The sequence below is a fragment of the Pseudoduganella albidiflava genome (assembly GCF_004322755.1).
GTDB classification, from domain to species: domain Bacteria; phylum Pseudomonadota; class Gammaproteobacteria; order Burkholderiales; family Burkholderiaceae_D; genus Rugamonas; species Rugamonas albidiflava.
In genome coordinates this window covers 2,458,191-2,573,533 of the sequence record NZ_CP036401.1, presented here as the reverse complement: position 1 = coordinate 2,573,533, position 115,343 = coordinate 2,458,191, and the positions used below count along the sequence as shown (strand labels likewise).

General features: G+C 67.1%; 85 protein-coding genes and 2 pseudogenes (1 of these 87 only partly in view). 45 read left to right on the top strand and 42 right to left on the bottom strand.

Going from position 1 to position 115,343, the window contains the following annotated elements; all coding sequences use genetic code 11:
* Positions 1-301: 301 nt before the first annotated feature.
* The 3 genes from EYF70_RS10805 to EYF70_RS10795 all read left to right on the top strand — a co-directional run bounded on the left by EYF70_RS10805 (position 302) and on the right by EYF70_RS10795 (position 3,944).
* Positions 302-2,533, top strand: a complete 2,232-nt coding sequence (locus EYF70_RS10805) for a bifunctional serine/threonine-protein kinase/formylglycine-generating enzyme family protein (protein WP_229420809.1) — start codon at positions 302-304, stop codon at positions 2,531-2,533.
* Positions 2,534-2,690: 157 nt separating this feature from the next.
* On the top strand, positions 2,691-3,329 hold the full coding sequence (locus EYF70_RS10800; protein WP_131145395.1) for a hypothetical protein: 639 nt from the start codon (positions 2,691-2,693) through the stop codon (positions 3,327-3,329).
* Between the two features lie 45 nt (positions 3,330-3,374).
* Positions 3,375-3,944, top strand: a complete 570-nt coding sequence (locus tag EYF70_RS10795) for a hypothetical protein (RefSeq protein WP_229420808.1) — start codon at positions 3,375-3,377, stop codon at positions 3,942-3,944.
* A 24-nt stretch (positions 3,945-3,968) separates the two neighbouring features.
* Here EYF70_RS10795 and EYF70_RS10790 read toward each other — a convergent pair whose 3' ends face one another.
* Positions 3,969-4,877 carry a LysR family transcriptional regulator gene (locus tag EYF70_RS10790; RefSeq protein WP_131145394.1) on the bottom strand — a complete coding sequence of 303 codons (909 nt, stop codon included), beginning with the start codon at positions 4,875-4,877 and terminating at the stop codon, positions 3,969-3,971.
* Between the two features lie 157 nt (positions 4,878-5,034).
* Here EYF70_RS10790 and EYF70_RS10785 point away from each other — a divergent pair, with 157 nt between their 5' ends.
* Entirely contained in the window at positions 5,035-5,373 is a 339-nt protein-coding gene (locus EYF70_RS10785; RefSeq protein WP_131145393.1) for a hypothetical protein, read from the top strand.
* Here the strand turns inward: EYF70_RS10785 and EYF70_RS10780 are convergent.
* A complete protein-coding gene (locus EYF70_RS10780; RefSeq protein ID WP_165497620.1) occupies positions 5,352-6,044 on the bottom strand; it encodes a caspase family protein in 693 nt (230 codons plus the stop codon). The two genes, EYF70_RS10785 and EYF70_RS10780, sit on opposite strands and share 22 nt — an antisense overlap.
* Positions 6,045-6,227: 183 nt before the next feature.
* Here EYF70_RS10780 and EYF70_RS10775 point away from each other — a divergent pair, with 183 nt between their 5' ends.
* Both EYF70_RS10775 and EYF70_RS10770 read left to right on the top strand, forming a co-directional pair.
* The gene (locus EYF70_RS10775; protein ID WP_131145391.1) at positions 6,228-7,763 is read left to right on the top strand and encodes a class I SAM-dependent methyltransferase; all 1,536 of its coding nucleotides are present in this window, start codon (positions 6,228-6,230) and stop codon (positions 7,761-7,763) included.
* A gap of 7 nt (positions 7,764-7,770) precedes the next feature.
* Complete coding sequence (locus EYF70_RS10770) at positions 7,771-8,565, top strand: helix-turn-helix transcriptional regulator (protein WP_131145390.1); 795 nt, start codon at positions 7,771-7,773, stop codon at positions 8,563-8,565.
* 19 nt (positions 8,566-8,584) lie between these two features.
* Here EYF70_RS10770 and EYF70_RS10765 read toward each other — a convergent pair whose 3' ends face one another.
* The 4 genes and pseudogenes from EYF70_RS10765 to EYF70_RS10750 all read right to left on the bottom strand — a co-directional run bounded on the left by EYF70_RS10765 (position 8,585) and on the right by EYF70_RS10750 (position 12,708).
* Positions 8,585-9,172, bottom strand: a complete 588-nt coding sequence (locus tag EYF70_RS10765; protein WP_131145389.1) for a LysE family translocator — start codon at positions 9,170-9,172, stop codon at positions 8,585-8,587.
* Positions 9,173-9,287: 115 nt separating this feature from the next.
* Positions 9,288-9,476: pseudogene (locus tag EYF70_RS10760) on the bottom strand (aquaporin); the annotation flags it as partial.
* A gap of 33 nt (positions 9,477-9,509) precedes the next feature.
* The gene (locus EYF70_RS10755) at positions 9,510-11,204 is read right to left on the bottom strand and encodes an ATP-binding protein (RefSeq protein WP_131145388.1); all 1,695 of its coding nucleotides are present in this window, start codon (positions 11,202-11,204) and stop codon (positions 9,510-9,512) included.
* Complete coding sequence (locus EYF70_RS10750) at positions 11,191-12,708, bottom strand: ATPase domain-containing protein (RefSeq protein ID WP_131145387.1); 1,518 nt, start codon at positions 12,706-12,708, stop codon at positions 11,191-11,193. The genes EYF70_RS10755 and EYF70_RS10750 overlap by 14 nt, the downstream gene beginning before the upstream one ends.
* A gap of 288 nt (positions 12,709-12,996) precedes the next feature.
* Between EYF70_RS10750 and EYF70_RS10745 the strand changes: the two genes are divergently transcribed.
* From EYF70_RS10745 to EYF70_RS10730, 4 genes are all read left to right on the top strand, one after another.
* Entirely contained in the window at positions 12,997-14,946 is a 1,950-nt protein-coding gene (locus tag EYF70_RS10745; RefSeq protein WP_131145386.1) for a methyl-accepting chemotaxis protein, read from the top strand.
* Between the two features lie 111 nt (positions 14,947-15,057).
* Positions 15,058-16,170: a sensor histidine kinase gene (locus EYF70_RS10740; RefSeq protein ID WP_131145385.1), complete on the top strand. Its 1,113-nt coding sequence runs from the start codon at positions 15,058-15,060 to the stop codon at positions 16,168-16,170.
* Complete coding sequence (locus EYF70_RS10735; RefSeq protein ID WP_165497619.1) at positions 16,167-17,864, top strand: diguanylate cyclase; 1,698 nt, start codon at positions 16,167-16,169, stop codon at positions 17,862-17,864. Before EYF70_RS10740 ends, EYF70_RS10735 begins: the two co-directional genes overlap by 4 nt.
* Positions 17,865-18,006: 142 nt before the next feature.
* Positions 18,007-18,816 carry a class I SAM-dependent methyltransferase gene (locus EYF70_RS10730; RefSeq protein WP_218943768.1) on the top strand — a complete coding sequence of 270 codons (810 nt, stop codon included), beginning with the start codon at positions 18,007-18,009 and terminating at the stop codon, positions 18,814-18,816.
* Here EYF70_RS10730 and EYF70_RS10725 read toward each other — a convergent pair.
* Complete coding sequence (locus EYF70_RS10725) at positions 18,794-20,098, bottom strand: vanadium-dependent haloperoxidase (protein WP_131145383.1); 1,305 nt, start codon at positions 20,096-20,098, stop codon at positions 18,794-18,796. The two genes, EYF70_RS10730 and EYF70_RS10725, sit on opposite strands and share 23 nt — an antisense overlap.
* Before the next feature lie 314 nt (positions 20,099-20,412).
* Between EYF70_RS10725 and EYF70_RS10720 the strand changes: the two genes are divergently transcribed.
* From EYF70_RS10720 to EYF70_RS10690, 7 genes are all read left to right on the top strand, one after another.
* Complete coding sequence (locus EYF70_RS10720) at positions 20,413-22,818, top strand: hybrid sensor histidine kinase/response regulator (protein WP_131145382.1); 2,406 nt, start codon at positions 20,413-20,415, stop codon at positions 22,816-22,818.
* A complete protein-coding gene (locus EYF70_RS10715) occupies positions 22,815-23,660 on the top strand; it encodes a transporter substrate-binding domain-containing protein (protein ID WP_131145381.1) in 846 nt (281 codons plus the stop codon). The genes EYF70_RS10720 and EYF70_RS10715 overlap by 4 nt, the downstream gene beginning before the upstream one ends.
* Before the next feature lie 2 nt (positions 23,661-23,662).
* A complete protein-coding gene (locus EYF70_RS10710; RefSeq protein ID WP_131145380.1) occupies positions 23,663-24,700 on the top strand; it encodes an Lnb N-terminal periplasmic domain-containing protein in 1,038 nt (345 codons plus the stop codon).
* 197 nt (positions 24,701-24,897) lie between these two features.
* Positions 24,898-25,989 carry a PAS domain-containing sensor histidine kinase gene (locus EYF70_RS10705; RefSeq protein WP_229420807.1) on the top strand — a complete coding sequence of 364 codons (1,092 nt, stop codon included), beginning with the start codon at positions 24,898-24,900 and terminating at the stop codon, positions 25,987-25,989.
* Between the two features lie 74 nt (positions 25,990-26,063).
* Positions 26,064-27,152: a DUF1109 domain-containing protein gene (locus tag EYF70_RS10700; RefSeq protein WP_131145378.1), complete on the top strand. Its 1,089-nt coding sequence runs from the start codon at positions 26,064-26,066 to the stop codon at positions 27,150-27,152.
* Between the two features lie 200 nt (positions 27,153-27,352).
* On the top strand, positions 27,353-27,553 hold the full coding sequence (locus EYF70_RS10695) for a hypothetical protein (RefSeq protein ID WP_131145377.1): 201 nt from the start codon (positions 27,353-27,355) through the stop codon (positions 27,551-27,553).
* A gap of 138 nt (positions 27,554-27,691) precedes the next feature.
* Positions 27,692-28,102, top strand: a complete 411-nt coding sequence (locus EYF70_RS10690; protein WP_131145376.1) for a hypothetical protein — start codon at positions 27,692-27,694, stop codon at positions 28,100-28,102.
* Between the two features lie 623 nt (positions 28,103-28,725).
* Here EYF70_RS10690 and nhaR read toward each other — a convergent pair.
* Complete coding sequence (gene nhaR / locus EYF70_RS10680; RefSeq protein ID WP_131145374.1) at positions 28,726-29,622, bottom strand: transcriptional activator NhaR; 897 nt, start codon at positions 29,620-29,622, stop codon at positions 28,726-28,728.
* Between the two features lie 152 nt (positions 29,623-29,774).
* On the opposite strand from nhaR, the gene EYF70_RS10675 reads away from it, so the two are divergent.
* The 4 genes from EYF70_RS10675 (at position 29,775) to EYF70_RS10660 (ending at position 33,725) form a co-directional block, all read left to right on the top strand.
* Entirely contained in the window at positions 29,775-30,740 is a 966-nt protein-coding gene (locus EYF70_RS10675; RefSeq protein WP_131145373.1) for a TerC family protein, read from the top strand.
* A gap of 77 nt (positions 30,741-30,817) precedes the next feature.
* Positions 30,818-31,222 carry a tellurite resistance TerB family protein gene (locus EYF70_RS10670; protein ID WP_131145372.1) on the top strand — a complete coding sequence of 135 codons (405 nt, stop codon included), beginning with the start codon at positions 30,818-30,820 and terminating at the stop codon, positions 31,220-31,222.
* Positions 31,223-31,696: 474 nt separating this feature from the next.
* Entirely contained in the window at positions 31,697-33,028 is a 1,332-nt protein-coding gene (locus EYF70_RS10665; RefSeq protein ID WP_229420806.1) for a TrkH family potassium uptake protein, read from the top strand.
* Positions 33,018-33,725, top strand: a complete 708-nt coding sequence (locus EYF70_RS10660; protein WP_131145371.1) for a potassium channel family protein — start codon at positions 33,018-33,020, stop codon at positions 33,723-33,725. The genes EYF70_RS10665 and EYF70_RS10660 overlap by 11 nt, the downstream gene beginning before the upstream one ends.
* 28 nt (positions 33,726-33,753) lie before the next feature.
* On the opposite strand, the gene EYF70_RS10655 is transcribed toward EYF70_RS10660, so the two are convergent.
* Positions 33,754-34,518: a hypothetical protein gene (locus tag EYF70_RS10655; RefSeq protein ID WP_131145370.1), complete on the bottom strand. Its 765-nt coding sequence runs from the start codon at positions 34,516-34,518 to the stop codon at positions 33,754-33,756.
* Between the two features lie 137 nt (positions 34,519-34,655).
* Here EYF70_RS10655 and EYF70_RS10650 point away from each other — a divergent pair, with 137 nt between their 5' ends.
* Positions 34,656-35,378: a hypothetical protein gene (locus EYF70_RS10650; protein ID WP_131145369.1), complete on the top strand. Its 723-nt coding sequence runs from the start codon at positions 34,656-34,658 to the stop codon at positions 35,376-35,378.
* A gap of 23 nt (positions 35,379-35,401) precedes the next feature.
* Here the strand turns inward: EYF70_RS10650 and EYF70_RS10645 are convergent, their stop codons facing one another.
* Positions 35,402-36,769, bottom strand: coding sequence for an MBL fold metallo-hydrolase (locus EYF70_RS10645; protein WP_131145368.1), 1,368 nt, complete (start codon positions 36,767-36,769; stop codon positions 35,402-35,404).
* Between the two features lie 110 nt (positions 36,770-36,879).
* Here EYF70_RS10645 and EYF70_RS10640 point away from each other — a divergent pair, with 110 nt between their 5' ends.
* Both EYF70_RS10640 and gudD read left to right on the top strand, forming a co-directional pair.
* A complete protein-coding gene (locus tag EYF70_RS10640) occupies positions 36,880-38,061 on the top strand; it encodes a pyridoxal phosphate-dependent aminotransferase (RefSeq protein WP_131145367.1) in 1,182 nt (393 codons plus the stop codon).
* 189 nt (positions 38,062-38,250) lie between these two features.
* Positions 38,251-39,591, top strand: coding sequence for a glucarate dehydratase (gudD, locus tag EYF70_RS10635; protein WP_131145366.1), 1,341 nt, complete (start codon positions 38,251-38,253; stop codon positions 39,589-39,591).
* 9 nt (positions 39,592-39,600) lie between these two features.
* Here gudD and EYF70_RS10630 read toward each other — a convergent pair whose 3' ends face one another.
* Positions 39,601-41,190, bottom strand: a complete 1,590-nt coding sequence (locus tag EYF70_RS10630) for a methyl-accepting chemotaxis protein (RefSeq protein WP_131145365.1) — start codon at positions 41,188-41,190, stop codon at positions 39,601-39,603.
* 130 nt (positions 41,191-41,320) lie between these two features.
* A complete protein-coding gene (locus EYF70_RS10625) occupies positions 41,321-41,575 on the bottom strand; it encodes a hypothetical protein (protein WP_131145364.1) in 255 nt (84 codons plus the stop codon).
* 48 nt (positions 41,576-41,623) lie between these two features.
* Here EYF70_RS10625 and EYF70_RS10620 point away from each other — a divergent pair, with 48 nt between their 5' ends.
* The 4 genes from EYF70_RS10620 to EYF70_RS10605 all read left to right on the top strand — a co-directional run bounded on the left by EYF70_RS10620 (position 41,624) and on the right by EYF70_RS10605 (position 48,689).
* Positions 41,624-42,667, top strand: a complete 1,044-nt coding sequence (locus EYF70_RS10620; RefSeq protein WP_131145363.1) for a glycosyltransferase family 9 protein — start codon at positions 41,624-41,626, stop codon at positions 42,665-42,667.
* A complete protein-coding gene (locus tag EYF70_RS10615; RefSeq protein WP_165497618.1) occupies positions 42,664-43,722 on the top strand; it encodes a glycosyltransferase family 4 protein in 1,059 nt (352 codons plus the stop codon). Before EYF70_RS10620 ends, EYF70_RS10615 begins: the two co-directional genes overlap by 4 nt.
* A 150-nt stretch (positions 43,723-43,872) precedes the next feature.
* The gene (lldD, locus tag EYF70_RS10610) at positions 43,873-45,006 is read left to right on the top strand and encodes an FMN-dependent L-lactate dehydrogenase LldD (protein ID WP_131145361.1); all 1,134 of its coding nucleotides are present in this window, start codon (positions 43,873-43,875) and stop codon (positions 45,004-45,006) included.
* Positions 45,007-45,575: 569 nt separating this feature from the next.
* Positions 45,576-48,689 carry an alpha-1,6-glucosidase domain-containing protein gene (locus tag EYF70_RS10605; protein ID WP_229420805.1) on the top strand — a complete coding sequence of 1,038 codons (3,114 nt, stop codon included), beginning with the start codon at positions 45,576-45,578 and terminating at the stop codon, positions 48,687-48,689.
* A 124-nt stretch (positions 48,690-48,813) separates the two neighbouring features.
* Here the strand turns inward: EYF70_RS10605 and EYF70_RS10600 are convergent, their stop codons facing one another.
* Complete coding sequence (locus tag EYF70_RS10600) at positions 48,814-49,041, bottom strand: hypothetical protein (protein ID WP_131145359.1); 228 nt, start codon at positions 49,039-49,041, stop codon at positions 48,814-48,816.
* Positions 49,042-49,288: 247 nt separating this feature from the next.
* Here EYF70_RS10600 and ppc point away from each other — a divergent pair, with 247 nt between their 5' ends.
* Positions 49,289-52,132: a phosphoenolpyruvate carboxylase gene (gene ppc, locus EYF70_RS10595; protein ID WP_131145358.1), complete on the top strand. Its 2,844-nt coding sequence runs from the start codon at positions 49,289-49,291 to the stop codon at positions 52,130-52,132.
* 45 nt (positions 52,133-52,177) lie between these two features.
* On the opposite strand, the gene EYF70_RS10590 is transcribed toward ppc, so the two are convergent.
* Complete coding sequence (locus EYF70_RS10590) at positions 52,178-55,156, bottom strand: TonB-dependent receptor plug domain-containing protein (protein WP_131145357.1); 2,979 nt, start codon at positions 55,154-55,156, stop codon at positions 52,178-52,180.
* 650 nt (positions 55,157-55,806) lie between these two features.
* Between EYF70_RS10590 and EYF70_RS10585 the strand changes: the two genes are divergently transcribed.
* On the top strand, positions 55,807-56,463 hold the full coding sequence (locus tag EYF70_RS10585) for a PEP-CTERM sorting domain-containing protein (protein WP_229420804.1): 657 nt from the start codon (positions 55,807-55,809) through the stop codon (positions 56,461-56,463).
* A 521-nt stretch (positions 56,464-56,984) separates the two neighbouring features.
* Positions 56,985-57,641: a PEP-CTERM sorting domain-containing protein gene (locus EYF70_RS31590; RefSeq protein ID WP_229420803.1), complete on the top strand. Its 657-nt coding sequence runs from the start codon at positions 56,985-56,987 to the stop codon at positions 57,639-57,641.
* A 115-nt stretch (positions 57,642-57,756) separates the two neighbouring features.
* Here EYF70_RS31590 and EYF70_RS10575 read toward each other — a convergent pair whose 3' ends face one another.
* Positions 57,757-60,237, bottom strand: coding sequence for a P-loop ATPase, Sll1717 family (locus tag EYF70_RS10575; protein WP_131145355.1), 2,481 nt, complete (start codon positions 60,235-60,237; stop codon positions 57,757-57,759).
* A 366-nt stretch (positions 60,238-60,603) separates the two neighbouring features.
* Between EYF70_RS10575 and EYF70_RS10570 the strand changes: the two genes are divergently transcribed.
* On the top strand, positions 60,604-61,143 hold the full coding sequence (locus tag EYF70_RS10570; RefSeq protein ID WP_131145354.1) for a PEP-CTERM sorting domain-containing protein: 540 nt from the start codon (positions 60,604-60,606) through the stop codon (positions 61,141-61,143).
* A 100-nt stretch (positions 61,144-61,243) separates the two neighbouring features.
* On the top strand, positions 61,244-62,272 hold the full coding sequence (locus tag EYF70_RS10565; RefSeq protein ID WP_131145353.1) for an HAF repeat-containing PEP-CTERM protein: 1,029 nt from the start codon (positions 61,244-61,246) through the stop codon (positions 62,270-62,272).
* Positions 62,273-62,348: 76 nt separating this feature from the next.
* Here the strand turns inward: EYF70_RS10565 and EYF70_RS10560 are convergent, their stop codons facing one another.
* The 5 genes from EYF70_RS10560 to EYF70_RS10540 form a co-directional block, all read right to left on the bottom strand.
* Positions 62,349-63,575, bottom strand: a complete 1,227-nt coding sequence (locus EYF70_RS10560; protein ID WP_165497617.1) for a maltoporin — start codon at positions 63,573-63,575, stop codon at positions 62,349-62,351.
* Between the two features lie 205 nt (positions 63,576-63,780).
* A complete protein-coding gene (locus tag EYF70_RS10555) occupies positions 63,781-64,692 on the bottom strand; it encodes a carbohydrate kinase family protein (protein ID WP_131145351.1) in 912 nt (303 codons plus the stop codon).
* 99 nt (positions 64,693-64,791) lie between these two features.
* On the bottom strand, positions 64,792-65,742 hold the full coding sequence (locus EYF70_RS10550; protein WP_229420903.1) for an ABC transporter permease subunit: 951 nt from the start codon (positions 65,740-65,742) through the stop codon (positions 64,792-64,794).
* A 153-nt stretch (positions 65,743-65,895) separates the two neighbouring features.
* A complete protein-coding gene (locus EYF70_RS10545) occupies positions 65,896-67,404 on the bottom strand; it encodes a sugar ABC transporter ATP-binding protein (RefSeq protein ID WP_131145350.1) in 1,509 nt (502 codons plus the stop codon).
* A gap of 48 nt (positions 67,405-67,452) precedes the next feature.
* A complete protein-coding gene (locus EYF70_RS10540; protein WP_131145349.1) occupies positions 67,453-68,394 on the bottom strand; it encodes an ABC transporter substrate-binding protein in 942 nt (313 codons plus the stop codon).
* Between the two features lie 374 nt (positions 68,395-68,768).
* Between EYF70_RS10540 and EYF70_RS10535 the strand changes: the two genes are divergently transcribed.
* The 4 genes from EYF70_RS10535 to EYF70_RS10520 all read left to right on the top strand — a co-directional run bounded on the left by EYF70_RS10535 (position 68,769) and on the right by EYF70_RS10520 (position 72,218).
* Positions 68,769-69,830 (top strand): LacI family DNA-binding transcriptional regulator, encoded by a 1,062-nt coding sequence (locus EYF70_RS10535; RefSeq protein WP_131145348.1) that lies wholly within the window; start codon positions 68,769-68,771, stop codon positions 69,828-69,830.
* A 63-nt stretch (positions 69,831-69,893) separates the two neighbouring features.
* Positions 69,894-70,931: an oxidoreductase gene (locus EYF70_RS10530; RefSeq protein WP_131145347.1), complete on the top strand. Its 1,038-nt coding sequence runs from the start codon at positions 69,894-69,896 to the stop codon at positions 70,929-70,931.
* Positions 70,932-70,941: 10 nt separating this feature from the next.
* On the top strand, positions 70,942-71,421 hold the full coding sequence (locus EYF70_RS10525) for a heme-degrading domain-containing protein (RefSeq protein WP_131145346.1): 480 nt from the start codon (positions 70,942-70,944) through the stop codon (positions 71,419-71,421).
* Complete coding sequence (locus tag EYF70_RS10520) at positions 71,418-72,218, top strand: DeoR/GlpR family DNA-binding transcription regulator (protein WP_131145345.1); 801 nt, start codon at positions 71,418-71,420, stop codon at positions 72,216-72,218. Before EYF70_RS10525 ends, EYF70_RS10520 begins: the two co-directional genes overlap by 4 nt.
* A 59-nt stretch (positions 72,219-72,277) precedes the next feature.
* On the opposite strand, the gene EYF70_RS10515 is transcribed toward EYF70_RS10520, so the two are convergent.
* Both EYF70_RS10515 and EYF70_RS10510 read right to left on the bottom strand, forming a co-directional pair.
* The gene (locus tag EYF70_RS10515) at positions 72,278-73,015 is read right to left on the bottom strand and encodes a 3-hydroxyacyl-CoA dehydrogenase NAD-binding domain-containing protein (RefSeq protein WP_131145344.1); all 738 of its coding nucleotides are present in this window, start codon (positions 73,013-73,015) and stop codon (positions 72,278-72,280) included.
* A 268-nt stretch (positions 73,016-73,283) separates the two neighbouring features.
* Positions 73,284-73,733, bottom strand: a complete 450-nt coding sequence (locus EYF70_RS10510; RefSeq protein WP_131145343.1) for a PACE efflux transporter — start codon at positions 73,731-73,733, stop codon at positions 73,284-73,286.
* Between the two features lie 126 nt (positions 73,734-73,859).
* On the opposite strand from EYF70_RS10510, the gene EYF70_RS10505 reads away from it, so the two are divergent.
* Together EYF70_RS10505 and EYF70_RS10500 are read left to right on the top strand one after the other, a co-directional pair.
* Positions 73,860-74,753 (top strand): LysR family transcriptional regulator, encoded by an 894-nt coding sequence (locus tag EYF70_RS10505; RefSeq protein ID WP_165497616.1) that lies wholly within the window; start codon positions 73,860-73,862, stop codon positions 74,751-74,753.
* Positions 74,754-74,938: 185 nt separating this feature from the next.
* Positions 74,939-75,811: an NmrA family NAD(P)-binding protein gene (locus EYF70_RS10500; RefSeq protein ID WP_131145341.1), complete on the top strand. Its 873-nt coding sequence runs from the start codon at positions 74,939-74,941 to the stop codon at positions 75,809-75,811.
* 106 nt (positions 75,812-75,917) lie between these two features.
* Here EYF70_RS10500 and EYF70_RS10495 read toward each other — a convergent pair whose 3' ends face one another.
* From EYF70_RS10495 to EYF70_RS10470, 7 genes are all read right to left on the bottom strand, one after another.
* Entirely contained in the window at positions 75,918-77,147 is a 1,230-nt protein-coding gene (locus tag EYF70_RS10495) for a sensor histidine kinase (RefSeq protein WP_131145340.1), read from the bottom strand.
* Between the two features lie 35 nt (positions 77,148-77,182).
* Positions 77,183-78,742, bottom strand: a complete 1,560-nt coding sequence (locus EYF70_RS10490) for an ATPase domain-containing protein (protein ID WP_131145339.1) — start codon at positions 78,740-78,742, stop codon at positions 77,183-77,185.
* A gap of 196 nt (positions 78,743-78,938) precedes the next feature.
* The gene (locus EYF70_RS10485; RefSeq protein WP_229420802.1) at positions 78,939-80,057 is read right to left on the bottom strand and encodes a porin; all 1,119 of its coding nucleotides are present in this window, start codon (positions 80,055-80,057) and stop codon (positions 78,939-78,941) included.
* A 52-nt stretch (positions 80,058-80,109) separates the two neighbouring features.
* A complete protein-coding gene (locus tag EYF70_RS10480) occupies positions 80,110-81,462 on the bottom strand; it encodes an MFS transporter (RefSeq protein WP_165497615.1) in 1,353 nt (450 codons plus the stop codon).
* Positions 81,463-81,478: 16 nt separating this feature from the next.
* A complete protein-coding gene (locus tag EYF70_RS31040; RefSeq protein WP_165497614.1) occupies positions 81,479-81,631 on the bottom strand; it encodes a hypothetical protein in 153 nt (50 codons plus the stop codon).
* Positions 81,632-81,781: 150 nt separating this feature from the next.
* Positions 81,782-83,239 carry a T6SS phospholipase effector Tle1-like catalytic domain-containing protein gene (locus EYF70_RS10475; RefSeq protein WP_229420801.1) on the bottom strand — a complete coding sequence of 486 codons (1,458 nt, stop codon included), beginning with the start codon at positions 83,237-83,239 and terminating at the stop codon, positions 81,782-81,784.
* A gap of 304 nt (positions 83,240-83,543) precedes the next feature.
* Positions 83,544-86,195 (bottom strand): glycoside hydrolase family 2 TIM barrel-domain containing protein, encoded by a 2,652-nt coding sequence (locus EYF70_RS10470; protein WP_229420902.1) that lies wholly within the window; start codon positions 86,193-86,195, stop codon positions 83,544-83,546.
* Positions 86,196-86,543: 348 nt separating this feature from the next.
* On the opposite strand from EYF70_RS10470, the gene EYF70_RS10465 reads away from it, so the two are divergent.
* The 4 genes from EYF70_RS10465 (at position 86,544) to EYF70_RS10450 (ending at position 94,534) form a co-directional block, all read left to right on the top strand.
* Positions 86,544-88,850: a TonB-dependent receptor gene (locus EYF70_RS10465; RefSeq protein WP_131145336.1), complete on the top strand. Its 2,307-nt coding sequence runs from the start codon at positions 86,544-86,546 to the stop codon at positions 88,848-88,850.
* Between the two features lie 612 nt (positions 88,851-89,462).
* Positions 89,463-91,583: a TonB-dependent receptor gene (locus tag EYF70_RS10460; protein WP_165497613.1), complete on the top strand. Its 2,121-nt coding sequence runs from the start codon at positions 89,463-89,465 to the stop codon at positions 91,581-91,583.
* A gap of 96 nt (positions 91,584-91,679) precedes the next feature.
* Entirely contained in the window at positions 91,680-93,050 is a 1,371-nt protein-coding gene (locus tag EYF70_RS10455) for a glycoside hydrolase family 1 protein (protein WP_131145334.1), read from the top strand.
* Between the two features lie 11 nt (positions 93,051-93,061).
* Positions 93,062-94,534, top strand: a complete 1,473-nt coding sequence (locus EYF70_RS10450; RefSeq protein WP_131145333.1) for a DUF1593 domain-containing protein — start codon at positions 93,062-93,064, stop codon at positions 94,532-94,534.
* Between the two features lie 42 nt (positions 94,535-94,576).
* On the opposite strand, the gene EYF70_RS10445 is transcribed toward EYF70_RS10450, so the two are convergent.
* The 5 genes from EYF70_RS10445 to EYF70_RS10425 all read right to left on the bottom strand — a co-directional run bounded on the left by EYF70_RS10445 (position 94,577) and on the right by EYF70_RS10425 (position 101,728).
* On the bottom strand, positions 94,577-95,548 hold the full coding sequence (locus EYF70_RS10445) for a LysR family transcriptional regulator (protein ID WP_131145332.1): 972 nt from the start codon (positions 95,546-95,548) through the stop codon (positions 94,577-94,579).
* 338 nt (positions 95,549-95,886) lie between these two features.
* Positions 95,887-96,792, bottom strand: coding sequence for a TauD/TfdA family dioxygenase (locus tag EYF70_RS10440; protein ID WP_218943766.1), 906 nt, complete (start codon positions 96,790-96,792; stop codon positions 95,887-95,889).
* Between the two features lie 15 nt (positions 96,793-96,807).
* Positions 96,808-98,466 carry an AMP-binding protein gene (locus EYF70_RS10435; protein WP_131145330.1) on the bottom strand — a complete coding sequence of 553 codons (1,659 nt, stop codon included), beginning with the start codon at positions 98,464-98,466 and terminating at the stop codon, positions 96,808-96,810.
* Positions 98,463-99,242: a thermostable hemolysin gene (locus EYF70_RS10430; protein WP_131145329.1), complete on the bottom strand. Its 780-nt coding sequence runs from the start codon at positions 99,240-99,242 to the stop codon at positions 98,463-98,465. The genes EYF70_RS10435 and EYF70_RS10430 overlap by 4 nt, the downstream gene beginning before the upstream one ends.
* Positions 99,243-99,469: 227 nt before the next feature.
* A complete protein-coding gene (locus tag EYF70_RS10425; RefSeq protein ID WP_131145328.1) occupies positions 99,470-101,728 on the bottom strand; it encodes a TonB-dependent receptor domain-containing protein in 2,259 nt (752 codons plus the stop codon).
* A gap of 269 nt (positions 101,729-101,997) precedes the next feature.
* Here EYF70_RS10425 and EYF70_RS10420 point away from each other — a divergent pair, with 269 nt between their 5' ends.
* Positions 101,998-103,647, top strand: a complete 1,650-nt coding sequence (locus EYF70_RS10420) for a mechanosensitive ion channel family protein (protein WP_229420800.1) — start codon at positions 101,998-102,000, stop codon at positions 103,645-103,647.
* Positions 103,648-104,056: 409 nt separating this feature from the next.
* Here EYF70_RS10420 and EYF70_RS10415 read toward each other — a convergent pair whose 3' ends face one another.
* Positions 104,057-104,722 carry a hypothetical protein gene (locus tag EYF70_RS10415; RefSeq protein WP_131145327.1) on the bottom strand — a complete coding sequence of 222 codons (666 nt, stop codon included), beginning with the start codon at positions 104,720-104,722 and terminating at the stop codon, positions 104,057-104,059.
* Positions 104,723-104,951: 229 nt separating this feature from the next.
* Between EYF70_RS10415 and EYF70_RS31585 the strand changes: the two are divergent.
* A pseudogene (locus EYF70_RS31585) lies at positions 104,952-105,161 on the top strand (long-chain fatty acid--CoA ligase); the annotation flags it as partial.
* Between the two features lie 61 nt (positions 105,162-105,222).
* Here the strand turns inward: EYF70_RS31585 and EYF70_RS10405 are convergent.
* The 7 genes from EYF70_RS10405 to EYF70_RS10375 form a co-directional block, all read right to left on the bottom strand.
* The gene (locus tag EYF70_RS10405) at positions 105,223-105,408 is read right to left on the bottom strand and encodes a hypothetical protein (protein ID WP_307722137.1); all 186 of its coding nucleotides are present in this window, start codon (positions 105,406-105,408) and stop codon (positions 105,223-105,225) included.
* Positions 105,409-105,834: 426 nt separating this feature from the next.
* Positions 105,835-107,235: an aminotransferase-like domain-containing protein gene (locus tag EYF70_RS10400; RefSeq protein WP_229420799.1), complete on the bottom strand. Its 1,401-nt coding sequence runs from the start codon at positions 107,233-107,235 to the stop codon at positions 105,835-105,837.
* Positions 107,236-107,421: 186 nt separating this feature from the next.
* Positions 107,422-107,625 (bottom strand): hypothetical protein, encoded by a 204-nt coding sequence (locus tag EYF70_RS10395; protein WP_131145326.1) that lies wholly within the window; start codon positions 107,623-107,625, stop codon positions 107,422-107,424.
* A 72-nt stretch (positions 107,626-107,697) separates the two neighbouring features.
* A complete protein-coding gene (locus EYF70_RS10390) occupies positions 107,698-109,746 on the bottom strand; it encodes a glycoside hydrolase family 97 protein (protein WP_229420798.1) in 2,049 nt (682 codons plus the stop codon).
* 16 nt (positions 109,747-109,762) lie between these two features.
* A complete protein-coding gene (locus EYF70_RS10385) occupies positions 109,763-111,289 on the bottom strand; it encodes a tryptophan halogenase family protein (RefSeq protein ID WP_131145325.1) in 1,527 nt (508 codons plus the stop codon).
* A 224-nt stretch (positions 111,290-111,513) separates the two neighbouring features.
* Positions 111,514-112,908 carry an alpha-amylase family glycosyl hydrolase gene (locus tag EYF70_RS10380; protein WP_131145324.1) on the bottom strand — a complete coding sequence of 465 codons (1,395 nt, stop codon included), beginning with the start codon at positions 112,906-112,908 and terminating at the stop codon, positions 111,514-111,516.
* A 149-nt stretch (positions 112,909-113,057) separates the two neighbouring features.
* Positions 113,058-115,343, bottom strand: the 3' portion of a protein-coding gene (locus tag EYF70_RS10375; RefSeq protein WP_229420797.1) for a TonB-dependent receptor. The gene runs 612 nt beyond the window's last position; only the last 2,286 of its 2,898 coding nucleotides appear in the window; the start codon falls outside the window, past its right edge; its stop codon occupies positions 113,058-113,060.

Below are 115,343 nucleotides of genomic sequence, written 5' to 3'. Positions count from 1 at the left end.
GAGGGAGTTCGCCTTTGTCGAAACGGCACTTCCCCGTCCTTGCCAATTCTAGAACTGCCCGGCGCACATGTTGATCTTTTTTTTCATCGCCGGCCGGAGTGTGGATTTTTTGCACAAGCGGGCCCGTTTGTCGCTTTCACGGGGGCACGAGTGTATGATCAAACGGACATTGTTCGCGCCCCTGCAAGGCGCGCCGGACGCTGGTTCCAGGCACGGGTTCTCATCCGGCCAGCTTCGTAGCCGGTGTCATTGCCAGTCTCATCGTCAGCCTCATCGTCAGCGTCATATCGTCCGCACCATCATGAGCGAACAGCACAGCAGCGACACCGAACGTACCTCCGTTGCACCGCGCCGCGTGCTGTCGAACGCGCTCCCCGTGGGCACCCGGCTCGGCGAATTCGAAATCACCGGCGTCATCGGCCAGGGCGGATTCGGCATCGTGTACCTGGCACGCGACCACGTGCTCGGGCGCGATGTCGCCCTCAAGGAATACATGCCGGCCGCATTCGCCGGAAGGGACGATACCCACGTCACCATCCTTTCCGAGAACTACGCCGAAACCTTCATGCTGGGCTTGCAGAGCTTCGTCAAGGAAGCGCAGCTGCTGGCCAAGTTCGACCACGCGTCGCTGGTGAAGGTATACCGCTTCTGGGAAGCCAACGGCACCGGCTACATGGCGATGCCGTTCTACGACGCGCCGACCTTGAAGCAGATGCTCAAGGACGACTACCACACGTGGGCCGACGAGGCCTGGCTGAAGAACTTCCTCGGCGACGTGCTCGATGCGCTGCAGGTCCTGCACGCCAAGCAGTGCTACCACCGCGATATCGCGCCGGACAACATCCTGATGCTGGAGCGCCGCAAGCCGGTGCTGCTCGACTTCGGCGCCGCGCGCCGCGTGATCGGCGACATGACGCAGGCGCTGACCGTCATCCTCAAGCCGGGCTTCGCGCCGATCGAACAATACGGCGAGATGACCAATATCAGCCAGGGGCCGTGGACCGACCTGTATGCGCTGGCGGCGGTGGTTTACTACATCATCACCGGCAAGGTGCCGCCCGCCGCGATGTCGCGCCTGGTATCGGATTCGCTGGTGCCGCTGTCCGTCACCGCGCCGGAAGGCTTCAGCGTGCCGTTCCTGCTGGCGCTCGACGCCGCGCTCAGCGTGCGGCCCGAGCAGCGGCCGCAAAGCGTGGCGCAGTTCCGCGCCATGCTGGGACTGCCGCCCGGCAGCGATACGGGAGGCAGTACCACCATCGCCCCGCCGGGAGCCGGCAGTCATGGCGGGCTGGCGGGGCCTCCCGCAACAGGCCGCGCTGCCGCCACGGCGCTGACGGGCGCCGCTCCGGCCAGCCGCCAGCCCGCAGGGCCGCCAGCGACGGAACCCGCCGCGACGGGTCCCGCAACGACCGGCCAGTCCTTGCCGCCCGTGTCGATCCACCCGACCAGCCGCCCCGCCGCGCCCGTGCAAGACCTGGAAGTCACCGTCATCCCCACCCATCCGCACGGCAGCGTGCGGCGCGGCCCGCCCGCCGCGCCGGAGGAACCGCCAGCGCCGCCTGCCACGGTGCCGCCAACCATCATGCCGCCAGCCATGGAGCCGCCCGCCAGCGAGCCGGTCCAGCCGAAGAAGCGCCCGGTCGCCTTTATCGCGGGCGGGGGCCTGGCGTTGCTGGCGCTGGGCGCGGCGTTGCTGTGGCCGCGCGACGAGCAGCTGCCGCCAGCCGTGCAGGCGGCGGCCGTGCCCACGGCGGTGGCGCCGCCGGCTGCCGCCACGCCGGTCGCACTGCCAGTCGCGCCCGTTCCCCCGGCCTGCCCGCTGAAGCTGGCCGATGGCACGCCCGCCTGCCCGGTCATGGTGGCGGTGGCGGGCGGCTCTTACCGGATGGGCGCGATGCCGAACGATCCGAACGCGGCCGCCGAGGAATTCGGCGCCGTCGCCGCCACGCTCGCGCCGTTCGAGATCGCGGCGCGCGAAGTCTCCGTGCAGGACTGGCAGCTGTGCGTGGACGACGGGGCCTGCAAGGCACCCGCCGGCGGGGCGGCGGCCGACGGCAAGCTGCCGGTGACGAACGTGAGCTGGGATGCGGCCCGGCAGTACATCGGCTGGCTGTCGGACAAGACGGGCACCCCCTATCGCCTGCCCACGGAAGCGGAATGGGAACACGCCGCCCGCGGCGGCGCCGCCACCACCTTCCCCTGGGGCGACGTGATCGGCGAAGGCAATGCCCATTGCGGCCAGTGTGCCAGCCCGTTGCCGATCAGCGGGCCGGCCCCGGTGGGCAGCTTCAAGGACAGCCGCGGCCTGCACGACATGGTCGGCAACGTGTACGAGTGGGTGGACAGCTGCTGGCACGGCAGCCACGCCGATGCGCCCAGCAAGCCCGATGCCGGGGAAAGCGCGGCTTGCCAGAAGAAGGTCCAGAAAGGGGGAGCGTTCGACTCTCCGGAAGCGGATGTCCGTCCCATCGCGCGAACATGGGGTAATCGCGCCGATGCCGATCCGCGGGTAGGGTTCCGGCTCGCCCGCTGACGCAATGTTTCGCCCCCTATCGGAAAGGGCCGCCATGAAGCCTGCTCGCCTGCTTGCTCGTTACCTCCCGGGTCCATCTTGCCCGGGTCGATCCCGCGCGGTTCACTCGTGCTTCGTCAAAACACGCTTCGTCGCCAGGCGCGCCGTGCGCTATGCGATGCCGGCCCTGGTAGCCGGCCTGCTGGCTGCCTGCGCCGCTCCGGAAGAAAAGCGCCCGGCCGCGCCCCCTCCCCCGCCGGCGGCAACCACGCCGGCACCGGCACCCGCCCCTCCGCCGGCGCCCGTGATCCCGTCCATGCCGATGCCCGAACCCGTGCCCTCGGCATCCGCGAAGGAGCTGGCGGACGAGGCGAAGCGCCTGACCGGCATGCAGAAGAAATACTTCAGCGTGTTCAAGATCGACGAGGCGGGCAGCGGCCTGAAGGCGCGCGACAACGCGATCGGTGTCTACGACCTGCGCCGCCCGCCGCGCGGCAACCGCCTGCGGCTCGTCGTCACCCAGCCTTCATCGAAGCCGGCCAGGCTGGCCGTGGGGACGTACAACGTGTCGCTCGACACGGTGATCGACTATGTCGAGACGCAGACCTGCAAGTCCGCTTCCTGCGCGGGCAAGACGCAGAATTTCGTGCGCTCGCTGAAGAAGGTCTACCGCATCCAGCTGTCGCCGCGCAACCAGTTCTACGGGGCGCAGGATATCTCTCTGGCCGCGGCGGGAACACCGGGCAATTACCGCAGCACGTTTTCGGACGTGGTGGTGACGGTGCGGCGGATTTCGGTGGCGCCGGTGGCGCCTTGAGGAGGTTTGCAGTTCCGCGTAACGGCAGAGTTTGCCTAGGACCACATGCTCACAAACCTGACCCTCTGGCCAGAATACTGGGAAGCGAAACGCGACTTAAAGCCGAAGGAGATAAACATGCAATGGAATGTCGAGAAATCCGTCGCACATTTGACCGCCAACGCAAAGCCCGCCTACTCTCCGCCAGGGGAATGCGCAGCATACGTGCGGCTTGCGCTTGAAGCTGGCGGCTTACTAATAAAGGTCCCCACCAAGCGATATGGCGATGCCACCGGCGCATCAGCGTGTGACTATGGGAATAGTCTCGAAGCCGTCGGCTTTAAAACTGTTTTTGACAATAACAACCTGATGTGCAGTAAGGTTACCTTCAAGCCGATTGCTGGCGATGTTGCGATATTCGATGCGTTCGAAGGCCATCGTCACGGTCATATACAAATGTTTAACGGCGTGCAATGGATATCGGACTTCTTACAAAAGAACATTTATCCTGATCAGGCGCCGGGACTATACCCGGGCGGTAGCTATCGTAAACCCGAAATCCCGTTCAAGATTTATAGAAACGAGTCGATGCAGATCATAAACTATACTCCGCTCAATAAGTTGCCTTGGCAATAGTCCACTTAGCAAGACGAAAGTAATCTACCCGCTCGGCTGGCTGCAAGCCAATACCGCTTCCCGCAGCCACCGGTGCCCGGGATCGTCCTGCCGCCGCACGTGCCACGCCTGCTGGTATGAAAAGCTGGGCAAGGCGAACGGCGGCTTGAAGCGCCGCAGCGCCTTGTGGGGCTGCATGGCGCCCGTGGTGCGGCTGGCGGCGGTGAGAATCAGGTCGGTGCCGGCGATCAGCTCGACAGCCGCGCTCCAGTGCGGCAGGGCCACGGCGATGTGCCGCTGCAGCCCCAGTGCGCCCAGCGCCTTTTCGATTTCATCGTACGAGTCCGGCCGCAGGGCCAGCTTCACGTGCGGCCGTTCCAGGAACTCTTCCAGGCCGAGACCGCCCTTCGCCGGCAGCGTGGCCTTGTCCGCCAGGCTGATGAATTCTTCCTGGAACAGGTCCTGCACGTGCACCGTTTCCGGCCGGTCGGGGAAAATGCCCAGCGCGATGTCGACTTCGCCGTCCACCAGTTGCGCCAGCATCGCGTCGCGGCTGGCCTGGCTGACGGCCAGGTCGATGCCGGGCGCGTGCCGGCGCACGTAGCGCACCAGCGGCGGCAGGATGATGCGCGCCGAATAGTCCGACAGTGTCAGGCGGAAGCGGCGCCGCGCCGCCGCCGGATCGAACTGCTCTTCCCGCAACAGGCCGTTGAGCGTGCCGAGCGCCTCGCCCAGCGGGTCGACCAGCGCCTGGGCGCGCGGCGTCAGCGCCATGCGGCCGTCGCGGCGCACCAGCAGCGGGTCGTCGAAGTGGGCACGCAGCTGGGCCAGCGCGTGGCTGATGGCGGGCTGGCTCTTGTGCAGGCGCAGCGCGGCGCGGGTCACGTGCCGTTCGGCCAGCAGGGCATGCAGCGTCAGCAGCAGGTTGAGGTCGATGCGCCGCAGTTCATCCATGGTGCTTGCTCATGATGCTTGTTTATCCTGCTTATCTACGATGATTTCCATGGCGATTATCCATGTCGCGAATAGTACACGTGCGCGGGAACGATTTCCATCCATCCCGTCGATGCACGATCATACGCTATCGCAATAGTTAACCACCAGGATTTCCATGTCCCGCAAACGCACGCACTCCACCTCGCTGTTCACCGCATTGTCCAGGGCGTCGGCCAGCCCGCTGCTGACCGCCGTGCTGGCGATCATCCCCGTCGGCGTCGCCCTGCTGGCCGGCGCCGCCATGCCATTCCACGCCCCTGGCCATGCCGCGCCGGTGCAGGACCCTGGCCATCCGCTGTGGGAAACGCTCGCCGTGCCGCTTGCCTGCGGCATCATCATCCTGGCACTGGCGATCCTGGTCCGGGCGACGGCGGCGGCAACGACGACAGCGGCGACAGCGGCGGCAACGGGCCGCGCCAGCGCCCCGGGGATTCAGCGCAGCTCGAACAGGTAGTCGCCGCCCGCCTGGTGGCCGGCGGCGGTCACCGAGCCATATTTCGGCGTCTGCGGGAATTCCTTCCTCACGCCGGCCTGCACGTCGGTGAAAATCGTGCTGCCCGGCGTCCAGCTGGCCACCGAGCGCATCGCCGCCATCAGGTTCCAGGCGAAGATCGAATGGCCATCCTTGCCTTCGTCGGCCACCGGTTCGTCGCCGCCGGAAGACAGCACGACGACGGAGCGTTTCGCCAGCACGCCTTCCACCGTCACGTCGCGCCCCACGGCCGCCATGCCGTCGCGCGCGAATGCGCCGGAATAACAGCTGTCCGAGACCAGCGCCATCTGGTTCGCGCGGATGCCCGACAGCAGGCCGGCCACGTCGCTGTTCGAGATCCACCGCGCCGGGTCGCTGGCCTGCGCATCGGCCGGCAGCCAGTACCCCGCGCCGTTCCTTTCCAGCGAATAGCCGTGGCCGGCGTAGTACACCACCACGCTGTCGCTGCTGCCGATCTCCGTCGACAGCTCGTTCAGCGTGCGGATGATGTCGGCCTTGACGGGGTTGCGCATCACGCGCACTTCATAGCCCAGCTTGCTTGCCAGCAGCCGGGCGACCGCATCCGCGTCCGGCACGGCGTTTTCCAGGCGGGGGATGGTCTTGTCCTGGTAATCGTTGATGCCGAACAGCACCGCGATCTTCCGTTCGCAGCATCGGGTCGATCGGTAGCGTGTTGAAACCGCGCACCGGGATCCCCCACCTGATTCAGTATAGGGCTGGAACGCCATGGCTGCCGGTCATCTTGCGGTCGTGGTCCTGCCACAACACGCGGCAATGCCTTACACTTGGCGATCCACCAATGCGAGGAAATGGCAATGACCGACTGGTCCTCGGGCTACGTGTCCGACATCGGCTACACCTATGGGGTGTATTCGGAATTGAATCCGCTGCGCGTACGTCTCGCGTTCCTGAACGCCGGGCTGGTGTTCCCCGAACACGGCCACGCGTGCGAACTGGGCTTCGGCCAGGGCGTCAGCGTCAACGTGCACGCGGCGGCGTCGGGCACCGCGTGGCACGGCACCGACTTCAACCCCGCGCAGGCCGGTTTCGCCCGCGAGCTGGCGGCCGTATCCGGTGCCGGCGCCTGCCTGACCGACGAGTCGTTCGCGCAATTCTGCGCGCGCGCCGACCTGCCCGATTTCGATTTCATCGGCCTGCACGGCGTGTGGAGCTGGGTATCGGACGAGAACCGGCGCGTGCTGGTCGATTTCCTGGCCCGCAAGCTGAAGGTGGGCGGCGTGCTGTACATCAGCTACAACACGCAGCCGGGATGGGCGGCGATGTGCCCGGTGCGCGAACTGATGACGCGCCACTACGCCACGATGACGGTGCCGGCCGCCGGTACCGGGCAGCGCATCGGCCAGTCGCTCGACTTCGCCACGGCGCTGCTGGCCACCAACCCCGGCTTCGCGCGGGCCAACCCTAACCTGGCGGGAAAGGTGGACATGCTGCGGTCGGCCGACCGGGCCTACCTGGCGCACGAATATTTCAACCGCGACTGGCAGCCGATGTCATTCCCCGCGCTGGCCGAGTGGCTGGCGCCGGCCAAGCTGGAATTTGCCTGCCCGGCCGTCTACATCGAGCATCTCGACAGCGCCATCGTCACCCCCGAGCAGTCGCGCTTCCTGCAGGGCGTGGGCGACCCCGCCTTGCGGCAGCTGGCGTTCGACTTCATGATCAACCAGCAGTTCCGGCGCGACTACTGGGTGCGCGGGGCGCGCCGGCTGGCGCCGCTGGAGCGCGTCAGGCTGCTGCGGCAACAGCGGGTGGTGCTGGCGATGGCGCCGGAAGACGTGGTGTACACCATCCAGGCGGGCCAGATCGAAGTCAGCCTGAACGAGGCGATGCACCGCCCCGTGATCGAAGCGCTGGCCGACCACCGGCCGCGCACCATCGGCGAACTGGAGAGCGCCTGCGCGGCGGCCGGGCTGACGGCGCTGCAGACCCGGCAGGCGGTGTTCCAAATGGCCGGCACGCAGCAGGTCCAGCCCGCGCAGGACGAGGCGGCCGTCGAACGGGCCCTGCCCGCCTGCCGCCGGCTGAACGAACGCCTGCTGGCCGTGGCCGAACATGGCGGCGAGATCAACTACCTGGCGTCGCCCGTCACCGGCGGCGGCATCCCGGTACCGCGGCTGCACCAACTGTTCCTGCTCGGCCTGTCGCGCGGCCATGCCCAGCCGGGCGAACTGGTCGCGTTCGCGATGGCGCTGAACGGCGGGCAGGACTTGCGCAAGGCGCACGGCGAAGCGGCCGCCACCACGGACCAGCAGGCCGCGCTGCTCGAACGCGCCGTGGGGGCCTTCCTGCGGCGTCGCCTGGCTGTGCTGCGTGCGCTGGCGGTGGTACCCTGACAGCATCATGAGCACACCCACCTTCTGGCGCGACGACGCCCTGCCCTTCCTGGAAGCGCGCGCCATCGCCGATGGCCGCGGCATCTGTTATGCCAAGCACTCGCACGACACGTTTTCGATCGGCTCGATCACGGGCGGCGAAAGCCTCTACCTGAACGGCCGCGTGCGCGAGCATGTCGGCGCCGGCACCGTCGTGCTGATGAACCCCGGCGACGTCCACGCCTGCAATCCGCTGGGCGAGCAACCGTGGTCGTACCGCATGTTCCACGTCGACAGCCGCTGGCTGGGCGAGGTCCAGGGCGGGAGTGCGGGGTTCCAGCCTTATGTCGCCGTGGCGAGCCGTGCCCCCGGCCTGTTCGCGCGGCTCGAGGCGCTGTATGCGACTTGCTCGGACCCGGCCGCGGAAACACTGGAAAAGCAGGGCGCGGCGCTGGACTTCTTCACGTTCATGCACGGCGTGCTGCAGCCGGCGCCCGCCGCCGCGGACCCGCACCACCAGGTGCGCCGCGCCGCCGAGTACCTGCGCGAGCACCGCACCGGCATGCCCACGCTGGACGACCTGTGCGCCGCCACGGGGCTGTCGCCGTCCTACCTGATCCGCGCCTTCAAGGCCCGCTATGGCATGACGCCGCATGCGTACCTGGTCGATTGCCGCATCCAGTACTGCCGCGAACAGCTGCGGCGCGGCCAGCCGATCGCCGACGTGGCGCTGGCGGCCGGCTTCGCCGACCAGGCGCACCTGCAGCGCACCTTCAAGCGCCACGTGGCCGCCACGCCGGGCCAGTACCGCACCGTGCGTTAGGGACAGGCCCAACGGGCCGTCAGTTCGCCAGCAGCCACGCGGCGCTGGCGGCCAGCAGCGCGGCCATCGAGCGGTTGAACAGGCGCACGCGCGCCGCATTCGCCAGCCAGCCGCGCAGCGCCGTGCCGGCCCATGCCCAGCAGAAGATCGACAGCCAGCACACCACGAAGTAGATGGCGGCGAACTGCCACACCAGCGGGCCGTCGCCATCGACGGCGTAGGCGCCCATGCCGGACACGGCGGCCAGCCAGGCCTTCGGGTTCAGCCACTGCATGGCCGCGCCGGTGAGCAGCGACGGGCCGCGCGCGGTGGCGTGGAACGACAGTTCGCCATTGTCGGCCGCCAGCTGCCAGGCCAGCCAGAACAGGAAGGCGATGCCGGCCCAGCGGATCGCGACCATCAGTTGCGGCCACCGTTCCAGCATCTCGTACAGGCCCAGGCCCACCAGCAGCAGCAGCACGGTGAAGCCGATGGTGGCGCCGCTCACGTGGCGCATGCTGGCCAGCAGCCCGTGCCGGGCGCCGGCGCCGAGGGCCACGATGTTGACGGGCCCGGGGGTGATCGAGGAGGCCAGCGCGAAGGCGGCCATCGACAGGTAAAGAGTCATGCGAAGCGCTCCCTGGAGTAAAGGTAGCGCCACGATACAGGCCGATGGCGGCCCTGTATTGAAGGAAATTGCCCTGGCCGCGGGCTTGCCCTGTCAGCCCGGTACCGCCGGTTCGGCCGCCCACGAACAGTGCCGGGCCCGTGCTGCGCGCCGGATTGACCGATGTGTTCGTGATCGGGATGCTGATCAGGTGCACCGGCGCGAGCGCCAGTCCGATGGCGATACCGGCGAAACCGACGGGTGCGCGGGCGTGCGTCGAGCCCAGCACCACCAGCACGAACACGAAGCTCATGACGAGCTCGGTCAGCAAAAAGGATCGCCGGCCGCGGCCAGCCGGTCAGGTTGCCGGCGCTGCGCGCAGCACCTTGCGCACGGCGGCGCCCAGCTCGGCGATCAGGAAGGGCTTGCGCAGGATTTCCACGTCGCCGACCGCATGCCGGATCGCATCCATGTCGGCGTAGCCAGTGACCACCACGATCGGCAGGCCGGCAAAGCGCTCCCTGGCCTTGCGCGCCAGTTCCGCGCCGGTGATGCCCGGCATCAGGTAGTCGGTCACCAGCACGCCGGGCCGGCGGCCGGCCAGTGCGTCGAGCCCGGCGGCGCCGTCGGCCACCTGCGCCACCTGGCAGCCCAGCGTCGCCAGCGCATCGGCCATGCAGGTGCGCACGAAATCGTCGTCCTCGACGAGCAGTACCTCCAGCCCGTCGAGCGGCGTACCCTGTTCGGCGGCATCGGTTTCGCCGGTTTCCTGGCCGTCGCTGGCGGGCAGCCACATCTCGACCGTGGTGCCCTGCCCCGGCGTGCTTTCCAGGCGGGCGATGCCGCCCGACTGCCGCGCCATGCCATACACCTGGGAGAGGCCCAGGCCGGTGCCCTTGCCCACCGCCTTGGTGGTGAAGAAGGGTTCGAACACCCTGGCGGCGATGTCGGCACTCATGCCGGGGCCATTATCCGAGACAGCGATGCGCACAAAGGCGCCCGGCTCGCTGTCCGGCAGCAGCCCGGCCGGCGGGCGCGGCAGCGACGCATGCAGCACGATGCGGCCACCGCCGGGCATGGCGTCGCGCGCGTTGATGACCAGGTTCAGCAGCGCCATCTCCATCTGGCTGAGGTCGGCCAGCACGGCGGCCACGCGCGGCGCCACGCCGGTGACGATCTCGAATGCGTCGCCCAGCAGGGGCCGCGCCATCTGCAGCACCGAGTCGAACAGCGCCGCCACGGGCAGCGGCCGCAAATTCAGCGTCTGGTTCCGGGCGAACGCCAGCAGCTGCGCCGTCAGCCTGGCGCCCCGCTCGCACGCCGCCTTGGCCGTTTCCGCGCGGCGCCGCACGGCGGCATCGGTGCTGGTGGCCAGGATCAGTTCCATGCTGCCCTGCACGACATTGAGCAGGTTGTTGAAGTCGTGCGCCACGCCGCCCGTGAGCCGGCCCAGCGAGTCCATCTTCTGGTACTGCAGCATGGCCTGCTGCGCCTTCTCGCGTTCGATCACCTCGGCGGTCAGCCGGTCGTTCGCCTGCGCCAGCGCGCGGGTGCGCTCGGCCACGCGCGATTCCAGCGTGGCATTGAGCACGGCCAGTTCCTGCGATACCTGCTCGCGGTCCGCCAGCACGGCGCGCGCCTGGTACTGCCGGTGCCGCGCGCGCAGCGCCGCGCCGGTGGCGCTGCCCAGCGTTGCCGCGCTCAGCGGGCGCTCCAGCAGGATCACGTTGCCCAGGGAAGCGAACATGGCGGTCGACGGCGGCCCGGCCGGCTCGATCCGCCGGCCCAGCAGGACGATGAAGGGAAAGTCCGACCACGGCTCCTGGGCCGCCAGCCAGGCATGCAGCGGCGCCAGGTCGGCGCCGTGCAGCGCCTCGTCGGTCACGATCGCCGTCGCCGCGCCGGCCACGATGCCGGCGGCCAGCGCGGGGAAATCGGCCACGATGTCGCAGCGTGCGCCGTGGCGCGCGACGACGCCGGCCGTCACCTCGGCATCGCGGCCGCGCGGCGCCAGCACCAGGACCCGCTGTTCCGCGGCGTCAGGCCGGTGCATCGGGATTGGTGGCCATCATCTGCGTGCCGCCACGGTAGCTCGGCAGGCCCGTCAGCACGCCCTCGAAGCCGGCCAGCGGCGCGCCGATGCCGATGCCCCGGCCGTGCAGCTGCAGTTCGTGGATCGTCAGCGCATGGTTGGTGGTGCGGTTCTTCACCACGGTGATGGCGCGGCGCAGCTTGCCGGCCGCCTCGAAGAAGCGCAGCAGCACGGTCGTGTCGCTGAGGTAGCTCAGGTCGACATCGCGCTGCATCTGGCCTACCAGGCCGTGTTCGCCCAGCACCAGCATGGTCGTCACGCCCTTCTGGTTCAGGTAGCCCAGCAGCTCGTGCATCTGCAGCGTCAGGTACTGTTCGCCCGGCATCGCCTGCAGGTAGGCATTCAGGCTGTCGATGGCGAGGAAAGTCACGCCGCCGGTCTCGACGGCATCGCGCAGCATCTGCGCGAACTCGCCCGGCGACAGCTCGGCCGAATCGATGTGGCGCACGTTGACGTGGCCGGAGGCGAGATACGGGCGCAGGTCCATGCCCAGCGCCATGTTGCGCGCCATGAACGTGCCCAGGCCTTCGTCGAACAGGTAGAACGCGGCCTTCTCGCCGCGCTCCAGCGCCGCCAGCATGCAGCGCACCGTGACCGTGCTCTTGCCGACGCCCGAGGGGCCGACGATCAGCGTATTGGTGCCGGCGATCAGCCCGCCGCCCAGCAGCGCATCCAGTTCGCCGCTGCCGGTGGTGTGCGCCGCCGGTTCGAACGTGCTGGCATGCTCGGCGGCCACCAGCCGCGGGAACATGCGGATGCCGCCCGTTTCCAGCACGTAGTCGTGGTAGCCGCCACGGTAGGCGATGCCGCGCATCTTGATGATATTGACCCGGCGCCGCTCCTTGCCGAATTCCTGGGCGATCTGTTCCAGGCTGATGACGCCGTGCGAGATGCTGTGCAGGTGCTGGTCCGACTGGCTGCTCTTGTCATCCAGCAACAGCACCGTGCAGGCCCGCGCCGTGAAGAACTGTTTCAGGGCTAGGATCTGCCGGCGGTAGCGCAGCGGGTTCTGCGCCAGCAGGCGGAATTCGGACAGGCTGTCGAACACCACCCGCGCCGGCTGCACCCGGTCCACCCGCTCCAGCACGCCGCGCGTGGTTTCGCCCAGTTCCACCTCGGCGGGGTGCAGGATCGACTGCTGCGCGTCCGGATCGAGCACGGTTTCATCGGCCAGCTCGAAGACGTCGATGCCATCCAGCGTCCAGCCATGGCTTTCCGCCACCGCGTCGAGCTCGTCGGCCGTCTCGGACAGCGTGATGTACAGGCCCCGCTCGCCCCTGGCACGGCCGTCGAGCAGAAATTGCAGGCCGAGCGTGGTCTTGCCGGAACCGGGCGACCCTTCGACCAGATACACGCGCTCGGCGGTCAGGCCGCCGCACAGGATATCGTCCAGCCCCGAGATACCGGTGGAGAGGCGATGCGTCGGCTTCCGGGTGGCGCGGCGCGTTGTAGCAGTGGAATCCATGCTTGTGATCCAGAAAAGGTGTAACGGTTGTGAATTGATTATAGATCAACGTCAATAACAGGCACGGACGGCAGCCCGCACGGCCACCCGGTTCGCCCCGGCTGCACAGTTGACAAGACGTTGGCGCCAGGGTAATGCCCCGGCCACGATCTGTTGTCACGGCGACGCAGTCGCTGGCGAAATGCATGGCACGCCTGCCCACCGGCATCGTGCGCGCGGCGAACGACGCTAACATTGCCGCCTGGATATACAGTACTCGGTACGTTTCCCGCTTTCGGAGAACTCAGCATGAAACTGGCAACACTCACCCCGGCGCGCGGCGCACTGTCGCTGAATGCGCGCATCAGCCTGGCGGCATCGGCCCTCGTCATCGTCAGCCTCGCCATCACCGCCACGGTGACCGGCATCCGCGGCCACGACGCGGCGCAGGATGCGGCCATGCTCCTGGCACGCACCACCGCGGCCGAAGCCGCCGACGCGCTGCAGGGCCGCCTGGGCGGCAACCTGGCCGCCGTGGCCACGCTGGCGGGCGGGCTGGGCAATACGCTGGCCGCCAGCACGGCGCTGAACCGCGACCAGGTGGACAACCTGACCAAGGCGGTCCTGCTGGGCACCGAGGACCTGGTCGGCGCGTCCGCCACGATGGAGCCGAATGCGCTGGACGGCAGGGATGCCGAGTTCGCGGGCCAGGCCCCGCGTTTCGACGCCTCCGGCCGCCACATGCCGTATTTTTCCCGCAAGGCGGACGGCGGTGTCAATGTGGAGCCGATCGTGTTCGTCACCACGCCGGGCGGGAACGACTGGTACGACGTGCCGAAGAAGACCGGCAAGCGCTATTTCTCGGAACCGTACGTTTACCCGATCAACGGCAAGGACGTGCTGATCGCGTCGCTGGTGACGCCGATCATGGTCCAGGGCCAGTTCCGCGGCGCGGTCACCGGCGACTTCATGCTGACCAGGCTGTCGGGCATCCTGGCCGGCATGGAAACCCTCGAGGGCGCCGAGCTGGCGCTGGTGTCGAATGGCGGCCTGTATGCCAGCCACCCGGTGGCGGCCCGCAACGGCAAGAAAGCGGACGACCTGCCGGCTGCCGCGCTGGAAGCCGTCCGTACCGGCAAGCCATACCAGTACAGCGATGGCGGCATCGTGCACTTGCTGCAGCCGGTCCGTCTGCACGACGATATCGCGCCGTGGTCGGTGCGCCTGTCGTTCCCGGAAAGCGTCGCCACGGCGTCGGCACGCGAACAGCTGACGTACACGCTGGCGGCCTCGGCACTGTGCGCCCTGATCGCCGCGATCGCCATGGTATCGGTGCTGCGCCGCCTGACCCGGCCGCTGCGCGAACTGGCCGGCACGATGACGCAGCTGGCCGGCGGCAATGCCGACCTGTCGGCCCGGCTGGCCGTGAAAGGCAGCGACGAACTGGCCGTGATCGCCACCGGCTTCAATGGGTTCGCCGCCAAGATCGAGCGCGTGCTGGCCCGGGTGCGCGACAGTTCCGGCAGCGTGGCCCAGGCCAGCGCCGAGATCAGCCAGGGCAACCTGGACCTGTCGGCCCGCACCGAGCAGCAGGCCAGCGCGCTGGAGGAAACGGCCGCGTCCATGGAACAGCTGACCGGCAGCGTGCGCCAGAATTCCGACAACGCGGCGCAGGCGCGCCAACTGGCGGCCAACGCCTCGGAGGTGGCGCTGCGCGGCGGCGCGGTGGTGGCCCAGGTGGTCGATACCATGGCGGCGATCGATGCCTCGTCCAGCAAGGTGGTGGACATCATCGCCGTGATCGACGGCATCGCCTTCCAGACCAATATCCTGGCCCTCAACGCGGCCGTGGAAGCGGCGCGCGCCGGCGAACAGGGCCGCGGCTTCGCGGTCGTGGCCAGCGAAGTGCGCACGCTGGCGCAGCGCTCGGCCAGCGCGGCCAGGGAGATCAAGGCCCTGATCGGCGATTCGGCAGCCCAGGTGCAGCGCGGCAGCGCGCTGGTCAAGGATGCCGGCGCCACCATGGACGGCGTGGTCGCCAGCGTGCGCCAGGTGGCCGACATCATTGCCGAGATCGCGGCGGCGGGCGCGGAACAGAGCGGCGGCATCGGCCAGGTCAACCAGGCCATCGTGCAGATGGATGGCGTGACCCAGCAGAACGCCGCCCTGGTCGAGGAAGCGGCGGCCGCGGCCGAGAGCCTGAAGCTGCAGGCCGACACGCTGGTGGCGCTGGTGGGCGAGTTCCGCATCGGCGCCTGAGTACGCTCTTTCCCCAGGTACGCTCTTTCCCCACAGAATCGGACCAGCCCTCGGGCGGCGCGGCGGCATAATGGCGGCATCGCCATTTCCACGGGGGCTTTGCCATCCGCCATGCCTGACCAGCCCACGGAACCGCGGCAGTGCCTGCCGGCGCTGCGCGACACCGTCCTCGCCGATTGGATCGACGCCGTGCGCACCCATGTGCCTCGCGCGGCCGAGCTGCCGGCGCCGCTGCTTATCGATACGCTGCCGGCGTTCTATGACGAGCTGTGCGCCGCGGCGGCCGGCAAACGCACCGACTACCGGCTTTCCACGCTGGCCTCGGAGCATGGCGGCGAACGCGCCCGCCTGACTCACTACGACGCCGAAACGGTGGCCCACGAATTCCAGCTGTTCCGCGCCAGCACGTTCGCCGCGTGGCACCGGGCCGGCATCGCCCTGCCGCCGGACGTGGCCGCCACCATCAACGGCATGATCGACGAGGCGATCCGCGAGTCGATCACCGGCTTCGTGCTGGCCGAGGCGGCGGCACGCGAACAGTTCTTTTCCGCGCTGGCCCATGATATCCGCACCCCGCTGTCGACGGCGGCCATGGCGGTCGAGCACATTTCCCGCATCGATGATATCGCCGCCGCGCGCCGGCTGGCCGAGCTGGCGGCGAAACAGCATGCGCGCATCGGCACCATGCTGGCCGACATGCTCGATGTCACCCTGCTCAGTTCGACACAGGGCGAGACGCTGGACATGCAGGCACTCGACCTGGGCGCCCTGCTGCACGACGTGATCGCTTGCTCGGCCATGGCTTGCGGACGCCGCATCGACGTGTCCGCCGAGCCGGCGCACGGCTACTGGCACCGTGAATCGCTGCGGCGGGCGATCGAGAATCTGCTGGGCAACGCCGTCAAGTACAGTACCCCCGGCACCACCATCACCGCCGCGCTGCATTGCTACGGCGGCCGCGTGGCGCTGTCGATCACCAATGCCGGGCCGCCGATCCCCCCGGAGCGGGTGGAAGCGCTGTTCCAGCTGTTCCGTCGCGGCGCGGCGCAGGAAGAACGGGGCTGGGGCATCGGCCTGCCGTTCGTGCGCAGCGTGGCCGAGCGGCACTGCGGCAGCATCACGGTGGAATGCCGCGACGGCCAGACCACCTTTACCCTCGACTTCCCGGTGGATCCGCGGCCATTCCTGCCGGCCCGCGGCGGAGTGGCGCGGCGCCATCCATGATCGTCGAGACCCGCCTCAGGATCGCCACCGCCTGCATCATCGCGGTAATGGCGGCGATCGGCCTGGTACCCCACTTCGTCAACGCCAGCGTGGAGCAGGCCATGGCGGCGCTGGACGCCACGACGACCCGGGAACGCGAATACGGCGCCCTGCTCAACTACCTGAGCGATGCCGAGGCGGCCCAACGCGGCTACGTGATCACCGGCCGCCAGGAATTCCTCGATCCCTATCATGAGGCGCTGAAGGCCCTGCCGGCATTGCGCAAGGCGCTGGCCGGGCAGGCGGCGCCGGCCAGCGAGCGGCAGGCGCTGGACGAGATCGGCCGCCTGACCGAGGCCAAGCTGGCCTATATGCGCGAGGTGGTGCGGGTGCGCTCGGCGCAGGGCGCGGCGGCGGCCAGCGCGCTGGTCGAGAACGGCCGCGGCAAGCAGTACATGGACCAGCTGCGCGAGCGCATTCTCGCCCAGGAAGCCGCCTATGCCAGCTACCGGGCGGCACTGCGCGACCGGCTGGCCGGGCGATCCCGGCTGGCGGCCAACGTGTCCAGCATCGCCACCCTGGTCGACATCGTGCTGCTGGTGGCGATGGGCCTGGTGGGTGGCAGCGCGCTGCGGCAGCGGCGCAAGGCCGAGCAGCATGCCACCGAGATATCCGGCCAGCTGCGCGTCACGGCGGAACTGGCCGAGCGGCGCAATTTCCAGCTGCAGAGCGGCGGCGAGATGCTGCATGCGCTGGAGCTGGCCGAGACGCTGGACGAAGGCGCCCAGATCGTGGCGCTGTATTTCCGCCAGCTGCTGCCGGGGCTGTCCGGCTCCATGTACCTGTACCGGCATTCCCGCGACATCCTGGAACGCAAGGCCACCTGGGGCACGGCGAACGATCCGGACATCGCCGAGCCGCTGGACTGCTGGGCGCTGCGCAAGGGTGCCCGGCACTTCACGCCGTCCACCGAAGGGGCGCTGGCCTGCCGGCATGCGCTGGCGGCAGGCACCACGGTGCCGCGCGTGTGCCTGCCGCTGGTCACGCAGGGCAACGTGATCGGCTTCATCACCGCCGAAGGCACGGCGCTGGGCAATGAAGACAATGCCGCAGAACGCACCTGGATCATGCAGCTGGGCGAGCAGGTCGCGCTCGCGCTCGCCAACGTGCAGTTGCGCGTGTCGCTGCGGCACCAGTCCGTGATCGATCCGCTGACCCAGCTGTACAACCGCCGCTACCTGGACGAGACGCTCAAGCGCGAACTGGCCCGCGCCACGCGCCGCGGCGCGCCGCTGGCCGTGATCATGCTCGACCTGGACCACTTCAAGCGCGTCAACGACACCTTCGGCCACGAAGCCGGCGACATGCTGCTGCGCAACGTGGGCAGCGTGCTGCTGCAAGCCATACGCGGCAGCGACGTGGCGTGCCGGTATGGCGGCGAGGAACTGGTTCTGCTGTTGCCGGACTGCCCGCTGGACAGTGCCGTCGCGCGGGCCGAGCGGCTGCGCCAGGTCATCCGCGCGCTCAACCTGACCGTCAACAAGAGCGTGCTCACCGCGTCCGCCTCGTTCGGCGTGGCGGCGTATCCCACCCACGGCGATGCCGCCGACGTGCTGCTGCAGGCGGCCGACGCGGCCATGTACGCCGCCAAGCATGGCGGGCGGGACCAGGTCTGCGTGGCCCCCGTCGCCCGGCTGCAGGAAGATGGTGGCTGACATCGTGACGGGTGACATCGGCGCCTGCGGCGCGGCAGCAACCCGGGGCGGCCCCGAAGCCCTTATCATGGTCCCGCCACTCCGCTGCGCCATCCATGCCGCCAACTGGCCGGCCAGCGCCAACCGGTACCCGAGGAACGCCATGATGCCAACCACCGATGCCCGGTTCGCCGGCACGCTGCCGTACCATTACGAGCGCCTGCTGGTGCCCATGCTGTTCGAGCCCTACGCGCTCGACCTGGTCCGGCGCGCCGCCGGGCTGGCGCCGGCGCAGGTGCTGGAGATCGCCGCGGGTACGGGCATCGTGACCCGGCACCTGGCGGCGGCGCTACCGGCGGCGCACATCGTGGCCACCGACCTTAACCCCGACATGCTGGCTGTCGCGCAGTCGGCCGTGGCGGCCCCGCTGGTGACCTGGCGGCAGGCCGACGCCATGGCGCTGCCGTTCGGCGACGGCACCTTCGACCTCGCGCTGTGCCAGTTCGGCGTCATGTTCTTCCCCGACAAGCCGGCCGCCTTCGCGCAGGTGCGCCGCGTGCTGCGCCCGGGGGGCCGGTTTTTATTCAACGTGTGGGACGCGCTGGACACCAACGAACTGGCCAGCGTGCTGCAGGCAGCGATGGACACCTGCTTCCCGGGAGATCCGCCGCGCTTCTTCACGCGCACGCCGCATGGCTACCACGATCGCGCCGCCATCGCGGGCGACCTGGCGCTGGCCGGCTTCGCCCGCCCCTCGATCGACACGGTGGCGCTGCCGGCCAATGCGCCGGGCGCCCGCGCCGTGGCGGAGGGATTTTGCCAGGGAACCCCGCTGCGCGCCGAGATCGAGGCCCGTGGCGGCGACGTCATCGCCGTCACGGCGGCCGCGGCGGATCACCTGGAGCGGCACTTCGGCGCCGGGGAGTTCCGTGCGGGACTGCAGGCGCACGTCATTTCGGCGCTTGCGGCATGAAGGCGTGCTCCATCGTCCAGCGCGCCACCTCCTTGCCCATCGCCGCGCCCGCCGACGTGCCGAAGCGGAAGTGCATGCCGCCCCAGATGCGCGCCATGCGGCTTTCCTCGGACAGCGCGTCGGTGTCGGTATAGGTGCGGCTGGTTTTCGTCACGGCGCTGTCCCACGTGAACGTGACCCGGCTGGTGCCGTAGTAGCGGCGCAGCAGTTCGCCCAGGGTGGCCACCGAGCACGTATGGGCGGCCGGATACTCCGGGTAATTCGGCGTCGGCAGCACCGGCTGCCATGCCGGGTCCGCCGTGGTGGCGGGATTGCCGTCCGTGTCCGCCAGCGTGATGGCGCTTTGCGGGCGCCACATGTCGTAGTGATACTTGGCCTCCAGGCAGGCGCCGATCGCATCGCTGTAGTTGACATAGATGGCCGCCATCAGCCGGGCCGCCTCGACCGGATCGGCCGTGGTGCGCGCGAAGCGCCCGAAGTTGCGGGTGAAGTAAGGCGGCGGGATCTCGGAGTGGAAGCGCGCCGTTTCCAGCTGTTCGGCGGTGCGCCGCGCACTGGTCTTGCCGCCCAGCTCCCTGGCTTCATTGACATCGGCGGCGTACTGCGCGCTGTCCAGCGCGGGCGGCGGCGGCGCCCGGAACTGGCCCATGGCCGTCATCGTAAACGGCCGGATCGATGGCCAGAACCGGTTGACCGGGTCGCTGCCGCGGAACCTGCCTGCCGCATCGCTGGCCGCGTAAGGCGGCAGGACGGTGGCGCGCCCGTCGGCGGCCCGGCGCGCCACGTGCGCCGCGGCGGCCGCGCTGCCCAGCGCCGCGCCGCGCGCCTTGCCGGGGGTATCGGGCAAGCCGGCCATGAATTGCTCGTACGCCTGCTGGTACCCGGCCGCGCGGCCCGGGAACAGCACGCGCAGCACGCCATGCGCGGCACTGGCCGTTGCGGCATCGAGCGATGCCTGCGCATCCACCTGCGCCGGCGCGAACAGGAACGGCCGGTAGCGGCGGTCGATGGCCATGGCCGCGTCGTACATCGCCAGGTGCAGGGTCGCCATGTCGGCCGGGAACGCCGCGTACTTTTCCGCTTCCGTTGCCGCGTTGGCGGCCTTGGCGAGGACCGTGGCGGCGCCGATGTCGTGCCAGTGGGCGACGGCGTTGGCCTTGTCGGGCACCAGTACCACGGGGGCGCCCTGGGGCGGATGCGCGCAGCCGCACAGCGCGGCGGCAAGCACGATGGGCAGCGCCACGGCGGCGCGCAGTCGGACAGGCAGGTGCGGACGGTTCATGGCATTCTCCGGACGCTCGGCCAGGCGGCCGCGACAATTCAGGATACGGCAATCCGGCGCCGCCGCAAGCCCCATGCGATGCGCTGTGCCGCTCTGTGCCGCCGGCGCCACAGCCCCAGGCGCGCCTGCCGTGTGACATACGCGGGAGGGACGCCGGCATTCCTGAACCGATGTGCGCGAGCGTCACGCCGGCATTGCCAACCTGTTGTGCGCGAGGGCCGGGCCGGCATTGCTAAACTGTTGTCCAGTCAGGACAGCACCATCGCACAGGACGACGCGGGCCGGCCGCCGGCGCGCCACGAGACAAGGCACACATGTTCGGAGACGCTCGCGTTGTACGCAGGATGGCCTCGCTCGGCCCCCGGGCCCGCTGGGGTGGCGCGGTGCTGCTGGCGGTACTGGCGGTGGCGCTGCAGTTGCTGCAATGGCGCTTCGATGGCGGCCGCGCCCCCTTCCTCGTGTTCAGCCCCTGCCTGGTGTTCGCGGCCGCCGCATTCGACCGGGGGCCGGCGCTGCTGGTCTTCTTCACCGGGCTGGTCGCCGGTACCTGGATGCTCGAACCCAACGGCGCACTGCCCGGCTGGGCCGGCAGCGACCCGGCGGCGATCGCCGCGTACACGCTGCTGGGCCTGCTGTCGATCTACCTGGGCGGCCTGGGCCGCATCTATGCCGGCCGCGCGCTGCGCGCCGAACAGGCACTGGCCGACGAGCGCGTGGCGCAGAGCGAGGCGCAGCGCGACCACCTGTACCGGCTGCTGCTGCAGGCGCCGGGCTTCGTGGTGATCCTGCGCGGCCCGGCCCACCTGATCGAGTTGACCAATACGGATTTCGATGCGCTGGTCGGCCGCGGCGGGCTGGTCGGCACGCCGTTCGCCGGCGCCGTGCCGGAACTGGCGTCGGCGCACCTGGTCGCCCAGCTCGACGCGGCATTCGGCAGCGGCACCTCGTACGCGGCGCGCGAGACCCCCGTCTACCTGGGCAGCGGCGCCAGCCCGGCCGAGCGGCTGCGCTACATCGACTTCGCGCTGCAGCCCATCGGCGACAACGGGCACCCGACCGGGGTCTTCCTGTCCGGCGTGGATGTCACCGAGGCACGCCGCGCGCGCGAAGCCCTGCTGCTGAACGAGGAACGCCTGAAGGAAGGCTTGATGGCCGCCCGCATGGCGGTGTGGGAATTCGATCTCGTGCGCGACGAGGTCCTGTTTTCCGACAGCGCCGTGGTCCTGTTCGGCGCCTCGCTCGAGGAATTGCGCCGGCCATGGCACCTGGTCCACCCGGACGACCTGCCGCGCCTGCTCGAAGCGCGCACCGAGGCGATTGCCCGGCACGGCGGCTACCAGATGATCCTGCGGGCCCGGCGGGCGGACGACGGCACCGCGCTGTGGCTCGACCTGCGCGGCCGCTGCATCGTCGACAGGGACGGCACGGTGGCGCAGCTGCGCGGCGTGACGATCGACGTGACCGCCCGCGAAGTGGCCGAGCAGGGATTGCGCGCGGCCGAGCGGCGCAAGGATGAATTCCTGGCGATGCTGGCGCACGAGCTGCGCAATCCGCTGGCGCCGATCAGCGCGGCGGCCACGCTGCTGCAGCGCGGCATCGCCCAGCCGGCCCAGGTGTCGATGGCCGCCGCGATCGTGGCGCGGCAGGCGGCGCACCTGTCGCGCCTGGTGGACGACCTGCTCGACGCGGCGCGCATCAGCCGTGGCAAGGTGGCCCTGGTGCGGCGCCCGTTCGACTTGCGCGAGGCGGTGCGCGATGCCCTCGAACAGGTGCACCCGCTGCTCGCCGCACGGCACCATCAGCTCCAGTCGGCGCTGCCGTCCGAACCGGTGGGTGTCGATGGCGACCGCGCGCGCCTGACACAAGTGGTGGCCAACCTGCTCAGCAATGCGATCCGCTTCACGCCCGCGGGCGGCCGGATCGACGTGACGCTGGCCAGCGCCGGCAACCAGGGCGGGGACGGCGACAGCGGCGGCGGCCACGTGGAACTGGCCGTCAGCGACAACGGCTGCGGCATCCCGGCCGACCTGCTGCCGCATGTGTTCGGCCTGTTCACCCAGGGCGAACGGGGCGCCGACCGCTCGCAGGGCGGGCTGGGCATCGGCCTGGCCATCGTCTCCGGCCTGGTGGCGCTGCACGGCGGCAGCGTGCACGCGGCCAGCGACGGCGCGGGCCGGGGCGCCCGCTTCGCCGTCACGCTGCCCACCGTCGACTTGCCGCCCGCACAGGCCACCGCCGCCCCGCCCGAGGCACCGGGCAAGGCCCTCGACCTGCTGCTGGTGGACGACAACCGCGATGCCGCCGATACGCTCGCCATCCTGCTGCGCGGCGCCGGGCACCGCTGCACCGCCATGTACGATGCGGAGTCGGCGCTGGAGGCGGTGCGCCAGCGCCTGCCGGATGCCTGCATCCTCGATATCGGCCTGCCGGGCATGGATGGCTACACGCTGGCGCGCGAGATCCGCGCCATTGCCGCCGGCACAGGAGGGAGTTCGGGCGCCGATGCAGCCGGGAGCGCGGACAAAAGCGCGAACAGGAGCGCGAACAACAGCGCGCCCCCGATCGTGCTGTTCGCGCTGAGCGGCTACGGCCGCGCCGAAGACCGGGAGCGGGCCACGGCGGCCGGCTTCGACCGCCATTTCGTGAAACCGGTTTCGCCGGACGAACTGCTGGGCGCCCTCGCCGCCGCCTCGGCGCCCACCTCCCCGGCCGCGCCATGACCGGCGGCCAAGCGGCGCAGGGTCCGGCACCGGCCGCTTCGCGCAACGTGAGCGCGCGCCGCCACGGGCCGGTCTACAATGGCGCAATGCTCCGTTCGCTTGCCGCCCTCTTCCTGGCCGCCGCCTGTACCTGCCCGGCCGCCGCACCGCTGCGTGTCGGCGGCTTCATCGTGGCGCCGCTGGTGCTCGGCGAGCCCGGCAAGCCGCTGCGCGGCGCCCTGCGCGACTTCATGGAGCGCGAAGTGATGCCGGGTGGCGTGGCCCTGCGGTGGATGCCGCCCAGCTCGCTGGCCGAGGCATATGCCAGCCTGCGCGATGGATCGCTCGACGTGGTGCTGGTGGCCAGCGGCGAGGCGGCGCGCCAGCCCGGTGCCGCGCCGTTCGACTGGAACTTCCTCCTCACCCGCCCGCACCTGGCGGTACGCGACGACTCGCCGCTGCGCGCCGTGCCGTCGCTGCACCGGCTGGCCGGCCTGGAAATCGGCTGGGTCGCCGGCCCCAACCTGTCGCCGGGCCTGCGCAAATCCGGCGCGAAGTGGCTCCGCACGGAAGGTGCCGACTGGCAGATCGAGAACCTGCGCCGGCTCCGGGCCGGCACGCTGGACGCCGCCTACTTCGAGAACGAATACTCGCCCGCCTATCTGGCACGCATGGCGGGCATGCCGATCCGGCTGGTGCGCCTGCCGATGCCGCCACGCCCGTTCTTCATGCTGTATTCCCTGAAGGCGAAGAAGGCCGATATCGCCCGCTTCGACCGGGTGGCCAGCGCCGCGTTCGAGGGGCGCCGCTTCCACGACTTCCTCGAGCGTTACCAGGGCACCGGCGTGCCGGCGCCGCGCTGACGATGCGCACCGGCTGGCGAGGCGCACACATCAAAGCGGCGCTGCTCAAGGCGCCGGCGACGCTGGCCCTTGCGCTGGCCACGGCCTGGGGCACGCTGGCGCTGTGGTTCCAGCTGCCATCGATGCCCGCCGTCGCCGCCGGCCTGGCGTGGTGCGCCATCGGGCTTGCCGGGACCGCGGCGTTGTGGCTGCGGCGCGACAGGCGCTTCCGGGCCGGCGCCGCCGTCGCCTGCGCCGTGGCCGCGGTGGCGATGGCGGCGTGGTGGCAGTCGATCCGGCCGTCGCACGACAAGGCATGGGCGGACGATGTCGCGCGCCTGCTCGACGCCGACGTGGACGGCGACCGCGTCACGCTGCGCAACGTGCGCAATTTCGACTGGCAAACCGAGATGCGCTACACGCCGCGCTGGGAAACCCGCCAGTACGACCTGGCGCAACTGGCCTCGGCGGACCTGATCCTGTCGTACTGGATGGGGCCGCACATCGCGCACACCCTGGTTTCGTTCGGCTTTGCCGACGGCCGTAAGCTGGTGTTTTCGCTGGAAATCCGCAAGGAGCGGCACGAATCGTTTTCCGCGCTCGGCGGCTTTTTCCGCCGCTTCGAGGAAGTGCTGGTCGCGGCGGACGAGCGCGACATCGTGCGCACGCGCAGCAACGCGCGCGGCGAACAGGTCTACCTGTACCGGTTGCGCGCCACGCCGGAGCAGCTGCGCGCCGTGTTCCTGGGCTACCTGGCACAGGCCGCGCAATTGCGCCACACGCCGGCCTTCTACAACACGCTGACCAGCAACTGCACCACCGTGGTGTTCGACCTCGCCCGGCAGATCGCGCCGGGGCTGCCGCTCGACTACCGGCTGCTGGCATCCGGCCACTTCGCCGAGTACGCGTACGACCAGGGCGCGCTGACGCCCGGTTATCCGTACCGCGTGCTGCAGCAGCGCGGCTTCATCAATCCGCGCGCGCAACGGGCGGACGCTGCGGCGTTTTCGCGGGCGATACGGGCCGGCATCCCGGGCGTGCCACCCGACGAACTGCGCTGAAGGCAATAGCGGCGCGGCAACGTAGCACATGATGCAACGAAAATTAAAATTCGTGCCAGAAACATCAAATCGTGACATCATGGCAGGTCATCGTTTCGCCAGCTTCCATGTCTTCCGACCGCACGTCCCCATCATCAGCCCTGCCCCACGGCGCAAAATCCGAGCTGCGCTTTCGCGCCCTGTTCGAGCAGGCGCCGGTGAGCATCCAGATCCTCGCACCCGGCGGGCGCACGCTGGGCGTCAACCAGGCGTGGGAAGACCTGTGGCAGATTCGCGAAGGCTCCGCACTGAAGGCCCACGTGCTCAGTTCGGCCTACAACGTGCTCCACGATCCGCAGCTCATCGCGCATGGCATCGCCCCGCTGCTGCAGCGCGCGTTCGACGGTGAACCGGTCACGCTGCCGGCAATCCGCTACGACGTGGCCACGCTGGATGGCGACGGTCCGGCGCGCTGGGTGACCGCGCGGGCGCATCCGATCAAGGACGACGACGGCCGCGTGCTCGAAGTGATGCTGATCCACGAGGACATCACCGAGCGGCTGGCCGCCGAACAGGCGCTGCTGGAGCAGGACCGCCGCAAGGACGAGTTCCTGGCCATGCTGGCCCACGAGCTGCGCAATCCGATGGCGCCCATCTCCGCCGCGGCCGACCTGCTCCGCACGCTCGGACCCAGCGAGGAACGGGTGCGCAAGGCGAGCGAGGTGATCAGCCGGCAGGTGCGCCACATGACGTCGCTGGTGGACGACCTGCTCGACGTGTCGCGCGTGACACGCGGCCTGATCCAGCTCGAACGCTCGGTGGTGGAAGTGGCCGCCATCGTCGCCAATGCCGTCGAGCAGGCGCGCCCGCTGATCCAGGCGCGCGGCCATGCGTTCGCCATCGAAGGCGATACGGACGGCATCCGCCTCCACGGCGATCCGCACCGCCTCGTGCAGGTGGTGGTCAACCTGCTCAACAACGCCGCCAAGTACACGCCGCGCGGCGGCCGGATCGCGCTCGCCATCGCGCGCGCCGGCACGACCGTGACGATCAGTGTGCGCGACAACGGCATCGGCCTCGACAGCGAGCTGCTGCCCCATGTATTCGACCTGTTCACGCAGGCCGAGCGCTCGCCCGACCGCGCCCAGGGTGGCCTGGGCATCGGCCTGGCGCTGGTGCGAAATATCGTCTCCATGCATGGCGGGCACGTCACAGCTCACAGTGACGGGCCGGGGCTGGGCAGCCTGTTTACGGTGACGCTGGACGTGGCTGACGATGGCGCCGCGCTGGCAGTGGCCGTATGTGCGTGACCTGCCGCAGCGCTGACATGCCTCTGTCGGGCAAGATCCTTGGCATTTTTTAGTCTGCTGCCTACCGTTTCCCGATGGTTGCATCGCTTAGTCTCTACCTGATCCCCTACATCGCGCTCTTTGCGCTGGCACTGAGGATGCCCGGTCGGCGCTCGCTCGCGGCGTTCGCGGTGGTGACGGGCGTGGCCCTCGGGTCGCTCGCATGGTACGGCTTCCGGTCGGCGGACAGTGCGCCCGGCGGCGCGGGCCTGTTCCTGCTCATGGGGACACTTTTCATCTGTTCAGCCATCGCCGGATTGCTGGCGGGCGTGGCGACCCGCGCCGCGATGCTCTGGCGCCCGCGCACTAGGCAGTCGCGCACGCGGTCCGCGTTCCTCGTGCTGGCGGGATTCCTGGCCTTGCCGGCGTTGGTGGGAGGCGCGTCATGGTGGTCGGAGTGGCAGCGCCGGCCTCCCGACGAGACCTGCCTGGCAGCGAAACACCACGTGACCATCGCGGGAGCGGATTTCTGGCTGCCGTCAGCGCCTGTTTTCGCGCCCTGGACGGGAAAAGACCAGTTGTACTCGTTTTCGGTGAATCGCCGCATGCGGGACTTTTGCAGCCTCAGCCTGGAAACGGAACAGCCCGTCACGCTGGTGAACCTGTCGATCGATGTCGGGAAGCTGGGCTTCGAAGGCCGTCCATCGCGGGATCGATTCTGCGCGTCCGGGGACCGGGACCTGGCAAAGCTGCTCTGCCCCGCCGAAGTGCGAGCGGACTTTCCCCATACGATCTCGGTGTATTCGCCGACCGATTATGACTACCGGAGAATGCTGGGGAGCAGCGGCCAGGGCAGCCATGCCGCATTCGTGAAAGAAAAAGATGCCGCAATCCAGTACGGCCAGCCTCTGGAAGTCGCGGCGGCCGGGGATTTCAACCGGTATGCCAATGGCTACTGGGTAGCCCGCGACGGAATGTGGCATAACGAGGCGAGCGAACCATTTACCTTGCACTGCCATGACATCTCGCCAGCCGGCATGCTTCATTGCAGCACGACGTACCGTTTAAAATGGGGCCCCCAGGTCAGCTACAGTTTTCGCGCCCATCAGGATGACGTGGCGTCGGCCGCAAAGACAGTCGACGCGAATTTTCAGGCGCTCATGAGGATATTGACGAGAAAGTAGCGGCGTCCGTGAAAGGCTGGCCAGGCCATCCGATAATCGATAAGGGAGATCGGGAAATGAGTGAGTCGTGCGAGCCTATTGGGCCATTAGTCAGCCGGGGTTGCCAAGTGCTGGCGCCAGGCCGTCCCATATTCTTCGCCAGGGTCGGGATTTTCCGGCCGACGCAGGTGGAAGGAAAATGGTGGCAATGCAAACTCAGCTTGCCCGGCATCGTCGAGGACGAGCGTGTCGCATTCGGCTGCGACGAGTGGGATGCGCTGCAGGCGGGCATGCAGATGGTATGGATCGAGCTCGACCACAAGGCGCGGACCGGATGGACATTCACGTGGTGGAATGGCGAGAGTTCCGACGTCAACCAGCTGTTGCCGCATTGGGGGCGTGAGTTGCATCCGAGGCGCTGATCGACCTGCCATGCCTGGGCGAACGGCCAGGTGCAGCCGGTAGCGGACGTTAAATCCAACGCAGATAGACAGCCCCGCATCGCTCGAATGGTTCTGAGCGCATGGGCATGCCTGTTCCAGAAATTAGAAAGAAACCGTGTGAAAAATACTCTTGCAGTCCTGTTATTCACTGTCGCGACCTGGGCATTCGGCGCCGACCCGATTACCTTGCCAGCAGCTGGTCCTGCTTCCGCTGCCAGCATCTTCCATTGCGAAGCGCAATTGGCCAGCTCCAGCCATTTCGAGAAAGTCGGCAATGGGGCTTACAGGCAAATAAACGTTGGCGCGGATTCGTTTATCTACATCTTCACGGTTCCGACCGAGCCTGCTCACCCCGCCATGATCAAGATCACCTTGCATCCCATGGCGGATCCTCGGCAGCCCCAGGAAAGCGAGATCGAATTCTTTGCGTCCTACGCTGGCAAAGAGACCGATTTCGATGCATGGAGCGAGAAAGTCTTGCATGACTTTGGCAGAGGATTCGCCACCGGTGTCATGGAGAATCAGTGAGTGGAGCGGACGTCGTGGCAAAGCCTTCGAGTCGAGATTTTTTATAACCGTACCCACCGCACGGAGCGGGCGGAAGTCCGCAATGGGGCGCGCGCCGCCGGTACTGACAGCCTGTGACTTTTCCGTATCTGCAACTGCCATGCTGCGTCAAGCGGCCGAGATCGGACCAATACCGGCCATCCAGGAATTACAAATATGAAGAACAGTAAAAAGCACGAGTACTGTCAGATCTGCAGGCGCTTGCTCGATAATCCGCGAGATCCGCTTTCAGGGGATTGTGGTGGAGATTGCTGGGGATGCATAGGCGCTATCGAGGCAGAAATGGGAAATGCACAGTCACTCGCCTACGTACGCAAGGAATACGAGGCAGGACTCAGGCCCGGCTGGATCGACCCTTCCACTCCCTGATCTGGCTGCTGCGCGGCGACCGCTTCGGGCGACAGCTGCCGTCCACTGGCCGGTGGCAAGGGACCAGGAGCAGACGCGACCACTGAGTGCACATAGCGTTCGTGTGCTTCCATTTGCGATGAAAAGCAGAGCCCCGTCCGTTCTTTTCAAAAGCTGAACGACGGACGATTCCATCTGGCACATTGAGACGTCGCGAGTCGATGCCAGGGGCCTCGCTAAGCCTTGAACAAATGCTTCCGCGCCTCCTGGCTGATCGCCACCGTGGCCGGATGGCTCAGCCGCCGCTCGGTGGTGATCGCGTACACCTGGTCGACGACATCGCCCGCCTCGCCGAACTGTTCGACCTGGTACTGCTTGCAGATGTAGTCCGCCAGCACGCCCGGCGCGAAGAACAGGCCGGCGCCGGCCTGGCCGAAGGTCTTCATCATCGCGCTGTCGTCGAATTCGCCGACGATGCGCGGCCGCACCCCATGCTCTTCCAGCCACTTCAGCACGCGCGGCCGCGTGGCGAAATCCTCGCCCGGCAGCAGCATCGGCATCTTGTCCAGGCATTGCGGGAACGGGCCTTTCAGGCGTTCGCGGAGAGCCGGCGCGCCGAAGATCTTCAGCACGCTCTCGCCCAGCAAGTGGGAAAAACCGCGCACGGACAAGTGCTGGGGCATCGGCCGGTCGGCGATGATCAGGTCCAGCCGGTGCACGGCCAGCTCGCCCAGCAGCGTGGCCAGGCGCCCTTCCCTGCAGACCAGGCGCACCGGTTCGTCCAGCGCCAGCGCGGGTGTCAGCACCTGGCTGGCGACCATCTTCGACACCGAATCCGCGCAGCCGACGAGGAAGCGGGTGGCGTGCACCGACTCGTCGTGCAATGCCTCGATGAGTTCATCGCCGGTGCGGAAGATGGTGTCGGCATAGCTCAGCACGCGGGTGCCCGCCTCCGTCAGCTCGAGTGTGCGGCCGGCGCGGCGGAACAGTTCGACGCCCAGCGTTTCGGCGAATTCCGTCAGCTGGCCGGAGATCGATTGCGGCGTCAGGTGCAGTTGCTCGGCGGCGCGGGCAATCGTGCCGGTGCGCGCCACCATCCAGAAATAACGGAGATGCTTGTAATTGAGGCTCATGGTGGAAAGGTCGGGGCAGTCTGGCGCCGGAACGCTGACAGGAATGCAATTGCTCAGTTTTTTCGATGTATTCGCTTAGTATATTCGATTTGTCCTTTCAATCGTGCGACGTTATCCTGCCCCTGTTGATAATTCATAAGAAGGTGGTCGAAATGACTGGACTTGAGAATATCGCCACACCGGGGATGTGGGCCGGATTCGTGGCGTTCGTGCTGGTGATGCTGGCGCTGGACCTGTTTGTCTTTGGCGGCAACAAGGCGCACAAGGTGAGCGTGAAGGAAGCGGCCGCGTGGTCGGGCGTGTGGGTGACGATGGCGCTGCTGTTCAACGCGGGCCTGTGGTGGCACCTGAAGGGCACCGTGGGCGAAGTGGTCGCCGACCAGAAGGCGCTGGAATTCCTGTCCGGCTACCTGATCGAGAAGGCGCTGTCGGTCGACAACGTGTTCGTGTTCCTGCTGATCTTCGGTGCCTTCCAGGTGCCGCCGCAATACCAGCGCCGCGTGCTGATCTACGGCGTGCTGGGCGCGATCGTGATGCGCGCCGTGATGATCCTGGCCGGTGCCTGGGTAGTGAAGGAATTCTCGTGGGTGCTGTACCTGTTCGGCGCGTTCCTGCTGTTCACGGGTATCAAGATGCTGATGGCTTCCGAGCAGGAGCCCGACGTGACGCAGAACCCGGTGCTGAAATTCGCCAAGAAGCACCTGCGCGTGGCCGAGGACGAGCATGGCGAGAAGTTCATGGTGCGCAGGAACGGCCTGCTGTACGTGACGCCGCTGTTCCTCGTGCTGATCCTGATCGAAGTGACCGACCTGATCTTCGCGGTGGATTCGATCCCGGCGATCTTCGCGATCACGACCGACCCGTTCATCGTGTTCACGTCGAACCTGTTTGCGATCCTGGGCTTGCGGGCGCTGTACTTCCTGCTGGCCGACATCGCCGACCGCTTCCACCTGCTCAAGTATGGCCTGGCGCTGGTGCTCGCGTTCATCGGTACCAAGATGCTGATCATGCCGTGGTACCACATGCCGGTGGAGGCTTCGCTGGTGGTGGTGGCCTTCCTGATCGGTGCCAGCGTGCTCGCCAGCCTGCTGCTGCCGCCGAAGAAGACCGGCAACTGATGCACATGACCGGCGCGGCCCCACGGGGCCGCCCGGCGCGAAAAATGTGAACGACGATAACGACAAAGGATAAAACGATGCGCAAGTATGAAACCAACAGCCCGCGGGCCCGTGCCCGCCTGCTGGCCCTGTCGATGGTGGTCGATGGCCACCTCGACCCGGCCGAGCTGCAGGTGCTGGAAGATTCACCCGTCCTGCAGGACCTGGACATCGACTGGACCCTGTTCAGCGAAGTGCTGGACGAACTGTGCAGCGACATGCTGGGCGGCACCGTGCGCAACGGCGCGGTGGAGATCGGCCCGGCGCTGCTGGACAGCGTGCTGGCGGAGATCACCGAACCCGCCCTGCAGCGCCAGCTGCTGGTGGCGATGCTCGATATCGTCGAAGCCGACGCGCGGCTTGCCCATGCCGAACGCCTGCTGGTGACGCGCGCCGGCCAGTGCTGGATGCAGGATGCCCAGCCCGAACCGCTTCCCGCCTGACGGTCGCGCCGGCACGACGTTCCGGTAAAAGACACCAATCAAAAACGGTGACAGTCACCATTTTTGAAGCGTTGCCCGAGATATCAAAGCGTCTGCATTCACCCCAACAGCAAAGGGCTGGGGTCAGGAAGGAATGCTGGCATGTATGCCAGCATCGTTCCGCAGGCGCGAAGCATGCTTCGCGAAACCCCTGCTTCACCCCGCCGGGTCTGACCCCGGAATCTGCACTTGGGGTGGGCTTATCCCGAAACAAATGGTGACTGTCACCGTTTTTCCGGAAATGTTTCAAAACAAAGGGTGACTGTCACCGTTTTTGACCCCGGAATTTGCACTCGGGGTGGGCTTATCCCGAAACAAATGGTGACTGTCACCGTTTTTGCCTGTACAGCTTGCTCGTGCCGGCCACCATGCGATTAGGCGGGACCGGCGGCTTCGTTTACCATGTCGGTCTTTCACCACGCCGGCGCCTGAATCTTGAAACAGACCGTCCTCCACCCCGCGCGCACCGTGATCCTGGGCTTTGCCCTGGCGATCGCGGTCGGCACCCTGCTGCTGATGCTGCCCATCGCGCGCGCCGCGGGCGTGCCGGCGCCGCCGATGGTGGCGTTCTTCACATCCGTGTCGGCCATTTGCGTGACGGGCCTGGTGCTGGTCGACACCGGCACCTACTGGTCGGTGTTCGGCCAGGTCACGATCATGGTGATGTTCCAGCTGGGCGGCTTCGGCATGATGACGGCGGCGACCCTGCTCGGCCTGATGGTGAACCGCTCGCCGCGGCTGCGCACGCGGCTGGTGACGCAGACGGAAACCCGCTCGCTGTGGGTCGGCGACATTTCCAGCGTGGCCAAGCTGGTGCTGGGCGTCACGGCGCTGTCCCAGCTCATCATCGGTGCCCTGCTCACGCTGCGGCTGCGCATCGGCCACGACATGGCGTGGGGCGACGCTGCCTGGACCGGCTTCTTCCACGCCGTGTCGGCCTTCAACAATGCCGGCTTCTCGATCCACCCGGACGGCTTCATGCGCTATGCCAGCGACGCGCTGATCCTGCTGCCGGTGATGATCGCCGCCGTGGTCGGCGGCATCGGCTTCCCCATCCTGAACGACCTGCGCGACCGTTGCCGCGATCCGCGCCACTGGTCGCTGCACACCAAGCTGACGCTGGCCGGCACGCTGGTGCTGGTCGTTTCCGGCTTCTTCGCGATCCTGCTGTTTGAATGGGACAACGCGAAGACCTTCGGCCCGCTGTCGATCGCGGACAAGCTGCTGAACAGCCTGTTCATGTCGGCATCCGCGCGCACCGTGGGCTTCAACACGGTGGACATCGCCGCGCTGACGCCGGAAACCTGGGCGCTGCACTACTTCCTGATGTTCGTCGGCGGCGGCAGCGCCGGCACCGCGGGCGGCGTGAAAGTGGGCACCGTGATGATCCTCGTGCTGCTCGTCATTGCCGAAGCCAAGGGCCATACCGACACCGAGGCCTTCGGCCGGCGCGTCGGCGCCTCGGCACAGCGGCAAGCCATCACCGTGATGGTGGTGGGCAGCGTGATCGTCGCCGCGGGCACCATCGCGCTGCTGCGCATATCGCATTTCCCGACCGACCAGGTGATCTTCGAAGTGATCGCCGCCTTCGGCAGCGCCGGCCTGTCCACCGGTATCACGGACGACCTGCCGCCGTCCGGCCAGTTCGTGCTGGCCCTGCTAATGTTCTTCGGCCGGGTCGGCACCATCACCCTTGCGACCTCGCTGGTCATCGGCGAACGGCGCATGCCTTATCGTTATCCTGAGGAGCATCCAATTGTGGGGTAGGATTTTTACGGAGCAGTTCGCGTTTTCCGCCAGCGACAGCGTCATCGTCATCGGCCTGGGCCGGTTCGGCGGCGCCGTGGCGCAATCGCTGATGCACCTTGGCCACGACGTGATGGGCGTCGACAAGAAGGAAGAGCTGGTGCAGGTGTGGGGCGACCGCCTCACGCATGCCGTGCAGGCCGATTCCACCAACGAGAACGTGATGCTGCAGCTGGGCGTGGCGGACTTCTCGCACGCCATCGTGGCGATTGGCTCCGACCTGGCGGCAAGCCTGATGACCCTGATGGTGCTGACGGAACTGGGCATCAAGGATATCTGGGTCAAGGCGCTGACGCCTGAACACGGCCAGATCGCCACCCGCATCGGCGCCCATCACGTGGTGTATCCGGAAGCGGACATGGGCGCACGCGTCGCCCACCTCATCACGGGCCGCATGATGGATTTCATCGAGTTCGAGGACGGCTTTGCGATCGCCAAGATCCATGCGCCGGCCGACACCCACCACGTCACGCTGGCCGAATCGCATGTGCGCACGCGCTATGGCGTGACGGTGGTCGGCGTCAAGCGCCAGAATGAAGACTTCCAGCACGCGCGGCCGGAAACGCGCATCCTGCCGGCCGACCTGCTGATCGTCTCCGGGCCCACCGGCAAGATCGAGCAGTTCGCCGGCGGCGACAAGGCGAAAGGCAGGAAATAGGCACGCGGGCAGCCCGCGCGAAGGAAACCTAGCGCGGCGGCAGCAGGTGGCGGAAGGTGGGCTCGATATTCCTGGCGTGCAGCAGGCGCACGATGTCTTCCAGCGTGGCGTCCTTCAGCAGCAGCCCGGGCGGCACGGCCGACGCTGGCGCGGGCGCCACGGCATCCGTCGCGGCCTGCGTCTCGGCTTCGGCCATGCCGGCGCCGCGCGCCAGCACCGCCAGCGCATGCCGGAACTGTTCCTGGCTGATCGATTCCAACCCCTGCAAGAATGCCGCCTGGGCGGCGGGCGGCGGCGGCATTTCCAGCGCCGGTTCGTCGGCGAACGATGCGCCCATGCCGGGGTGGATGAACGCGGCCCACTTGCCCGTCGCGCCGTTCAGGCAGGGCGGCAGCTCGACCAGCGCCAGCACGCCGTGCTGCGGCAGGACCACGCCGGAGCAGTAGGCAGCCACCACCTGCCCGAGGAATTCCTGCGCGATGGCGGCCGGCACCGGCTCCTGGAACGACAGCCAGAGCCGGAACCCGGCAGCGCCGGAGATGCTCACGGCCGGTGCCGGCAATCCCAGCTCGCCCTGCAGCGCGTTGGCCGCCTCGCACAGGCGTTCCCACGGGTCGGCGCCGTTGGCCTGGGGCTGGCGGTCGAACGGGATGACGATGGCGCGCACCGCGCCGCCGTGCGCGAGATCGAAGGCGCGCGTCATGCGCCCGTCGAGATGCTGTTCGAGCCCCTCCGGCACGGGTGCGCCGGCGGGCAGGTACAGGCGGAGCAATTGCGAAATGAGTTCGTGCATGGTGTTCCTCGGTTTGCTGTCGGCCGGCAGCCGGCCACGGTAGTTCCTGCAACCGCCATTATCGCCGGAACAGCCCGTGGCGGCCGGGTCAGTGCACTACAATGGCGCTCTCCCGCCACGATCCGTCCGAAAGATCCATGAGTACCACCGACCTGCCCTTCCGCGCCACCACAGACGAAGCCTGCGCCTGGCTGGCGCTGCAGACCGCATCCCCCTGGACACTGGCCCGCCTGCTCGAGCATGGCCTCACGCCCTACGTTTGGCTGGACTACGATCCGGCGTACCCGGAACTGTTCGGCGACGCGAACGGCGGCTATGCGGCGCCGATCTTCTTCGAAGGCGACATCGCGCGGCTGGCGGCCGGCAGCGACGACGTGCTGATGACGATGACGAAGGATGCGTACAAGATCGTTGCGCGGCTTCCCGAACCGGGTTTCCGGCGGCCGCTCGACCAGTTGCGCTTCCAGAAGAAAGACCTGGAGCGGCTTGCCGGCAAGCTGAAACACGAGGCGGAGGCGGCGGCAGAGTCGGCCGCCCGCCCAGCGCCGGCGGCCAGCGAATCGCAGTACGGCATCGGCAAGGCGGAAGTGCTGGCGGCGTTCGCGCGGCTGGTGCGGCTCGACCTGGACAAGGCGCTCGACGAGGCGATCGGCATCTTTGGCGACGACGGCGCGCGCGTCAAGGCCAGCGCGAGGAAATCGAAGCGCAACGCTGTGTGGAATCCGGTCACGCTGGCGCTGGGGTTGCACGACGTATACCGCGTGCCGCTCGGTCCCCTGAAACGGGCCTTTGCATCGCATGACTTCCTGCATGCCTGGCAGGACGACTGGGAGCAGTCGCTGTATTTATTGGGTAAGTAGCCCGCGCCGGGCAAGTAAGCCCTTCAGGCCGGGCGTGCCAGCAGCCGGCGCAGCTGCGCGGCCTGGTAAGCCCCGAAGGTATCGCTGAACAGGCAGCGGATCAGCGGATCGTCGACCACCTCGGCGCCGGCGAGGGCGCGTTCGGTGCCGGCATCGAAGGCGGCTTCGCCCACGGGATCGTTGATGCGCAAATACACCGAGGTCAGCGCCTCGCCTTCTTCCAGCGCGGCCCACAGCTTGGCGGCCGGGATTTCCGTGAGCCAGCCGGGCGCCGCGGCGCTGTCGTCCAGCACGGCCGGGCCGCCCGGTGGCAGGCGGTAGCGGAAATGCGTGGCCACGCCCGCGTGATCGTAGATCGACAGCTGCCAGGTGCGGGGCTCGTCGAAGTATTCCGACGCGGCTTCCACCTCACCGTACTTCGCCGGCAGTTCGCTGCGGCAGTAATCGGTCACGCGGGCCAGCTGCGCCTCTGTCAGCGGGCCGAAATGCCGGGCGATCTCGCTGGTGTGCGGCGCGGCGGCGTTGCCTTCATAGACGTAGTCGACATCCTGCGGGCCGACGGGAATCACCCAGCCGAGGGGCGGCGCCGGCCGCAGCGACACGGCATCCAGCGTCACCGACACCGATGGATCGAGACGCACCACCGTGGCCGTGGACAGCGCGCGCGTCACTTCCGCCGTGAAGAGGGCATACGAGATCGGGAAGAAGGCGCGGTTGTACCAGGACCAGGGTTCCTGCCGGAACTGGCAGGAACTGGGCACGACATAACGGGGCGCCAGTGCCTGCAACTGGGCGATCCATTCTTCCGGCAGCTCCGGCGGCGCGGCCGTGTAGCGCGACGGGGCCAGCACTTCGAGTTCGCGCATGGTCTGGAAGGGCCACAGCACCATGTCCCATGGGCCCTGCTCCACCAGCTGGGCAAGCGTGCCGTCGTCGATCCATGAATCGACGACGTTGAGCACGTTCATGCCGGCCGCCCGCACCTGGAACATCGAGTCCACGTCCGCATCCATCGCTTCGCGCGGGGTGACCTGGAACGGACCGATGCCGACGGGTTCATTCAGCCGCAACGGCGTGACCTGCGTAAAACCCAGCTGCCGCACCATGTCGAACAGCTCGCCGAACAGGCAATACAGGTACAGCGGGGTGGCGCGGTCGAGCAGGTCCAGGCTGTCCAGCGAGCAGTGGTCATCGTGGAAGTGCGAGATGAAGACGGCGTCGAAACGCTCGCGGCGGATCTGGTCGACGTCGAAGCGCACGTCCGGAAAGGCGTGGCAGTTGCGGCTGAACGGGTTCTCGAAGACCGGATCGAACGCGATGCGCGTGCCGCCGCACCCGAACACATAGCCGGCGTGCAGGATGCGGGAAATGGTGAGGTCGGGCTGGGTCATCAGTCGGGCTGGCGGGAGCTGGAAAGCAGCCAGTGTACCCGGCGGCTTCATTATCATGGCCATCCCCGCTACACTGGCGGGTTCCGAACCGCAACGCATGCCTCCACACCATGAAGATTTCACAACGCGCCAAAGCCATCGACCCATTCTTCGCCATGGAATTCGGCAAGCGCGCCGCCGCCCTGGGCGAGCTGGGACATGACGTGATCCGCCTCAGCCTGGGCGAACCCGATTTCGGCGCGCCGCCCGCCGTGCTGGAAGCGGCGGCCGAGGCGGCGCGCGCAGGCGCCCTGCCCTATACGGCGGCCCTCGGCATGCCCGCGCTGCGCCAGGCCCTGGCCGGCTTCTACCTGCGCGAGCACGGCGTATCGATCGCGCCGGAACGCATCATCGTCACGGCCGGTGCCTCGGCCGCGCTGCTGCTGGTCACGGCCGCGCTGGTCGACCCGGGCGACGAAGTCATCGTGGGCGACCCGTCCTACCCGTGCAACCGCCAGTTCCTCGGCAGCTTCGGCGCCGATGTCCGGCTGGTGGCCACCGGCCCGGCCTCGCGCTTCCAGCTGGACGCCGCCAGCGTGCGGGCCAACTGGAGCGAACGCACCCGCGGCGTGATGGTGGCGACGCCATCGAACCCCACCGGCACCTCGGTCCCGCCGGACGAGCTGGCCGCGATCTGCGACTGGGCGCGCCGCCACGATGCCTGGCGCATCGTCGACGAGATCTACCTGAACCTGGGCGACCGGGATGGCGCGGGCCGGCCGCCGCAAACCGTGCTGGCGGTCGACGACGACGCCATCGTCATCAACAGTTTCTCCAAATACTTCGGCATGACGGGCTGGCGGCTCGGCTGGTGCGTGGTGCCAGAAGCGCTGGTACCGACGATGGAGCGGCTGGCGCAGAACTACTACATCTGCCCGTCGACGATCGCCCAGCAGGCGGCGCTGGCCTGCTTCACGGACGCGTCGCTGGCCGTCTGCGAGGAGCGCCGGCTGGAATTCGGCCGGCGCCGCAAGCTGGTGCTGGAAGGCCTGGCCGACATCGGCCTGCCCGTGCCCGTGCCGCCGGACGGCGCGTTCTACGTGTACTTCGACGTCAGCGGCACGGGGCTCACGTCGTGGCAGTTCTGCGAGCGGGTGCTGCAGGAAGCCCATGTCGCCCTCACGCCTGGCAAGGATTTCGGGCAGTGCGGTGCCGATACCCATGTGCGGCTGTCGTATGCGGCCAGCGCCGCGCACCTGGCCGAAGCACTCCGGCGGCTGGGCGAGTTCATGGCGCGCCTGCGCGCATCGTGACATTGCGCGGCCATCGATACGGCCCGGTCGGTTCACTATGAGTGATTGATTCAATTGGTGATCGATTCAATTAGTGATTCGGTGGAATCAGCAATTGGTTTGTTCTTGAATTGATCAGCCTTTAAGATCGCTTCAAGCAAAGCCGGGAAAGACCGTCCCGGCAAGTTCCACCACTCACTGGATATCACCATGACCACCACCGTTTCCGGCGCTCCCACCGTCACCGACATGCGCGTCGTGCCCGTCGCGGGCCAGGACAGCATGCTACTCAACCTCTCCGGCGCGCACGGCGCCTGGTTCACGCGCAATATCGTGATCCTGACCGACAGCGCCGGCAATACCGGCCTCGGCGAAGTGCCGGGCGGCGAGAAGATCCGGCAGACGCTGGAAGATGCCCGCCAGCTCGTCGTCGGCAAGAGCCTGGGCGAGTACAACAACATCCTGAACGCCATGCGCACCACGTTTGCGGAACGCGACGCGGGCGGGCGCGGCCAGCAGACCTTCGACCTGCGCATCACGATCCACGCCGTGACGGCCATGGAGTCGGCGCTGCTCGACCTGCTGGGCCAGTTCATGAACGTGCCGGTGGCCGACCTGCTGGGCGAGGGCCGCCAGCGCGACAAGGTGGAAATGCTGGGCTACCTGTTCTATGTGGGCGACCGCAACAAGACCAACCTCGACTACCGCGCCGAGCCGGATGCGGGCGACGCCTGGTTCCGCCTGCGCAACGAGGAAGCGCTGACGCCGGAAAGCATCGTGCGCCTGGCCGAAGCCACGCGCGAACGCTACGGCTTCAATGACTTCAAGCTCAAGGGCGGCGTGCTGAGCGCCGATGCGGAAATGGAAGCGATCGTCGCGCTGCACGAGCGCTTCCCGCAGGCGCGCGTGACGCTCGATCCGAACGGCGCCTGGTCGCTGAAGGAAGCGGTGCGCGTGTGCCGCGACAAGCACGGCATCCTGGCCTACGCGGAAGACCCGTGCGGCGCCGAAAACGGTTTTTCCGGCCGCGAGGTGATGGCCGAGTTCCGCCGCGCCACCGGCCTGCCGACCGCCACCAACATGATCGCCACCGACTGGCGCCAGATGGCGCATTCGATCCAGCTGCAATCGGTCGACATCCCGCTGGCCGACCCGCACTTCTGGACCATGCAGGGTTCGGTGCGCGTGGCCCAGCTGTGCCAGATGTTCGGCCTGACGTGGGGCTCGCACTCGAACAACCACTTCGACATCTCGCTGGCGATGTTTACCCACGTGGGCGCCGCCGCGCCAGGCAAGGTGACGGCGATCGACACGCACTGGATCTGGCAGGACGGCCAGCGCCTGACGAAGGAACCGCTAAAGATCGAGGGCGGCTTCATCGGCATTCCGCAAAAGCCGGGCCTGGGTATCGAGCTCGACGAAGCGGAACTGGAAAAAGCGCACCAGGCATACAAGAACATGGGCCTGGGCGCGCGCGACGACGCCGCAGCCATGCAGTTCCTCGTGCCGAACTGGCGGTTCGACAACAAGAAGCCCTGCCTGGTGCGCTGACCGCGCGGTTCAGCGCAAGGCCGGCAGCGACTTGCCGGCCGGTGCCGTCACGGCCACGACGCGGAATTGCTGCACCAGGGTGGTGAGCACCTGCGCCTGCTGCCGCAGCGATGCCGACGCCGCGGCCACCTGCTCGACCAGCGCGGCATTGTTCTGCGTATCGCGCTCCAGGTCGGCCACCGCATCGTTCATCTGCGCGATGCCATCGGTCTGGGCATGCGAGGCGTCGCCGATGCGCGCCATCAGCGCGCTCACGCCGCCCACCCGGTCCAGCATGCCGCCCATGGTGGCTTGCGCGCCGGCGGCCAGGTGGGTGCCTTGCCCGATGGTCGCCACCGATTCGCCGATCAGCGCCTTGATCTCGCGCGCCGCGGTGGCCGAACGCTGGGCCAGCGCCCGCACTTCGCCCGCCACCACCGCAAAGCCGCGGCCCTGTTCGCCGGCGCGGGCCGCCTCGACGGCCGCGTTCAGCGCCAGGATATTGGTCTGGAAGGCGATGCCGTCGATCACGGCGATGATGTCGACGATCCTGGCCGCCGAGCGGCTGATGCCTTCCATCGTGGTGCTCACTTGCGCGATGGCGCTGCCGCCCTGTCCCGCCACGTCCGCCGCGCCCTGCGCCAGCCGGGCGGCGTCGATGGCCTGGCTGCCGTTGATGCGCACGGTCGTGGCCAGCTGGTCCAGCGCTGCCGCCGTTTCCTCCAGCGTGGCGGCCTGGCGTTCGGTGCGGCGCGATAAATCCAGGTTGCCATGCGCGACTTCCACCGAGGCCGCATCGATGGCCGCCGCCGCATCGCGCACGCCGCCGACCGTGACCGCCAGGCGGCGCGCCATCTCGTTCAGCGCATCGAGCAGCTGGCCCACCTCGTCGTGGCGGCCATGGCGCAGCGTGCCCGTCAGGTCGCCTTCGGCGGTGCGCTCGGCAAACGCGACGGCATCGCGCAGCGGCCGCACGATGCTGCGCGTGAGCAGCAGCGCCAGCACGGCGCCGGCCACCAGCGCGGCCAGCCCGAGGCCGCCCAGCAGCACGCGCATCGCCGCCAGCGTGGCATGCGAATCGTCCGACACCTGGCGCGCCGCGCGGGCCTGGTGCGCCAGCAGCGCGTCGAGCGCGCCCATGTAGCCGGCCAGGCGCGGCTCGAAGTCTGAAGCGATCAACGCGTCGACCTGCTGGGTGCGGCCCATTTCCTTCTGGTTGAAGATCTCGTCGCGCGCGGCGCGGAAACGCTGCTGCTGCCGGTGCAGCGCGTCGATCACCGCCAGTTCGCCGGCATCGCCCCGCAAGGCCGCCAGCTGCCGCTCCAGCCGCTGCGTGACTTTCTCGCCGGCCGCCAGTTGCGCCATGAAGGCGTCGCCCACTTCCAGGCTGTCGCTGCGCGCGATCGACAGCGCACGCAGCGCGTTGAGCTGCTCGCTGGCGCGCAGTTCGATGGCCAGGCGCTGCCGCGCCAGCTTGTCGTCGACCAGCAGGTCGGCATTGCCGGCCACTTTCTGCAGCGACCAGAGGGAAGCGAGGGTCACCATCGCCAGCATGGCGAGGATGGCGGCGAAGGCGGCAACGACGCGGGCGCCGGTGTGGCGGCGGAAGATGTTCGGCATGGCTTGGGTCGACTGGCAAAAACGGACACGGGGCCGGCAACGGCGTACACACGCGGCCGGCGGCTTTCAGACGGCGCCCATTGTAGGAAGCGGGTATGACGCCAATGTGACATCTGGCAACATTTCATACTCATTGGCATTTTTCGACGGCCGCGCCGCCATTGCCGGTAATGCGCCTGACATAATCGATGCGTAGGCTGTCGAATACATCGTGCACGCCGATGGTGCAATGTCGCGCCTGTACCGGAACGCATGGCGGGTCAAAGGCGGTAATGCGGTGTAAAGATGCCGATTCATCGAGAACAGAATGGCGCAATGCCGTTACAATACGCGTTCGCCATCCGTAAAATACGCGCCTGCGCCCCGCCGCATTGCACAGGTCCATTACGTCGTTCAATTGCTGGCAGAATAAAGAGAGACCAGAAGTCCGGTAATGCCTTCCGAATCATCACGCATCCTCATTTGCCGCACCGATAATATCGGTGACGTCGTGCTCACCCTGCCGCTGGCCGGGTTTCTCAAGCAGCATATTCCCGGTGTCGAGGTCGACATGCTGTGCCGCGCCTATGCCGCGCCGGTGGCACGCTGCAGCGCCTTCATCGACCGGGCACTTGCCCTGGAAGAGCTGGACATCGAGCGCTTCTTCCAGGAACAGGCGTACGACACCGTCATCTTCGCGTTTCCGCACCGGGCCCTGGCCGCCGCGGCGCGCCGTGCCGGGGTACCGAACCGCGTGGGCAGCAGCCACCGCCTGCATCACTGGTGGAACTGCAACCGGCTGGCGCACTTCACCCGGGCACGTTCGCGCCTGCACGAGGCCCAGCTCAACTTCGCGTTGTTGAAACCGCTCGGCATGGACCACCTGCCGCCCCTGCCGGAAATCGTGCCGCTGTATGGCTTGCAGGCGCCGCATGGGCCGGACATCGCTGAACTGTTCCGCCCGGCGCCGTTCAACCTGGTGCTGCATCCGAAGTCGAACGGCAATGGCCGCGAGTGGCCGCTGGCGCGCTACGCCGAACTGACGGCCAGGCTGGCCGGCGATCCGGGCATCGCGATCTGGATCACCGGCAGCCGTGCCGAGGGCGAACTGCTGGCGCGCGAAGCGCCGGCCCTGCTGGCCAGCCCGAACGTGCGCAGCCTGTGCGGGCGCTACGACCTGGGCGGGCTGGTGTCACTCATCGGCATGGCGGACGGGCTGATCGCCAGCGGCACCGGGCCGCTGCACATATCGGCAGCACTGGGCCGCAATACGCTGGGCCTGTTCCCGCCGGTGCAGCCGATCGACATCGCCCGCTGGGGCGCACTCGGCGCGAACGCCACGTCGCTGTGCGGTGCCCGGCAATGCGACACCTGCACCGGCGCGCAGGCCTGCACCTGCATGGCCGCGATCAGCGCGGCGCAGGTGGCGGACGTGGTGCTGCAATGGCGCGACGGGTCCGCGGCACGCCATGCCGACCGCTTCGCCGAGGAGCCATGACGCCGCGGCTCCTGATCACGCTCGACTCCATGCGCCACGAGAATACCGGCCTGCATACCTTCGGCCGGAGCCTGGGGCGCGAACTCGTCAGGCAAGGCGCCGGCGCGTTCGACATGAGTGCCTACACCTATCCGCCGCAGCACGGGGTGCTGGGCGAGCAGGCGTCCTATGTGCCGCATCACAGATACCACCGCTGGTATTTTCCGCGCAGCGCCCAGTTCGACATAGTGCACTTCGCGGACCAGTATTGCCGCTTCGGCCCCGCGCGCGTGCGCGCCAGGACGGTGATGACCGTGCATGACCTGAACCAGGTGCATGAACATCCGGCGGGCAGCCGCAAGCTCGCGCGATACCTGCGCCGCATGGCGCGCAAGATCGCCGGTGTCGACCGGGTGGTGGCGATCTCGGAGTTCGTCAAGGCCGACATCCTCCGCTGGTTCCCCGAAGCGGACGGGAAGATCTCGGTGATCCACAACGGCGCCGATGCCAGCCGCGCCCCGGATGGCCACCAGCCGCATTTCAAGCCGCCCGGCCGCTTCCTGTTCACCGTCGGGATGGTGTGCCCGAAGAAGAATTTCCACGTGCTGGTTCCCCTGCTGCGCGGCACCGGCTACACGCTGGTCGTCGCCGGCGTCGTCAAGGAAGGCTACCGCCAGAAGATCCTGGAGGAAGCGGCGCGCTTCGGCGTGGCCGGCCAGGTGGCCATCACCGGCCCGGTGAGCCAGTACGACAAGGACTGGTATTACGCGCACTGCGAGGCCTTCCTGTTCCCGTCGCTGGCCGAGGGCTTCGGCCTGCCGGCGCTGGAAGCGATGCACCACGGCCGGCCGGTGTTCCTGTCGCGCCTGACCAGCCTGCCGGAAGTGGGTGGCGAGGCCGCCTGCTACTTCGATCACTTCGATCCGGACCACATGCGCGAGGTCTTCAGCGCCGGCATGGCACGCTTTGCCGACGGCGATGGCGCCCAGCGTGCCCGCGCGCACGCTGCCCGGTTTACGTGGGAAAGAGCGGCGCGCGCCTACCTCGACCTGTACCGGCAATGCCTGGCGGCCTGAATCGCCGTCCCGCCAGATGCGTTCTCTCATCATATTGACTACACGGACGCGCGTGCGGCACTAAAATCGATCGTTTCGTGACAATTCCTGCTTGCCGGGCGACCGGCGCTACCGCATGCATGCCATGGGGATCAACCCACTACCGACCACATGATCATTTCTTCCGCGACCGATTTCCGCGCAGCCGCACGCCGCAGGCTGCCGCCCTTCCTGTTCCACTATCTCGATGGCGGCGCCGGTGCCGAGCAGACGATGGACGCCAACATCGCCGACCTGCAGCGCGTCAAGCTGCGCCAGCGCGTGCTGAAAGGCTCGGAACAGCTCGACCTGTCGACGGAATGGTTCGGCACCCGCCACGAACTGCCGATCGCGCTGGCTCCGGTGGGGCTGACCGGCATGTATGCCCGGCGCGGCGAAGTGCAGGCGGCGCGCGCGGCCTGCAAGTGCGGCATCCCCTTCATCCAGTCGACGGTATCGGTCTGTCCGCTGGCGGAAGTGGCCGCCGCGGCGGACAAGCCGATCTGGTTCCAGCTGTACGTGCTGAAGGACCGCAGCTTCATGCGCGACGTGCTGCAGCGCGCCAGGGCGCTGGGCGCGACCACGCTGGTGTTCACGGTCGACATGCCGGTGCCGGGCGCGCGCTACCGCGATGCGCACAGCGGCATGAGCGGACCGAACGGGCCGCTGCGGCGCATGCTGCAAGCCATCGCGCACCCGCGCTGGGCCTGGGACGTCGGCCTGTTCGGCCGCCCGCACGACCTGGGCAACATCTCGGCCTACCGCGGCCATGCGACCGGCCTGGCCGACTACATCGGCTGGCTCGGCGCGAACTTCGATCCGGCGATCGGCTGGCAGGACCTGCAGTGGATCCGCGATGAATGGCAGGGGCCGATGATCATCAAGGGCATCCTGGAAGCGGACGATGCGCGCGATGCGGTGGCGTTCGGTGCCGACGGCATCGTCGTGTCGAACCATGGTGGGCGCCAGCTCGACGGCGCCCTGTCGACCGCCAGCGCGCTGCCCGCGATCGCCGAGGCGGTCAAGGGCAAGACCACCATCTTCGCGGACGGCGGCGCGCGCACCGGCACCGACGTGTTCCGGCTGCTCGCCCTGGGCGCCGACGGCGTGCTGCTGGGCCGCGCCTTCGTGTACGCGCTCGCCGCACAGGGCGAGGCCGGTGTCGCCAGGCTGCTGGCCATCCTCGAAAAGGACATCCGGACCAATATGGTGCTGACCGGCGTGAAATCCGTGCGCGAGATCGGCCCTCACCTGCTGGCGCGCTAACCTAGCTCCCCCGTCCCCGAATGTTGCCAACAATCGGGGACGGTCCCCGAATTTTGGCAATGTTTCCTGAAACCGGGGTCTGACCCCGGTTTCGGGCAACACCGTTGTTTTACAACCAGCCCAGCAATGCGGCTCGCTGCGTAAGTCGCTGATTTTACTCATGTTGCCAAAAATCGGGGACTGTCCCCATTTTTTGGCAATGTTTCCTCAAACCGGGGTCTGACCCCGGTTCTCGGCAACACCGTTGTTTTACGACCAGCCCAGCAATGCGGCTCGCTGCGTAAGTCGCTGATTTCACTCATGTTGCCAAAATTCGGGGACTGTCCCCGAATTGTGGAAATATTTCGCTCCCTCAACTTTTCTCCGTGTGTCGTGCCGCTCCGCGTCGGCCCGGTCGCGCCTGTCGAGTGCCTGTAGTGAAAATAAAACAACAAGACTCACCGGGCGCATTGCGGCATGCAATCTCAGTAGTATTATTACAGGGACCTGGCTAGACGGGTGGCGGCTGCCGCCCGCGCCTCGTGCCTTCGATAACAACGACAGGGAGACACATGAACATCGGAAGTAGTTTGATTTCACATTGGCGCATCGCCATCGTCGCGGCCAGCGTGCTGGCGGGTTGCGGCGGCGATGCGGCGGACGGCCAGCAGAGCGCCGCCACGCCGCAGCGCCAGGCCAGCGCGGTAAAGGCCGCCAGTGCCGCCACGCCCGTGGCACCGGGCACCATCCGCATGCATTTCCACCGCATCCAGGGCGACGAAGCCCAGTGGGGCGTGTATTCGTGGGACGGCCCGCTGCACCCGAGCCCCGCCTGGATCACGGGGCGCTTCATGTTCGCCAGCCGCGATGCGTTCGGCGGCTATGTCGACATCCCGCTGGCGGCGGGCAAGACCGCCATCCAGTTCCTCGTCACGGACGGCAACGGCACCAAGAACTGTTCCGCCGACCAGCAGGCCGCGCTGCGCCCGGACGTGATGACGGCCGGCCAGGAAGTATGGATGCTGGAAGGCGACTGCACCGTGCATGACAGCCAGCCGGCCCTCAGCTTCGGCAACCTGGGCAGCGCCAAGGCGCACTGGCTGTCCGCCACCACGCTGGCCTGGCCCGGCGCGCCGGCCAACGCCACCTATAAACTGTTCTACGCGACCCATGGCGGCCTGGCGCCCACGCCCGACGCGACGACCGGCCTGGCCGGCGCCGAAGGCAGCCTGCCACTGCAGCCGGCCGCCCTGCCGGAGGCCATCCGGCAGAAGTTCCCGCACCTGGCTGGCGCCACCGGCCTGCGCCTGGCCGCGGCCGATGCCACCGTTACCAAACTGGCGAGCCTCGCCAGCGCCCAGTTCGCCATCGCGCAATTCGGCGCGGATGGCGCGCTGGTGCAGGTCACCTCGCTGCAGCAGGCCGGCATGCTCGACGACGTGTTCGCCGCGCGCGCCAGCGATGCGCAGCTGGGCGTGACATTCGACCGCCAGGGCGTGCCCACCTTCCGCGTGTGGGCGCCGACCGCGAAGGCCGTGCAACTGGACGTCTATGCCAGCGCCACCGCCGCCAGCGCGAACTCGGTGCCGATGACGCGCGATGCCGCCAGCGGCGTCTGGTCGTACACCGCGCCGAATGCCTCGTGGACGAACACCGCCTACTACACCTACACGGTGCAGGTGCTGTCCCGCTGGGCCAACAACACGCTGGTGACGAACACGGTGACCGATCCGTATTCGCTGAGCGTGTCCGCCAACAGCAAGCGAAGCTTCGTCGCCAACCTCGACAGCCCGCGCCTGAAGCCGGCCGGCTGGGACCACCACCAGATCCCGAAGCTGGCCGCCGCCACCGACATCGCGCTGTACGAATTGCACATCCGCGACTTCTCCGCGTCGGACGATACGGTGCCGGCCGCGCACCGCGGCAAGTACCTGGCCTTCACGGACACCGAAGCGGCGCCGATGCGCCACCTGAAGTCGCTGCAGAAGGCCGGCATGACCCACGTGCACCTGCTGCCCAGCTACGACTTCTCGAGTGTCGACGAAACCGCCTGCGTGACGCCGGCCATCCCCGGCGCGGCCGCCGACTCGACCGCGCAGCAGGCCGCCGTGGCCGCCACGCGCGACACCGACTGCTTCAACTGGGGCTACGATCCGGTGCACTACAACACGCCGGAAGGCAGCTACGCCACCAATGCCGCCGACGGCGCGGTGCGCGTGCGCGAGTTCCGCGCCATGGTGCAGGCCCTGCACGAAGCCGGGCTGCGCGTGACGCTGGACGTGGTGTACAACCACACCAGCCAGTCGCAGCAGGGTCCCCTGTCGGTACTGGACCGCATCGTGCCCGCCTACTACTACCGCCTGGGCGCCGAGGGCAATATCCTGAACGACAGCTGCTGTGCCGACACGGCGCAGGAAAACGCCATGATGGCCAAGCTGATGATCGACTCGGTGGCACTGTGGACGAAGCAGTACAAGATCGACAGCTTCCGCTTCGACATCATGGGCTTCACGCCGCTGGAGCTGATGAAGCGCCTGCAAGTGGCCGCCGACAGCGCCGCGGGCCGCCCGATCTACCTGTATGGCGAAGCCTGGAACTTCGGCGCGGTCGGCAACGACGCCCGCTTCGTGCAGGCGCGCCAGGCCAATATGTTCGGCACCGGCATCGGCTCGTTCAATGACCGCATCCGCGACACGGTGCGCGGCGGCGGCTGCTGCGACACCGGCGCGGCGCTGGTCGACCAGCAGGGCTTCATCAACGGCGCCGGCCTCGACCCCAATGGCCAGTCGACGCAGACGCGCGACGATACGCTGCGCCTGGCGGACCTGGTGCGCGTGGCACTTTCCGGCACGCTGCGCGACTACCGCTTCGTCGACCGCTTCGGCAACCTGCGCAGCAACGCCGAGATCGACTACTTCGGCCAGCGGGCGGGCTTCGCCGGCAGTCCGGCCGAGACCATCAACTACGTCGAGGCGCACGACAACCAGACCCTGTTCGACGTCAACGCGCTGAAACTGCCGCAGGCCACCCGGCCGGCCGACCGCGTGCGCGTGCAGACGCTGGGGGCGGCCATCAACATCCTGGCGCAGGGCGTGCCGTTCATCCATGCAGGACAGGAGATCCTGCGTTCGAAGTCGCTCGACCGCGACAGCTACAACGCGGGCGACTGGTTCAACCGCCTCGACTACAGCTATGCGTCGAACAATTTCGGCGTGGGCTTGCCACTGGCGGAAAAGAACGAGGAAAGCTGGCCGCTGATGGCGCCGGTGCTGGCCAATACGCTCATCAAGCCGGATACACAGGCGATCCTGGCGGCGAAAGGCGGATTCGAGGAATTGCTGGCGATCCGCCAGAGCAGCACGCTGTTCCGGCTGCGCACGGCCCAGGATGTGATCGACCGCCTGAAGTTCCACAACACGGGCCCCGCACAGGTGCCGGGCGTGGTGGCGATGAGCATCTCGGGCGCCGAGCCGAGGCCGTACCCGGGCGCGAAATACAAGCGGGTCGTCGTGCTGTTCAACGTGGACAAGGTGGCCAATACCGTCACCATTCCGGAACTGCAGGGCCGCAAGCTGAAGCTGCACGATGTGCAGCGCTTCGGCAGCGACGCGGTCGTCAGGGCTTCGGCCTACGATCCGGGCGCGGGCAGCTTCACGATCCCGGCGCGCACCACGGTGGTGTTCGTGCAGCACGCCAGCGACTGACCGTGACCGGGCGCGCCATCCAGGCGCGCCCCATGCCGGCGCCGGCGCCCGCAGGGCGAACCGCGCGCCGGCGCCGCCCGGCTCAGTCCAGGCGCCTCAGCCCAGCCACCTCAGTCCAGCCGCTTCAGTCCAGCCGTTTCAACCGCTGGCCGTGGATGCCCCACCGGCAATCGGTGCCATCCACGTTACCGCACAGGGCCCAGCCGGTGCCGATCTTCGCCACGGTGACCGGCGTGCCCAGTTCGGCCGCCAGCTTCGCGGCCCAGCCCGCGGCGGCCCCCTGCCCCTTGAACAGTTCCTTCCCGTCGTAGAGGACGGTCGCATCGAATACAGGCATGGCGAATACAGTCATTGCAGTCTCGGTCAACAGGGAAAATGACATCCTACCATTCACGCCCGGGACCTGCGAAGCAACTCCGCGGGCCGCTGGAGCCTGGTCGGACGTACAAGTTTTCGATGTGGAACGTCAAGTATTTTTGAAAGTAGTCTGACTACATGTAGTAATTTTACGAAAATAAGCCTATCTCGCTGAAACTTGCTACAATCGTCAGCGGCCCACCGGGGCCATGACATTCCCATAACTCTTCACATCGAACGATATGCAAAATCGCGCCCTCCACGCCACCGCCGACCATGCCTCGCCCTTTTCTCCCCTTGCGCCGGACCAGGACAAGGATGGACCGCTGAAGGAAGACATCCGCCTGCTGGGACGCCTGCTCGGCAACGTGATCCGCGAACAGGAAGGCGACGCGGTGTTCGATGTCGTGGAGGCGATCCGGCAGAGCGCCGTGCGTTTCCGCCGCGAAGACGACCATGCCGCCGGCGCCGAACTGTCGGCCCTGCTGGCCAACCTGGCGCCGGAGCAGACCAATGCCGTGGTGCGCGCGTTCTCCTATTTCTCGCACTTGGCCAATATCGCCGAGGACCGCCACCACATCCGCCGCCGCCGCGCCCACCTGCTGGGCGGCTCGGCACCGCAGCCGTCGTCGGTGGCGTTTTCGGTGGCCCGGCTGAAGGATGCCGGCGTCGGCCGTGATGCGATCGCCGCGTTCCTGCGCGAAGCCCTGATCTCCCCGGTGCTGACGGCGCACCCCACGGAAGCGCAGCGCAAGAGCATCCTCGATGCCGGCCTGGCGATCGCCCGGCTGCTGGCCGAGCGCGACCTGCCGCTGACCCCGCGCGAGCGCGAACGCAACGTGCAGCTGCTGCAGGCGCGCATCGCCACGCTGTGGCAGACCCGCATGCTGCGCTATGAAAAGCTGACGGTGGCCGATGAAATCGACAATGCGCTGTCCTACTACCGCACCACCTTCCTGCGCGAACTGCCGGCCGTGTATGACGACGTGGAACGGGAAATCGCCCACGGCTTCGGTGGCGGCGCGCTGGACCTGGACGACGCCGACTACCTGCAGATGGGCAGCTGGATCGGCGGCGACCGCGACGGCAATCCGAACGTCAACGCGGCCACCATGCGCCACGCGCTGCTGCGCCAGTCGGCCACCATCCTCGAGTTCTACCTCGATGAAGTGCATGCGCTGGGCGCCGAGCTGTCCACCTCGACCCTGCTGGTGCCGGCCAGCGAGGCGCTGCTCGCGCTGACCCGGCAATCGCCGGACGACTCGCCGCACCGCAACGACGAACCGTATCGCCGCGCGCTGATCGGCATCCATGCGCGGCTGGCCGCCACGGCGCGCGAACTGGGCGCGGCGGCGATCCTGCGCAAGGAGCCCGGCGCCAGCGCGCCCTACCGCGACGCGGAGGAACTGCACGGCGACCTGTCGGTCCTGGCCGCGTCGCTGGCCGCCAACAACGGGGCCATCCTGGCCGAGCCGCGCCTGAACGGCCTGCTGCGCGCGGTGCGGATCTTCGGCTTCCACCTCGCCTCGCTCGACATGCGCCAGGGTTCGGACGTCCATGAAGCGGTACTGGCGGAGCTGTTCGCCCGTGGCGGCGTCGAACCGGATTACGCGGCGCTCGGCGAGGACGCCAAGGTGGCGCTGCTGCTGGGCGAACTGGCCAGGCCGCGGCTGCTGTTCTCGCCGTTCCTGGACTATTCCGACACCACCGCTTCCGAGCTGGAAGTGTTCCGCACGGCGCGCGAGCTGCAGCGGCGCCACGGCCAGCGGGCCATCCGCCACTACATCATTTCGCACACCGAGACGGTGTCCGACCTGCTCGAAGTACTGGTGCTGCAAAAGGAAACCGGCCTGCTGCATCCGGACGGCATGCGCGGTTCCGTCATGGTGGTGCCGCTGTTCGAGACCATCCCCGACCTGCAGCGCGCCGCCGCCATCATGGCGCAGTGGATGGCGTTGCCGCCGGTGGCGCAGCTGGTCGCGCACCAGGGCCGCCTGCAGGAAGTCATGCTGGGCTATTCGGACTCCAACAAGGATGGCGGCTTCCTCACCTCGAACTGGGAGCTGTACCAGGCCGAGCTGAAACTGGTGGACGTGTTCGCAGCCGCCGGCGTGCGGCTGCGCCTGTTCCATGGCCGCGGCGGCACCGTCGGCCGCGGCGGCGGCCCCAGCTACGAAGCGATCCTGGCCCAGCCGCCGGGCACCGTGAATGGCCAGATCCGCCTTACCGAGCAGGGCGAAATCATTTCGTCGAAATTCTCGAACGCCGAGATCGGCCGCCGCAACCTGGAACTGCTGGTCGCGGCCACGCTGGAAGCGGGCCTGCTGCCGGGTGGCGCTTCCGCCGGCCCGCAACAGGCGCCGCGTCTCGCCCTGTTCGAGGAGGTGATGGCCGAACTGTCGCAACGGGCGTATCACGCCTACCGGGGCCTGGTGTACGAAACGCCCGGCTTCACCGACTACTTCTTCGCTTCGACGCCGATCGCCGAAATCGCCGAACTGAACCTGGGATCGCGCCCGGCGTCGCGCAAGTCGACGCGGCGCATCGAAGACCTGCGCGCCATTCCGTGGGGGTTCTCGTGGGGCCAGTGCCGCGTGCTGCTGCCCGGCTGGTACGGCTTCGGCAGCGCGGTGTCCGGATGGCTCGGCGAAGACCAGGACGGCAAACGCCTGGCCACCCTGCAGGAAATGGCCCGGCACTGGCCGTTCTTCGCCACGCTGCTGTCGAACATGGACATGGTGCTGGCCAAGACCGACCTGGCGATCGCCTCGCGCTATGCGGCCCTGGTGCCGGACGAAGCGCTGCGGCAGCGCATCTTCGACCGCATCGCCGCCGAGCACGCGGCCACGGTGCACTGCCTGGAGCGCATCACCGGCAACGCCGAACGGCTGGTGCACAACCCGGCCCTGGCGCGCTCGATCACGAACCGCTTCCCATACCTCGATCCGCTGAACCACCTGCAGGTGGAACTGATCGGGCGCCACCGTGCCCACCCGGCCGCGCCGGAAGACCGGCACAACCGGGTGCACCGCGGCATCCACCTGTCCATCAACGGCGTGGCGGCGGGCCTGCGCAACACGGGCTGACGTTTTAGCCGACGTTTGGGCTCAGGACCGGGCAGGGGTCCGGGCTCAGAACGTCATGCGCACGCCGGCGCGGTAGGTGCGCCCGACCGCGTCGTAGATCGCCGGGTTGAGCGCCAGGCTCAGGTTCGTCTGCGGCACCAGCACGGGGTCGCGGTCGGCCAGGTTGTCGACCTTGAAGTAGGCGGTTACCCCCTTCGAGAAGTTCCAGGTGCCGCCCAGGTCGATATAGACCGCGCCCGGCATGTGGTTGTCGTAGATGGTCGGGTGCGCCGCGGTGGGCAGCGGGCAGTTGGTCTGGCACTCGATGTACTCGTTGTTGAACACGCCGGAACTGATCCACCGCTCGGTCAGCGTCAGTCCGGCCTTCCCGCCCAGCAGGCCGTCCCACGACTGCGACAGCATGGCTTTCCATTTCGGCGTGGCCCCGGTCATGTTGCCGGCGCCTTCGCTGGGCGTCGTGCCCGGCACGCCGGGATCGGAGATCGCGTGGATGGTGCGCGTCGCCAGGCCGCGCAGCGTCACGCTGCCGGGCATCCCGTAGTCCCCCATGTTGACGCGCCAGGCGCCCTCGATATCGACGCCGCGCGTGTGCAGCGAAGCGAAGTTGAAGCTCTGCGCCAGCACATAGTTGGTGCCGGCCGGGCCGTCGATCGATACGGCGGCGCACACTTCCTGGTTGCCGCCGTAGCACAGGTCCACTTCCTGCTGCGGATTGAGCGAGCTGATGACGTTCTTCACCTTGATGTCGAAGTAGTCGACCGACAGGCTCGCATTGCGTGCCCAGCCCGGCTGGCTCAGCACCACGCCGAACGAATTGTTGCGCGCCTTTTCCGGCTTCAGGTTCGGGTTGCCGACGTTGCGCTGCTGGATCTGGATCGACGAGCCCTGCGCATTGTTGACCGCCTGGTTGGTGACCGTCATCGCGGCATACAGCTCGGAGAGGTTGGGCGCGCGCACATCCGCGGAACTCACCGCGCGCAGCCGCAGGCCGTCGACCGGCGTCTTCCAGGTGGCGCCGATCTTCCACGCGCGGGCGTGGCCGGCCGTGCTGTACTTTTCCTCGCGGTCGGCGATATTCAGGTTGGCCTCGCCCCAGGTGGCCGATTTCAGGAACGGGATGTTCAATTCCACATAGGCCTCCTTGACGTTGAAGCTGCCCTGGCCATTGTGGTAATTGCCGGCGAACCAGTTGTCGCCCGTGGCCGACAGCGTCGGATCGAAGGGATGGCTCGGGCCGTAGGGCGACTCGTATGCCACGCCGGCGCCGTACGGGTCGCCATGCACGGCGTATTTCTCGCGGCGGTACTCGGCACCGAAGGCCATCGACACCGGGCCGGCCCAGCCTTGGGCCAGCTCGCCGTTGATGTTGATGCTGGCGACGTCCTGGCTCGAATCGGTGTGCTGCATCGGGCCGTTGCGGGGCGCGATGTAGTGCCAGCCCGCCAGGTCGATCGGCACGTCGCCGAAGATGTTGACCGGCTGGCAGCCGGCCGCGCGCGCCTCGGCGCTGCGGCACACCACCTGGCCGGTGGCCGGGTCCCTGACGGCATCGATGGCGAAGTTGTAGCGGCGGTTCAGCGTGATGTCGCGCACATGGATCACGGTGGTGTTCTCGCCGTGTTCCGCATAGGCGTCGTACGACCAGTCCCGCCCGAGCAGGGCGAACCTGCCGTCGGCGCCCACCACGAAGCGGCGCTGGGTGCGCGTCGGGTGCACGTTGATGTTGGCCGGGAACTGGGCGTTCGCGGTACCGACCGGCATCACGCCGTCCGGGTAGCCGGCGGCGCAGCCCGCCGCCACCGATGCGGGCAGGAAGGCGTTATCGCAGCGGATCGACAGGTTGCCCTGCTTGGCCGCGCCCGGGTTCGGCGAGAACGCCGACTTGACTTGCGCCCAGTTGACGGTGGCGTAGATCTCGTTGTTCCCGTCGAGATCCCAGGACACGCGGCCATACGCCACCTGCCGCTTGAAGTTCATCGCCAGGTTGGTGCCCGCGCCGACGCTGCCGGACCGGTCGCCGCCGATGCAGAAATTGCCGACGCAATCGGTGCCGTATTCGAAGGGGTACGGCGTGCCGCCGGGGCCGAACGCGGTACCGCGCAATGGCCCGGCGGTGATCAGGCCGTACTTCGCATACTGCACATGCTGGGCGTGCACGATGCTCCGGTAGCGCGGCGCGCCGGCCGCCTGCATCGCCCGGGTCGATTCCTGCAGGGCCGGATTGTTGTACCAGGTGCGGCCATTCGCGCCCACTTCGCCGAAGCCCGGCGAATCGATGCCGTTCTGCTTGGTGAACTCGCCGCTGGCCGTCACGTGCAGCCGGCCATTCACGAAGCCCTTGCCCCACGCGGCCTGCAGCGTGCCGCTCTTGTCGTCGTCATACTTCGTCATGCCGCCGGACACATTGGCCTTGAAGCCGGCGAACTTCTTGTCGGTGATGAAGTTGACCACGCCGCCGATCGCATCCGAGCCATACGATGCCGAGGCGCCGCCGGTCACCACGTCGACGCGCTTGACCAGCAGTTGCGGGAACTGGCTGACATCGGTGATGCCGGTGACGTTGGCACCGACCACGCGCTGGCCGTCCAGCAGGGTCAGCGTGCGGATCGTGCCCAGGCCGCGCAGCGACAGCGACGACAGGCCCTGGATGCCGCTGGACGTGCTGAAGGTATTCGTGGTGCGCCCCGTGCTGCCCTGCAGGGCCGGCAGTTCGACCAGCGATTCGAACATGTTGGGCTTGGCCGCCTTGTCGAAATCGGCGGCGGTCAGGCTGGTGGTGGGGGTCGGCTGCGTGAAGCCGCGCGCGGCGATGCGCGAGCCCGAGACGACCACGGTGCTGGACGGGGGCACCGGCGCGGTGGCGGGATCGGCTGGAGTTGCCTCCTGCCCGGCCTGCCGGGCGTCGCCGGGCTCGGCTCCGGCGGTCGCTGGCGCGCCGGCCTGGGCATGCGCGTGCGTCGACAGGATGCCGCAGGCACCGGCCACGGCGAGGTGAATCAATCTGCGTTGAAATGGGGTGTTCATCGGGTCTCCGTATTTTTTTGATGGGCCGCACCGCCGAAGCGGTGGGCCGATACCCGATGACATCTTGTCTGCTGGAGTGCCAGGTCCGGGAGCGGGCGGGTTGCGCCACGGTCCCGGGTCGCAGCGCTGGCCGTCGATGACGACGCCAATGCGACGACCGTATTTCCCCACTCCGGCGCTCTGCGGCGCACTGGACGATTCGTCGCGTCTCCGCGGATAGCTTCCCGCGGCGGCCTGACGATCAGTACACTCAATGTACGACGGTGCCTGGGTAGACCGCTAATCACTTTTTATGCGCTACCGATGCCGGAACGGATATCGCTTTACGATCGATACCCAGGCATGGAGCGTTGCAAGCTTCGATCATCATAAAGGCAGCGAAAACATGCCTGAAAGTCAAGTAATGTTTGCTGCTGGCGTAAATTTACAACAACAAATGTGACAGCGCCGTTACAACGGCTGAGCGCGGAACCCGCATGGACGCTATAGGTCATGACACTTGGTTACATGCATGTGAACGGACTCGACAAACGAACTGTATTAAGTTATTCCTAAGTTGTTGTTGTCAAGACAAGCGGCACGAGTACAGTAGAGCTGCACCCCGCCATAAGCGATGTGCCTTTCCTAACATACCTGTCAAGGAGTTCACTGTGCGTATTTCCCGCTTTGTATCGACCGCAATCGCTTCCGCAGTCCTGCTGTGCGCCGTCGGCGCCGCGCAAGCAGAAATCACGACATATACCAGCCAGTCCGCCTACCTGGCCGCGGTGGGTAACACCGGCGTCGATACATTCGATGACCTCGACGTGGATGCGTATGACGGTCCGCTGGACCGCTTCGCGGGCGACTATGCCTACACCGTTTCCGCAGGGCCCGAGTCGAGCACGCTGTACGGTGCAAGCGATGACTTTTCCGATGTCTGGCTGTCCTCGGACAATCGCCTTGACCTGATCTCGTTCGACGCCTCGAGCCCGATCGCCGGCGCCGGCGGCTTCTTCTTCGGATCGGACCTCTTCGGCTCGTCCACCCCGGCCGGGTACCTCGTGCTGACCGCCACCGACAGCACCGGCGCGACGGTATCGTACACGCTGGAGAACCCCGGCTTCGATTCATTCGTCGGCTTCGTGTCGACCGACGATCTGCTCACGCTGACGATGACGGCCGAGGACCAGCCGGGCGTGTGGGCCACTGTGAACGACCTGCACCTGTCGGTGGCGGCCGTGCCGGAACCAAGCACGTATGGCATGCTGCTCGGCGGCCTGGGCCTGGTTGGCTACATGGCGCGCCGCAAGGCAAAGAAGGCCTGAGTCCCATAGGCAGGCAGTGAACAACCGCGGCTGGCGCCGCGGTTTTCCTGCACGAAACCTGCCCTGTTCCCGGATGGCTTTCCGGCGGCGGCTGACGATCAGGGCACGCAACGCGCAAGGCGTCGCAAGTGGGCCGTCCATCACTTTTCATGTGCTGCCGATCGCGGAACCGGTATCGCAATGGCCAGGTCACACTGCATCGTCCACATTCCTGTCATGTTGCAAGCATCGCCCGTCATGAGAATGAGACGCAGATCCGTTTCGAAGTCAAGGATCGTTCGCTGATGGCGTAAATTTACAACGCCCGACTGTGACAGCTTCGTGAAAACGGCTGAGCCCAGGACCCGCATGAACGCTACATTTCATGACAATTGGTTACATGCGTATGACCAGCCTCGACAAATAAACTGAATTAAGTTATTCCTAAGTTGTTGTTGCCAAGACAAGCAGCAGGAGTACAGTAGAGCTGCACCCGCCATAAGCGACGTGCCTTTCCTAACATACCTGTCAAGGAGTTCACTGTGCGTATTTCCCGCTTTGTATCGACCGCAATCGCTTCCGCAGTCCTGCTGTGCGCCGTCGGCGCCGCGCAAGCAGAAATCACGACATATACCAGCCAGTCCGCCTACCTGGCCGCGGTAGGCAACACCGGCGTCGATACGTTCGATGACCTCGACGTGGATTCGTATGACGGTCCGCTGGACCGCTTTGCCGGCGACTATGCCTACACCGTTTCCGCAGGGCCGGAATCGAGCTCGCTGTGGGGTGCAAGCGATGACTTTTCCGATATCTGGCTGACCGGGGACAATCGCCTTGACCTGGTATCGTTCGACGCCGCCACCCCGATCGCCGGCGCCGGCGGCTTCTTCTTCGGGTCGGACCTCTTTGGCTCATCCACGCAGGCCGACTACATCGTGCTGACCGCCACCGACAGCACCGGCGCAACGGTATCGTACACGCTGAACACGCCCGACTTCGATTCGTTCGTCGGCTTCGTGTCGACCGGCGACCTGCTGACCCTGACGATGACGGCCGAGGACCAGCCGGGCGTGTGGGCCACCGTGAACGACCTGCACCTGTCCGTGGCGGCCGTGCCGGAACCAAGCACCTACGGCATGCTGCTGGGCGGCCTGGGCCTGGTTGGCTACATGGCGCGCCGCAAGGCCAGGAAGGCCTGAGTCCGCTAACCGGCACAGACACCCGCGGCTGGTGCCGCGGTTGCTGAAACCCGCGGCTCAGGCCGCGGTTTTTTTTTCGCGACAATATTCGTCCGATCGCCGCGGCCCGCCCGCGTCAGCTCCAGCAGCGCGTATAAATGCCGGGAATCTGGAACATGCGCACATGCCGGCCATCCTCGACGACGATTTCCGCCTCCAGGAATCCCAGCCGCTGCAGCTGTTCGATCTGCCTGGCACGCGGGCCGTCGTCGTCGTCGAACAGTTGCGCCACGTCGTCGAGCTTGAAGCGGGTGAACTTGCCGGCGCGGCAGTTCATGACGAAGCCCACCGCCACGCGGAAATCGGCCACCACTTCCTTGTAGCTGTGCTCCGATAGTTCCGTCAACGCGCCCACCACGCTGGCTTCGGAAAACAGCGGGATCGTGGCCACCGCGCCGCCATTGCGCACCTTGTCCCGCAGGATGTTCAGGAACAAGATGATCTGCCTGGGCGACACGCGCTTGTTGGCGTTTTCCAGCCCGTCGAACAGCCACTGGCGGAAGCTCTTGCCCTCGATCTCTTCCGGGAACAGCACGCGCAGCATCATGTCGGTGCGGGCGCCCGCGTCGTCGGCGAGCCTGGCGATGACGTCGCGGATTGCACCGATGCTGGCATTGCTGGCGGCGCGATCGACCAGCTGCGCAACCAGCCGGTCGGCCGACCAGCGCAGGCTGGCGGTGCGCGAAACGAACTTGTTCTTTTCCTGGATATCGTAGATCTCGAACAGGTCGTTGCGCAGCAGCACGGTAAGCCGGATCGCCTCTTTCTGCGACAGGTACGATTCCGCCAGCATCAATCCCTGCACCAGCGATTCCTGCACGGCGCGCTCGTACTTGTGCGACTCGTCGATCTGGTCGAAGATCACCACCATCGACTTGCCCAGCGCGACCAGCAGGGCGTCCGTGCTGGCCAGGAAGCCGACGATGTTCAGCGGGCTGCGCGAGCGGATGCCGCCGCCCAGCGCCTGGTCCACCGTGACCGGCCCCACGGTGAAACTCACCTTCTCCGGCAGGAAGGCCCTGAGGCCGGCCAGCAACGCGGCGCCGCGCGGCTCGCCGCGGATCTTCCCGCCCTGGTGGACTTCGCGCAGCAGGCGCCGCGCATCCCTGCCGTAGGCGGCCGCGCCCGGTCCCAGCGCGCCGGCCTGGTCCTGCAAGGCCTGCGCCGCCAGCGTGGCCACGTACAGCAGCCAGAAGGCCTTGAACTTTTCCGCGGAAGCGATGGGTTGGCTGACCGCCAGCGCCTGCAGGAAATCGTTGGGGTTCTGCGAACCCACCACCAGCACGTTGTCCGGCACCTGGCCGCCGATGTTCTCGCTCATCATGCGGAAGATCGCGCTCTTGCCGGCGCCACGGTCGCCCAGCACGATGGTTTTCTCGCGGCGCATGATGGGACCGACATCCTCGGGGATGGTGAAGCTGGTGCTGAACAGCTTGTCGCGTTCGGCCGCTTCGTCGCCGAAACCCAGTTGCGACAGCAGCACCGGCGTGCCCAGCACACGGTCGCGGATCAGGTTGGCCCGCAGTTCAGGCGTCTTGATCAAGAAGGTGTCCTGGTCGACGGTGACCAGACCCCAGTCCACCGCGTGGGCGGTCCAGGCATTGAACACTTCCTCGGGCAGCGCCGACCATGCCAGCAGGCGGGAGCGGGCCACCGGCTGCAGGATGGCGCAGGCCAGCAGGTAGCGTTCGCTGCGGGCCGCCGGCAGTTCATCGTCGATATTCGACAGGATGCTGTCGACATGTTCCGCCACCAGCCGAAAATCGGCGGCGAACGCTTCGCCACGGGCCATCCGCTGCGCGATGGCCGGGTCCAGGTCGGACCACAGCAGCACGTTCTTGATGGCCTTGGGGTGGCCGCGGGTTTCCCGGAACATCGCCGCCAGGCCTTCGGCATCCATCGGCGGCCTCTTCCGCCGGGCGAGATAGCGCTGCACGAGGGCGTCGGTCTCTTCCCGGGTCAGTTCGTCCAGCGAGACGAACCCGAAGCGCCGCGCCAGCCGCGTGTCGTCCCGGTGGACAGGACTGCCGGCCACCACGACCTGCAGCACTTCGCGCGGCACGCCGCCGGCCCAGTCGAGCAGGCGTTCGGCGGACAGCCGGTCGGCGATGCCGTCGACGCCGTCGAGCAGCATGAAAATGCGCTGGCCGGGCTCGACGATGCTTCCGGCAAGCTGGAACACCCGTTCGGACAGGCCCCGCATGTATGCCGCCGACAGCAGCGCGGAGCGGATCGACGACAGCTCGGCAATCCGCTCCTGGTCCACCGAGCGCGCTTGCAGCAGCAATTGCACGAAGGCCGACAGGACCTGCCCGACGACGTTTTCCGAGTCGGGCGAAAAAAGGTCCTCGAAGGCGACCACGTGGCCCGCGCCGCGCAGCTGCCTGGCCAGCATGCGCAGCGTGAGCGTCTTGCCCGAGCCGCGTTCGCCGGCCAGGAAGACGTGCGGCCGCTCCGGCGCGAACAGCAGGCCCTGGACCCGTGCCAGCACGGGCCGCTGGATCACGGTGGAGCCGAGGTTGTCCAGTGCGTCCTGATAGTCTCTGAGTGCGCTCATGGGGGCCACCTGGAAGGGAACGGCACGGCTGGGCCGCTGCGGCAAGCACCGGTCATCGACGGCGCTTGCGGCAAGCCGCGGCGCCCTGTCCATGGTATCGCCAAAGTGGCCCGCCTGCGCGGGCATCGTTGCGCGCGAGGGGAAGGGGCGCCACGGGCGTCCCGCCCTGCCCACCCGGCCCGCCGCATGACTAGCCGTCTGCAATGAACAAAAAGCCTCACTTGTCGCGCAACGTTATGAATAAGCCAACAAAAGGCAAGATGGCATGCCAAAATCATTGTCCAGCACCATTACCGCCGCCAGCGCCGCGACAGCGCGGGCGCCGGGCATTGCCCATGTCGCCGCTACTTTCCAAGGGGATTTCCAATGAAAAAAGCACTTGCCGCCGCCGTACTGAGCATGCTCGCGATCGGGAGCGCCTCCGCCGAGGTTGTCTATTTCGGCTACCAGGGTTTTTACGACAACATCGCCGAAGCCTTCGATCCGGAGCGCTGGGTGACCGGCCGCTTCGTGGCCACCGACGTGGACCAGAACGGCGCCTATTCCCAGAATGAGCTCAATATCCTCGAGTTCGGCAACCTGTCGATCGGCGATTCCTGCACCAGCACCGCCGCCGGATTCGAATGCCTGACCGGCTTTTCCTACGGGCCGGACACCGGCCTGAATTTCCACGCCATCGCGCTGGAAGAACACCCCGACACGTACACGGCGACCGGCGTCTTCATCGGCCAGTACTACCAGCACATTGTCGAGGCAGGGGGCAACTTTGTCTTCGTCGACCTGGCATGGACGCCGGAGACGCGGCTGTATGTCAGCACCAGCCCCGTGCCGGAGCCCGCGACCTGGGCCATGCTCGGCACCGGCCTGGCCGGCCTGCTGCTGGCACGGCGCCGCCGGGCTGGCTGAGCGGAAGCGCGTGGCCCCGTTACCTATTGCAGCACCGGCATGGCGACGCCCATGTCGTCACGCCGACATATTTTTCCCTCGACCTCATGGAGACTGATGCATGCGAAAACTGCTCATTGCAACCCTGTTGACCGCCGCCACCACCGCTCCCGCCCTGGCGGCGCCCGGCTACAAGTTCACCGTGCTGGGCGGCTGGAGTCCGGTACACGACATCAACAACCTCGGCGTTGGCGCCGGCCAGGGCGGCGAATGCTGCGATTATGTCGCCCAGACATACTCGGCATCGGGGATTGCCGCCGTGCCGGTACCCTCCTCGATCGTCTCCAGCAGCGCGTGGGGGATCAATGACCACGGCACCATCGTGGGCAGGGCCGGGACGTCGACGTGGGAGGACCGGGCATTCGTGTACGCCAACGGCACCTACCGGGACCTGGGCGGCCTGGCTGGCATCTCGAGTACGGCATACGCCGTCAATAATGCCGGCTCCGTACTGGTGACCTACGGGAAGCCGAACGTGGCGTTCGGCAGCTACCTGTGGAGCGAAGCGGGCGGCATGGTGGACCTGGGTTCGCTGGGTGGCAACTACACGTGGGCCAGCGCACTGAACGAGCGGGGCCAGGTCGCGGGCATTTCCAGCACCGAGGAAGGCTATGGGCGGGTGTTCCGCTGGACCGACGGCGAAATGGAAGACCTGGGCACTTTCCAGTCCGAATTCGGCTACAGTGTCGACGGCATCTCGGAGCGGGGCGACGTATTCGGCAGTCGCGACGAACTGCATTCCAGCCACGCCTTCATCATCCGCGCCGACGGCACGACGGAATCGCACGGCGACTTGTCGAGGATTTCGTACATCGACGCAAGCGGCCGCATCTATGGTACCGACCAGGATGGCTGGGGTGTCATCGTCGAGAATGGCGTCAAGACCAAGCTCACCGCGCTGACCGAGGGTGCCGAAGGCTGGAGGTTGGGCGTCACCGAGGTGAATGAAGCGGGTCAGATCCTGGGCACGGCATACGACGGCTCGGATCTCCATGTCGTGCTGCTGTCGCCGGTGCCGGAACCGGCCACGTACGGGATGCTGCTGGCCGGGGTGGCCGTGCTGGGCTGGGCCGGGCGGCGCCGCCGCTGAGGCGGGAAAGCCGGCGCGGGACGCGCCGGCTTTCCGGTGCGGGGCGGCTCCGGCAACGCATGGCGCCGCACGCGATCTACCAGCAATTCTCAAACGCGACACCCACCGTGTACCCGCTGAGCGCCTTGCCGAATACGCCGTTCGCGGCCAGCGGATCGCCATCGGCCGCCGCGGCGCGGGCCGCGTCGTTCCAGCGCGCATGCGTGAAGAACAGGCGCAGTTCGGGGCGCTCGAAGTAGCCTGGCCCCGATGACAGCGCAATCGCGCCGGTGAACTTGGTCAGCCGCCGCGTCTCGCCGTTGCGTGGCGCCACCCGGTCATGCCCGAGGTCGGCCAGCAGCTTCACATGGTCGGTGATGCCGTACGACACGCGCCCGCCCGCGCTGGCCCAGGTCTTCGCCTTGGCCGGATCGTGCGCCGTATCGCGCTGCCACACGGCGACCAGCTCGGCGCCCAGGCGCCCATTGACCTGGGCATGCCAGCCCTCGACGATGCGCAGCCGGTGCACGTCGCTGCCGTTGCTGGTGTCGCCGGTGGCGCCATTGTCGGCGCCCGCGCCGGTGCCCCACTGGAGCGCAAGCCGGTTCTCGCCGCCGCCGGGCAAGCCGCCCTGCCGGTGCTGCACGGTCAGCATCGAGCCGCCGTGGCGGTCGCCCTCGCCGTTGCCGTGGATGAGCGTCACGCCGAACTCCAGCGACCCGCCCCGATTCACCTCCAGGCCACGCAGCTGGAAGTCGTGCCGGCTGGCCGTATCGCCGGCCTGCATGGTCGGCATCGTCTCCCGGTCGTCGTGCAGGAAGGCATAGCTGAAGCGCAGGCCGCCGACCGGCAGGTTCTCGATGCCGCCGCCCAGGCCGGACGGATTCCAGTACATGAAGTCGGTGATGTGCGTCGATTCGCGCTTGTAGTAGCGCCGCCCCGCCCACAGCGTGGCGCCGCCCAGGGCGGGCAGGTTTTCCAGCGCCAGGTAGGCTTGCGGCAGGCCGATGGACCAGCCGCCCTGCGGCCGCCGCGCATTGCTGGACGCGGCATCGTTGGCCAGGTTGAGCATCGCGTAGCCCTTCAGGGCCGAGCCGTCGGTGCCCCGCTGCAGTTCCTGGCCGAGCAGCAGCTCGCCATAGACACCGCATTCGTTGCCCAGCCGGTACTTCGACTCCGCGCCGGCCAGGCCGAAGCAGGTTTGTCCGCCATGCTCGGAATTGACGCCGGCGTGGGCGCGCAAGTACGGCTGGACCTCCACGGCGGCCGCGGGAAAAACCGGCGCGAGCGCGAGCAGCGCCAGCGCGATGCGATTCATGCGCATGATGTCTCCTGATGGTTTCAATTGGTTCGAGGTCCGTGTGCCGGAACGGCGCGCGAACGCGAGGCAAAGCGCGTCCCTCCCGCCGCGGCACGGAGCCGCGGCAGCTTCAATGGGTCGGGACGGGATGGGTGAGCCGTTCCGGCGGCGCACCGGACGGCTCGGGTGGCAGGCGGGGAAAGTCCGCTGCCCGGGTGGCGCTGAGCCGTTAGTCGAGCAGCGCGTCGGCTTCCTGCGCGGAGGGGGCGTAGGGCCCCGCATGCATCGCGGCCACCGCGGCCACCGCCGCGATGCGGGCCAGCTGGCGTGGCGCCGGCAGGTCCGGATGCAGCAGCATGCCGCTGATCCAGCCCGCCATCGACGCATCGCCGCAGCCGACGGTGTCGACGACCGCCACGCGGCGCGCCGGAGCTTCCAGCACACGCTCGCCGCTGAACAGCGTCAGGCCATCCGCGCCGCGCGTGAGCAGGATCTCGGCGTCCGGCGCCAGCGCGCGCAGTTCGGCCAGCGCGTCGCCCGGCGAGCGCCCCGGGAACAGGCCTTCCAGGTCTTCATCGGACACCTTGATGTAGCTGGCGATCGCGGCGACCTGCTGGAACACCGGCCGGTAGGCGGGATCGCGCATCTCGTTGCGGAAGTTCGGATCGAAGGCGATGCGGCGGCCAGCGCGCCGTGCCAGCACGGCCTGCTCCACCAGCCGCTGCGCCAAGGGTTCGCGCGCCAGCGCCAGGCTGCCCAGGTGGATCACCTCGGCGGCGTCGATCCAGCCTTCCGGCAGCCGCGCGGGCTGGAAATGCAGGTCCGCGCTGTTCTCGCCGAGGAAGACATAGCGCGGCGGATGGCGCGACGTCACCATGGCGATGAAGGGCGGCGCGTCGGCGCGCTGCAGGAAGCGTTCATCCAGGCCGGCCTGCCCGCTGGCCGCGGCGATCTCGTCGCCGAAGGCATCGTTGCTGACGGCGCCGGCATAGCCGGTGTGCAGCCCCAGCCGGGCACCCACCCGCGCCACGTTCCAGCACGAGCCGCCGGGGTGCGAGTGCCAGGTGCCGTCGTCCTGGCGGATCATGTCGGTCAGGGCTTCGCCAAAGACCACGTAGCGGGGAAATCGGTTGTCTGTCATGTTTGTCTTGCCTGTCTCGTGAGCTTGTTGTCGTTGGATTGTTGCGGTTTGCTTGTACTGGATTGCCTGTTGCGGTTCGCTGGTTTCAGCCTGGTTCTTTCAGTTTGCCTGCTGCTGGTGGCGCCATTTGTCCAGCATCACGGCCAGCACGATGACCGTACCCTTGGCCACGTACTGCCAGAACGACGACAGGCCGAGGATCGTCAGGCCATTGTTGAGGAGCGCGATGATCAGGGCGCCGATGACCGTGCCCCAGATGGTGCCCACGCCGCCCATCAGGCTGGTGCCGCCCAGCACCACGGCGGCGATCGCGTCGAGCTCGTAGCCGGAGCCCCAGTTGCCGTTCGCGCCATACAGCCGGCTGGCCGACATGGCGCCCGCGGTACCGGCGCACAGCCCCGAGAACGCATAGACGAACACCGTGACCAGGCCGACCTTGATGCCGGTCAGGCGCGCCGCCTGCGCGTTGCCGCCGACCGCGTACACGTGCATGCCCAGCACCGTGCGGCGCAGGATGAACCAGGCCACCACCACCAGCGCGGCGGCCACCCACACCAGCCACGGCAGGCCGGCGAAGCTGTCGTTGCCGATCCACTCGAAGCTGGGGATGTCGCGGTTCAGGATGGTGGTGCCGTCCGCCAGCAGGTAGGCGCCACCGCGCAGCGCGGTCATCGTGCCCAGCGTGACGACGAAGGGGTTGATGCGGAAGCCGGCCACCAGCACGCCGTTCAGCAGGCCCAGGCCGAGACCGGCCATCAGGAACACCGGCAGCGACAGCGCCGGCGCATTGCCCGGCAGCGAGGCGATCATGCCGAGCACCGCCGACACGGCCAGCACCGAGCCCACCGACAGGTCGATGCCGCCGGTGAGGATCACGAAGGTCATGCCGGTGGCCAGCACCAGGTTGATGGAGGTCTGGCGCAGCACGTTCATCGTGTTGGCCGAGGTGGCGAAGTTCGAGATGCCGTCCTCGGCGAAATACCCGGTCAGGAAATAAAACACGATGTACAGCAGGACCAGTACCGGCAGCATGCCGAGCGTGGCGAACATGCGCGAGATGGCGTGGCCGATGCCGCGCTGCCCGGCCGCGCGCGGCGCCGGGGTGGCAGGTGAAGGTCCGTGGTCCTGGGTGCCGCGGTCCGGCGCCGCGGCCAGCGATGAAACGTCGAGGGTCTTGCCTGGATTGATGAGCATGATGTCTCCTTATGCGGCCTGGGCCAGGGTGGCCAGCGCCATGATGTTTTCCTGGGTGATGCGTTCGCCTTCCAGTTCACCGGCCAGCCAGCCTTCGCGCATGACCAGCACCCGGTCGCACACGCCGATGATCTCGGCCAGCTCGCTGGAGATGCACAGCACGGCGACGCCCTCGTCGGCCAGTTCGTGGATGATCCGGTAGATCTCGTGCTTGGCGCCGATGTCGACACCGCGCGTGGGCTCGTCGAGGATCAGCACGCGCGGCCCGATGGCCAGCCAGCGCGCCAGCAGCAGCTTTTGCTGGTTGCCGCCCGAAAGGCCGCCGATGATGCCTTCGGGCCCGGCCCCGCGGGCAGAGAGGCGGGAGATCGCCGCGCGGGTCACGCTCAGCAGTTCACCATGCCGCAATACCCCGCAGCGGGCATGCACGCCGAGCACGTTCATCGTCACGTTCGCCAGCAGGGACTGCTGCAGGAACAGCCCTTGCCCCTTGCGGTCTTCCGGCACGTAGGCGATGCCCAGCCGGATCGCATCGGCCGGCTCGCGGATCGTCACCGGCTGGCCGTCGACCTCGATCGTGCCGCCGGCGCGCGGGTCGGCGCCGAACACCAGGCGTGCCAGCTCGGTGCGGCCGGCGCCGACCAGGCCGGCAAGCCCGACGATTTCACCGGCCCGCACTTCCAGCGAGGCCGGCTGCACCCTGGCGCCATGCACGCCGTCCAGCTTGAGGCGCACGGCGCCGGGTGCGCGCTGCCGGGCATGTTCGTAGAAGCCACCGAGTTCGCGGCCGACCATCATGCGCACCACCGTCTCCGGGGTGGCTTCCTCGCGATCGAGCTCGCCGATCCAGGTGCCGTCGCGCAGCACGGTCACGCGGTCGGCCAGCATGCGCACCTCGGCCATGCGGTGGCTGATGTAGATGATCGCGATGCCGCGCGCGCGCAGCTCGCGCATCACGTCGAACAAACGCCCGGCCTCGCGCTCGGACAGCGCCGCCGTCGGCTCGTCCATGATCAGCACGCGGCTTTCGTGCACCAGCGCGCGGGCGATCTCCACCTGCTGCTGGTCGGCGATGGACAGCCCGCTGGCGATGCGGGTGGGGGCGAAGGTCGCGCCGAGGCTGCGCAGCACTTCCGCGGCGCGCCGGTTCATCTGCGCGGTGTCGATGGTGCCGAAGCGCCCGCGTGGTTCCGCACCCATGAAGATGTTCTGCGCCACGGTGAGGTTGGGCGCCACCGACAGCTCCTGGTAGATCAGGTTGATGCCGCAGGCGCGGGCGTCTGCCGGGCAGGCCAGCCGCACCGGCTTGCCGGCGACGCGGATCTCGCCGGCATCCGGCTGGTACACGCCGGCCAGGATCTTCATCAGCGTGCTCTTGCCGGCGCCGTTCTCGCCCATCAGCGCGTGGATCTCGCCGGGGCGGATGCAGAGCTGCACGCCGTCGAGCACCGTGACGGCGCCGAAACGCTTGCGGATGCCGGATACATCGAGCACCGGCTGCGGGATTGCTGTTGCCATGTCTCCTCCAGTGAGGTTGTCTTTGTGAGTCGCGGGAGCGTGCGGGACCTAGTGGCTGGCCCAGCCCTTGTAGCCCGCCACGTTGGCCTTGGTGATCGCCGGGGTGGGAATCAGCACGACGGGATTGGCCGGCCGCTTGCCATGCATGATTCCGTAGCCGATCTCGATCGCCATCGTCGCCATGCGGTACGGGTCCTGCGCGGCGGTGACGGCGAAAATGCTGTTCTTCGATCTCAGCGCCGCTTCCGCATCCGGTGCGCCATCGACGGAAGCGACCATCCGCACGTCGGCGCGGCCGGCCTGCTTGACGGCCAGTTCGGCGCCGATCGCGGAGGGATCGTTGATGGCGAACACCGCGTCGATGCGGCGGTGCGCGATCAGGATGTTGGTCATCACTTCCATGCCGCCATCCAGGCTGCCCTTGGCATCCTGGTTGTCGGACACGACCCGGATGGCGGTGCCGGCGAAGGCCTTGCGGCAGCCGGCCACGCGCGCGATCACGGCGGTGACGGGCGGGCCGTTGACGATCACCACGTTGCCCTTGCCGCCCAGCCGCTCGACGATGCGCCGGCACGATTCCACGCCGGCCATCGTGTTGTCGGACATGATCGTGGCGTCGGCATTGTCGGCGCCGACGTCGACCGCCATCACTACGATGCCGGCATTGCGGGCCTTCTGCAGCACCGGCGCGATGCCTTTCGGATCGGTGGCGTTGACGACGAGGATGTCGACCTTGTTGGCGATGAAGTTCTCGATCTGGCCGACCTGCGTATTCAGGTCGTACTTGCTGGAGACGGTGGTGACGCGCACCTTGTCGCCGCCGATCTTCCGGGCCGCATCGGCCGCGCCCTTGCCGATGGCCACGAAGTACGGGTTGGCGAGATCGCTGACGGCGACGCCCACCGCCTTCAGCGGCCGTGCCGCGCAAGCCTGGCTGGCCATCGCCAGTGCGAGAGCCGCGATGCAGGCGGCCAATGGATGTCTTGTCATTGCTGTGTCTCCGCGTGGTTTGTAGAGGGGCGGCACGCCGGGTGCCGCCAGCGCCGATGCCGCTGCCGGCACGCCGCTCTGTGTGATCTGTCGTCACGAGCGAACTTTACACGTGTCGACTTTTTCGCGTCAACTGGTTTTTTTACAACAGTTCGGCGACCGTTCGGCTGGATAATTCCATAGGGAAAAATGCCTGGCGCCATGGCTTCGCACGGGGCGCCCGCGGTCGATGCACCGCGTGAGGCGTCGGCCACAAAGCGCTTATTGCAGACGAGTATTTTTGTTATGATGGGTGCGCCGATACGGCATCGCACGGTCCGGCGCAGCCCCGGATCATTGGCCGGGAGACTACATTACACGTGTCAACACAACGAATGAAAACAGCCAAGAATGCCGCTTCCGCCGGGCGCAGCCAGGAATCGCGCGGCCCGGTAACGATGCACGACGTGGCCGCGCTGGCCGGCGTGTCGCGCGCCACGGTCTCGAAATATTTCAACGATGGCGAAGGCCTGAAGCCGGATACCAGGGCGCGCATCGAGCAGGCCTGCCGAGAACTCGACTATGTGCCGGACCCGCATGCGGTCAGCCTGGTCAGGGGACGCTCGCGGATCGTCGGCGTCGTGCTCCCGGTCGTCAACGAACCCTTCTTTGCCGAGGCGCTGCGCGCGATCGAGCAAAAGGCCAAGGCGCTGGGCATGGATGTGATCATCCAGTGCTCGTACAACGATCCGGCCGAGGAAGCGGCGGCGCTGATGACGATGCGCTCGATGAAGGTGGCGGGCGTGGTGCTGACGGCGGTCGCGTCGCGGCAGAACCTCGACCTGCTGCGGCGGCTGGAACAGGAAATGCGCATCGTCTACCTGGACAGCTTCGTGCACGAGGACTGCGACTACGTGATGAACGACAACCGGCAAAGCATGGCGATGCTGACGCGCTACCTGCTCGGCCGCGGCCACCGCCCCGCTTACCTGGGCGCCCCGCCGGTCGCGCATCCGTCGCCCACCGAGCGGCTGGCCGGCTACCTGGAAGCGATGGCGGAAGCGGGCGTGGCACCGCTGGTGCTGCCGGCCAGCACGCAGCCGACCTGGGATTTCGAAGCTTACGGTTTTCGCCACGTGCTCGACTGGCTCACCAGCGGTGCCTGGCAGCGCAGCGGCGCCACCGCCCTCGCCTGCGGCACCGACCGGCTGGCGATCGGCGCCATGTCGGCCTGCCGGCGTTTCGGCCTGGAGCCGGGCAAGGACATCGCCATCGCCGGGCATGACGACCTGCCCATTTCGGCTTACCTGCATCCTCCGCTGACCACCTTCCGGCAGGACGTGGCCGCCATCGGCGTGGCCGCGATGGAATGCCTGCAAGCCCAGCTCGATGGCGCCGATGCGGGGCCGTACCGGAAACGTTTTACGGGTGGACTGGTGCCGCGCGAATCCGCATAGGTGGGCGCTGGTCGCGCAAATCGCTTACACTGCATCAGTGATTTGACTGATGAAAGGTAAGGCATGCAGCGATATGACGTAGGACTCGTGGGTTACGGCCTGGGCGGCGCGATTTTCCACGCGCCGATGATTGCCGCCATTCCCGGCTTGCGCCTGGCGCGGATTGCCAGCCGCAGCGCCGATCCGGCCACCCTGCACCCGTATCCCGGCGTGCGGCTGGACGACACCCCGCAAGCGATGCTGGACGATCCGGCCATCGCGCTGGTGGTGGTGTGCACGCCGAACGCCAGCCATTACGCGCTGGCCAAGGCCGCCCTGCAGGCCGGCAAGCACGTGGTGGTCGACAAGCCCTTCGTGCTGTCGTCCGCCGAGGGCGACGAACTGGCGGCACTGGCGCGCGACCGGGGCTTGCACCTCGCGGTCTACCAGAACCGCCGCTGGGACGGCGACTTCCTCACGCTGCGCCGCACGCTTGAATCGGGCGAACTGGGCGCGGTGCACACCTACCGGGCCCACTTCGACCGCTACGCGCCGCAGGTGAAAGCGCGCTGGAAGGAACAGGCGCAGCCGGGCGCCGGCGTGTTGTGGGACCTCGGCTCGCACCTGATCGACCAGGCATTGCAGCTGTTCGGCAAGCCCCACGCTGTCACCGCGCACCTGTCGACGCAGCGTGACGGTGCCCAGGTCGAGGATGCATTCGAGCTGGTGCTGGACCATGGCGGCACGAAAGCCGTGCTGCACGCCGGCGCGCTGGTGCGCGCGCCCGGCCCGCGCTACCAGGTGCACGGCACGCTGGGGAGCTTCGTCAAGGCCGGCATCGATCCGCAGGAAGACGCGCTGAAAGCGGGCCAGCGGCCGGGCGATGCCGGCTGGGGCCACGATGCGCCCGCCAACTTCGCCACCATCACCCGGGCCGATGGCTCGCGGCATGCCGTGGAAACCCTCCCCGGCGCCTATCAGGCGTTCTACCAGGGCATGTACCACGCCATCGCTGAAGGCGGTGAGGTACCTGTAAAAGCCGAGGAGGCGGTGGACGTGATCCGGGTCATCGAACACGCCCTGCGCAGCCACCGCGAACGCCGCACCATCGATGTCACCTGAGGAGACTGGAATGCACGAAGACTTTGCCGGCCTGTTGCAGGCCCTGGCGCTGCAGGAGCAGCAGTTGCAGTTTGCCGCGTTCTCGAACGCCGACGCCCTGGCGGTCGGCCTGAGGATCGTCGAGCGCGCCCGCGCCCTGGGCAAGGTGGTGACGGTGGACATCACCCGTAGCGGACACCAGCTGTTCCACCACGCCATGGACGGCACCACGCCGGACAATGCCGACTGGGTGCGCCGCAAGAACAACGTGGTGCAGCGCTACGGGCGCAGCTCCTGGCACGTGGGCACGCGCTACCGCAGCCGGGGCAAGACGTTCGAAGCCGACAGCGGCGCCGATCCGCGGGACTTCGCGGCACACGGCGGCGCCTTTCCCATCATCCTGCGCGGCACGGGCGTGGTCGGCACGATCACCGTTTCCGGCCTGCCGCAGGAGGAAGACCATGAGATGGTGATCGCGGTATTACGCGAGTATCTGGACACCGTGCAATGAGCGTGGAAGGCCTGGTCCCGCAATCGCGGCGGCTGGACGAGATCTGCGCCTACCTCGCCCAGCACTACCGCATCGGCATCGAGGACATCTGCCGGCTGTTCGGCGTCACCCGCGATACGGCCCGCCGCGACGTGATGCGGCTGGACGCGGATGGCCGCGCCCTGCGCGTGCGCGGTGGCGCCGTGCTGCCGCCGTCGGCCCGGCAGGTGCGGCATTACGCCGGCCGGGGCGGCGCCTCGCCCGCCAAGCAGGCGATCGGCGCCGTGGCGGCGGCGCTGATCCGCGACGGCGACCGGGTATTGTTCGATACGTCCACCACCGTGATGGAAGTCGCGCGGGCGGTGAGCGCCGCGCCACTGCATGCGGTGACCAATTCGATCGACATTGCCGAAGCCCTCGGCGGGCGCGAGGGCGTGGAACTGCACCTGACCGGCGGCCGCTTCAACCCGTGGCAACGCAGCCTGGAAGGCCCGCAAGCCCGCGTGGGCCTCGCGCAATTCGGCTTCGACAAGGTGATCCTGGGCGCCTGCGCGCTCGACCCGGAGGGCCTCACCTGCCCGTCCGACGAGGAAAGCTCATTGAAGCAGGCCATGCTGCGCCAGGCCAGGCAGGTGATCGTGGTGGCGGAAGCGGCCAAGTTCGGCGCGGCTTTCCTGCACCGCCTGTGCACGTTCGAAGCGATCGACGTGCTGGTCACGGACCGGCCGTTGCCGGCCGTGGTGGCCGAACGGCTCGCCGCGCTGGGCGTGGAGGCGGTGGTGGCGGGCGACGGGGCAGCAACGCCGGCTGGGGACTGACGGGACTGGCCGTGTGAACGTGGTGCCCTTCCCTGCCAGGAAGAGCGCCACGTCCCGCGTTACGCGTTCGTGTGGGTAGCCGATTCCTGGGGCGGCCTGCGCAGCGCCTGGACAAGCGCGGCGGCGGTCGCCACCGTTGATGCCGAGGTGGGCTTTGCCGGCACGAATTCCCATACCTGGGCCGCCCCCGCGTCCGACACATGGAACCCCAGCACGTTTTCCGGATACCTTGCGAGACTGGCGACCTGGTCGATATCGCAGGTGGCGGCGCACGCCATCAGGATCGCGCCCGGCTTGGCGAGCTCGTTCAGCCGGCGCACCAGCCCGCCCGCCACATCGGTCCCCGCGCCCATGGCGTCGACGATGACGTCGCAATCCTTCAGGTGGTGCAGGTTGATGGTGCCCGCCAGCAGCGCCACGCGCCGGTCGCGCTGGGCCGGCGTGAGTTCCCCGGCCACGCGGGAAGCCTCGCAAGCCGAGCGCACCGATGCCGTGGCGGCATCGAGCGTTTCGCGCGCCGGTTCATAAACCGTGACCGGGATATCGGCATCCAGCAACTCCCTGGCGAGCGCCATGCCGGTGGGCGTGGCGCCGATGATGCCAACGCGGGCGACCCGCTGGGAGAGGTCGTGCGATGCCGGTTCGTGCGCGGCAGCGTCCCCGCCCGGCTCCTGTGCGGAGACTGCTGCCCAGGCGTCATCGCGACGCTGCGCATGGGGGCGAACCTTGATGGCCATCGGCGGCTTGCCGGCGCCCGGCCTGGCGTGGGACTGGATATCGTTCTGGTAGTGCGACATGTGAAGCTCCTCGAGATGAACTGAAACCTGTGCGTTGGCGCTCGCCCCATCCGGGGATCGCCAACCGATGATTCATCATAAGCTCCACGTGCCGGAAACTCTTATATCTTATAAAACAGCAGCTACTTAATTATTTGCGCAAAATCATGGCCTTGCGCCGGGTGTTTCGTATTGCGGAATGAAGTTCTGCGCAACGGGAAACAAGCACGGCAATAGTCACCACGATCTTTTCACGATGCGGAACGAGTTTCGATACCATGAAAATACGTCACAGCGGCCTGCCTGTATTCAGCGCTGCCGGCGCCGCTGCGGCAATGGGAAAGATCCGGTCATACGCCAGGTTGAACAGGAACCCGTACACCAGGTAAAAGACCACGATCGCCAGGTCCATCAACAGCGCCTGCCACAGGCCGATCCCCAGGTACCAGGCGATCAGCGGGATCAACATGACGACCAGTCCGGCCTCGAACAGCAGCGTATGCGTGACCCGGATCGCCAGGGTCTTGTGGACGCTGCCGCGCAGGCGGCGCATGGCCCGGTCGAAGCCCACGTTGAAGACGAAGTTCCACAGCGTGGCGAGGGTGGCGGACGCGATGCCGATGAAACCCATCTGCTCGACCGGATGGCCGAACACGGCGGCCGATCCCGGGATGAAGATGGCGAGGGCGACAGCCTCGAACAGGAGCGCGTGCCGTACGCGATCGCCGAATGTACGCATGGATTTGCTTTCGTATTGACGGAACGAAAGCATGATCGCATACTCGACAAATGAATGCATACGAGTAAATTCGAGGCATGGTGCTTCAAAATTGAACCACTCATCTTCCTGGAACAGCGGATCACCATGAAACAGCTCGACTGGAACGACTTGCGCATGCTGCTGCTCGTCGCGCAGGAAGGGACCTTGCGGGGCGCGGCCAGGAAGGTGGGCGTCAGCGCGGCGACGCTGGCGCGCCGGCTCGACGACCTGGAACAGGCGGTCGGGCAGAAACTCGTCGAGCGTTACCAGGGCGGCTGCATACCGACCGCCTTCGGTGCCGATATCGTCGTGCTGGCCGGCCAGATGGGCGAGATCGCGCTGGAAGTGGAGCGCACGCGCGACCGGCAGGATGCGCATGCCGCGTCGGGCCTGGTGCGGATCAATACCGACGAGTGGCTGTCGTACTTCCTGACGACCCGGTTCGCGCGCTTCCATGACGCGTACCCCAACGTCGAGGTGGAAATCGTGACGTCGCACCGGCCGTACAGCCTGGCGCGGCGCGAAGCCGATATCGCGATCCGGCCCTACCGTCCGGAGCAGCTCGACCTCGTCACGCGCCGTCTCGGCACCCTGTCGTTCGGGCTGTATTGCAGCCGCGATGTGGCGGTGCGCCATGCCGCCGCCCTGGCCGGCGAAGACTGGGCCAGCGTGCCCTTCGTGGGTTTCGACGAGCCGCGTGCGGAGTTCCAGTCCGACCGGTGGCTGCGGGCGCTGCCCGGCGCGCCGGCGCCGTGGATGCGGTGCAGCTACGGCCTAGGCATCCTCGACGGCGTTTCCCACGGCGCCGGGCTGGGCGTGCTGGCGACCTTCCTCGCGACCGACCAGCTCGACCTGGTCGCCGCGCTTCCCCATATTCCCGAGCTGGACCAGGAAATCTGGCTATCGATGCACAACGGCTTGCGCACGAGCGCCCGCATCCGGGCGGTGGTCGATTTCGTGGGCCAGCTGTTCAGCGAATACGGCGCAACGGGCCGCTGAGCCGATAGATGGGAAGTGCGGATCACTGTCGCGACGCCGTTGTCGCGGTGCTGCATGCCGCCCCGTAGAGTGCGCCGCCCGGCGCGGCGCTTCTCTACACTCTCGGAGCTGCCTGCCGGGAACGCCTGCCGACCAGGCGTCGGCCATGCCGCCGGCCGGCGAAACTTCCCTGGAGGGCATTCACCATGCACATCATCCTTGGCGGTACCGGCCGGGTTGGCTCGGCAACGGCGCTGGCCCTGCTGCGGCGCGGCGAACCGGTGACGATCGTGACGCGCGACGCCGCGCGTGCGGCCAGCCTTGCGCAAGCCGGCGCGCACATCGCCGTCGCCGACATCCACGACACCGGCAAGCTGCGCGAGATCCTGCGCGGCGGCACAACGGCATTCCTGCTCAATCCCCCGGCCGATCCGTCCACCGACACCGACGCCGTGGAGCACGCCACTGTCGATGCCATCGTTGCCGCGGCCAGCGGCGCGGGCCTGCAAAAAATCGTCGCCGCGTCGACCTACGGTGCCCGCCCCGGGCCGCCCTGCGGCGACCTGACGGTGCTGTTCGACTTCGAGGAAAAGCTGCGCGCCCTGGGCATGCCGCTCGCCGTGAACCGCGCGGCCTACTACATGAGCAACTGGAGCGAGATGCTGGACATGGTGCGCGAACGGCACACGCTGCCGAGCTTCTTCCCGGAAGACCTGGCCATCCCGATGGTCGCGCCGGCGGACCTGGGCGAACAGGCCGCGCGCCGGCTCATGACGCCGGCGGATGACAGCGGCGTGGAATACGTCGAAGGGCCGGCGTTGTACACGCCGCGCGACGTCGCCGATGCCTTCGCCACCGCCCTCGGCGAGGCGATCGATGTCGACGTCATTCCCAGGGACGCATGGGAAGCCAAATTCCGCCAGCTGGGCTTCTCGGAACCAGCCGCGAGAACCTATGCCCGCATGACCGGCACCGTCGTGGACGATGCCGGCAAGTGGCCCGCCACCCCGGTGCGGGGCGCCACCACCTTGCAGGCGCATATCCGCGATGCCGTGGAGCGCGGCCGCGAAAGGCGGTGAAAAGGGGTGCCGCCGTGGCCGAAAGGCAGTCTCGCTGAGGCGATGAGCCAACCGGCACGCATGCCGAAGGTACATTGACGATGCAACAGCGCCTCGCCGAATGCGGTCAGCCCCGCGTCGCCGGCAGGCGGATGGCAAAGGTGGCGCCCTGCCCGCGCCCGGCACTGCTGACGCTCAGCGTGCCCTGGTGCAGCTCGACGATGCGGCGTGCAATGTACAGCCCCAGCCCCAGGCCCGTGGCGTTATTGTCCTGCTGCAGCGTGAAGGCATCGAACACGCGCGGCAGGTCGTCCGGTTCGATGCCCTGGCCCGAGTCGGCGATATCGATGGCGACCGTGTTGCCGCTGCGGCCGACCGTGATGCGGATGACGCCGCCCTCCGGGGTGAACTTGACGGCGTTGAACAGCAGGTTCCAGATCACCTGCTGCAGGCGCCGGCCATCCGCTTCCAGGCGGATATCGTCGCCATGGTCGGCCGGCGTGACCTGGATGACGATGTGTTTCGTGTGCCCGAGGGTTTCCACGGTCGAGATCGCATCGCGCAGCACCTGGCCCAGGCTGACCCGCGTGCGGGTGATCGACATGTGGCCGGTCAGCGTGCGCGCGGCATCGATCAGGTCGTCGACCATGCCGGCTTCCTGGCGCACGTGCACGCGCATCGTTTCCAGCCCGCTGACGGCGGCCGGCGGCAAGTCGGCAATGGTGCGCAGCATCACCTCGATGCGCAGCGCCAGCGCCGACAGCGGCGTGCGCATCTCATGCGATACCGTGGCCAGGAACAGTTCGCGCGTGCGGTTCACGCGCGTCAGGTCGTCGATGATCTCGCGCTGGCGGTCCAGCGTGCGCGACAGCGTGCCCAGCAGCGCCGTGTACGTGGCCATGCGCTCCGCGGAGACAGGCGCGTCGAGGCGCGCCTCGTTCCACAGCACGTGGCCCGGCAAGCCGATCTGCCGGGCGATGCGCTCGCATTCCAGCGGCGAGCTGAAGTCGGCGAAGCGCCAGCCGAACACCACCACGCCGTACAGCTTGCCGCCCAGCATGAGGGGCTGCGTGCAGACGCGCAGGCCGCCGAACTGTGCCGAGGCAGGTTCGCCATCGGCGCACACCGACTGCACCAGCGTGCGCTCGAGCGCCGTGCCCGGCCCATCGTCGGCCCACAGGGTGGAGCGGGCCAGCAAGGCGGCCAGGCGCGAGCCTGTCTTCGGGCCGATGCGGCGCACGCCGGAGCTGTCGAAGGCCGACGTGACGAGACCGGTCGCCTCGGTAAACTGGAGCAGCGGCGTCTCCCAGTCCTCCCAGTCGACCGGCGTATTGCCTGGCAAGTTAACCGTGATCATTCAGCGCGATCATTCAGCGTGATCATTCAGCGTCATCACTCCGGCGTTTCGGTAGGCAGGTCCGCTGATTCCGGCATGGGCTTGCCCTTGGCGACGGCGCCCTCGATCAGTGGACTCTGGCGTGACGGCGAGCGCGACAGCAAGCCGTAATACGAGGAGAACGGCAGCTGGGGCACGGCGCCCGACTGGGTGGCATCGTCGCTTTCATCGAGCAGCAGCAGGCCGCCCTCGCCGATGGTGTATTCGCGCGTCACCTGCAGGTTACGGCTGCCGCGCACTTTCGGCACGGCGATCGCCCGGCGCAGCACGGTCGATACCTCGACATAGTTCAGCAGGATGATGTTGTCGACCAGGTGCGAGCCCTTGAGTTCCTCGCTGATCTGCGACACGCCCAGCAGCTCCGGGCTTTCGTAGTTGAACAGCGTGGTGGCCAGGCGGTTCTTGAAGAACGTGGCCAGCGCATACAGGTAATCGGCCACTTCGCTGCGGCTGGTCATCTCGTAGACGGCGATGGAATCGAACACCACGCAGTCGATCCGCTGTTCCTCGACCAGCCTGACGATGCGCTCGAAGTGCACATCGAGTTCCAGTTCCAGCGGCGATTCGTAGTGGATGAACAGCTCGCCCCGGTCGACCTGCCCCTGCAGGTCGAAGCCGAGCGAGCGGGCGTTGCGCATCAGCTGGGCCGGGTGTTCGTCCAGGCTGACCAGCATCGCCTTGTGGCCGGTCCGGATCGCCTCGGTGAGGAACTGCACGCTCAGCACCGTCTTGCCGGTGCCGGAAATGCCGCTCACCAGCGTGACGGAACCCTTGTAGATGCCGCCGTCCATCATCTTGTCGATCGCCGGCGAGCCGGTCGACAGGCGCTCTTCCGACGTCGGCTGGTCGACCGAGGCGACAGGGCGCGACTGGGCACGCCGGTAGACATGCACGCCGACGGCCGGCTCGATGCGCATCGTGTGGCTGCCGCCGATGAAGTCCTGGCCGCGCGACTTCATCACCGCCAGGCGGCGATGCACGCGGCGGCGCATTTCTTCGCGCGTCAGCGAAATGATGGTGTCGAAGACGAAGCGCTCGTGGGCCGACACGCCGGTCAGCGACTCGTCCTTTTCCGCCGTGACCATGGTGGTCACGCCCAGCCGCGTGAGGCCTTCGATCAGCAGGTGCACGTCTTCGCGGAACGGCATGTCGTTCACCTCGGCATACAGCCGCATCGGCGTCAGCCCATCGATCAGCAGGCGCCTGGCGCCCATCGCCACCAGCGATGCCGCGAAGGCGCCGTCCTGGCTGCGGAATTCGCTGAGCAGCACGGCCGGGCTGGTCTGGATGATCTTGATCTTGCCCTGGTCGATCATGCCCTGCAGGTCCCAGTCGAAGCCGGCCGCGTCGCGCAGCAGCTTGGCGGAATCGAGCTCGAACGAGACGATGGCGCCGGGTTCGTCATGGTCCCTGGCGCCGTGGTAGATGAAGCCCAGGCCGAGCGTGGTCTTGCCGGAGCCCGGCGGGCCCTCGACGATCAGGTTGTTGTTGCGCGGAATGCCGCCATGCAATATTTCGTCAAGGCCGACGATGCCGGTCTTCACTTTGTCGTTCATGAATTGCCCTTTTCATATTTTTGTTCCAGCTTAACATGCGTTTGCGCAACTCACACGCACGCTCGCGCCCGCCCGAGGGAGGCTTGTCGATCTGGTGGAACCGGGAATGTGCAAGGGCGAGTTCCCGTGCCGGCGGCGGGACGCGCCAGGCCGGCAGGGTGGAAGGAGCCGCGGCATTGCCGCCGGCGGCCATGCGCTAGAAGGCGTGCCGGACCCCGACCATGGTGCCGAACTGCGTGGCGCCGGCAGCGGGGGCCGAGCCGGGCGCACCGCCGCTGACCGACAGCGCCAGCTGGCCATCGTTATCGATGAAGCCACTCGTCGCATACACCATCGTGCGCCTGCCGAGGGAGTAGGTACCGCGCAGCGCAAGCAACGCCGCCGCGTTCGCGCCATGCCGGTAACGCAGCCGTGAAACCTGTCCGGCGAGGTTGAAGGCCGGCGTCACGTCGTACGATACGCCGGCCGCGAACACGTCGCTGCGGGTGGCCGTGGCATCGTTGTCGCGGCGTATCCAGTTGACCGCGACCCTGGCACGGTCCAGGCGCACATAGCCGCCCGTGGTGAGCCGCCGGTCTTGCTGGTCGGGCCGCACCAGTCCACCGAACGCGCCGGGGCCGCCGCGCGACACATCGGCCGCCCCGTTGACGCCCCAGTGCTCCGTCCTGTAGGCCAGCAGCGCCGACCACGCGCGGCAGGTCCGGCTGCTCCCCGGCGTTTCACCGGCGCAGTTCATGCCGGAGGGACCGGGACCGGCGTTGACGGTGTCGCGTCCCGGGCTGTAGGTCGCCCCCAGGGTGACGGCGCCGAACGTGCCCTTGTAGGCCAGCGCATTGTCGACCCGCGCATTCGGCAGGTAGTTGTCGAACGCGCCGATGCCATAGATATTGGGCCCCATCACATCGGTATCCTGCAAGGCCCAGAGCAGCATGGTCAACTGGCGGCCGATACTGGCCTGGCCCCACGGACCATTCAGTCCCACCCAGGCCTGCAGGCCGAACAGCCGGCCGCCCTGGTTCAGCGACCCGGTGTCCATGCCGATGCCCGACTCCAGCGCGAACACCGCTTTCATGCCACCGCCGAGGTCTTCGCTGCCGCGGATGCCCCACCGCGAAGGAAAGGTGCCCGTGATGGTGGGTACCCGCGTCAGGCTCCTGCCCGACGGTCCCACATGGTTCACGTACTCGACACCGGTGTCGAGTACGCCGTACAGCGTGACTGGCTGGGCCGCGGCGGCCAGCGGCGCGCCGATCATCATTGCGCTTGTCATCGTCATGGCCATGGCCGCGGCCATCACCCGATTCCTTGTCTCCATCGGTCTTCCGTTCTTGTCGTGTATCCAGGGTTGTGCCGGATGTGCCGCCGCCTCAACCACCCTTTGCCGCCGTGGCATCGCCGCGCAGCAAGCGGGAACCGGCGTGCAGCGATGCTGCGGCAACGGCGGCCAGCAGCGCGGGCATCGCCAACGCCTGCAGCAGCGTGACCGGATCGACGTCGCTCGCCACGCCGATCCCCGCCAGCTGGATGCCGAGGATGCCGCCGAGGCGGCCGACACTCTGCATCCAGCTCAGTCCCGTGGCGCGCGCCGCCACCGGATAGACCGACGTCGCCAGCACCTGGAAACCGGTTTGCCCGCCCATCACCAGCACCCCCGCCAGGAAACCCGTCAACAGCAGTGCGGCACTGCCTCGATCCACGACCGCGATCCACAGCAGCGAAACCAGTGCCGCGCCGAGGTAGGTGGCCACCACGACCGCCCTGCTGCCGAAGCGGTCCATCAGCCAGCCGATCAGCAATGCGCCGATGGCGCCGCCCGCCTGCAGGCTCGCGCCGCTGAGCGATGCGGTCGGCGCGGGAACGCCCTTGAAGGTCAGGAAGCTGGGCAACCAGTTGATCAGCGTGAACGTCATCAGCAAGCCGGCGCCGTTGGCGAGCCACAGCAAGGCGGTCTTGCGCCGGTAGGCGGCCGACAGTATGATCGACAGCGGGTTGACCGCCGCGGCCTGCCGCTCCGGCAAGGCGGGCACCTCGACCTGCCTTCCCACGATGCGCGACAGCAGGGCCGCGACGGCGCCGCGGTCGCCCCGGCGTTCGGCGAGAAAGCCGATCGACTCCGGCAGCCGCCAGAACAGCCATGGCAGCAAGGCCAGCGGCAGCACCGCGCCGATGACGAACATCGCGCGCCAGCCGTGCTGCTGCGTGACGATGGGCGTGAGCCAGCCAACGGCGGCGCCGCCCAGCGTGTAGCCGCAATACATCGACGTGATCACCAGCGCACGCCGCCGCGCCGGCGCGTATTCGGACACCAGCGTCACGGCGCAGGGCATGGCCGCGCCCAGTCCGAGCCCGGTGACGAAGCGCCACGCCACCAGCGCTTCGAGCGAAGCGCAGTAAGCCGTCGCCAGGTTGGCCAGGCCGAAGACCGCCACGGCGCCCAGCAGCAAGGGCCGCCGCCCTACCCGGTCTGCCAGGATCCCCGCGCCGCAGCCGGCGATCATCAGCCCGGCGACACCGGCGGTGAATGCCGGGGTCAGCGCGCCCTTGGCGAGCTGCCATTCCGCGCCGATATAAGGCGCGAGAAAGCCGATCAGCACCGTGTCCAGGCCATCCAGGAACATGATCAGGAAACACAGGATGAAAACCGCCCACTGCAGTGTGGACAGTGGACTGCCATCGACCAGCGTGCGATAGCTGCCGCCCACTTCATGTTGTGACGTCATCGTACTTTTCCGCTTGTCAGGGTTGGAGTCCGCCGAGCCAGCGATGACCGGTACGGCCGGTCGCATGTACCGCTTCGGGGCCGGGGGCAAGGATTTCAGGGAGTGCCGGCAGGGCAGGCGCGCAGGCGCCCGTCGCGGCACGGCGTGCCGCTGTCGCGGTGGATCTCATGGGTGTCTCCGTATCGTTGTCGTGGACGCGGCAGTTGCCTGCCAGTCCGCTGCAGTATCGCTACGGAGCGGGGAGTTTGTAAAATTGAAAGCCTGGATGGAAGGTATCCGTCCGGGCGATACGTGCCCCCGGACGGCCGGGTGCACCGTCTCAGTCGAGCTGGCGCACCGTCAGCGTGACGTAGCCCCGGTTGTTGGCATAGAAAGCGAAAGCATCGTTCGCGTAGGCATGGAAGTAGCCGGAACGCTGCGCCGTGTAGTCGCAGCCGGTACCGATCCGGAACGCTTCGTGGGGCTCGGGATTGCCTTGCCGTTCGCCGCGTCCGTTGGCGATCGCTCCCGTCAGGCAGAACCACGGCCAGTCGTCATGGCGCCGCGATGCGCGGAATTCGGCATGCGGATTGCCGGTAAGTTCGCGGAAGGCGGCCTCGAAGCGCCCCACGACATTGGCACCGATATGCGCCAGCTCGGCGATGCTGAACTTGCCGTCCTCCGTTCCCGCGGGCCCGCAGACGATGGAACCGTCGACCCACTGGCCGCGGGCCTCGAACCGGTAGCGCCTTCCCGCTTCGAGCCACAGGCCGGTCGGGTTCCATGGTTCGCGCGCATAGATCTCGATGGCGCGGCCGTCCGGCGTCAGGTGCGGCTGGCGATACGGGCACTGGGTGATGGGCGGCTTGCGCAGCCGGTCCAGCGCCGACCGGTGGAAGTGCTGCTCTTCCAGCAGCGAAGGAATGCTGCGCGGCTGCGTCTCGAGCAGCGCGAACACGCCGGTGCGCGGGTCGTGCAGCATGTCGTGATAATCCGGCCTGACCTGCTCGACCATGCCGTCGTTGAAGGCCAGGCCGGCTGCTTTCGCCTCGCCGATCATCCATGCCAGGGCGCCGTCGGACAAGCCGCATTCCCGGTAGCCGCCGCCGACATCCGAGTGCACGCCGGGGAACCACAGCTGCTGGACATCGGCGTCCGGCGCGACATCGGTCCATAGCGTGGGCGCGAAGGTCTTGCGTTGCTCGTCCATCGCCAGCGCATGGCGCGCGGTCTGCACATTGCCGCTCAGCGAGGTACTGTGGAACATGTGGTCCTTGGGATCGTCCACCAGGTCGAGCCAGCCCATGTCGTCGGGGATGCCCAGCGCGCCCACCGTGTCCCACACGCCGAGAAAGCGCACCGGTATCGACTCGCCGGCGGCATTGTGGAAACGCGCTTGCCCGATCCGCTCGCGCAAGGGCCCGATCGGCTTGCCCTCCCGGTAGCCATCCTCGAACAGGCGTTCGATGGCATCCCACGACCCGGCCGGCGCATCCTCGCCGACGCGCAGCAGGCCGCAGCAGTTGATGAAGCCCACCAGGCTGCGCACCGTGTAGGCCCCCCTGCTGAAGCCGAACAGGTACAGCTGGTCGCCCGGCTCGTAGCTCCGGCACAGCCATTCGTAGGCGCTCAGGATGTTGCGCGACAACCCGGTTCCCGTGCCGCCGCCCAGCATCTTGTCCAGCTTCGACCCGCCGGCACCCACGCCGGGGTGGTAGTAGACCCGCTGGGTATTGTCGCTGGCCAGCGCGTTCGCCATGCGCACGACGTTGGTCGGCGCGGCGACTCCCCCATCCATCTGGTCCCGTGAGTTCCAGGTTCCATCACAACAGACAACCAGTCGCCGCATCGCATCCCCCTGTGTCATCGCCAAGCGCCAGCCGCTTCGGAGCATGCTTGCAATTCTGAACCTGGCGCGGCGAGCCAGTTGTCACCAATTGTCGCCATCGCCCTGAAGAGGCCGGATCGTCGGCGGAAAGCCACAAAACCAGCGGCGGCGCTGGCTGTACTGCGGCGCCCTGTTGCACAAACATTGCGCCAGGCGATGGCGTGCTGGCCGGGCCAGCTGTTTCGTCAGGGCGCCGCAGCGCGGGATCGATGGTTCAGCGAGGAGCCACGCTGATCGCCGAAACGATCGCCTTGCCCTTCTTCGACACGAAGCCGATGCGCGCCATGCCGCCCTGCACGGTGATGGGAACGATCCGTTCATGGGCAACCATCGTTCCCGCCTCGGCAGCGATATCGACATTTTCCAGGACCACCTTTCCGCCGGCGACGACGTCGAAGACCCGCTGCCCTTTCCCGGCTTTCTCGTCCGGCTCGACGAAGCGCAGCGTCAACGCATACTCGCCGTCCGGCAGCGGCAGGTCATAGTGGAAGTCGCCGGTACGCCAGGCCTGGTACAGGCCCTGGTCCTGCGCGCCGCCCACGACCTTGTTCGGGCGCTTGCCGAACCCGGCGCGATTGAGCAGCTGGCCTTCGCCACCCGTGAAGAAATCATCCGAACCATGCAGGCCCGCCGCGGTATCGGTCACCGCCACCTGCCCGGCGAGGATGCGATAGGTGTCGGGCCCCTCCTCGCGCTGCCACACAGCACGGTCCCGCATGTCGCGCCCCGCCAGCGACGCGCTCACTTCCACCACGTTGTCGCCCTTGGCCAGCGCGACCATGCGCCAGCGGCAGACCCGTTCGATGCAGGCAGCCGTGCCGAGGTCCCTGCCGTTCACGGTCAGGCGCGCCTCGGCCGCATTGCTGTAGGCCTTCACGTCGGCGAACGGGATGGCGCGCCGGGTATAGCGGTGCCCGGCCAGGTACAGCATGGGCTCGGGGTTCCAGTGCGCCTTGTAGAAGTAGAAGGCTTCCTTGCGCACGCTCCGGTCGAAGCTGACGATGCCCTTGTTGTTGGTGTCCGTCAGGTCGCCCTCCTGCCGCGAGGGCGAACTGAAATCGAACATGTTCCACAGCCAGGTGCCCCACAGGTAGTGCCGGTCGCGCAACTGCGGCCACGAGGTCTCGTGGACATGGGCCTGGAACTGCTCGGGATGCGGCCGGCCCATCGCATTGACGGGGCCCCCCAGCGGATTGTCCGAGTGCTGCGTGAGCCCGCCGCCGGCGCCGTACTCGGTCACGCTGAGCGACTTGGCCGGATAGTGCGCATGCACGCGGTCGAGGTACTTGCCCAGGTCGCCCGTGGTGCCGTAGTACCAGCCGGCATAGACGTTGACGCCGAAGACATCGACGGCTTCCGGTGGCGCATCGAGCCCCGGCTGCTTCTCGCCGGGCGTGGTCTCGCCCGGGATCGTGCCGCAGCACGACGCCAGCACGGCAGGCCGTGAAGGATCTTCATCGCGGGACAGCTCGGCCAGGCGGCGCAGCAACGGCAGCGTGGCCGGCTTCAGCGGCGACCACAGCCCCATGAGGTTCGGTTCATTGGCGATCGACCAGGCGGCGATGGATGGGTGATGGTGGTTCTGGCGGATCAGTTCGCGGAGGTGCGTTTCCGCGTTCTCGATGAAGGCCGGCGTCGCCGCAGCCATGCCGTGCGGCGCCGTGAGATTGACCAGCGGGATCTCGGCCCAGACCACCAGCCCCAGGCGGTCGGCCAGGTCATACTCGGCCTGCGCATGCTGGTAGTGCGCCAGGCGTACCGTATTGGCGCCGATTTCCGTGATCAGCGCATAGTCGCGCGCCAGCTCCTCGTCCGTGCCGGCCCACCCGTTCGCACCGCTCTCCTGGTGGCGGTTCACGCCGTGCAGCGCCAGCCGCTTGCCGTTCAGGAAGAAGCCGCCGTCCGGATCGAAGCGCATGGTCCGGATGCCGAAATTGCGCGTCACCGTGTCCCGCACCCGCCCCGCGGCGAGCACATCGACTTTCAGGCGGTACAGGTAGGGATCGGCCCTGCCATTCCACAGGCGCGGGTTGGGAACCGTCAGCGTGACCTTCCGTTCCTCGCTGGCGCCGGACCGCACCTGCAGCTTGTCGCTGGCCGATGCCACCACGGCGCCAGCCGCATCGAGCAGCGCATAGCGCACGGTGGCAGGCTCCGCCTTGCCCGTATCGTTACGGACCCTGGCCACCACCTCGACGGTGGCCGAACTGTCGCCGACCTGCAAGGTCCGCGCATACACCCCCGGGCCGCCGTGATCGTCCAGTTCGAGGTGCAGCGGATCCGATGTCACCAGCGACACTTTGCGGTAGAGCCCGCCGAACATGAACCAGTCGCCTCCCATCGGCAACGTCTCGGCCGTCGCCGAACCCTTGGTTTCAGGCGCCGTGTTATCGGTCCGGACCATCAGCCGGTTGGTTCCAGGTCGCAGGTGGTCGCTCACGTCGAAACGGAATCCGGACACGCCGCCACGGTGCGTGCCGACCTTGCTGCCGTTGAGCCACACGTCGGTCACGATGCTGGCACCGTCGAACTGCAGCCAGCTGCGGCGCGGCTTCGCCGCCGCCGCGGGAGCCTTGAAATCGAGCTGGTACCAGCCTTGTCCGCGGCGGTCGTCGTAACCCGGTGCCTTGTCGATGTGGCCACCGATCCGGTTCCACGTATGGGGCAGCGTGACCGCCTGCCAGGCGGGGTCCGCTGCGCCAGGCTGGGCACTGCCATCCTGCCGGAACAGGAAACGCCAGCCCTGGTCCAGCACGGCCTCGGTCCGCACCTTGGCGACGGACGCCGGCGCCGCCATGGCCGGGCTCGGAACGCCAGCGCTCAGCGTTATTGCCACCATGACCGCCGCTCCCCACGAGTGTTGCATCTTGTTCACATTGTCTCCTCACTAAAATATTAGTGCCGAGTGTACTGACCGCGACACGGCCCGGCAAAACGGTTCTGCCGATACCTTCTATCGATAAAAGCGCTTGGACAGCGTGAAAAAGGCACGGCTAGGATGTCGAATCGCCGCCATCGGGTGCCAGCTAATATATTAGGGTATCAGCTCCAGGCCATGCCTTGCGAGCGGCAGGCGGCGTGCATACCCGCCGACGGACCGCCACATGGCGCCCACCAGCGGCGCCCTGCCCGCCCGTCTCCACCGAACGGGTTAGCCCCCCGGCAGCCGGGAACCACAGCAGTCCCCACACAACAATGACAGGAGGAAGACGAAATGAAGTCATACAGCGCGACCACGGCCACCCCGGCGTATCCCCGCAGGACGGTGATCGCCACCGCACTCGCCCTGGCCGGACTCGGCGTGTCGCCATCCGTGCTGGCACAGGAAGCCGCGCGGCGGGACGACCCGGGTGAAGCCCTGCAATCGGTGATCGTCACGGCCCAGAAGCGCGCCGAACCCATGCAGAAAACGCCGGTCGCCATCAATACCGTGGACGCGAAGGCCATCGAGAACCAGCGCATCGTCGCCTTCGACGACCTGACGCGCGTGGCACCTTCGATGACGGTGACGCAGAACAGCACCAACAGTTCGGTCTCCCTGCGCGGCGTGGGCACCCAGTCCGTCAGCATCGGCGTCGAATCCGCCGTCTCCGTGATCGTCGACGATGTGCCCGTGGTCCAGCAGTTGCAGGCGTTCGCCAATCTCAGCGACGTCGAGCGGATCGAGGTCCTGCGGGGCCCGCAAGGCACGCTGTTCGGCAAGAACGCCGCCGCGGGGGTCATCAACATCGTCACGAAGGAATCGTCCGATTACCTGTCGGGCAGCGTGCAGGCCACGCTCACGAGCGACCATGAAAAGCGCGTTGAAGCGTCCTTGAGCGGCCCGATGGGAAGCCATGCGGGGTTCCGACTCAATGCCTACCAGGCGCGCCGCGACGGCTATATCGGCAACGTCGCCGACGGCGCCCGCGTCAATGGCGAGAATGCCAAGGGCTTGCGGGCCCGCCTCGATTGGCAAGCGCTGGCGGGCCTGAAGCTCCGGCTCATCGCCGATTTCGCCGAACGCGATGGCCTGGGGCCCAACCCGGTGTACCTGAGCGTGCCCGCGGGCGCGATGCTGTTTGGCCAGATCGACCTGTCCACCCGGCTGCAGGGGCTGGCACCGGGCGCCGATAATTTCGCGATACGGCAGGACGAGAACGGCAGCTTCAAGAGCACGCAAGGCACGTTCAGCGTTGCCGCCAACTGGCAGCTGGGCCGGCATGTGCTGACATCGATCACCAGCTACCAGGACTGGAAATTCGACTACACGATGGACCTCGATGCGGCCGACGTCGACCTGCTCGGCGCCCTCACGCGCGGCGCGGCCCACGGCGGGCTGGTCGCGGGCGGGCCTTTCCGGTCGACGATGCTGACCCAGGAACTGCGCCTGGCATCCAGCGGTGGCGGCAACCTGAACTACCTTGCAGGCCTGTACTACGCCAACGCCGACAGCGATCGCGCCTACCACCGCGGCCCTGTCGCGTTCCTGGCGAACTGGAATGCACACGCGGACAACCGGACATCCGCCGTGTTCGGCCAGCTGGACTACAAGATGCGCAACGACACCAGGCTGGTCGCGGGCCTGCGCGCCAACCACCAGAGCATCGGCGTCGCATTCAACGAACTGCAGCTTGCCACGCCTGCGCGGTACACCGGCGAGACCAGCGAGAACGCGGTCACGGGCAAGCTGTCGCTGCAGCGCGACGTGGCGAAGGATGTGATGGTGTTCGGCTCGTTCTCCACCGGCTACAAGGGCTCGGGCTACGATATTTCCAGCGGCTTCAACCAGTCGCGCGCCGACCATCCGGCGGCGCCGGAAAAATCGGCATCGTTCGAACTGGGCATCAAGAGCCGCTTCCTGAACAACCGGCTGCAACTCAACGCGACGGCGTTCCTCACCGGCTACGACGACTTCCAGGCGCAATCGGTGATCATCGACAGCAGTACCGGCCTGCTGAACCTGCGCCTGAACAATGTCGGCAAGCTGCGCACCCAGGGAGTCGAGCTGGAAGCCGCCTACAAGCCCGCCCGCGCATGGCTGTTCGAAGCCGCCGCTGCCTATACCGATGCGACGATCCGCAGTTTCCCGAACGCGAATTGCTACCCGGGCCAAGGCGCGGAACAAGGGTGCGTGACGACCGGCGCCGTCCGCGTGCAGGACCTGGCCGGCAAGAAGCTCCCCAACGCCCCCCGGCTGAAAGGAACGCTGGGAACCACGTACGATTTCGCCGTCGGCGACGGCGACCTGCGCGGCACGGCGAACCTGAATTTCCAGTACCAGAGCAAGGTCAATTTCGACCTGTTCCAGAATCCGCTGACCGTGCAGGGCGGCTATGGCGTCGTCAACGGCAGCCTCGCCCTCGGCGACAGCCAGCGCGGCTACAAGGTGACGTTCTTCGCCAACAATCTGTTCGACAAATCGTACGCGGCGAACATCGGAGACAATGCCGGCGTGTTCGGCGGCGTGCATGTGCTGACCGCCACGCTGCCGCGCAATGCCCGGCGCTACGTGGGCATGCGCGTGAAGTACGAGTTCTGAACAAAGGTATGGAAACGGCCGGCGTTCGATGCGGCCGTAGCTTCCCGGACGCGGGCCGCCGCCCTTCCCTCGCGTCGTCCCGGCCAGGTATCGACGGAACCGTCGCTTCGGATCGGAAAAATCGTTTTTACTTGTCCTCCCCGTGTTGATATCTTGAAAGAAGACGCATGGCATGCACTCACCCGCATGACCGGCCGCACATGACAACACGGAGACCACCATGATATCGAACCATCCCCTCGCCGGCGCTTCCGCTGGCCACGCACCTGTCGGGACCGCCGCCGCTCCAGCCATTCGCGATGAGGTCTTCGGCATGGCGCCGGCCTGGTGACGCCCTGCGCCGCGTGGCGCTCAAGCAGGCAATAGCAGCATTTCAACCATTGCGATCCCTTCCGCGCTCATGCGCGGGAGTGGCTTTGCACATCCCGGATTTCCACACGGGATCTGCCTGAACCCGGCAACGCCACTGAACGAGAAACGATTTTCGATCAGTCACGCCAGATGAAACCGGACCCGGAAGAAACCGGGTCCCGTCAAAACAATACGACGTCGATGTCGAGGACGGACGAACCCCATCCACAGGAGGAGAACAACGTGCATTCCAGGAACGCCATGCAGTTCAAACGAACGACCTTTGCCATGCTGGTCGCGACCGCTTTCGCAAGCCCGGCCGGTGCGCAGCAGTCCACCGGCACCGACCGGCAAGAGATCCAGGAAGTCATCGTCACCGCGCAAAAGCGCCCCGAGGCCGCTTCACGCACGCCGGTATCGCTGACGGCGCTGAGTGGCGACGAATTGCAGAAGAAAGGCATCCAGAACGTCGAGGACCTGACCAACACCGTTCCCAACGTGCAGATCGGCACGGAGAGCGCGGGCAACACGACCATCTATATCCGCGGGATCGGCAGCAACAACACCACCGAGCAGGGCGATCCCGCCGCGGCGTTCCACATCGACGGGGTCTACCTGGCGCGGCCGGACCAGGCACGCAATGCCTTCCTGGACGTCGAACGCGTAGAGGTGCTGCGCGGCCCGCAAGGCACGCTGTACGGCCGCAACGCCACGGCAGGCGCGGTCAATGTCATCTCGAACAAGCCGGGCGCGGAATTCGACGCGAGCGCAAATGTCGAAGTGGGCAACTACAACCTCTGCCGTGCGGAAGCCATGCTGAACGTGCCGGTCAACGAGACCGTAGCGCTGCGCGCTGCCGTGCTGGCCAGGAGCGAGGACAACTACATCGACACCCCGCGCGCGGCCGGCAACCGGGCCAGCCAGAAAACCGGCCGCCTGCATGCGCTGTTCAAGTTCACGCCCTCCTCCACCTGGCTGGTCACGCTGGACGGATCGGAATTCCAGGGACCGACCAGTGCCGGCGTGCCGTTGCCGCTGACCGTGGAACGCGGCAGCGGCGGGCAGCGCAACGATACCGTATTGCGCGCCGACGGCCGCGCCTACTACACCGGCGTCACGTCCGAACTGAATACCGCTCTGGATAGCGTGACCTTCACCTGGCTGGCGTCGACGCGCAACCGACGCCTCGACTGGGCAAGCCGCCTGGTCACGCCGATGGCGCCCAATGGCAGCGAGAACGGTTCGAGCACCCGTTCCGAACAGCTCTCCAACGAATTCCGGCTGTCGTCTTCCAGCGCTGGCCCGCTGCGCTGGGTGGCGGGGCTGTACTTCTTCAGCGAAACCCAGGACACGCAGGGCGCATTCTCCGATGGCTTCCTGGATTTCGACATCGACGATGCCGACGCGAAATCGCGCGCCCTGTTCGGCCAGGCGACCTACGCCTTCACGCCGGCACTGCGCGCAACGCTCGGCCTGCGCAGTACCCGCGACGAGAAATCGTGCGGCGAATGCGTGCGCTACGTGGCCGGCTTCGGCGCGACGACATCGGAAGAGCGCAGCTGGTCGCACAACGACTGGAAGCTGGGCCTGGACTACGACCTGGACAAGGACACCATGGCCTACGCCGTGGTGGGCAGCGGCTACAAGGCGGGCGGCTACAACCTTGCCGCGCCGGCCGTGCCCTTCCTCGGACAACCGGCGGCGCCGGTGCATTTCTACGAGCCGGAACAGCTGCTGTCGGCGGAAGCGGGCATCAAGGGCCGTATGCTGGGCAATCGCGGCCGCTACACGGCGGCCTTCTTCGTCTACGACTACAAGGACCTGCAGGTCAATACCCTGCTGCCGCTGGGCGGCGGCCTGACCACGGGCGGCGTGGGCAACGCGGCAAAGGCGAGGGTCTACGGATTCGAGGCGGAAGGACGGCTGCGCGCCGGGCAGAATGGCACGATCACTTCCTCGCTCGGCCTGACCAGCGCGAAGTACGACACCTACACTTCCTGCACCGATGAACTGGACGGCACGCGCCTGGATTGTTCGGGGAACTACCTGCGCAATGCGCCGAAACTGACCGTGACCCTCGGCTACGAGCATTTCATTCCGCTCGAGCAGGGCGAACTGGTGGCGCGTATCGATAGCCGCTATGCGTCGAAGTACTACAACGACGACGCCAACAGCGACGTGTTCACGCAGGGCTCCCATACCCGCACCAACCTGTCGCTTCGGTACGACGCGCCCGGCGGCCGCTGGTACGCCACGGCCTATGCGCGCAACCTGGAAAACAACAACGTGATGAATGCGCGGCTGTCCAACACCGTGTTCGGCGCATTCGGCTATACGGCCGCACCGCGCACCGCCGGCTTGTCGATTGGCGCGCGCTACTGATCCGCAGATTTCCTGCACAGGACTTCCGGCCCGAAGGAACGGGCCGGTTCTTTGAAACAGATTCTTGAACAGACAACCATCACACGAGGGAACCACATGACCGATTTCGACAGCCAACTGAAGACCGAACGCCGCCGCGCCCTGCTGGCCGGCGCCGGCTTGATCGGCGCCGCCCTGCTGCCGGCAGGCGTGAAGGCAGCGCCGGCCACCTCCGGCAAGTTCTCGTTCCCTCGCGGCTTCCTGTGGGGCGCCGCCGTGGCCGGGCACCAGGTCGAAGGCCAGAACATCAACAGCGACGCCTGGCTGCTCGAGACCATCGAACCCACCACGTTCGCCGAGCCTTCCGGCGACGCCTGCGACCATTACCGGCTGTTCGCCGAGGACATCGCCATGGTGGCCGCTCTCGGTCTCAACACCTTCCGCTTCTCGGTCGAATGGTCGCGCGTGGAGCCGGAGAACGGCATGTTCTCGGAGGCCGCACTGGCCCACTACCGCGATGTGCTGGAGGCTTGCCGGAAGCACAAGCTGACGCCGATGGTCAGCTACAACCACTTTTCCACGCCGCGATGGTTCGCCGCGCTGGGTGGCTGGGAGGGAGACGATGCGCCACGGCTGTTCGCGCGCTACTGCGCGAAGGTCACCGAAGCGCTGGGCGACCTGATGGAACTGACCACCACGTTCAACGAGCCCAACCTCGCCAAGCTGCTGTTCGGCTTTCCCGGCCCGTTGCAGCAGTTTTCCGGCAATCCAAAGGAAAAAGCCATGCTGGCGCGCGCCGGCGAGGTCAGTGGAACCGGCCGCTTCTCGGCCTGGATGTTCGGCGACCTGGACAAGATCCAGGCGGGACAGCTTGCCGCGCACCGCGCCGCCTTCGAAGCCATCCATCGCGTCAAGCCGTCGATGAAGGTCGGCCTCACGATCGCCATGGCGGACGACCAGGCGGCGGGCGCCTCGGACGACACCATGCGGCGCAGGCGCGAGATCGCCTACGGTCCATGGCTGGCACTGGCGGAGAGCCATGCCGACTTCGTCGGGGTCCAATGCTATACCCGCGCCCGGATCGGCGCCGACGCCGAACTGCCGCCGCCCGACGGTGCGCGCCTGACCGACATGCGCTACGAGTTCTATCCGCAGGCCATCGAAGGCGCCCTGCGCTACGCGGCGTCGCGCGTGCGCAAGCCCTTGTATGTGACCGAGAACGGCATCGCCACGATGGATGACCGGCATCGCGAGGAATATATCCGCGTGGCCGTCGGCGGCGTGGCGCGTTGCATGCGCGATGGTATCGACGTGCGCGGCTACCTCCACTGGTCGTTGCTGGACAACTTCGAATGGAATTTCGGCTATGGTCCCCGCTTCGGCCTGGTGAGCGTCGACCGCAAGACCCAGCAGCGCACGCCCAAGCCGAGCGCACGCCTGCTGGGCACCATCGCACGCCAGAACGCCATCGCCGTCGACAACAGGTAAGCGGAGACCCCATGCTGAAACTGACCCTTGCATTCCTGCTGGGAGGCGCGACCTGCGCCGCCGGAGGTCTTGCGCTGGCTGCGCCGGCCGAACGCGCCGTGGCACCGGAGTCGCGCCAGCGCCTGTTCGTGCTGACCGACATGGAAGCCGATCCGGACGATGCCCAGTCGCTGGTCCGTTTGCTGCTGTACGCGAACCAGTTCGACATCGAAGGGATCGTCGCGACCACGTCGGTCCACCTGAAGGACGCTGTTCATCCGGAATCGATCCGCACCCTGATCAGGCGTTACGGCCAGGTCCAGCCCAATCTGCTCAAGCACGAGCCAGGCTTTCCCGCCGCGGACCGGCTCCTGGCCAAGGTCAGCCAGGCATTGCCGGTCTACGGCATGGCCGGCGTCGGGGACGGCAAGGATTCGCCGGGTTCCGACCTGCTGGTGCGCGCCATCAAGGCGGATGACCGGCGCCCGCTCTGGGTGACCGCCTGGGGCGGGACGAATACGCTGGCGCAGGCGCTGTACCGCCTGAAGCAGACGACTCCTGCCACACAGCTCGACAAGGCGCTCGGCCGCCTGCGCGTGCACGCCATTTCCGACCAGGACGACAGCGGCGCCTGGATACGCAAGACGTTTCCGTCGCTGTTCTATGTGGTGAGTCCTGGCGGATACGGCAACGCGACCTGGCTCGGCATCAGCGCCGTCGTCGACGGCATCGACAACACCAATGTCGGCAATGCCTGGATCGCCGCCAATATCCAGCAGGGCCACGGCCCGCTGGGGGCCGCGTATCCCGACGTGGCGTGGGGCATGGAAGGCGATACGCCCAGCTTCCTGGGCCTGCTCCCGAATGGCTTGAACGTGCCAGACCGTCCGGACTGGGGCGGCTGGGGCGGGCGCTATACGCTGCGCACGCCCGGCCTGGACGAGATCGACCCCAAGGGCTTCAATGGCGGCGTGCCGGTCGAGGCGGAAACCCGGCCGATCTGGACCAATGCCAGCGACACCATGACGTCCCGCCCGCGCATGGAATACAACCGCTTCCACCGCGACGACAAGGCGGCCCCGAAGGAATTCAGCGGGCCCAAGGTCACGCTATGGCGCTGGCGCGACGACTTCCAGAACGATTTCGCCGCGCGCATGCGCTGGACCACCCGCTCGTATGCCCAGGCGAACCATCCGCCCAGGCCCGCGCTCGGCCACGCCAATCAGTTGACGGTGCAGGCCGGCGCGGCGATCCGGCTCGACGCAAGCGCCTCGACCGACCCGGACGGCGACAGCCTGAGCTATCACTGGTTCCAGTACGGCGAGGCGGGAACGCTGAAGACCAGCATCCCGATCGCTGCGGACAACCTGGCGCGCCAGACCCTCACGGCCCCGGAGGTCGGCAAGCCTGAAACCGTGCACTTCATCGTGCGGGTCACGGACAAGGGAACCCCTGCGCTGACGCGCTACCAGCGGGTGGTGGTGAACATCGTGCCGAAGAACTGACTCAGGCCACCGGAAGGTGGCCCACGCGCCCTCCTTCCCTGGCTACGCCTGGAACCTGTCGGCCGACCTGGCCATCGCAATGGGCGCGCGCACCGGCGAGATCGTGGCGTATGGGCCAGCACTCACGGTGTCCATCAGCATGGAGCGGAACCACAGGTGCGAGGGATCGTTGTCCAGCACCTGGTTCCACTGCATGCACATTTCCACCGCCGGGATGTCGAGCGGCGGCGGCAGCAACCTGATCGGGTAGTAGCGCGACAGCGATTTCGCCAGGCGCGTATGCATCGTCGCGATCCGGTTGGTGCCGATCACGAAGTGCGGAATGCTCGCGAAATTCGTCGTCGTCACCTCGATGCGCCGGTCATAGCCCGACACCTTCATGAACCACTCCTCGAAGCTCACGATCGCCGCGCCGAAGCGCGACGATACATGGCCCAGCGACATGTACTGCGCCATCGTGAGCTCGTCGTCGATCAGGGTATTGCCGGTCCACGCGATGCACGTATAGGTTTCCTCGAACAGGACCTGCACCGGGTGCACCTCGGACATGTACTTGCGCGGCAGGATGATCAGGTCGGCTTCGACGCGCTCCAGCAGGTCGGTCGGGCTGGCCGACATCGACAGGATGTCCAGCGTGATGTTCGGCGCGGCCGTGGCGAGCAGCGTTGCCAGGTCGCCCAGCACCACGGTCGAGATGTAGTCCGATGCGAGTATGCGAAAGCCCCGTACCGCGGTGAGGGGATCGAACTCCGGCCGGATGTCGACGGTGGCCTGGATCTGCAGCAGCACCTTGCGCACGGGGTCCGCCAGGCTGGCGGCCAGTGGCGTGAGGATCAGGTTGCGGCCGACCGGCATCAGCAGCTCGTCGCTGAAATACTCGCGCAGGCGGGCCAGCACGCCGCTGGTGGCGGACTGGCTCAAGCTGAGCCGCCGCGCTGCCCGGGTGATGCTTTTTTCGCTGAGCAGGATGTCCAGCCCGACCAGCAAATTCAGGTCGAGACGATTGAAACGCATGGTGTCCCCTTTGATATGTTCTGAAACGATGATGCCACAGTCCGGCCGTGGCAGGCCGTGGCAGGCAACGCAAAGGAGATGAGGTGACACCGACCGCCGGGATGCCCACGGCGGCGAACCCGGTCTGGAATCCGGACTGCTGTGCGGTGGCGCCCGCCATGGCGGGGCCGAGCACCCCCGAACGAAATGCTCATGACCAGTCTCCATTGTTCGATATTGTCCCGGGACGATAGCAGCGCTTTCCCGCCAGGGAAAATCGCTTTTGCCGATGGCGGGTATTGGCGCGGCCGCTGGCCGGGGTATCGAAGGGGCTGGAGGCGTCAGGCCGCCCGGGTCGTTCAGTAATAGCTCAGCGCGTTGAAGATGGTGCGGCGCGTATCCTCGATGCGGCGGCGGCCGTGCATGACGCGGGCGTTGTCGATGACGACGATGTCGTTGTCCCGCCAGCCCACGTCCACCGTGTGCCGCTGGCAGACTGCGTCCAGCGCCGCGCGCATCGCTTCCGGCAGCGGCGTGCCGTCCGCGAACGTGATCCGGGGACGCTCGTAGTTGAACGACGGACCGAAGATGCTGTTGGCGAAGGCCGGCCGGCCAGGGCTGAACGGCGAACGGGTCAGGATCGACGGTGTGCGGAAGCTGTACGTGACCGAGTGGTCCGCGTTCAGTTCGATCTGCGTGTTCACGTTCCCGTCGAGAAGGGCCAGCAGGCGCTCGAAGCAGGTCCGGGTGTCCGCCGCTTCCTTGCCGGCATCGGACGCATGGCGCACGTAGTTCTTCCACAGCGCTTCGCCGACGCTGCGCGTGTAGACGACGTCCTGCGCCAGCAGCGCGGTGCGCATCTGCGGCGACAGGTCGCGGTACACGGCGGCGCCGTCGCAGACGGTGGTCTGCGACCCCACGGCCGGCGCCTGGGTGCAGAAGAACCAGCACAGGTCGGGCCAGAACGGGCTGTTGCCGTTTTCGCAGTGCAGGCCGATGGCGTCGCTGCCGGCGTCGACCTTCTGCGCCAGCACCTTGCCATCCTGGTCGTGGAACTGGCGGGCCGGATCGAGGCTGATGCGGCTGCTGTGGGCGCGTACCAGGTCCGAGAAGCCGGGCACGTCGCACGGGAAGCCGCGCAGCACGACGTAGCCATGAGCGCCCAGCCAGCCGGCCAGTTGCGACTTGCCGATCGAAGCCAGGGTCTCGCCCGCCTCGCCTTGTACCACTAGTCCCGCCTGGCGGGTATGAGCTGCAGTTTGCACGTGATTCTCCAGATTTCAACGTTGATGAAGGGCGGAGGCGGCTGCCGGGAGGCTGCCTGCCTGGTACTCGTGGGCGTGGCGTTCGCGGACATGACATTCGCGGACATGACTTTCGCGTAATTGACATTCGCGTACATGGCGCTCCACCTCCTGCCGGCGCGGCCGGCCCGTGACGGTGAACAGGCGGGCCCGCAGCGCCGGCGCATCGGCTTCGAACACGAAGGTGCTGGCACGCTCGATGCCGGAGAGCCAGCGTTCGCCATGCCGTACCAGTGCATGCCGCAACGCGCCCTGGTCGACGCCGGTCGCCGTGAGCACATAGGCCGACAGCGTCTCCTGCCCTTCGCCCAGCAACACGATATCGGCGACGCCCGCCACGCTGCGGTACGACGCCTCGGCCGGTTCCGGCGACACGTTGCGGCCGTGCGCGGTGATGATCAGGTTCTTCTTGCGGCCGATGATCGTGATGAAGCCGTCGGCGTCGATCCCGGCCAGGTCGCCGGTCCACAGCCAGCCCTCGGCATCGGTATGGCAGGCGCTGGGATCGCTGCCGCTGTAGCCGGCGAACAGCGAAGCGCTGCGCACGGCCAGTTCACCGTCCGGTCCCAGCTTGCAGGAAACGTGTGCCAGCGGCTTGCCGACGCTGCCGATGCGGTTCTCGGCCCGCGTATTCCATGCAACCACGGAGCTGTTTTCGCTGAGACCATACCCCTGCAGCACGGTGACGCCGCGTTGCGCCAGCCGTTCGATCGTGGCGGCGGCGACCGGTGCGCCACCCGCCGCGATCAGGGGCACGGTCGAGCGGCCGAACAGCGCCTCGCACAGCGCCGCGGTATCCAGCTCCGGCAGGCGGTCCGCCGCATTGGCCAGCGCTTCCACCAGCGACGGCGGCAAGGTCACCGCGCTCGGGCGGGCGCGCCGCAGCAGCGCGAGCTTGTCGGCGGCCACCGCGCCCGGATCGCCCAGCGGCGCCTCGCCCACCGGCGGCAGCACGACCGTGCCGCCCGCCGCGAACGGCATGTACAGCGCCGTCACCTGTTCGATCAGGAGGCTGAACGGTACCAGGTTCAGGTAGCGCCTGTAGTCGTCCCGCGTGGCGTGCCGCCACAGCGATGCCAGCAGCGCATCCAGGCCGTTCGCGCGGATCCGTACTCCCTTGGGGGCACTGGTGGTGCCGGATGTGTGGATCACCTTGCAGACGCGGTCCGCCTGCGTGCCGGCGGTCAGCGCCCGGGCCGTCACGGCGGCGGCGCCGTCGACCAGCTGGCCGATGGACAGGCACGGCATCGCCTGGAACGCGTGCGGCGCGTCGGCGCGCCATGCCTCGAAGCGGCGCTGGCCCGCGTCGTCGGTCAGCACCACGCTGCAGGAAGCCAGCAGGTGGGCGGCCTGCTCCGCGCTGAACGCCAGCGGTACCGGCACCTCGACATGGCCGCCCATCAGCAAGGCCAGGTCGGCCTCGATCCAGGCGATGGAGTTGGCCGCCACCAGGCCGACGGTGCTGCCCGGCGCGCACCGCGCAGCCAGCGCCACCGCCAGTGCGTTGCACTCCTGTTCGAGCGTGCCGTAATCGACGACACGGCCCGGCGACACAGTACCGTCGAGCTGCACGATCGCCACGTCGCCGGCGCGTTCCCGCATCGCGGTGCGGATACTGTCGATGAAGTGCATCATGCCGCCTCCTCCACCATCGCCGCGTTTGCCGTTGCGTGTTCGCTACCGCCGGCGACTTCGCCGGCCAGCAGGTGCTGGTTGTAGCGGCAGCTCACGGTGTCGAAGAACTCGCCGAGCGCGTCGACGCGGATCAGGCCCGTGATCGGCCGGGTGTCGTAGTAGGTGCCCCAGGTGACGCCCACCACGGTCGGCAGCCGGGCGGGATCGGCCGTCGCGATCGGATGGAAGCGGAGTTTCATCGCCTCGAAGCAGCGCCGCAGCTTCGCCGTGACAGTGCAGATCACGCCGCGCAGCCCCAGGTACCAGCAGACCAGCGGCAGTGCGCGCATCAGTTCCGTGCCGATGGTGGGCTCGAGCGTGGCCAGCGTCGTCACCTCGGCGATATCGCGCCGCGCCACGTCGCGCTGGAAGACGTCCGCCAGCATCTGTTCCAGCGGCGCGTCCAGGTAGTGCTCGGAGAACAGCGGCGCCCTGCCGGCGAACGACAGCCCGGCGCACGCGATGGCCGCGCCGCTCGCCAGGTCGATGCCGACGATGAAGCGGTGCGGCCGCGGAACGATGGTGGCGCCATAGGCGCGCTGGTAGACGGTACGCGCCAGCTCGACGGCGGCGCCGTAGTACCGGTCTTCCGGACCGACCAGCTTGAAGACCAGGGACCGCTCGCCGAGTTCGAGCTGGAACGAAAGGCCGGCGGCTGTCGCGGGCCGCGCGGCGGCACCCGGGGTGCTTGCGGAATGGATGTTCACTACGTTGTCGTTGGCTGCTGGTATATGCATGGCGTTCCCTGGAGGTTCGATAGTCGCTGGAGAGAGGATCGGACGAACACGCCTTCGTCCCGGCCTGGCCGTGGAAAAGCACGACCAACGACGTGCATCGTATAGAACGAATGTTTGACAAATGAAGCGGATGTTTCGGAGATGTGTATCGCTTCGTCAGGGCGCGGCGACGATATTTTCAGCAACTGTCGGCACGGCCGAGTGGTATCCCGGCCGTGGCGCACCGGTCAGAACGCGTAGCGCATGCCGAGCGCGATGCTGCGGCCCCTCAGCGGCGACTGGTTCTTCACGAACGAGGTATGGGCGTAGGCCAGTTCGTCGCCAAGGTTGGTGCCCCGCGCATACAACTCCAGCGACTGTCGCAAGCCCATGTCCAGCCGGTACGCCAGGGTCGCGTTGACCATGTTGTAGCCCGCCGTCTCGGTTTCATAGGAGGCAATCCGGCTCTGGCCGAACGTGCGCGACACCTCGAGATCCGCCGAGAGCGGCCCCCAGTTCCTGTCGTAGCGGACGCCGAGGCGTCCGCGGGGAATGCGCGGCAGATGATCGTCCATGCGCTTCATCCGGGCATGGACAAAATCGCCGAACACCGTAACGCGCGAAGCGGGTGTCACCTGGTAGCTCACCTGGCCATCGATGCCGGCGAAGCGCACATCGGCCGCCGTGTAGGCCAGGAAGTTGTGCGCAACGCCGGTCGCCGTTTCGGTCTCGATCAGCCGCGCGAAAATGTAGTCGCCGACGTCCTGGTAGAACACGCCGATCTCCCCTTCGAGCGGACCACCGGACTTCCGGAACGTCAGGTCGATCGAGTCGGTGGACTCGAGCACATCGCCGACAGGACGCTTGCTCTCCGCTAAGACCGGGTTGTTCACCGCCAGCCCGAGTTCGTAGCTGTTGGTCGAGAGATTATTGCCACGGGCGTAGAGCTCGCGCACGTTCGGCGCGCGCTCGGTGTGGCCGAACGACAGCCCGACCGAGTACCCTTGTCCCAGGTTCCAGACGCCCCCCAGCGACGCCGAGAAAGGCTGGTGCTTCGTGCCGGGATTCCTGGCGAGGAAATCATCGACATACTCGGACTCGAGGATCTGCCGCCAATCGCTGCCATACCACTCCGTGAACATCGCTTCATACTCGGGCGTCATGGTGGCAAGGAATGTGGGCGCCGGCACGCGCATCTCGCGCCAGTCCTTGCGCACCGCGAGTTCGAGGTCGACCGCGCCGAAGGAACGGCGCTCGCTCAGGAACAGGCCGACATTCTTCGTCAGGTAGTAGTAAGGCGGGACCAGTCCGTAGGCATTCTCCGGAAACGGCACATGCAGGTCTTCGACATTGATGCCGCTGAAGGTGCCGTCCGTGTACTGCGCTCCCAAGGTGCCGGTGAAACCCAGCAGAGGCCGGTGGGTCAGCTCGAGGCGCCCATCCCACACCTTGTTGGTATAGCGCGTGAACAGCATGGCGCCATCGATCTCGTCATGCGCATAGTCCGTGTGCGACACGCGCAGGCGCGTATGGGAAATCCCCGGCAGCAGGTCCGCATAATCCGCGCGGATATCGACGCGGTCGCTGCGCAGTTTGATGAAGGCGGTATGGCTGTCGGGGGAGCCGAATGGGTCGTCGAAGCCGCCGTGCGCCGTGCAATGCAGGTCCATGTCGTGCGTATGGCATACACCGTTCAGGTGGCTATGGCCCGGCAGTCCATACCTGCTTTTCATGCGCGTGAAGGCGGCGCCGATATAGCCCTTCGCGGTGATCCACGAGGCGCCGATCGAATAGCTGGTGTTCTCGGCGAAGGAATCGGGCAACTCGTCCACGCCATACCCGCCCGGCACCTCGTAGTTGTCGGCATGGCGGCGTACCCCCTCGGCATGGATCGCGAACTGGCCCATGCCGGCGGTAACGCGGCCGACGGCCGTCTTCTCGCCGTCGCCGAAGCCGTAGCGAACTTCGCTCGCACCGGCCAGGCCGCCAGCCGGCAGGCTGCGCGGCACTTTACTGTCGATCAGGTTGATCGCCCCATTGACCGCGTTCCCGCCATAACGGATGGCGGCCGGCCCGCGAATGATCTCGATGGCGTCGAGCAGCAGCGGGTCGGCCGTCACCGCGTGGTCCGGCGATACCGAGGAAACGTCGAACAGCGCCGCGCCATCGCTGAGGATCTCGACGCGTGGCAGGGTCTGCCCGCGGATCACGGGGCGCGACGCGCCACCGCCGAAGCTGTCCAGGTGGACACCGGGCAAGCCCGCGATCGTCTCGCCAAGCCCGCCCTGCCGGCGATGGACCAGCTCGGTACCGGACAAGGTTTGCGACGGCGTGATGGCCGGCCTGACTTCCACGTCGCTATTGCCCCTGTTTGCGGTGATGGTCACCGTGTTGTCGATGTCGCTCGTTGCGACCAGCGGATCGGTTTCCATCGCCTGGGCCCACAAGACGGTCGGCAGCAGAGCGAGGAAACCAGCGGTACCCCTGAGCGCGGGTCTCTTTTTCATGTTCATGTTCTTCCTGTTTGAATGATCGTGCCATGGCCAACGCCGCCTCATCCGGGCATCACAGCGCGTGGTTGCGTCGATCCTCCCGATAATGCGAGTGCATTATCGATAAAAGATGTGGTGATGGCAAGGCTTTGTCTTGTCGTTATTGGTGGGCGGGCCCTGCCGCCGGCCGCTGTTGACCCGACGCCGGCTTGGCGAAGCAGGCGGCCCCATGTACAGTTGATCAAGAATCAACCCATCGACCCATTACGCGACTGCGCCCTTCCATGCCCTCCATCTCGCACCTGCGCCTTGCCTTGCTGGCCTGCCTGTTCATGCTCGCATCTTTTGCCCTGGCGGCACAGGCGCAGGCGCCCGCCGTCCCCAGCGCGGAACTGGCGGTCGCCAACCGGACCATCTTCGTGTTCCGCTCGCCGCTGGCGGGCTATTCGCCGGCCGACCGTGCCGAGGCCGCGCAGCGCCGCCTCGACCGGGCGCTCGCCAGGAAGGGGCCCGGCACGACGAGCATCCACGCGATCCCGGAAGGTGCCCAGGTGCTGCTCGATGGATCGCTGCTGTTCCTGGTCACGCCGGGCGACGTCAACCTGCTCGCCGGCGACACGTCCGACACCGTGGCGGCCGACAGCGCGGCCCGTCTCTCCGTGGCGCTGCGGGAGAAGACCGAACAGGCCAGTCCGCGCTATCTCGCCATTGCGGCCGGACTGGCGTTCGTGACGATGCTGGCCTGGCTGCTCGCCCTGCGTGGCATCGGCCTGGCGCAGGCCTGGGCGGACCGGCGCCTGCAGGTGCTGCTGGCCAGGCGGATCGAACGGCTCAGTTTCCGCAATGTGCGCCTGCTGGACGCGGAGCATTACGTGGGCCTGGTGCGCAGGCTGGCGATTGCCGCCGCCTGGGCGCTCAGGCTGCTGGCGACCTATCTCTGGCTCGCTTTCGTGCTCCGCCAGTTCCCCTATTCGCGCGCCTGGGGCGAATGGCTGCAGGGGCACCTGGTCGACACCAGCGCGCATATTGCACGTGGCGTGGCCGCCGCGGTGCCAGGGTTGCTGATCGTCCTGCTGATCGCCGCATTGGCGCGCGTTGCGACGCTGACCGTGACGTCGATCTCCAGGCGTATCGAGAGCGGACAACTCCAGCTCGGCGGACTCGACCGGGATACAGCCGCGCCCAGCCGCCGCCTCGCGAACCTCGTGATCTGGCTGTTCGCACTGGCCATGGCCTATCCCTACCTGCCCGGTTCGCATACGGCGGCCTTCCAGGGCGTCACGGTGCTGGCCGGCCTGATGGTGTCGATCGGCGCCTCCAGCATCGTGGCCCAGGGCGCGGCCGGCCTGATCCTGATGTACACCCGGCCGCTGCGCAAGGGCGAGTACGTCAAGATAGCCGAGGCCGAAGGCACGGTCGTCGACCTGGGCATGTTCAGCACCCGCCTGCGCACCGGTCTCGGCGAGGAGGTCTCGATGCCGAATGCCTATGTGCTCGCCAATACGACGAAGAACCTGTCGCGGGCGTTCCCGGGCAGCGGTTTCGTGGTCGACACCACGGTCACCATCGGCTACGACACCCCGTGGCGCCAGGTGCACGCGATGCTGGAAACCGCGGCGCGCAACACGGAAGGCATCCTGGAAACGCCCCCTCCTTTCGTCGCGCAGACGGCGCTCTCCGACTTCTACATCGAATACCGGCTGGTCGCCTACGCCGACGTGAGCGCGCCGCGCGCCCGCGCCGAACTCTTGAGCCACCTGCACCAGGGCATTGTCGACGAGTTCAACCGCCAGGGCGTGCAGATCATGTCGCCGCACTTCACGCAGGAACCGAAGGTGGCCCAGATGGTCCGGCCGGCTGACTGGCACGGCCCCGCGCCGCAGGAGTCGCCGGTGGAGGCTGCCGGATCGCTTTCCGAAAAAGCGACGACGTGAGCAAGACCGTTCGCCCGGCCGGCCTCTGCGCTCCTGCGGTACCTATGCGGGACTATGGCGGTTGAAGGCTTGCGCCGGCATGAGCGATATGAGTGGCGCGCCGCGTGGTGCCGAGGGCCGGAACCCGGCTAGCTCGGTATTGCTGGTAGCCCCGGCAATGCAGTCGTCGATGGCGTTCACCAAAAAACTGACGTGACGGATGGCCCTGCGAATCCGCACTCGTCCCAGGACACCAACTGTGCGTACGGCGCGCATGTTTTGACGGCTGCTGAACTCGCCAACGCTGACGGTCGCGTCCGCGTGATCGATGGCGCACCGGAATCGCGACGATGACAGATTTTTGTGGGGCACACTGGAATCAAGCCGTTTCCTCCTTCGTGATCAAGTGATGGATGTGCGATGCAATTCACTAGGATGTGACCGTGGTTGCAGCGCCATCGGCATTCAACCTGTCTCTGATATTCGATGCTGCCTCCTGCGGCCAATTCTGCGTCGCTGCCCACATTGCACTGCCAACGAGGAGAATCGCAACCAGTATCGATGCCACCGTAATCTCCAAGCCTAGTTTGAGGAGCAATGCCCCAAGAAAGCTAACAACTGCCGAGCATAGAAATATCCACATCACCATGATATTGAATCGATACTCGAATCGATCCGCCAGGCTGAATTCCCGAATATATAAAACGCCGTTAGCATTCATGTCCATATATTGTCGGGCACGCCTCATGATAATCCAGGACACTCCAGTCACATCACGCATTTCTACGAGGCCTCGCCGCCACTTGCTTTCCGCGTAGATGCCCGTCGCCTTTTCAAAAATCATCGCGTCCCGAATATCCTGCACTACAGTCCTACAGAACGGTTCGTCCGCAGCACATGCGATACTTTCTGTAAGGTACTTTAACCGTGATTCTTTCCGGCCTATCAGCGTTTGAACCAGGGGCACTTGCGGAACTTTAATAACCAGATAGATAAATATGACAATACCAAGTACCAGACTACCCAGAGCAGTGCTCAGCATGGTTCGAATGACTTCGAGAAGACTAGGCAAGTCTTCAAGCTTAACTAATTCCATCGTTCCCCTCCCGATAGGCTCGTGAATAACCTTAAAGGCCGCGAATAGAGCGGCAGAAACGCGGCTGGCAGCGCAAAAACACAACTGAAGTATATCGCGAGAATATGACTGGAGATCCCACGATCTGACGGACAACTCCTAGGTACTTTCAAGTTGTATGCGACTGACGTAGCCAATTGAAACGGACAAGCGACGAAGGTGTCCACCGCCACCTCAGAAGTGGATCCGGGTTTTCGTCAAGATCAGGGGCGACACGAGCGCCAGCGCGCTGGATGAGCATTGCCGGAATTCGAGCCTGCTCCAATTCAAGCGGCCACGCGACTATGTGTTGGTTCGCGAGATCCCGAAGTCACCGGTGGGGAAGATCTTGCGGCGCAAGCTGGTAGCGGGAGAGTATGACACGCTGGTGCCATCCGCGATCCCTGGCTCACCTCACTGATCGGCTCGCGGATGGCGAGACGCCGGCTTCGCACTGGAGTTCGGGCGGCGTCTGTTTGCCGTCACGGAAAACTCAAGTCATTACCGAGCACCCTGAGAAGGGCGAACGCGACAAGCCCCAGGGCCGACAGCGACAGCAGGAAGACCGCGGCCACCGTGCCGGCCGCGCGCAGCACTTCGCGCTTCTCCGCCACGTTCTCCTTCCCCTTCTTCCCTTGGTCGTAATGCCACTTGATGGCGTAGAACATGCCCGTCGCCAGCGCGAGAACCTTGAATGTACCGGCGACTATTGGGAACCAATCCATGATGTTGAGTACTTTCGAGGCTGTTGCTTGACTGTCTATCGTGAGGAGCACTATGCCGAACGCGGCTCCAGGAGTTCGTCTCTCCGGCCAGGCCATTCGAGACGCCAGCGGGCGGTATGGAAGGATGGCCAGCTGCAGGTGTGAAGGCATTCTACTGAAAAGCAATATCCATACATCGGGACAAAATGTCCCAGTTGAAAGCCGGGCAAGATGACGGTTTTTTCATTACCTCCCGCCGGCTGCAGCGGTGGACAAAGCGCTGAAGCCCGGGCCACCGCCTCGCCCCGCGGCACGAGTTGGCAGAAGAGCTGGCTGTCGAGCTGACGACATTCACACGCATACGATGGCGCCAGACATTGCAGGGGCGGGTCAGACGACAGCGGCGTCGAATGCGTCGGGCCGCCGCTCCAGCAAGCGTGACAGGCGCTGCAGGCCTGCCCGCAAGCGTGCACGGTCCTTGACGCTGCCCAGCGAGATCCGGATCGCGTTCCCGGATTCGCCTCCGGTTGCGAATGCCTCCGCCGGTACCACCACCAGCCCTTCGTTCTGCGCGGCTTGTGCGAGCTGGTACGACCGCCAGTAGGCCGGCAGCTCGACCCAGATGTGCAGCCCGTCGCCCGGTGACGCATATCGTCCGGCCAGGACGTCGCGCGCGATACCGTGACGCACGCGCGCCTCGTCTCGCACGCCCTGCATCAAGGTGCTTGCCGAGCCGTCGAGGATCCACTGGGTGGCCAGCGCAGCCGTCAGCGGGGCGGCCATCAACGCGAAGGACCTCAGGGCCGCCAGGAAGCGTGCACGCTCGACAGGGTCGCGCACAACCACGAAAGCAACGCGCAGCCCGGGCGTAAGGCACTTCGACAAAGTGGCAATGTAATATGCGTGTTCCGGCGCATAGGCAGCAATCGGCGGCGGTGGCGACTCGGCGAGCAGCCAGTAGGGGTCATCCTCGATGATTCGCGCGTTGCAGCGTTTTGCCACGGCGGCCAATTCCCTGCGCCGCTTTTCCGGCATCGTGACCGTTGTCGGATTCTGTAGTGTCGGGTTCAGGTAGACGAGCCTGGCGTCATGCTGCCGGCAAGCTGCCTCTAGCGCCTGGGGCAGCATTCCATGCCTGTCCGTCCCGACCGGCGTGACACGGCGCCCGAACTGGCTCGCGGCCGCACGCAGCCCGGGATAACCCGTCGGTTCCACGAGAATGGCATCGCCGGGCTCGGTAAGCACCAGGATCAGTGCCGCAATTGCCGCCTGTGCGCCGGGACAGACGACTATCTGGTCCGGATGCACGCTTCCAAACATCGGCGCGATCCACCGGGCCCCGGCTTCGCGGTCGGAAGCGCTGCCGCCGCCCAGGTGGTAAGTCATCAGCAATTCGTTATCCGCCCGCATCAGCACTTGCGCGAGACCTTGTTTCAGCAGGTCGCCGAAGTCGACGCCGTCCGGCGGCGGCGGTGTATTCATGCTCAGGTCGAGGACCGGCGCCAGTTCCGCCTTCGGCGCCGCAACGTAAGTACCGCGGGCGCCACGCCCTTCCAGCAGATTCCTGCGCCGGGCTTCATCGTATGCCCGGGTGACCGTCGTCAGGTCCACCTTCAGCCGCGCAGCCAGCTCACGCTGCGGAGGCAGGCGCTCTCCCGGCTTGAGCAACCCATCGGCCACAGCCTGCTGCAATGCATCCGCGATCTGGAGAAACCGGGGCCCAGCACCTGCTTGCAGTTGCGGCAACCATGATGGCAAAGGTGGATCTTGCATGGTTTTTAACTGGGACATTTTGTCCCGATGTATGGAAATTGTTTGGACGTAGTATGCCTCGGAAGGCGTGGAAGGACCAGTGATGCACGACGCCGACAGGTGCCCTCCTCCGCATCCTGGGAGCAGGCGGCCCCTGCCGTCCGGATGCCATTGAAAACACCTGTCCGGGCATCTGCGTGCCCGATGCTCCCGGGGTGCCGCCGTTCACCCAGCCGCCCCGGCCATGCGCGACAGCAGGATGTCGACCGCCAGGCAGTAAGCCAGCAGCGCGCCGGCTCCTCCGCCCGACGCGTCGACGGGACCGAGCACGAGGCTGGCATCCGCCGGGACGAATGCCGGCAGCGCCACGTCGCCCAGGATCACCGTTTTCGCGCCGGCCCGCCGATCCCTTGCCAGGGCATCGAACATCGCCGTGTCATGTCTCGTCTCCTTGCCGTGATGGACCGGCAGGCGGCCCGGTGGCACCGCCGTGCCGGTGGCTTACCTGTCCAGCGCGCGGAAGCGGATGGCGGTGCCGCCCCCTGGCGCCAGCGGCAGCGCCAGCCGGTCAGCCGCGCCCACTTCCTGGCGCACGATCTCGTAGGCATGCGGATTGCCGCGGAAATCCGCCGTGGGCGCGTCTCGGTAGATCGTCGCTTCGTAGCGCATGCCTTTGTCGAGGAAATCGAGGGGCACGGTCACCGCGCGGCGCGTCTCGTCGTTGACGGCGCCGAGGAACCAGTCGCGCCCGCCGCGCTGCTGCCGCGCGACGATGGCGTAGTCGCCGATCACGCTGTCGAGCGTGCGGCTGCGCTCCCAGTCGACCGGCACGTCGCGGATGAACTGGAAGGCATCCATGTGCTTCTCGTAGTTCTCCGGAATGTCGGCGGCCATCTGCACGGGGCTGTACAGCACCACAAACAGGGCCAGCTGGTTCGCCAGCGTCGACTGCACGCGCTGTTCCACCTGCTGCTTGCCGAACGTGAGGTCGAAGATGCCCGGCGTGAAATCCATCGGGCCGGCCAGCATGCGGGTAAACGGCAGGATCGTCACGTGTTCCGGCGGGTTGGTCGGCTTGCCCCACGCGTTGTACTCCTGGCCGCGCGCCCCTTCCCGGCTCAGCATGTTCGGCCAGGTGCGCCGCAAGCCCGTATCGATCACCGGTTCGTGGGCCACCACCGAGATGCGCTGCGCCGCGGCCGCCTCATTGACGCGCTGGTGGAAATTGACCATGTACTGGCCGCCATACGATTCGCGCAGCACTTCGCCGTTGCCCCCGGTGAGCTGGTAATTGCCGCCATCGCCGACATAGCCGGTCTTGACCGAGTGCACGCCATGCTGGCGGTAATAGCGCATGGCCGTGTCGAGCTGCCTGCCGTAGTTTTCCGTGCCACCACCCGTTTCATGGTGGCCGATCAGTTCCACGCCGAGCGCCGCGCCGTGGCGGGTGATAGCCGCGGTGTCGAAGTCCGGATACGGCTGGTCGAAGCGGAACGCCGTCCCACGGCTCCAGTCACCGTCCCAGCCCACGTTCCACCCTTCCACGAGCACGCCGCCAAAACCGTATTTCGCCGCGAAGTCCATGTAACGCTTGACGTTGGCCGTGTTGGCAGCATGCTGCGGGCCGCTCGACCAGGTGCCCTTGCCGAGGTGGATTTCCCACCACACGCCGACATATTTCATGGGCTTGATCCAGCTCGTGTCGGCAATTTTGCTCGGCTCGTTCAAGTTCAGCGTGATGCGCGAATCCGCCAGCTGGCCGGGCGTGCTGCCGACCAGGAGTGTGCGCCATGGCGTGGTGAACGGCCCGGTCTTGTGCACGGCCACGCCGTCCGGCCCCTCGTACAACGCCGCCCGGAAGCGGCCCGGCCCGCGCCGCTCCAGGTACATCGACGCGAAGTCGACCAGCGCGGCCTGGTGCACGCTGAGGAAGGTGCCGGGACGCTCGATCGTGAACGGCAGCTCCGCGGTTGCCACGTCGTTCAGCCGGCCGTTCCGGTACAGCGCTTCCAGGTTGGCATGGTGATGCGCATCGAACCACCATGCCCTGTAGTGATCGGTGAAATTGAATTCGGTGCGTTCGCCGCTGATCGCCACGGCCTTGCCGGCGGGGATATGCCGGTACTCGTAGCGCAGGCCCAGGCCATCGTCGAACAGGCGGAACACCACGTCGAATGCCCGCGCGCCGTGCGTGCTGGCATAGCTCACGCGCAGTTCGTTGTGGCGGTCGCGCACCAGGCGTTCCTCGCCCCACGGCTGCTGCCACTCGCTGTCGTGCGAACGGCGCGCCACGTTGCCGATGCCCGTGACCGCGGCGCGCGCCTCGGCGGCGAAATCGAGACCGAGTGCCGAAGGCGCCAGCAGTTCGGCACCGTTGCGCTTGAGGGTGTAGTACGCCTGCCCGGCGCGCACGAAGGTGCACAGCTCGAGCGCCTGGCCCGGCGAGCGCACGCATTCCGGTGCCTTGGCCGCCGCGCCCTGCGCCGGCAGCGCCAGGGACAGCACGGTACCTGCCAGCGCCAGGCCGGCAAAATTGCTTGCTGCTTTCAAATGAATCTCCTGTTGGTTATCGGTTGGCCTGGCGCGCCGGATCGCCGGCGGCACAGTGGGCCTTGATGAAGGCCGCGTGGGCGGGCATCACCGCTACGCAGTTGCGCGTCACTTCGGCGATGTCGCCCAGGTAGGCGGCCACTTCTTCCTCGTCGAGCAGGTCGGCGAGCGCATGATGGCCGCGCGGCCGCACGCCCTGGCCATGCAGCACCTGCAGCCAGGCCACCTCGGTGAACAGCTCCATGTCATGGCGCGACAGGCGCCCGCCGGCGCGATACAGCTCGATCTTCGCCTGCAGCGTATCGGGGATCGGCATGGTGCGGCAGTGCTCCCAGAATGGCGAATCGCTGCGCGCGGTGGCGTGGTAGTGCAGTACGAGGAAGTCGCGGATGCGCTCGCTCTCGATGGCGCTCTGGCGGTTGAATTCGTCGATGTCCGCCTGCTCCGGGTGTGCCGTGGGGAAGAACGCGACGAGCCGGGCGATGGCCGACTGCACCAGGTGGATGCTGGTCGATTCGAGCGGTTTGAGGAAGCCGCCGGACAGGCCGATGGCGACGACGTTGCGGTTCCAGATCTTGCGCCGCCGCCCCGCGGTGAAGCGCAGCTGGCGCGGCTCGGCCAGCGGCTCGCCGTCCAGGCTGGACATCAGCGCGGCGGCGGCCGCGTCGTCGTCCATGAAACTGCTGGCATACACGTGGCCATTGCCGGTGCGGTGCTGCAGGCCGATGCGCCACTGCCAGCCGGCGCTGCGCGCGGTCGCGATGGTGTATGGCAGCAGGTCGGGCCCGGCCGCGCAGGGCACCGCCCAGGCACGGTCGCAGGGCAGCCAGCGTGTCCAGCTCTCGAAGCCGGTATCGAGCGCCCCTTCGATCAGCAGCGCGCGAAAGCCCGTGCAGTCGAGGAACAGGTCGCCGGCGACCAGCCGGCCATCGGCCATGCGCACGGCTTCCACGTTGCCGTCGCCGCTGCGCAGCACCGCTTCGACCACCTCGCCTTCGGACCGCACCACGCCCCGCGCCTCGCTGTAGCGGCGCAGGTAGGCCGCATACAGCCCGGCATCGAGGTGGAAGGCGTGCGTGATGTCGGCCAGCGGCGAATTGCCATGACGCGGGTCGGCGCGCATGAATTTGCCCACCGCGGCGGCCATGGCGTTGATTGAATACGGCGCCAGGCCATCGGCCTTGCCGGCGGCGTGCATGCGCAGGAAGTACTGGTGGAAGTCCACCGTGGCGAGATCCTGCCCGACACGCCCGAACGCATGCATGTAGCGCTCGCCCACCCGGCCCCAGTCGCGAAACTCGATGCCCAGCTTGAAGGTGGCCTGGGTCTCGCGGATGAAATCGTTCTCGTCGATGTCGAGGACCGCGTTGAAGCGGCGGATCATCGGGATCGTCGATTCGCCGACGCCGATCGTGCCGATCGCATCCGATTCGACCAGCTCGATGGCGATCCGGCCGCCCAGGATCTTCGACAGCGCCGCGGCGCTCATCCAGCCGGCCGTGCCGCCGCCGACGATGACGATGCGCTTGATCATTTCCTGCATGGTTTCTCTCCTGTACCAATGCCGTTCAGTTCAGTCAACCCCAGATGCAAGGTCGGGGGTCAGGTTGGAGTGCTGGCACGCATGCCAGCACCGTTGCGCAGGCGCGAAGCATGCTTCGCGAACCCCCTGCTTCACCCCGCCGGGTCTGACCCCGGCAGTTCGCGTTTGGGTGAATGCACGCGCTCGTGGCACGCTGACTGAAGTGCATTGCCCCTGTTGCGTTTTTATCGTACGTACAGCTTCCAGGCCCAGGGCGCCAGCGTCAACGTGGCCACATCGCCGATAGCCGTGGCAGTGCCGCTGCCGAATTCGCGGTAGCTGCCCCGCTGCGGGCCGTCCTCGAAGGTGACGCTGGCCGGCTTGCCGGACAGGTTGAAGACGGCAAAGACCTTGTCCTGCCCGTTGTCGCGCACGAAGCTGAACACCTGCTTCGGTGCGCTGTTCTTCACCTGCCGCATGGTGGCGCCATGCTCGCCGTTCCACAGCGCGGTATTGCGCTTCTTCAGCGCGAACAGGTCGCGGTACAGAACGCCGTAGGGCGACGCCTTCCATGCGATCGGATCGCGCTCGAAGAACTTCAGGCGCTTTTCATTGCCCGCTTCCTGGCCGTTGTAGATCATCGGCATGCCGTCGCTGACGACGGAGAGCACGATGGCCGCATCGACGGCGGGGCCGAAGACTTCGAACTCGGTGCCGTCGGCCGCGTTCTTGTCGTGGTTCGTCACGTACAGCATGCGGTAGGCGTTCTTCGGATAGAACTTTTCGTTCCATGCGTAGTAGCTGTACAGCGACGTGGCATCGGCCTTGCCCTCGGCGATCAGGCGCATGGCATCCCACCATGTCCACGAGTAGGTGGCATCGAAGGCGCGCGCATGCATGTCGCGGCTTTCCCATTCGGCCAGCAGGAATACCGGCTTGATGGCACGCAGCTCGGCCGCGGCGTTGTCCCAGAAATCCTGCGGCACGAAGCCGGCGGCGTCGGCCCGGTAGCCGTCCACGCCCGCCTCCTCCACCCAGTAGCGCATGGCCTTCGTCATGTACGCGCGCAGCGCCGGGTTGCCGTAATCGAGCTCGATGATATCGTCCCAGTCGAACCAGGGCGTGGGCCGGGGCTTGCCGGCGGCATCCTTCAGGTACCACTCCGGGTGTGCCGTGCGCATGGTGGCGTCCCATGCCGTATGGTTGGCGACCCAGTCCATGATCACGTACATGCCGAGCCCGTGGGCCGCGGCGACGAAGGCCTTGAAGTCGGCCAGCGTGCCCAGTTCGGGGTTGATGGCGAAGTAATCCTGCACGGCGTACGGGCTGCCCAGGCTTCCCTTGCGGTGCGCCTTGCCGATCGGGTGGACCGGCATCAGCCAGACGATGTCGGTGCCCAGCGCTTTCAGGCGCGGCAGCTCCTGCTGTGCCGCCCGCAAGGTGCCGGCCGCCGTGAACTGGCGGGTGTTGAGCTGGTAGATGCTGGCGTTCTTCGTCCACTCGGGGTGCTGGACGGTGGAATATGGCGCGGGCTGGTAACGCGCCAGATCGGCGCCCGCGCCGTGGGCCGGCACACTGGCGGCGGCCGCGTACAGCGCGCAACAGGCCACGATAGCGGCGCGCAAAAGATGGTTGACCATGTGATGTCGATGGTTGAATGGCGGCGTGGCCGGACCGGTCGTGCCGGTACGCGGCCGTGGAAAAAGATCTTCGCCGCCGCCGGCGGCGAAGAAAACAGGCTGGAGAACCTGCGGCACGCGGATCACGCGCGGATCAGAATTTGTCCTCGTCAGAACTTGTACGTCAGGCCGGCCGCGTAGAACTTGCCATAGCTGCGGCTGCTGGTGACGATGTCCGGACTGGTGGTGAACTCCCGGAACGGCGTGTTCGTCAGGTTGTTCGCCTGCAGGAAGACCGACAGGCCTTTCAACGGACCGCCCTGGATTTCATACGACGCCTGCACGTCGGCGATGGTCTCGCTGCGGATGAAGGTGAATTGCGAGTCGCTGCGGTAGTCCTCGATCTCGCCGACGAAGGAGGAACGGTTGCGCAGCGTGTACGACACCTGGAAACCTCGGTTCTCGTAGTACAGGCGCAGGCTGCTGACGTTCTTCGACAGGCCCGGCAGCGAGATCTGCGATACCTGGTCGACGAAGACCGGGCTGTTGTTCGCCGTGATGAAGCCGGAGGTCGGCAGCGTCACGGAGCTGTCCGTGTACGAATAGTTGATCGCCGCACCGAAGCCGTCGAGCGGATTCCACAGCAGCCCGAACGGCATGTTCATGGCCAGTTCGATACCGCGCATGGTGCCGCCCTGGCCATTGGTCGGCGTGGTCAGGAAGCCGATAGTGCTGCCCTCGAACTCGCCCCGCGCGGGCAGCGGCGTGGTCGGGCTGACGAATGGTGCGAAGTCGAAGCCGCGCGGCGCGTTGATCACGTAGCTGTGCAGCTTCTTGAAGAACACCGCCGCGCTCATGTAGCCGCGCTTGCCGAAGTACTTCTCGAACGACAGGTCGAGCGAACTGGCCAGGTAGGGTTTCAGCCTGGGATTGCCGCCGCTGCCGGTGAGCGCGGGATCGAACGGGGTGGAGGTCGGCAAACCCCAGCTCAGGCCGGCCCGCATATTGTCCAGGTTGGCGCGCGACATCTGCTTGCCGGCGCCGAAACGCAGCACCTGGTCGTTGCCGAGGTCGAACGACAGGTTCATGCTGGGCAGCACATTGGTGTACGCGATACCGTCGCGGTTGATGTTGAACGGGCACGTGTCGACCGTGATCCCCGTGCAGCGCGACTGGTCGATCTGGTTGCCCTCGCCTTCCTGGTCGGTACGCACGACCTGCAGGCCGACGTTGCCGGTATAGGGCACGCCGAACAGCTTGCCGTCCACATCGGCCATGCCGTACAGCGTGTGGACCTTTTCCCGCACGGTCCAGTCGCGCGCCAGCACGGTGGCATCGACCCAGGTGTTCATCGAGTAGATCGGCCCCAGCGAACCCGTCGGGTCCCACGTCGCGACCGGGATGCCGACCGGACCGGCGATGGCGGTGCCCGTTCCCGGCATGGTCACGGCGGCGTAGCCATCGGTCCCATTGATCGACAGGCGCCCTTCGCCATCGCCCAGCCGCGATTTCTCGCGCTTGCTGACGTTGACGCCGAAGTGCACGCCGACCACCGGGCCCCAGTCCATCTCGCGGTGGGCCGCGAGACGCACGCTGTCGAGCTTGTCATCGATCCTGGAATTGGCCAGGTAGCCCGCCTGCGGCTGGTGCGGCCCGCCACCCCAGCCCATCACGTCGGTCAGCTTCATGACCGAGCGGTCCGTGTAGTCGAGGCTGGGCTTGTACACGACGTTGCTGAAATTGACGCCGTCGAAGCCCGTGTACGAGATCGACCCGAGCTGGCTGGCCGGCGTATTGCCCGGCTGGCCGGCGATGGTTTCATAGTTGCGGTGGTAGCGGAAACCCTTGGAGTGCGACAGGTCCGCTTCGGCGCGCCACTCGCCCAGTTTCACCTCGCTGTTCCAGCCGACCGAATTGAACTTGTCGTCGCCGCTGTACAGGTTGTTGCGGATGTCGCCCTTGTAGTTGCTGACGGTGCCGCTGGTGGCGATACCGTTGGCGATGGTGGCGTTGCTGAGCACGCCGTCCGGATCGTAGATGCCGGCATTGGTGGCCACCGCCCCCTCCAGCCCCACCCGGCTGGTGTGCTCCTCGCCGCGCGAATAAAACACGTCGACGCTGGTCTTGAAGTTGGCGTTCGGACGGAACTGCAGGGTCATCGTGGCGCTGTCGCGGCCCTGGCGGCGGTGGGTCGTCTCCGACAGGAAACCGCCCGGCACTTTCACGCGCTGGCCGTTGTAGTCGAGTTCCGGTGCAAAGCCGCCCCAGGAATCGAAGCGCAGCTCATCGCCATTGTCCTGGTCGAACGAGGTGACGCCCAGCGACAGGCCGAGGGTGCGGTTGGCGAACTGGTCGATATACGACAGGGTCTTGCGGTTGCCCTTGCCCTCTTCGCCGCCGGCATCGACGCCGATACGCTCCTTGCGGTAGCTGGCGGCCATCACGCGCTTGCCGAA

Coding starts and splice junctions, on each gene's coding strand:
- EYF70_RS10745 (WP_131145386.1), top strand. CDS start 12,997: ATGAAACTGGCAACACTCACCCCGGCGCGCGGCGCACTGTCGCTGAAT.
- EYF70_RS10800 (WP_131145395.1), top strand. CDS start 2,691: ATGCCGGCCCTGGTAGCCGGCCTGCTGGCTGCCTGCGCCGCTCCGGAA.
- EYF70_RS10480 (WP_165497615.1), bottom strand. CDS start 81,462: ATGACGTCACAACATGAAGTGGGCGGCAGCTATCGCACGCTGGTCGAT.
- EYF70_RS10485 (WP_229420802.1), bottom strand. CDS start 80,057: ATGGAGACAAGGAATCGGGTGATGGCCGCGGCCATGGCCATGACGATG.
- EYF70_RS10570 (WP_131145354.1), top strand. CDS start 60,604: ATGAAAAAAGCACTTGCCGCCGCCGTACTGAGCATGCTCGCGATCGGG.
- EYF70_RS10520 (WP_131145345.1), top strand. CDS start 71,418: ATGAGCGTGGAAGGCCTGGTCCCGCAATCGCGGCGGCTGGACGAGATC.
- EYF70_RS10525 (WP_131145346.1), top strand. CDS start 70,942: ATGCACGAAGACTTTGCCGGCCTGTTGCAGGCCCTGGCGCTGCAGGAG.
- EYF70_RS10380 (WP_131145324.1), bottom strand. CDS start 112,908: ATGGTCAACCATCTTTTGCGCGCCGCTATCGTGGCCTGTTGCGCGCTG.
- EYF70_RS10550 (WP_229420903.1), bottom strand. CDS start 65,742: ATGTTCGCCACGCTCGGCATGCTGCCGGTACTGGTCCTGCTGTACATC.
- EYF70_RS10805 (WP_229420809.1), top strand. CDS start 302: ATGAGCGAACAGCACAGCAGCGACACCGAACGTACCTCCGTTGCACCG.
- EYF70_RS10740 (WP_131145385.1), top strand. CDS start 15,058: ATGCCTGACCAGCCCACGGAACCGCGGCAGTGCCTGCCGGCGCTGCGC.
- EYF70_RS10700 (WP_131145378.1), top strand. CDS start 26,064: ATGGTTGCATCGCTTAGTCTCTACCTGATCCCCTACATCGCGCTCTTT.
- EYF70_RS10460 (WP_165497613.1), top strand. CDS start 89,463: ATGCAGTTCAAACGAACGACCTTTGCCATGCTGGTCGCGACCGCTTTC.
- EYF70_RS10715 (WP_131145381.1), top strand. CDS start 22,815: ATGACCGGCGGCCAAGCGGCGCAGGGTCCGGCACCGGCCGCTTCGCGC.
- EYF70_RS10790 (WP_131145394.1), bottom strand. CDS start 4,877: ATGGATGAACTGCGGCGCATCGACCTCAACCTGCTGCTGACGCTGCAT.
- EYF70_RS10555 (WP_131145351.1), bottom strand. CDS start 64,692: ATGACAGACAACCGATTTCCCCGCTACGTGGTCTTTGGCGAAGCCCTG.
- EYF70_RS10575 (WP_131145355.1), bottom strand. CDS start 60,237: ATGAGCGCACTCAGAGACTATCAGGACGCACTGGACAACCTCGGCTCC.
- EYF70_RS10750 (WP_131145387.1), bottom strand. CDS start 12,708: ATGGATTCCACTGCTACAACGCGCCGCGCCACCCGGAAGCCGACGCAT.
- EYF70_RS10675 (WP_131145373.1), top strand. CDS start 29,775: ATGACTGGACTTGAGAATATCGCCACACCGGGGATGTGGGCCGGATTC.
- EYF70_RS10600 (WP_131145359.1), bottom strand. CDS start 49,041: ATGACTGTATTCGCCATGCCTGTATTCGATGCGACCGTCCTCTACGAC.
- EYF70_RS10455 (WP_131145334.1), top strand. CDS start 91,680: ATGACCGATTTCGACAGCCAACTGAAGACCGAACGCCGCCGCGCCCTG.
- ppc (WP_131145358.1), top strand. CDS start 49,289: ATGCAAAATCGCGCCCTCCACGCCACCGCCGACCATGCCTCGCCCTTT.
- EYF70_RS10590 (WP_131145357.1), bottom strand. CDS start 55,156: ATGAACACCCCATTTCAACGCAGATTGATTCACCTCGCCGTGGCCGGT.
- EYF70_RS10560 (WP_165497617.1), bottom strand. CDS start 63,575: ATGCGCATGAATCGCATCGCGCTGGCGCTGCTCGCGCTCGCGCCGGTT.
- EYF70_RS10785 (WP_131145393.1), top strand. CDS start 5,035: ATGTCCCGCAAACGCACGCACTCCACCTCGCTGTTCACCGCATTGTCC.
- EYF70_RS10775 (WP_131145391.1), top strand. CDS start 6,228: ATGACCGACTGGTCCTCGGGCTACGTGTCCGACATCGGCTACACCTAT.
- EYF70_RS10730 (WP_218943768.1), top strand. CDS start 18,007: ATGATGCCAACCACCGATGCCCGGTTCGCCGGCACGCTGCCGTACCAT.
- EYF70_RS10725 (WP_131145383.1), bottom strand. CDS start 20,098: ATGAACCGTCCGCACCTGCCTGTCCGACTGCGCGCCGCCGTGGCGCTG.
- EYF70_RS10500 (WP_131145341.1), top strand. CDS start 74,939: ATGCACATCATCCTTGGCGGTACCGGCCGGGTTGGCTCGGCAACGGCG.
- EYF70_RS10495 (WP_131145340.1), bottom strand. CDS start 77,147: ATGATCACGGTTAACTTGCCAGGCAATACGCCGGTCGACTGGGAGGAC.
- EYF70_RS10615 (WP_165497618.1), top strand. CDS start 42,664: ATGACGCCGCGGCTCCTGATCACGCTCGACTCCATGCGCCACGAGAAT.
- EYF70_RS10385 (WP_131145325.1), bottom strand. CDS start 111,289: ATGCAGGAAATGATCAAGCGCATCGTCATCGTCGGCGGCGGCACGGCC.
- EYF70_RS10405 (WP_307722137.1), bottom strand. CDS start 105,408: ATGTTCTACGCCATCAAGTGGCATTACGACCAAGGGAAGAAGGGGAAG.
- EYF70_RS10640 (WP_131145367.1), top strand. CDS start 36,880: ATGAAGATTTCACAACGCGCCAAAGCCATCGACCCATTCTTCGCCATG.
- EYF70_RS10395 (WP_131145326.1), bottom strand. CDS start 107,625: ATGTTCGATGCCCTGGCAAGGGATCGGCGGGCCGGCGCGAAAACGGTG.
- EYF70_RS10540 (WP_131145349.1), bottom strand. CDS start 68,394: ATGACAAGACATCCATTGGCCGCCTGCATCGCGGCTCTCGCACTGGCG.
- EYF70_RS10650 (WP_131145369.1), top strand. CDS start 34,656: ATGAGTACCACCGACCTGCCCTTCCGCGCCACCACAGACGAAGCCTGC.
- EYF70_RS10415 (WP_131145327.1), bottom strand. CDS start 104,722: ATGGAATTAGTTAAGCTTGAAGACTTGCCTAGTCTTCTCGAAGTCATT.
- EYF70_RS10475 (WP_229420801.1), bottom strand. CDS start 83,239: ATGGATGGGGGAGTCGCCGCGCCGACCAACGTCGTGCGCATGGCGAAC.
- EYF70_RS10530 (WP_131145347.1), top strand. CDS start 69,894: ATGCAGCGATATGACGTAGGACTCGTGGGTTACGGCCTGGGCGGCGCG.
- EYF70_RS10710 (WP_131145380.1), top strand. CDS start 23,663: ATGCGCACCGGCTGGCGAGGCGCACACATCAAAGCGGCGCTGCTCAAG.
- nhaR (WP_131145374.1), bottom strand. CDS start 29,622: ATGAGCCTCAATTACAAGCATCTCCGTTATTTCTGGATGGTGGCGCGC.
- EYF70_RS10445 (WP_131145332.1), bottom strand. CDS start 95,548: ATGCGTTTCAATCGTCTCGACCTGAATTTGCTGGTCGGGCTGGACATC.
- EYF70_RS10465 (WP_131145336.1), top strand. CDS start 86,544: ATGAAGTCATACAGCGCGACCACGGCCACCCCGGCGTATCCCCGCAGG.
- EYF70_RS10645 (WP_131145368.1), bottom strand. CDS start 36,769: ATGACCCAGCCCGACCTCACCATTTCCCGCATCCTGCACGCCGGCTAT.
- lldD (WP_131145361.1), top strand. CDS start 43,873: ATGATCATTTCTTCCGCGACCGATTTCCGCGCAGCCGCACGCCGCAGG.
- EYF70_RS10545 (WP_131145350.1), bottom strand. CDS start 67,404: ATGGCAACAGCAATCCCGCAGCCGGTGCTCGATGTATCCGGCATCCGC.
- EYF70_RS10425 (WP_131145328.1), bottom strand. CDS start 101,728: ATGAAAAAGAGACCCGCGCTCAGGGGTACCGCTGGTTTCCTCGCTCTG.
- EYF70_RS10505 (WP_165497616.1), top strand. CDS start 73,860: ATGAAACAGCTCGACTGGAACGACTTGCGCATGCTGCTGCTCGTCGCG.
- EYF70_RS10735 (WP_165497619.1), top strand. CDS start 16,167: ATGATCGTCGAGACCCGCCTCAGGATCGCCACCGCCTGCATCATCGCG.
- EYF70_RS10435 (WP_131145330.1), bottom strand. CDS start 98,466: ATGATGCACTTCATCGACAGTATCCGCACCGCGATGCGGGAACGCGCC.
- EYF70_RS10620 (WP_131145363.1), top strand. CDS start 41,624: ATGCCTTCCGAATCATCACGCATCCTCATTTGCCGCACCGATAATATC.
- EYF70_RS10655 (WP_131145370.1), bottom strand. CDS start 34,518: ATGCACGAACTCATTTCGCAATTGCTCCGCCTGTACCTGCCCGCCGGC.
- EYF70_RS10625 (WP_131145364.1), bottom strand. CDS start 41,575: ATGGACCTGTGCAATGCGGCGGGGCGCAGGCGCGTATTTTACGGATGG.
- EYF70_RS10430 (WP_131145329.1), bottom strand. CDS start 99,242: ATGCATATACCAGCAGCCAACGACAACGTAGTGAACATCCATTCCGCA.
- EYF70_RS10400 (WP_229420799.1), bottom strand. CDS start 107,235: ATGTCCCAGTTAAAAACCATGCAAGATCCACCTTTGCCATCATGGTTG.
- EYF70_RS10515 (WP_131145344.1), bottom strand. CDS start 73,015: ATGTCGCACTACCAGAACGATATCCAGTCCCACGCCAGGCCGGGCGCC.
- EYF70_RS10565 (WP_131145353.1), top strand. CDS start 61,244: ATGCGAAAACTGCTCATTGCAACCCTGTTGACCGCCGCCACCACCGCT.
- EYF70_RS10535 (WP_131145348.1), top strand. CDS start 68,769: ATGAAAACAGCCAAGAATGCCGCTTCCGCCGGGCGCAGCCAGGAATCG.
- EYF70_RS10755 (WP_131145388.1), bottom strand. CDS start 11,204: ATGCACCGGCCTGACGCCGCGGAACAGCGGGTCCTGGTGCTGGCGCCG.
- EYF70_RS10795 (WP_229420808.1), top strand. CDS start 3,375: ATGCTCACAAACCTGACCCTCTGGCCAGAATACTGGGAAGCGAAACGC.
- EYF70_RS10765 (WP_131145389.1), bottom strand. CDS start 9,172: ATGACTCTTTACCTGTCGATGGCCGCCTTCGCGCTGGCCTCCTCGATC.
- EYF70_RS10510 (WP_131145343.1), bottom strand. CDS start 73,733: ATGCGTACATTCGGCGATCGCGTACGGCACGCGCTCCTGTTCGAGGCT.
- gudD (WP_131145366.1), top strand. CDS start 38,251: ATGACCACCACCGTTTCCGGCGCTCCCACCGTCACCGACATGCGCGTC.
- EYF70_RS10450 (WP_131145333.1), top strand. CDS start 93,062: ATGCTGAAACTGACCCTTGCATTCCTGCTGGGAGGCGCGACCTGCGCC.
- EYF70_RS10420 (WP_229420800.1), top strand. CDS start 101,998: ATGCCCTCCATCTCGCACCTGCGCCTTGCCTTGCTGGCCTGCCTGTTC.
- EYF70_RS10630 (WP_131145365.1), bottom strand. CDS start 41,190: ATGCCGAACATCTTCCGCCGCCACACCGGCGCCCGCGTCGTTGCCGCC.
- EYF70_RS10770 (WP_131145390.1), top strand. CDS start 7,771: ATGAGCACACCCACCTTCTGGCGCGACGACGCCCTGCCCTTCCTGGAA.
- EYF70_RS10670 (WP_131145372.1), top strand. CDS start 30,818: ATGCGCAAGTATGAAACCAACAGCCCGCGGGCCCGTGCCCGCCTGCTG.
- EYF70_RS10490 (WP_131145339.1), bottom strand. CDS start 78,742: ATGAACGACAAAGTGAAGACCGGCATCGTCGGCCTTGACGAAATATTG.
- EYF70_RS10470 (WP_229420902.1), bottom strand. CDS start 86,195: ATGCAACACTCGTGGGGAGCGGCGGTCATGGTGGCAATAACGCTGAGC.
- EYF70_RS31040 (WP_165497614.1), bottom strand. CDS start 81,631: ATGAGATCCACCGCGACAGCGGCACGCCGTGCCGCGACGGGCGCCTGC.
- EYF70_RS10720 (WP_131145382.1), top strand. CDS start 20,413: ATGTTCGGAGACGCTCGCGTTGTACGCAGGATGGCCTCGCTCGGCCCC.